Annotated in this window: 94 protein-coding genes, 4 tRNA genes and 1 pseudogene; 66 read left to right on the top strand and 33 right to left on the bottom strand. The window is 69.7% G+C overall.

Features of this window, described 5'->3' with window-relative positions; translation table 11 throughout:
• Nucleotides 1-136: 136 nt before the first annotated feature.
• On the bottom strand, nucleotides 137-1228 hold the full coding sequence (locus ACFYXF_RS28125; protein WP_389353512.1) for a mechanosensitive ion channel family protein: 1092 nt from the start codon (nucleotides 1226-1228) through the stop codon (nucleotides 137-139).
• Nucleotides 1229-1564: 336 nt separating this feature from the next.
• Here ACFYXF_RS28125 and ACFYXF_RS28120 point away from each other — a divergent pair, with 336 nt between their 5' ends.
• A complete protein-coding gene (locus ACFYXF_RS28120) occupies nucleotides 1565-2101 on the top strand; it encodes an HNH endonuclease (protein WP_235479080.1) in 537 nt (178 codons plus the stop codon).
• A 132-nt stretch (nucleotides 2102-2233) separates the two neighbouring features.
• Here the strand turns inward: ACFYXF_RS28120 and ACFYXF_RS28115 are convergent, their stop codons facing one another.
• The 3 genes from ACFYXF_RS28115 to ACFYXF_RS28105 all read right to left on the bottom strand — a co-directional run bounded on the left by ACFYXF_RS28115 (nucleotide 2234) and on the right by ACFYXF_RS28105 (nucleotide 5311).
• The gene (locus ACFYXF_RS28115) at nucleotides 2234-3613 is read right to left on the bottom strand and encodes an ABC transporter permease (RefSeq protein WP_389353510.1); all 1380 of its coding nucleotides are present in this window, start codon (nucleotides 3611-3613) and stop codon (nucleotides 2234-2236) included.
• A gap of 430 nt (nucleotides 3614-4043) precedes the next feature.
• Nucleotides 4044-4781 (bottom strand): ABC transporter ATP-binding protein, encoded by a 738-nt coding sequence (locus ACFYXF_RS28110; RefSeq protein WP_389353508.1) that lies wholly within the window; start codon nucleotides 4779-4781, stop codon nucleotides 4044-4046.
• Nucleotides 4778-5311 carry a PadR family transcriptional regulator gene (locus ACFYXF_RS28105; RefSeq protein ID WP_389353506.1) on the bottom strand — a complete coding sequence of 178 codons (534 nt, stop codon included), beginning with the start codon at nucleotides 5309-5311 and terminating at the stop codon, nucleotides 4778-4780. Before ACFYXF_RS28105 ends, ACFYXF_RS28110 begins: the two co-directional genes overlap by 4 nt.
• Nucleotides 5312-5462: 151 nt before the next feature.
• On the opposite strand from ACFYXF_RS28105, the gene ACFYXF_RS28100 reads away from it, so the two are divergent.
• From ACFYXF_RS28100 to ACFYXF_RS28090, 3 genes are all read left to right on the top strand, one after another.
• Complete coding sequence (locus ACFYXF_RS28100; protein ID WP_389353906.1) at nucleotides 5463-5711, top strand: hypothetical protein; 249 nt, start codon at nucleotides 5463-5465, stop codon at nucleotides 5709-5711.
• Nucleotides 5712-7799 carry a 4-alpha-glucanotransferase gene (gene malQ, locus ACFYXF_RS28095; RefSeq protein ID WP_389353504.1) on the top strand — a complete coding sequence of 696 codons (2088 nt, stop codon included), beginning with the start codon at nucleotides 5712-5714 and terminating at the stop codon, nucleotides 7797-7799. It begins immediately after the preceding gene.
• 67 nt (nucleotides 7800-7866) lie between these two features.
• Nucleotides 7867-8130, top strand: coding sequence for a hypothetical protein (locus tag ACFYXF_RS28090; protein WP_235479086.1), 264 nt, complete (start codon nucleotides 7867-7869; stop codon nucleotides 8128-8130).
• 80 nt (nucleotides 8131-8210) lie between these two features.
• Here the strand turns inward: ACFYXF_RS28090 and ACFYXF_RS28085 are convergent, their stop codons facing one another.
• Nucleotides 8211-8735, bottom strand: a complete 525-nt coding sequence (locus ACFYXF_RS28085) for a MarR family winged helix-turn-helix transcriptional regulator (protein ID WP_389353502.1) — start codon at nucleotides 8733-8735, stop codon at nucleotides 8211-8213.
• 104 nt (nucleotides 8736-8839) lie between these two features.
• Here ACFYXF_RS28085 and ACFYXF_RS28080 point away from each other — a divergent pair, with 104 nt between their 5' ends.
• Together ACFYXF_RS28080 and ACFYXF_RS28075 are read left to right on the top strand one after the other, a co-directional pair.
• On the top strand, nucleotides 8840-9778 hold the full coding sequence (locus ACFYXF_RS28080; protein ID WP_389353500.1) for an EamA family transporter: 939 nt from the start codon (nucleotides 8840-8842) through the stop codon (nucleotides 9776-9778).
• 76 nt (nucleotides 9779-9854) lie between these two features.
• Nucleotides 9855-10280: a hypothetical protein gene (locus tag ACFYXF_RS28075; protein ID WP_389353498.1), complete on the top strand. Its 426-nt coding sequence runs from the start codon at nucleotides 9855-9857 to the stop codon at nucleotides 10278-10280.
• An 88-nt stretch (nucleotides 10281-10368) separates the two neighbouring features.
• Here the strand turns inward: ACFYXF_RS28075 and pepN (ACFYXF_RS28070) are convergent, their stop codons facing one another.
• Nucleotides 10369-12951, bottom strand: a complete 2583-nt coding sequence (gene pepN / locus ACFYXF_RS28070) for an aminopeptidase N (RefSeq protein WP_389353496.1) — start codon at nucleotides 12949-12951, stop codon at nucleotides 10369-10371.
• A 111-nt stretch (nucleotides 12952-13062) separates the two neighbouring features.
• On the opposite strand from pepN (ACFYXF_RS28070), the gene ACFYXF_RS28065 reads away from it, so the two are divergent.
• From ACFYXF_RS28065 to ACFYXF_RS28055, 3 genes are all read left to right on the top strand, one after another.
• Nucleotides 13063-13548, top strand: a complete 486-nt coding sequence (locus tag ACFYXF_RS28065) for a DUF1203 domain-containing protein (protein WP_389353494.1) — start codon at nucleotides 13063-13065, stop codon at nucleotides 13546-13548.
• Nucleotides 13549-13617: 69 nt separating this feature from the next.
• Complete coding sequence (locus tag ACFYXF_RS28060) at nucleotides 13618-13848, top strand: ribbon-helix-helix domain-containing protein (RefSeq protein ID WP_053741841.1); 231 nt, start codon at nucleotides 13618-13620, stop codon at nucleotides 13846-13848.
• Nucleotides 13835-14182 (top strand): type II toxin-antitoxin system PemK/MazF family toxin, encoded by a 348-nt coding sequence (locus ACFYXF_RS28055; protein ID WP_307625012.1) that lies wholly within the window; start codon nucleotides 13835-13837, stop codon nucleotides 14180-14182. Before ACFYXF_RS28060 ends, ACFYXF_RS28055 begins: the two co-directional genes overlap by 14 nt.
• 99 nt (nucleotides 14183-14281) lie before the next feature.
• Here the strand turns inward: ACFYXF_RS28055 and ACFYXF_RS28050 are convergent, their stop codons facing one another.
• Together ACFYXF_RS28050 and ACFYXF_RS28045 are read right to left on the bottom strand one after the other, a co-directional pair.
• Nucleotides 14282-15301 (bottom strand): aspartate-semialdehyde dehydrogenase, encoded by a 1020-nt coding sequence (locus tag ACFYXF_RS28050; protein ID WP_389353492.1) that lies wholly within the window; start codon nucleotides 15299-15301, stop codon nucleotides 14282-14284.
• A gap of 277 nt (nucleotides 15302-15578) precedes the next feature.
• Nucleotides 15579-16289 carry a TetR family transcriptional regulator gene (locus tag ACFYXF_RS28045; RefSeq protein ID WP_389353490.1) on the bottom strand — a complete coding sequence of 237 codons (711 nt, stop codon included), beginning with the start codon at nucleotides 16287-16289 and terminating at the stop codon, nucleotides 15579-15581.
• A 142-nt stretch (nucleotides 16290-16431) separates the two neighbouring features.
• On the opposite strand from ACFYXF_RS28045, the gene ACFYXF_RS28040 reads away from it, so the two are divergent.
• From ACFYXF_RS28040 to ACFYXF_RS28025, 4 genes are all read left to right on the top strand, one after another.
• The gene (locus ACFYXF_RS28040) at nucleotides 16432-18048 is read left to right on the top strand and encodes an aldehyde dehydrogenase family protein (RefSeq protein ID WP_389353488.1); all 1617 of its coding nucleotides are present in this window, start codon (nucleotides 16432-16434) and stop codon (nucleotides 18046-18048) included.
• A 64-nt stretch (nucleotides 18049-18112) separates the two neighbouring features.
• A complete protein-coding gene (locus ACFYXF_RS28035) occupies nucleotides 18113-19423 on the top strand; it encodes an FAD-dependent oxidoreductase (protein ID WP_389353486.1) in 1311 nt (436 codons plus the stop codon).
• A gap of 244 nt (nucleotides 19424-19667) precedes the next feature.
• Nucleotides 19668-20198, top strand: a complete 531-nt coding sequence (locus ACFYXF_RS28030) for an RNA polymerase sigma factor (protein WP_235479097.1) — start codon at nucleotides 19668-19670, stop codon at nucleotides 20196-20198.
• Nucleotide 20199: 1 nt separating this feature from the next.
• Entirely contained in the window at nucleotides 20200-20967 is a 768-nt protein-coding gene (locus ACFYXF_RS28025; RefSeq protein ID WP_389353484.1) for a hypothetical protein, read from the top strand.
• A gap of 88 nt (nucleotides 20968-21055) precedes the next feature.
• On the opposite strand, the gene ACFYXF_RS28020 is transcribed toward ACFYXF_RS28025, so the two are convergent.
• Nucleotides 21056-24364, bottom strand: coding sequence for a S8 family serine peptidase (locus ACFYXF_RS28020; RefSeq protein WP_389353482.1), 3309 nt, complete (start codon nucleotides 24362-24364; stop codon nucleotides 21056-21058).
• A 286-nt stretch (nucleotides 24365-24650) separates the two neighbouring features.
• Between ACFYXF_RS28020 and ACFYXF_RS28015 the strand changes: the two genes are divergently transcribed.
• The 3 genes from ACFYXF_RS28015 (at nucleotide 24651) to ACFYXF_RS28005 (ending at nucleotide 27479) form a co-directional block, all read left to right on the top strand.
• On the top strand, nucleotides 24651-25109 hold the full coding sequence (locus tag ACFYXF_RS28015; RefSeq protein WP_389353480.1) for an NUDIX hydrolase: 459 nt from the start codon (nucleotides 24651-24653) through the stop codon (nucleotides 25107-25109).
• A gap of 244 nt (nucleotides 25110-25353) precedes the next feature.
• The gene (locus ACFYXF_RS28010; RefSeq protein WP_389353478.1) at nucleotides 25354-27117 is read left to right on the top strand and encodes a TIGR03767 family metallophosphoesterase; all 1764 of its coding nucleotides are present in this window, start codon (nucleotides 25354-25356) and stop codon (nucleotides 27115-27117) included.
• An 11-nt stretch (nucleotides 27118-27128) separates the two neighbouring features.
• Nucleotides 27129-27479, top strand: coding sequence for a hypothetical protein (locus tag ACFYXF_RS28005; RefSeq protein WP_389353476.1), 351 nt, complete (start codon nucleotides 27129-27131; stop codon nucleotides 27477-27479).
• Between the two features lie 23 nt (nucleotides 27480-27502).
• On the opposite strand, the gene ACFYXF_RS28000 is transcribed toward ACFYXF_RS28005, so the two are convergent.
• The 4 genes from ACFYXF_RS28000 to ACFYXF_RS27985 are packed head-to-tail and all read right to left on the bottom strand — an operon-like array spanning nucleotide 27503 to nucleotide 29214.
• A complete protein-coding gene (locus tag ACFYXF_RS28000) occupies nucleotides 27503-27892 on the bottom strand; it encodes a DUF4279 domain-containing protein (protein WP_389353474.1) in 390 nt (129 codons plus the stop codon).
• 21 nt (nucleotides 27893-27913) lie between these two features.
• A complete protein-coding gene (locus ACFYXF_RS27995) occupies nucleotides 27914-28102 on the bottom strand; it encodes a DUF397 domain-containing protein (RefSeq protein ID WP_389353472.1) in 189 nt (62 codons plus the stop codon).
• A gap of 3 nt (nucleotides 28103-28105) precedes the next feature.
• Nucleotides 28106-28327 carry a DUF397 domain-containing protein gene (locus tag ACFYXF_RS27990; RefSeq protein WP_389353470.1) on the bottom strand — a complete coding sequence of 74 codons (222 nt, stop codon included), beginning with the start codon at nucleotides 28325-28327 and terminating at the stop codon, nucleotides 28106-28108.
• Nucleotides 28328-28332: 5 nt separating this feature from the next.
• Nucleotides 28333-29214, bottom strand: coding sequence for a helix-turn-helix domain-containing protein (locus ACFYXF_RS27985; protein WP_389353468.1), 882 nt, complete (start codon nucleotides 29212-29214; stop codon nucleotides 28333-28335).
• A 202-nt stretch (nucleotides 29215-29416) separates the two neighbouring features.
• Here ACFYXF_RS27985 and ACFYXF_RS27980 point away from each other — a divergent pair, with 202 nt between their 5' ends.
• The 3 genes from ACFYXF_RS27980 to ACFYXF_RS27970 all read left to right on the top strand — a co-directional run bounded on the left by ACFYXF_RS27980 (nucleotide 29417) and on the right by ACFYXF_RS27970 (nucleotide 32380).
• Nucleotides 29417-29830: an ATP-binding protein gene (locus ACFYXF_RS27980; RefSeq protein WP_389353466.1), complete on the top strand. Its 414-nt coding sequence runs from the start codon at nucleotides 29417-29419 to the stop codon at nucleotides 29828-29830.
• 95 nt (nucleotides 29831-29925) lie between these two features.
• Complete coding sequence (locus ACFYXF_RS27975) at nucleotides 29926-31089, top strand: serine hydrolase domain-containing protein (RefSeq protein WP_389353464.1); 1164 nt, start codon at nucleotides 29926-29928, stop codon at nucleotides 31087-31089.
• A gap of 121 nt (nucleotides 31090-31210) precedes the next feature.
• A complete protein-coding gene (locus ACFYXF_RS27970; RefSeq protein WP_389353462.1) occupies nucleotides 31211-32380 on the top strand; it encodes a serine hydrolase domain-containing protein in 1170 nt (389 codons plus the stop codon).
• 106 nt (nucleotides 32381-32486) lie between these two features.
• Here the strand turns inward: ACFYXF_RS27970 and ACFYXF_RS27965 are convergent, their stop codons facing one another.
• From ACFYXF_RS27965 to pepN (ACFYXF_RS27955), 3 genes are all read right to left on the bottom strand, one after another.
• On the bottom strand, nucleotides 32487-33569 hold the full coding sequence (locus tag ACFYXF_RS27965; protein ID WP_389353460.1) for a hypothetical protein: 1083 nt from the start codon (nucleotides 33567-33569) through the stop codon (nucleotides 32487-32489).
• Between the two features lie 124 nt (nucleotides 33570-33693).
• On the bottom strand, nucleotides 33694-34617 hold the full coding sequence (locus ACFYXF_RS27960) for a hypothetical protein (protein ID WP_389353458.1): 924 nt from the start codon (nucleotides 34615-34617) through the stop codon (nucleotides 33694-33696).
• 111 nt (nucleotides 34618-34728) lie between these two features.
• Nucleotides 34729-37311 (bottom strand): aminopeptidase N, encoded by a 2583-nt coding sequence (pepN, locus tag ACFYXF_RS27955; protein ID WP_389353457.1) that lies wholly within the window; start codon nucleotides 37309-37311, stop codon nucleotides 34729-34731.
• Between the two features lie 137 nt (nucleotides 37312-37448).
• On the opposite strand from pepN (ACFYXF_RS27955), the gene ACFYXF_RS27950 reads away from it, so the two are divergent.
• Nucleotides 37449-38105, top strand: a complete 657-nt coding sequence (locus ACFYXF_RS27950) for a DsbA family protein (RefSeq protein ID WP_389353455.1) — start codon at nucleotides 37449-37451, stop codon at nucleotides 38103-38105.
• A 126-nt stretch (nucleotides 38106-38231) separates the two neighbouring features.
• On the opposite strand, the gene ACFYXF_RS27945 is transcribed toward ACFYXF_RS27950, so the two are convergent.
• From ACFYXF_RS27945 to ACFYXF_RS27910, 8 genes and pseudogenes are all read right to left on the bottom strand, one after another.
• On the bottom strand, nucleotides 38232-38873 hold the full coding sequence (locus ACFYXF_RS27945; protein WP_389353452.1) for a superoxide dismutase: 642 nt from the start codon (nucleotides 38871-38873) through the stop codon (nucleotides 38232-38234).
• 124 nt (nucleotides 38874-38997) lie between these two features.
• Nucleotides 38998-39894 (bottom strand): TauD/TfdA dioxygenase family protein, encoded by an 897-nt coding sequence (locus ACFYXF_RS27940; RefSeq protein WP_389353450.1) that lies wholly within the window; start codon nucleotides 39892-39894, stop codon nucleotides 38998-39000.
• 28 nt (nucleotides 39895-39922) lie between these two features.
• Nucleotides 39923-41260, bottom strand: a complete 1338-nt coding sequence (locus ACFYXF_RS27935) for an LLM class flavin-dependent oxidoreductase (protein ID WP_389353449.1) — start codon at nucleotides 41258-41260, stop codon at nucleotides 39923-39925.
• A gap of 17 nt (nucleotides 41261-41277) precedes the next feature.
• Nucleotides 41278-41449, bottom strand: a pseudogene (locus ACFYXF_RS27930) (cobyrinic acid a,c-diamide synthase); the annotation flags it as partial.
• On the bottom strand, nucleotides 41395-42111 hold the full coding sequence (locus tag ACFYXF_RS27925) for an ABC transporter ATP-binding protein (RefSeq protein WP_389353447.1): 717 nt from the start codon (nucleotides 42109-42111) through the stop codon (nucleotides 41395-41397). The pseudogene ACFYXF_RS27930 and the gene ACFYXF_RS27925, both read right to left, overlap by 55 nt.
• A complete protein-coding gene (locus ACFYXF_RS27920; protein WP_389353445.1) occupies nucleotides 42087-42998 on the bottom strand; it encodes an ABC transporter permease in 912 nt (303 codons plus the stop codon). The genes ACFYXF_RS27925 and ACFYXF_RS27920 overlap by 25 nt, the downstream gene beginning before the upstream one ends.
• A complete protein-coding gene (locus tag ACFYXF_RS27915) occupies nucleotides 42995-44044 on the bottom strand; it encodes an ABC transporter substrate-binding protein (RefSeq protein ID WP_389353443.1) in 1050 nt (349 codons plus the stop codon). Before ACFYXF_RS27915 ends, ACFYXF_RS27920 begins: the two co-directional genes overlap by 4 nt.
• 249 nt (nucleotides 44045-44293) lie before the next feature.
• Entirely contained in the window at nucleotides 44294-45523 is a 1230-nt protein-coding gene (locus ACFYXF_RS27910) for an ROK family protein (protein ID WP_389353441.1), read from the bottom strand.
• A 500-nt stretch (nucleotides 45524-46023) separates the two neighbouring features.
• On the opposite strand from ACFYXF_RS27910, the gene ACFYXF_RS27905 reads away from it, so the two are divergent.
• Nucleotides 46024-46602, top strand: coding sequence for a biotin transporter BioY (locus ACFYXF_RS27905; RefSeq protein WP_389353439.1), 579 nt, complete (start codon nucleotides 46024-46026; stop codon nucleotides 46600-46602).
• Nucleotides 46603-46670: 68 nt separating this feature from the next.
• On the opposite strand, the gene ACFYXF_RS27900 is transcribed toward ACFYXF_RS27905, so the two are convergent.
• A complete protein-coding gene (locus ACFYXF_RS27900; protein WP_389353437.1) occupies nucleotides 46671-47402 on the bottom strand; it encodes a hypothetical protein in 732 nt (243 codons plus the stop codon).
• Between the two features lie 230 nt (nucleotides 47403-47632).
• Here ACFYXF_RS27900 and ACFYXF_RS27895 point away from each other — a divergent pair, with 230 nt between their 5' ends.
• Complete coding sequence (locus ACFYXF_RS27895) at nucleotides 47633-49684, top strand: serine/threonine-protein kinase (RefSeq protein ID WP_389353435.1); 2052 nt, start codon at nucleotides 47633-47635, stop codon at nucleotides 49682-49684.
• Nucleotides 49685-49726: 42 nt separating this feature from the next.
• Here ACFYXF_RS27895 and ACFYXF_RS27890 read toward each other — a convergent pair whose 3' ends face one another.
• Nucleotides 49727-51172, bottom strand: a complete 1446-nt coding sequence (locus ACFYXF_RS27890; RefSeq protein ID WP_389353433.1) for an amino acid permease — start codon at nucleotides 51170-51172, stop codon at nucleotides 49727-49729.
• Between the two features lie 212 nt (nucleotides 51173-51384).
• Here ACFYXF_RS27890 and ACFYXF_RS27885 point away from each other — a divergent pair, with 212 nt between their 5' ends.
• Both ACFYXF_RS27885 and ACFYXF_RS27880 read left to right on the top strand, forming a co-directional pair.
• Complete coding sequence (locus tag ACFYXF_RS27885; RefSeq protein ID WP_389353431.1) at nucleotides 51385-51873, top strand: ribose-5-phosphate isomerase; 489 nt, start codon at nucleotides 51385-51387, stop codon at nucleotides 51871-51873.
• Between the two features lie 251 nt (nucleotides 51874-52124).
• Nucleotides 52125-52934: an Fpg/Nei family DNA glycosylase gene (locus tag ACFYXF_RS27880; protein ID WP_389353430.1), complete on the top strand. Its 810-nt coding sequence runs from the start codon at nucleotides 52125-52127 to the stop codon at nucleotides 52932-52934.
• 16 nt (nucleotides 52935-52950) lie between these two features.
• Here ACFYXF_RS27880 and ACFYXF_RS27875 read toward each other — a convergent pair whose 3' ends face one another.
• Nucleotides 52951-54213, bottom strand: coding sequence for a GNAT family N-acetyltransferase (locus tag ACFYXF_RS27875; RefSeq protein WP_389353429.1), 1263 nt, complete (start codon nucleotides 54211-54213; stop codon nucleotides 52951-52953).
• A 162-nt stretch (nucleotides 54214-54375) separates the two neighbouring features.
• On the opposite strand from ACFYXF_RS27875, the gene ACFYXF_RS27870 reads away from it, so the two are divergent.
• Complete coding sequence (locus tag ACFYXF_RS27870; protein WP_389353428.1) at nucleotides 54376-55554, top strand: PP2C family protein-serine/threonine phosphatase; 1179 nt, start codon at nucleotides 54376-54378, stop codon at nucleotides 55552-55554.
• Nucleotides 55555-55582: 28 nt separating this feature from the next.
• Here ACFYXF_RS27870 and ACFYXF_RS27865 read toward each other — a convergent pair whose 3' ends face one another.
• Entirely contained in the window at nucleotides 55583-56767 is a 1185-nt protein-coding gene (locus ACFYXF_RS27865) for a cation:proton antiporter (RefSeq protein ID WP_389353426.1), read from the bottom strand.
• 184 nt (nucleotides 56768-56951) lie between these two features.
• On the opposite strand from ACFYXF_RS27865, the gene ACFYXF_RS27860 reads away from it, so the two are divergent.
• Both ACFYXF_RS27860 and ACFYXF_RS27855 read left to right on the top strand, forming a co-directional pair.
• Nucleotides 56952-57398 (top strand): HD domain-containing protein, encoded by a 447-nt coding sequence (locus ACFYXF_RS27860; protein WP_389353424.1) that lies wholly within the window; start codon nucleotides 56952-56954, stop codon nucleotides 57396-57398.
• A 206-nt stretch (nucleotides 57399-57604) separates the two neighbouring features.
• The gene (locus ACFYXF_RS27855) at nucleotides 57605-57799 is read left to right on the top strand and encodes a hypothetical protein (protein WP_006383514.1); all 195 of its coding nucleotides are present in this window, start codon (nucleotides 57605-57607) and stop codon (nucleotides 57797-57799) included.
• Between the two features lie 60 nt (nucleotides 57800-57859).
• Here the strand turns inward: ACFYXF_RS27855 and ACFYXF_RS27850 are convergent.
• Nucleotides 57860-57930, bottom strand: a tRNA-Gly gene (locus tag ACFYXF_RS27850).
• A 140-nt stretch (nucleotides 57931-58070) separates the two neighbouring features.
• Between ACFYXF_RS27850 and ACFYXF_RS27845 the strand changes: the two genes are divergently transcribed.
• The 5 genes from ACFYXF_RS27845 to clpX all read left to right on the top strand — a co-directional run bounded on the left by ACFYXF_RS27845 (nucleotide 58071) and on the right by clpX (nucleotide 63374).
• Nucleotides 58071-58147 (top strand) — tRNA-Pro (locus ACFYXF_RS27845).
• Nucleotides 58148-58344: 197 nt separating this feature from the next.
• Nucleotides 58345-59739 carry a trigger factor gene (tig, locus tag ACFYXF_RS27840; RefSeq protein ID WP_389353422.1) on the top strand — a complete coding sequence of 465 codons (1395 nt, stop codon included), beginning with the start codon at nucleotides 58345-58347 and terminating at the stop codon, nucleotides 59737-59739.
• 786 nt (nucleotides 59740-60525) lie between these two features.
• Nucleotides 60526-61140, top strand: coding sequence for an ATP-dependent Clp protease proteolytic subunit (locus ACFYXF_RS27835; protein WP_389353904.1), 615 nt, complete (start codon nucleotides 60526-60528; stop codon nucleotides 61138-61140).
• A 53-nt stretch (nucleotides 61141-61193) separates the two neighbouring features.
• The gene (locus ACFYXF_RS27830; RefSeq protein ID WP_105974453.1) at nucleotides 61194-61892 is read left to right on the top strand and encodes an ATP-dependent Clp protease proteolytic subunit; all 699 of its coding nucleotides are present in this window, start codon (nucleotides 61194-61196) and stop codon (nucleotides 61890-61892) included.
• 195 nt (nucleotides 61893-62087) lie between these two features.
• The gene (gene clpX, locus ACFYXF_RS27825) at nucleotides 62088-63374 is read left to right on the top strand and encodes an ATP-dependent Clp protease ATP-binding subunit ClpX (protein ID WP_235479131.1); all 1287 of its coding nucleotides are present in this window, start codon (nucleotides 62088-62090) and stop codon (nucleotides 63372-63374) included.
• Between the two features lie 85 nt (nucleotides 63375-63459).
• Here the strand turns inward: clpX and ACFYXF_RS27820 are convergent, their stop codons facing one another.
• Nucleotides 63460-64416, bottom strand: a complete 957-nt coding sequence (locus tag ACFYXF_RS27820; protein ID WP_389353420.1) for a hypothetical protein — start codon at nucleotides 64414-64416, stop codon at nucleotides 63460-63462.
• A 136-nt stretch (nucleotides 64417-64552) separates the two neighbouring features.
• Between ACFYXF_RS27820 and ACFYXF_RS27815 the strand changes: the two genes are divergently transcribed.
• The 11 genes from ACFYXF_RS27815 to ACFYXF_RS27765 all read left to right on the top strand — a co-directional run bounded on the left by ACFYXF_RS27815 (nucleotide 64553) and on the right by ACFYXF_RS27765 (nucleotide 80255).
• A complete protein-coding gene (locus ACFYXF_RS27815) occupies nucleotides 64553-67177 on the top strand; it encodes a valine--tRNA ligase (RefSeq protein ID WP_389353418.1) in 2625 nt (874 codons plus the stop codon).
• Between the two features lie 245 nt (nucleotides 67178-67422).
• Nucleotides 67423-68907, top strand: coding sequence for a bifunctional folylpolyglutamate synthase/dihydrofolate synthase (locus ACFYXF_RS27810; RefSeq protein WP_389353417.1), 1485 nt, complete (start codon nucleotides 67423-67425; stop codon nucleotides 68905-68907).
• Between the two features lie 5 nt (nucleotides 68908-68912).
• Nucleotides 68913-69275, top strand: coding sequence for a DUF4233 domain-containing protein (locus tag ACFYXF_RS27805; protein ID WP_389353415.1), 363 nt, complete (start codon nucleotides 68913-68915; stop codon nucleotides 69273-69275).
• A 68-nt stretch (nucleotides 69276-69343) separates the two neighbouring features.
• Nucleotides 69344-69757, top strand: a complete 414-nt coding sequence (gene ndk, locus ACFYXF_RS27800; protein ID WP_006375945.1) for a nucleoside-diphosphate kinase — start codon at nucleotides 69344-69346, stop codon at nucleotides 69755-69757.
• A gap of 361 nt (nucleotides 69758-70118) precedes the next feature.
• On the top strand, nucleotides 70119-71138 hold the full coding sequence (locus ACFYXF_RS27795) for a rod shape-determining protein (protein WP_235479136.1): 1020 nt from the start codon (nucleotides 70119-70121) through the stop codon (nucleotides 71136-71138).
• Nucleotides 71139-71295: 157 nt separating this feature from the next.
• Nucleotides 71296-72240 (top strand): rod shape-determining protein MreC, encoded by a 945-nt coding sequence (gene mreC / locus ACFYXF_RS27790; protein WP_389353412.1) that lies wholly within the window; start codon nucleotides 71296-71298, stop codon nucleotides 72238-72240.
• 15 nt (nucleotides 72241-72255) lie between these two features.
• Complete coding sequence (gene mreD, locus ACFYXF_RS27785; RefSeq protein WP_389353410.1) at nucleotides 72256-72927, top strand: rod shape-determining protein MreD; 672 nt, start codon at nucleotides 72256-72258, stop codon at nucleotides 72925-72927.
• 131 nt (nucleotides 72928-73058) lie between these two features.
• Nucleotides 73059-75326, top strand: a complete 2268-nt coding sequence (gene mrdA / locus ACFYXF_RS27780; protein ID WP_389353408.1) for a penicillin-binding protein 2 — start codon at nucleotides 73059-73061, stop codon at nucleotides 75324-75326.
• A complete protein-coding gene (rodA, locus tag ACFYXF_RS27775; RefSeq protein WP_389353406.1) occupies nucleotides 75323-76522 on the top strand; it encodes a rod shape-determining protein RodA in 1200 nt (399 codons plus the stop codon). Before mrdA ends, rodA begins: the two co-directional genes overlap by 4 nt.
• 175 nt (nucleotides 76523-76697) lie before the next feature.
• Nucleotides 76698-78200, top strand: coding sequence for a CHAD domain-containing protein (locus ACFYXF_RS27770; protein ID WP_389353404.1), 1503 nt, complete (start codon nucleotides 76698-76700; stop codon nucleotides 78198-78200).
• Nucleotides 78201-78305: 105 nt separating this feature from the next.
• A complete protein-coding gene (locus ACFYXF_RS27765; protein WP_389353402.1) occupies nucleotides 78306-80255 on the top strand; it encodes a TIGR03960 family B12-binding radical SAM protein in 1950 nt (649 codons plus the stop codon).
• Between the two features lie 12 nt (nucleotides 80256-80267).
• Here the strand turns inward: ACFYXF_RS27765 and ACFYXF_RS27760 are convergent, their stop codons facing one another.
• Nucleotides 80268-81044 (bottom strand): methyltransferase domain-containing protein, encoded by a 777-nt coding sequence (locus ACFYXF_RS27760; RefSeq protein ID WP_389353400.1) that lies wholly within the window; start codon nucleotides 81042-81044, stop codon nucleotides 80268-80270.
• Between the two features lie 40 nt (nucleotides 81045-81084).
• Nucleotides 81085-82452: a serine hydrolase domain-containing protein gene (locus ACFYXF_RS27755; protein WP_389353399.1), complete on the bottom strand. Its 1368-nt coding sequence runs from the start codon at nucleotides 82450-82452 to the stop codon at nucleotides 81085-81087.
• 127 nt (nucleotides 82453-82579) lie between these two features.
• On the opposite strand from ACFYXF_RS27755, the gene ACFYXF_RS27750 reads away from it, so the two are divergent.
• The 14 genes from ACFYXF_RS27750 to ACFYXF_RS27685 all read left to right on the top strand — a co-directional run bounded on the left by ACFYXF_RS27750 (nucleotide 82580) and on the right by ACFYXF_RS27685 (nucleotide 102385).
• Complete coding sequence (locus ACFYXF_RS27750; RefSeq protein WP_389353397.1) at nucleotides 82580-83743, top strand: hypothetical protein; 1164 nt, start codon at nucleotides 82580-82582, stop codon at nucleotides 83741-83743.
• Nucleotides 83744-83791: 48 nt separating this feature from the next.
• A complete protein-coding gene (locus tag ACFYXF_RS27745) occupies nucleotides 83792-84637 on the top strand; it encodes a TIGR03936 family radical SAM-associated protein (protein WP_389353395.1) in 846 nt (281 codons plus the stop codon).
• 263 nt (nucleotides 84638-84900) lie between these two features.
• Complete coding sequence (locus ACFYXF_RS27740) at nucleotides 84901-88671, top strand: Rne/Rng family ribonuclease (protein ID WP_389353393.1); 3771 nt, start codon at nucleotides 84901-84903, stop codon at nucleotides 88669-88671.
• A gap of 322 nt (nucleotides 88672-88993) precedes the next feature.
• Nucleotides 88994-89314 (top strand): 50S ribosomal protein L21, encoded by a 321-nt coding sequence (rplU, locus tag ACFYXF_RS27735; protein ID WP_006374708.1) that lies wholly within the window; start codon nucleotides 88994-88996, stop codon nucleotides 89312-89314.
• A gap of 14 nt (nucleotides 89315-89328) precedes the next feature.
• Nucleotides 89329-89583, top strand: coding sequence for a 50S ribosomal protein L27 (gene rpmA / locus ACFYXF_RS27730; RefSeq protein WP_105974470.1), 255 nt, complete (start codon nucleotides 89329-89331; stop codon nucleotides 89581-89583).
• Between the two features lie 143 nt (nucleotides 89584-89726).
• Nucleotides 89727-91163 carry a GTPase ObgE gene (gene obgE, locus ACFYXF_RS27725; protein WP_389353390.1) on the top strand — a complete coding sequence of 479 codons (1437 nt, stop codon included), beginning with the start codon at nucleotides 89727-89729 and terminating at the stop codon, nucleotides 91161-91163.
• 413 nt (nucleotides 91164-91576) lie between these two features.
• Nucleotides 91577-93127 carry an alkaline phosphatase D family protein gene (locus tag ACFYXF_RS27720; protein WP_389353388.1) on the top strand — a complete coding sequence of 517 codons (1551 nt, stop codon included), beginning with the start codon at nucleotides 91577-91579 and terminating at the stop codon, nucleotides 93125-93127.
• 174 nt (nucleotides 93128-93301) lie between these two features.
• Nucleotides 93302-94804 (top strand): SDR family NAD(P)-dependent oxidoreductase, encoded by a 1503-nt coding sequence (locus ACFYXF_RS27715; RefSeq protein ID WP_389353386.1) that lies wholly within the window; start codon nucleotides 93302-93304, stop codon nucleotides 94802-94804.
• A gap of 159 nt (nucleotides 94805-94963) precedes the next feature.
• Nucleotides 94964-96997: a hypothetical protein gene (locus tag ACFYXF_RS27710; RefSeq protein ID WP_389353384.1), complete on the top strand. Its 2034-nt coding sequence runs from the start codon at nucleotides 94964-94966 to the stop codon at nucleotides 96995-96997.
• 135 nt (nucleotides 96998-97132) lie between these two features.
• Complete coding sequence (proB, locus tag ACFYXF_RS27705) at nucleotides 97133-98260, top strand: glutamate 5-kinase (protein ID WP_389353382.1); 1128 nt, start codon at nucleotides 97133-97135, stop codon at nucleotides 98258-98260.
• A gap of 207 nt (nucleotides 98261-98467) precedes the next feature.
• A complete protein-coding gene (locus tag ACFYXF_RS27700) occupies nucleotides 98468-98932 on the top strand; it encodes a hypothetical protein (RefSeq protein WP_105974476.1) in 465 nt (154 codons plus the stop codon).
• Between the two features lie 105 nt (nucleotides 98933-99037).
• Nucleotides 99038-100324, top strand: a complete 1287-nt coding sequence (locus ACFYXF_RS27695; protein WP_389353380.1) for a glutamate-5-semialdehyde dehydrogenase — start codon at nucleotides 99038-99040, stop codon at nucleotides 100322-100324.
• Between the two features lie 265 nt (nucleotides 100325-100589).
• Entirely contained in the window at nucleotides 100590-101213 is a 624-nt protein-coding gene (locus ACFYXF_RS27690) for a hypothetical protein (RefSeq protein ID WP_389353378.1), read from the top strand.
• A gap of 101 nt (nucleotides 101214-101314) precedes the next feature.
• A complete protein-coding gene (locus ACFYXF_RS27685) occupies nucleotides 101315-102385 on the top strand; it encodes a hypothetical protein (protein WP_389353376.1) in 1071 nt (356 codons plus the stop codon).
• 75 nt (nucleotides 102386-102460) lie between these two features.
• On the opposite strand, the gene ACFYXF_RS27680 is transcribed toward ACFYXF_RS27685, so the two are convergent.
• Nucleotides 102461-103552, bottom strand: a complete 1092-nt coding sequence (locus ACFYXF_RS27680; protein ID WP_389353374.1) for a M48 family metallopeptidase — start codon at nucleotides 103550-103552, stop codon at nucleotides 102461-102463.
• Nucleotides 103553-103655: 103 nt separating this feature from the next.
• Between ACFYXF_RS27680 and ACFYXF_RS27675 the strand changes: the two genes are divergently transcribed.
• The 9 genes from ACFYXF_RS27675 (at nucleotide 103656) to ACFYXF_RS27635 (ending at nucleotide 108742) form a co-directional block, all read left to right on the top strand.
• The gene (locus ACFYXF_RS27675) at nucleotides 103656-103826 is read left to right on the top strand and encodes a hypothetical protein (RefSeq protein ID WP_389353943.1); all 171 of its coding nucleotides are present in this window, start codon (nucleotides 103656-103658) and stop codon (nucleotides 103824-103826) included.
• Nucleotides 103827-103946: 120 nt separating this feature from the next.
• On the top strand, nucleotides 103947-104111 hold the full coding sequence (locus ACFYXF_RS27670) for a hypothetical protein (protein ID WP_389353372.1): 165 nt from the start codon (nucleotides 103947-103949) through the stop codon (nucleotides 104109-104111).
• Nucleotides 104112-104150: 39 nt separating this feature from the next.
• On the top strand, nucleotides 104151-104777 hold the full coding sequence (gene nadD, locus ACFYXF_RS27665) for a nicotinate-nucleotide adenylyltransferase (protein WP_235479158.1): 627 nt from the start codon (nucleotides 104151-104153) through the stop codon (nucleotides 104775-104777).
• Between the two features lie 16 nt (nucleotides 104778-104793).
• On the top strand, nucleotides 104794-106527 hold the full coding sequence (locus ACFYXF_RS27660) for a LytR C-terminal domain-containing protein (RefSeq protein ID WP_389353369.1): 1734 nt from the start codon (nucleotides 104794-104796) through the stop codon (nucleotides 106525-106527).
• 101 nt (nucleotides 106528-106628) lie between these two features.
• Nucleotides 106629-107072 carry a ribosome silencing factor gene (gene rsfS, locus ACFYXF_RS27655; RefSeq protein WP_369035937.1) on the top strand — a complete coding sequence of 148 codons (444 nt, stop codon included), beginning with the start codon at nucleotides 106629-106631 and terminating at the stop codon, nucleotides 107070-107072.
• Nucleotides 107069-107743 carry a histidine phosphatase family protein gene (locus tag ACFYXF_RS27650; RefSeq protein ID WP_389353367.1) on the top strand — a complete coding sequence of 225 codons (675 nt, stop codon included), beginning with the start codon at nucleotides 107069-107071 and terminating at the stop codon, nucleotides 107741-107743. The genes rsfS and ACFYXF_RS27650 overlap by 4 nt, the downstream gene beginning before the upstream one ends.
• A 105-nt stretch (nucleotides 107744-107848) precedes the next feature.
• A tRNA-Ala gene (locus tag ACFYXF_RS27645) sits at nucleotides 107849-107921 on the top strand.
• Between the two features lie 433 nt (nucleotides 107922-108354).
• Nucleotides 108355-108588, top strand: a complete 234-nt coding sequence (locus ACFYXF_RS27640; protein ID WP_044472114.1) for a hypothetical protein — start codon at nucleotides 108355-108357, stop codon at nucleotides 108586-108588.
• A gap of 81 nt (nucleotides 108589-108669) precedes the next feature.
• A tRNA-Ala gene (locus ACFYXF_RS27635) sits at nucleotides 108670-108742 on the top strand.
• The last annotated feature ends 134 nt before the right edge of the window (nucleotides 108743-108876 follow it).

The following is a 108876-nucleotide window of genomic DNA, read 5'->3' as shown; positions in this document are numbered from 1 at the left end:
AGGGGGGCACCCGCCCGAAAACCGCGGCGAACCCGGCGGGTTCCCCTGCGATTCCCCGGCGGGGGCCCTCACGGGGGGGCCCCCGCCACGCGGGGGCCCCGCCTCTTTCGTACCGCCTCTTCGTGTCGCGTACCGCCTACCGGACGGGCCGCGCCGATCCGATCGGGGACGCCGCCTCCGCCTGGGGGGAGGCGGTGTTCGAGTACACCGAGGGGGCCGCCACCGCCGCCGTCGGGTCCGCGGCCTCGTCCTCCGGGACGGCCTCGGCGCCGCCGACGATACGGATGCCCGCCGCGTCCAGGGCCCGCTTGACGCGCCAGCGCAGTTCCCGCTCCACCGTCAGGGACTTGCCCGGCATCGTCTTCGCCGAGAGGTGGATGACCATCGAGTCCAGGAGCACGCTGTCCAGGCCCAGGATCTCGATCGGGCCCCACAGCATCTCGTTCCAGGGCTCTTCCTTGCTCATCTGCTCGCCGACCTCGGCGAGTGTCGCCTTCAGCCGGTTCAGGTCCTCGTCCGCGCGCACGGTGACGTCGACGCCGGCCGTGGCCCAGCCCTGGGAGAGGTTGCCGATGCGCTTGACCTCGCCGTTGCGGACGTACCAGATCTCGCCCTGGTCGCCGCGCAGCTTGGTCACGCGCAGCCCGACCTCGATCACCTCGCCGGACGCCACCCCCGCGTCGATCGTGTCGCCGACGCCGTACTGGTCCTCAAGGATCATGAACACGCCGGAGAGGAAGTCCGTCACCAGGTTGCGGGCGCCGAAACCGATCGCCACGCCCGCGACACCGGCGGAGGCGAGCAGCGGGGCGAGGTTGATCTCGAAGGTGCCGAGGATCATCAGGGCGGCCGTGCCCATGATCAGGAAGCTCGCCACCGACTTCAGCACCGAGCCGATCGCCTGCGAGCGCTGCCGGCGCCGCTCCACATTGACCAGCAGACCGCCGAGCGCCGTGCCGTCCACCGCTTGTGCGGTGCGGTTCATGCGATCTATGAGCTTGGTGATCGCCCGCCGCAGAGTCATCCTCAGCACCGCCGCGATCACCACGATCAGCAGGACTCTGAGCCCGATCGACAGCCAGGTCGACCAGTTCTGCTCGACCCAGCTCGCGGCGTTGGTCGCGCTCTCCTGGGCGTCCTGGAGCGACGGGACCAGTGCGGTCGGTGACTCCGAGGGAGTCGGCGACGGCGACGAACCGGCGGCCAGTGGGACGGCGGACAAGGACACGGCGGGTACCTCCAAAGCGGCCTGCCCCCGGTACGGATGGTTACGGCGGCCAGCTCGTCGTTCAGCTGGTGATTCAGGTCACGGAAAGGTCACCGGAAGGACAGAACCACCACACTAACGGGGCAACGTGTGCGGATCGGCGCGATGTTCGAGGGAGAGACCGTGCTCACCTGGGGATAGAAGAGGGTGTGGTCCCGGGGAAGTGCACAAGGTGTGGTCGAAAACACTCCCAGCCCGTTACCGGGACGTGGTGGCGCTGCCACCAGGCGAGAGGGGAGACTGACTGCAGATCGTCCCGGCGCGAGCCACGCGCCGCCGACGCCCAAGGAGGCATCCGTGCCGCATGTCCTGGTACTCAACGCGTCGTACGAGCCACTCGGCGTCGTACCGCTCCGCCGCGCGCTCGTCCTCGTCCTGGAGAACAAGGCAGTCTCCTTGGAGGAATCGGGCGCCTTTATGCACAGCGCGACCGTTACTGTCCCCGCACCCAGCGTGGTCCGGCTGAAGAGGTTCGTCCGGGTTCCCTACCGGGGGCCCGTTCCACTGACCCGTAGGGCGCTGTTCGCCCGTGACGGCGGCCGGTGCATGTACTGCGGCGCCGCCGCGACCAGCGTCGACCACGTCATCCCACGTTCCCGTGGCGGTCAGCACCGCTGGGACAACGTGGTGGCGTCGTGCCGCCGCTGCAACCACACCAAGGCGGACCGCCATCTCTTCGAGATCGGCTGGCGGCTGCGCCACAAACCCGCCCCGCCCACCGGTCTCGCCTGGCGCATCATCGGAACCGGGCATAGGGACCCGCGCTGGCTGCCATACCTGCAGCCGTACGGCGCGGACGACGCGTTGGCCCGGATCGACGGCATCTCAGCCTGACGTCCGGGCTTTCGTATACCTGAATACGGAGTACCCAGTACGCACGCCTGTACGGATTTTCCGTACGGTACGGATGCGATCCGGCCCCGGGAACCCCCGTTCCCCAGGGCCGGATCTCTCATGCCCGGCCGCTCACACGTACCGCAGCTCCGCCGGCCGCACCGAGCGGCGCAGCAGTGGCAGCGAGGTGGCGGCGGCGAGCAGGCACGACGCATACACCGCCAGTGGCACCAGCAGGGCCGTGTACGGCACCGAGCGGCTGCCGTCGTGGGCGATCGCCGCGTACCAGCCGCCGATCAGCAGGCCTCCGGTGCCCGCGAGGAGAAGCGCCGGTGCCAGTGGCAGGGCCGTCTCCAGGAGCAGCGCCCGGCCGAGCACGGCGCGCGGCACTCCGGCGGCGACCTGCGCGGCCAGGCCCCGGCGCCGGGTCGCCACCGACTCGGCGGCGCCGACACCGAGCCCGCACAGCGTGATCACCAGGGCGACCAGCACGGCGGCGCCGGTCAGGTCGACGCCGGTGGTGTAGAAGGACATGTCCACGGCCAGCATGTGTTCGCCGCGGGCGCGGAGCGAGGTCAGCAGCACCTCCCGGACACCGACGAACCCGGTGCCCACGGTGGTCACCAGCAGCACCGCCGCATGGGTGCGGGCGGCGGCCCACGGGTCGTCGCGCAGCCGCTCCGCCGCGATCAGCGTCGCCGGGTCGGCGGTACGGGCGGCGAGGATCCGCCCGGTCCAGCGGGCGGTGGCACCGGTCATCCAGAGGGCGCCCATCCCGGTCACGATCACCACGGAGAACACCAGCACGGGTGCGGTCTCGTACCCGCCGAACGTGTCCGGCGCCAGCAGCACCCCCACGAACAGCAGCCCCAGAACCGCCGTCGGGAACGGCATCCCCGGCCCCCGCCCCTCCCGCGGAGGCACCCGCCGGACCCGCCCGAGCGGCGAGGCGACGACGCGCCGCAGCGCGAGCACGCTGACGAGCGAGCCCACCACGGGCACGGCGAGGGCGACGAAGGCGACCCCGACCCAGAGCAGTACGGGCGGCTGCCGCCACTCACGCAGCAGGAACAGCACGCAGAACACGGTGGCGAGCGCCGAGCCGAGCAGACAGGCGAGCCCCGTCTCCAGCGCCGCGATCCGCCGCACCTGCGCGGCCCCGGCCCCCGCCAGCCGCAGCGCGGCCAGCCGCCGGTCCCGGTGCACGGCCCCGACCCGCGCACACTGCCCGAGAAACCCGACCACGGGCACGAGCAGCAGCACGAGGGCGAGGACGATGCCGGAGCGCTCCCCGGGCCGGTCCAGCAACCCGTTCCCGAAGCCCACGCTGCGGTACCCCCGCACCGAGCCGACGGCCACGGCGGCCAGCGCGAACCCGGTCGCGAGCGCCGCCCCGACCCCCGTGAGCAGAACCCGCCACCACTCCCGCCGATCGGAACCCCGGGTGAGCAGCCAGGCGAGCCGCAGATCGGCCCGGAGGGCGCCACTTCGGGAAGCCTTGGTGGACGTCATGAGGTCACCTCCGGGGAAACGGCGGCCACGCCGCCCGGCTGGGCCTGGCGGCCGACGTGCTGGGTACGGGGGCGGCTGGGCCGCCGGGGCGGGCGCGAACCGGTTCTGGCGGATCCGCTGCGGGAGCCGCGGAAAGCGCCGCTCGGCGTCATGGGGTCACCTTCGGGGACGGCAGCAGTGCCGCCGGAGTGTCGTGCGTGGGCCACGTAAGTGCTCCGCCGATCGCGGTGCTGAGCACGGGGACGGCTGAGTCGCCGGGCCCCGCGCGATTCGGGCCCCGGGGAGCCGCCGCCGGGAACGCCGTTGGGTGTCACGAGGTTGCCGTCGTCGAGGTCTCGGGAGTGGCTGAACCGCCGGGCTGGGCGGGAGCCGGTTCCCGGGGATCCGCTGCCGGGACCGCCCGAGCCGTCGGCGGAAACGCTGATCGGCGTCACGGTGTCACCTCCGTCGAGGGTTCGGCGCCGTCGGCTGCGACGACAGCCCCGTCGCTCAGTCGCAGCTCGCGGTCCGCGTACGCTGCCACCTGGGCGTCGTGCGTGATCAGGAGGACCGCTGTGCCTGACTCGCGGGCCGTGTGCGTGAGGGCCGCCATCACCTGCTCGCCCGCCAGGGAGTCCAGCGCGCCCGTCGGCTCGTCGGCGAAGATCACCTTCGGGGCCGTGACCAGGGCCCGGGCCAGCGAGACGCGCTGGGCCTGGCCGCCGCTCAGCTCGCCCGGGCGGAGCGTCTGCTGGCCGAGCACCCCGAACCGCTCCAGCCACTCGCCCGCCTGTTCGTGTGCCCCGGCGCGCGAGGTCCCGGCGAGCAGCAGCGGCAGTGCCACGTTGTCGAGGACGGTCAGTTCCGGGATCAGCTGGCCGAACTGGAAGACGACCCCGAACTCCGTGCGCCGCAGCTCGCTCAGTCGTCGCTCGGGCAGGATGTCGAGCCGCTCCCCGGCGTACTCGACCGTGCCCGTGTCCGGGCGGACGATTCCCGCCAGACAGTGCAGCAGCGTCGACTTTCCGCTGCCGCTGGCCCCCGTGACGGCCAGGATCTCGCCGGCCCGCAGCGCGACCGAGGCGCCGCGCAGCGCGGGTGTCCTGCCGTGTGTCTTGGACAGGCGGCTCGCTGTGAGGAGGGGTGGTGGGGCCTGCTCCTCCGATATTTCCCCGTTGGTGGTGGTCATGCCGTGTCGACCTCCGCGGTCAGTGTGGTGAGCCGGGCCGCCGTGGTGGTCATCCAGCGGAGGTCGGCGTCGAGGTGGTTGAGGGCGTAGTCCGCCGAGAGCACGGTCGAGAGGTCCGAGCCCGACGCGGCCTTGACGGCGGTCAGCTCCCGCATCCGCGCCATGTGCGCGGCGCGCTGGTCCAGCAGATACCCCGCCGGGTCCCCGCCGGCCAGGATCGAGACGACGACCTTGGCGAAGATCTCGTTGACGACGTGCGGCGCGGGCGCGCTGATCTGCCGTACCCAGTCGGCGAGTTCGCGTTCCCCCTCCGTCGTCGCCCGGTACTTCGTCCGCTCCGGGCCGCCGTCCGCGTCGGTGCCGTCGACCTCCGCGAGGCCGTCGCGCACCAGGCGCTGCAGGGTCGTGTAGACCTGCCCGTAGGCCAGCGGCCGGGCCTGCGGGAAGCGTTCGTCGTGCCGTCGCTTGAGGTCGTAGCCATGGCTCGGCCCTCCGGCGAGCAGCCCCAGCAGGATGTGGCGGGTGCTCATGCCGGTCATTATGCACTCGCTACATGTACTGAGTGAATAGTGGAAGGTGAGGGACTTCGTCGTGCGAGCGGCGGAAGAACCACGGAATGCGAGCTTCGGTGCCGTGGTTCGTCCGTTCATACACGTCTGCCGTCCCGCCCACTGGGTAGGCCTGCGAAGGAAACCCGCCAACAAGGAGGCCTCCGTGGCCGTACCGGCACACATCTTCAGCGCCGAGAGCGCCGCCGTCGAGGCGCCGCTCACCAGCGAGCCGCCCCTGCCCGCCGCCGAGCCGCTCACCAGCGAGCCCCCGCTCGCCGACGCGGAGGCGATGACGAGCGAGCACGCAGACGCCGAGGCGGACCCCACGGGGCTGTACGAGGGTCCGGTGCCCGCGCTGTCGGACCTCGCGGGGCTGTAGATGACCTCAGACCAGTCGGCCGAGGGCGGGGAGCGGGTCGCGCTTGCCCGGCTTGCCGAGCTGTACGGCGTCGCCCCCTCCTTCCAGCCCTCCGCGGACCGGACCGTCGCCGCCTCCGACTCCGCGCTCGTCGCCGTGCTGGCCGCGCTCGGCGTCGACGCGGGCACGCCCGAGGCCGTCCGGGCCGCCCTCGCCGCCCGGGAGCGGGAGCTGGCGGCGCGGCTGCTGCCGCCGACCGTGGTGTGCGGCGCCGACGGTACGGCCACCGCGCTGGCCGGGCTGCCCGAGGGCACGCGGCTGCGTGTCCGCACCGAGCAGGGCGAGATCTGTGACTCCGTCGACCGGCTGCCGCCCGGTGTGCACGAGCTGGACGCCGTCGCGCCCGACGGCCGCACCGCCCGCGCCCATCTCGTCGTCGCCCCGGCCCGGCTGCCCACGCCCACCGGACGCTCGTACGGCATGCTCGTGCAGCTCTACTCGCTCCTCTCCCGGCGCTCCTGGGGCATGGGCGACCTCGGCGATCTCGGGGAGCTGAGCGCCTGGGCCGGGCGGGCGCTGGGGGCAGGGTTCGTGCAGGTCAACCCCTTGCACGCGGCCGTGCCCGGGGCGCCGACCGATCCGTCCCCGTACCGGCCGTCCTCCCGCCGCTACCCCGACCCCGTGCATCTGCGGGTCGAGGCCGTCCCCGAGTTCGCGTACCTCGAAGAGGCAGGTGCACAGGTGCGCGGGCTGCTGGAGCGGGCCCGGCGGCTGCGGGAGTCGGTGCTGGACAAGGGTGCGCTGATCGACCGGGACGCCGTGTGGGAACTCAAGCGCGAGGCCCTGGAGCTGGTGTGCGCCGTACCGCTCGGGCCCGGGCGGCAGGCGGAGTACGCCGACTTCCTCGCGCGGGCCGGGGAGGCGCTGGAGGACCACGCCACCTGGTGCGCGCTGGCCGAGACGCACGGCTCGGACTGGTCCCGCTGGCCGGCCGGTCTCCAGGACCCCCGCTCCGCCGAGACCGCCCGTGCCCGGGGCGAGTTGATGGACCGCGTCGACTTCCACTCCCACCTCGCCTGGCTCACCGACACCCAGCTCGCCGACGCCCAGCGGGCCGCACGCGACGCGGGCATGCCGGTCGGGATCGTCCACGACCTCGCCGTCGGGGTGCATCCCGGGGGCGCCGACGCCTGGGCGCAGCAGGAGTACTTCGCGGCCGGCATGTCGGTCGGCGCGCCCCCGGACGCCTTCAACGCGCGCGGCCAGGACTGGGGCCTGCCGCCCTGGAGACCGGACCGCCTGGCCGAGTCCGGCTACACCCCGTACCGCCAGCTCCTGCGCTCCCTCTTCGGCTACGCGGGCGCCCTGCGCATCGACCACGTCATGGGCCTGTTCCGGCTCTGGTGGGTGCCCCAGGGGCAGGCGCCCACGGAGGGGGCGTACGTCCGTTACGACGCCGAGGCCATGCTCGCCGTCCTCGCGCTGGAGGCCTCGCGGGCCGGGGCGGTCGTGATCGGCGAGGACCTGGGGACCGTCGAGCCGGGCGTCCGGGAGACGCTGCACGAACGCGGGGTGCTCGGTACGTCCGTCCTGTGGTTCGAGCGGGACTGGGACGGCGACGGGCGTCCCCTGGCCCCCGACCGCTGGCGCGCCGACTGCCTCGCCACCGTCACCACCCACGACCTCCCGCCCACCGCCGCCCGCCTCACCGGCGACCACGTCGAACTCCGCGACCGGCTGGGCCTGTTGACCAACCCCCTGGCGGAGGAGCGGGACGCCGCGTCCGCCGACACGGGGGAGTGGCTGACCCTGCTCTCCCGTCTCGGCCTGCTGAAGGGGTGCGGCGGCGGCCACTCGGGCGCGGTGGAGGAGGCCGAGATCCAGGCCGTCCACCGCTTCCTGCTCCGCACCCCCGCCCGCATGATCGGCGTCTGGCTCCCGGACGGCGTCGGCGACCGCCGCCCGCAGAACCTGCCGGGTACGTGGGACCAGTACCCGAACTGGCGCCTGCCCATCGCCGATGCGGAGGGCCGCCCGGTGACGCTGGAGGAACTGGCGGGGTCGTCCCGGCTGTGGGCGCTGATGGAGGTGCTCAGAGAGGGCGGGTGACCGTGGCCGGCCCCTCATACGGCACCCCGGGCGCGCGGTCCCGCCGGGCGTTCGCTACTTTTGCACCGTGGACAACAAGAACGCCCTGCGCGCCGGTGCCCTGGTCGCCGGTACGACGCTGATGATGCTGCTCATGACGTCTCCCGCGCTCGCGCTCACCCGCGACGACGGTGACGACCCCGGCCATGGCCTGAGCGTCATCGAGACGCTGGGCCTCTATGTCGTCGCCCCGATCGGCCTGTTCGCGGTCATCGCGGGTCTGGTGATGGTCCTGGACAAGTCCTCGGACCGCGCCCCGAAGGCCGCCAAGCCCGCCAAGGCGAAGGCCTGACCTCTCTCTTCGAGGGCGCTGTTCTCACCCCATGACCGATGGGGTGAGAACAGCGCCCTCGGCGTGTTCCCGGCCGGGTCCTACCGCTGTTGCGGCCCCTCCGTCGCCGCGAGCAGCTCCCGCAGCAGGTCGGCCAGTTGGCCGGCCTTCTCCGGGTCCAGGGCGGCCAGGGCCTCCGTCTGGGCGTCGACACCGACACCGACCGCCTCGTCGACACGGCTCAGCCCCTCCTCCGTCAGCGTGACCTGGAGGCCCCGCCGGTCATGGGGGTCGGGGGAGCGGCGTACCAGCCCGGCCCGCTCCAGCTTGTCGAGGCGGCCGGTCATCCCGCCCGTGGTGAGCATCAGCGTCGACGACAGCTGACGCGGCGAGAGCGTGTACGGCTCGCCCGCCCGGCGCAGAGTCGCCAGTACGTCGAACTCCCCGCGCCCGATCCCGAACCGCGCGTACGCCTTCTCCGTCCGGTCGCCCATCGCGCGCGCGAGCCGGTAGACCCGGCCGAAGACCTCCATCGCGGTGGTGTCCAGATCGGGGCGCACCACCGCCCACTGGTCGATGATCGCGTCGACGGGGTCCCTGCGCTGCTGCGGCGGCTGTGCACTCATGCGCCGAGTATCGGGCTCATGACGGTCGCCCGCAAGAAAGTAGCTTGACTGCAAGTTGCTTAGGGCTAAGCTAATTAGCGCTGACCTACTTGAAGGGTGTGCCCATGCCCGCGAACCGCTCCGCCCACCTCCCCGCCATCCTGCTCACCGCCCTCGCCCCGATCTCCTGGGGCACCACCTACGCCGTCACCACGGAGTTCCTCCCGCCCGACCGCCCCCTCTTCACCGGTCTGCTGCGCGCCCTGCCCGCCGGGCTCTTCCTGCTCGCGCTGACCCGGGTGCTGCCGCGCGGCGCCTGGTGGTGGAAGGCGGCGGTGCTGGGCGCGCTCAACATCGGCGCCTTCTTCCCGCTGCTGTTCCTGTCCGCGTACCGGCTGCCGGGCGGTATGGCGGCGGTCGTCGGGTCGGTCGGCCCGCTGTTCGTCGCCGGGCTCGCGACGGTGTTCCTGGGCGAGCGGCCGACCGTACGGACCCTGCTCACCGGTATCGCGGCGGCGCTCGGCGTCAGTCTGGTCGTGCTGAAGGCGGCCGGGGCGCTGGACACCGTGGGTGTGCTGGCCGCCCTCGCCGCCACCGCGTCGATGTCGACGGGCACCGTACTGACGAAGCGCTGGGGCCGCCCGGACGGTGTGGGCCCGCTCGCCCTCACCGGCTGGCAGCTGACCGCGGGCGGCCTGCTCATCGCGCCCCTCGCCCTCCTCGTCGAGGGCGCCCCGCCCGCACTGGACGGCCGGGCGGTCGCCGGGTACCTCTACCTCGCGCTGGCCAACACGGCGGTGGCGTACTGGCTCTGGTTCCGTGGCATCGGCCGGCTCACCGCGACCCAGGTCACCTTCCTCGGCCCGCTGTCCCCGCTGACCGCCGCGATCGTGGGCTGGGCGGCCCTCGGTCAGGCCCTGACGCCGCTCCAACTGGCGGGCATGGGGCTGGCGTTCGGGGCGACGATGGTGGGGCAGTTGGGGGTGCGGGCCCCGGCCGCTCCCGGGGGCGGTCCACGGGTGAGGAAGGTGGAGGCTCCCGTCCTGGCGTCGCGCCGCTCCTGATCGCGTGACGTCGCGCAAGTTCCCGCCGTTACCCGGGTGTTGACGCGAGGTTGTCCAGCCCGGAGGCCGATCGGAAGTGAGCGATTCCCATGTCCCGGTGTGGGGGCGGAAGTTGACCGTGCCGTGCCCGGAGTGCGGCCTGGCCACGCATCGCCACCGCACCCTGACCTTCGACGGGGTGAGCACCTACCGGCGGCATGCCGGACCCGACCCCGCCCGGATCTTCGGCACCGGGGAACCGGAGCCGGAGCCGGCCTGGATCGCCCTGGTCCCGGGGGACTATCCGGTCAGGTTCTTCGCCGACGGCGAGGTCTTCCATCTGGCCGGCGGGATCGCCTGGCCAGGGCCTCATCACCGGGACTACGGCACCGCCAGGGTCGCCCACGACATCTGCTGCCCCACCCTCCACCCCGCCCGGCCGGACACCAGCCGTGGCACGGCCGAACTGTGGCGGGCCATACGACTGCGACTCGCCCGCGGCGCACGTGATGTCACCGGATGACTCACGACGGCGTACGCCGAACGGCGCGCCCCGGCTGACCGGGACGCGCCGTTCGGTGTGAGCGCTCAGGACGAGACCGTGAACCGGGTCACGAGGCCGCAGCGTCCGCCGCCTGGGCCCTGAGCGCGCGCTCGATGCCGGAGCGGGACTCCGAGACGAGGCGGCGCAGGGCGGCGTTCGGCTCGGCGGATTCCAGCCAGGCGTCCGTCTTCGCCAGGGTGTCCTGGGACACCTGGATCGCCGGGTAGAAGCCGATGGCGATCTGCTGGGCGATCTCGTGCGAGCGCGCGTCCCAGATCTCCTTGACCACCGCGAAGTACTTGTCGGTGTACGGCTCCAGGAGTTCGCGCTGGTCGGTCTGGACGAAGCCCCCGATCACCGCCTCCTGGACGGCGTTCGGCAGCTTGTCGGACTCGATGACCGACGCCCACGCCTCCGCCTTGGCCTCCGGCGTCGGACGGGCCGCCCGGGCCGTGGCGGCGTGCCGCTCACCGGCGGCCGTCTTGTCCCGCTCGTACTCGCCGGCGATCTGGTCCTCGTCGAAGCGCCCGACGGCCGCCAGCCGCTGGACGAACGACCAGCGCAGCTCGGTGTCGACGGCCAGCCCCTCGATCGTCTGCGTGCCCTCCAGGAGGGCGTCAAGCAGGTCCAGCTGCTCCGGCGTACGGGCCGTGGCCGCGAAGGCGCGCGCCCACGCCAGCTGGTGGTCGGAGCCCGCCTCGGCGGCCCGCAGGTGGGCCAGCGTGGCGTCCGTCCAGCGGGTCAGCAGGGCCTCGCGGGCGGCCGGGTCGGCGTACAGGTCGATCGCCAGCTTCACCTGCCGCTGGAGCGACTGCACGACGCCGATGTCCGACTCCTTGCCGATGCCCGACAGGACGAGGGAGAGGTAGTCGCGGGTGGCCAGTTCGGCGTCACGGGTCATGTCCCAGGCGGAGGCCCAGCACAGCGCGCGCGGGAGAGAGGCCTCGAAGTCGCCCAGGTGCTCGGTGACGAAGGCGAGGGACGCGTCGTCCAGCCGCACCTTCGAGTACGACAGGTCGTCGTCGTTGAGCAGGATCACGGCCGGCCGACGCCTGCCGACCAGCTGCGGTACGGCCGTCAGTTCGCCGTCGACGTCCAGCTCGATGCGCCCGTCCTCGTCGTCGCGGAGCAGCTTCCCGCTGTCGTCGTCGAGGTCGTACAGGCCGACCGCGATCCGGTGCGGCCGAAGCGTCGGCTCACCCTTTGCGCCTGCCGGGAGCGCGGGCGCCTCCTGCCGGATGGCGAAGGAGGTGATGACCCCGTCGGCGTCCGTCTCGATCTCGGGCCGCAGGATGTTGATACCGGCCGTCTCCAGCCACGACTTCGACCAGGCCTTCAGATCGCGCCCGGAGGTCTCCTCCAGCGCGCCGAGCAGGTCGCTGAGCCGCGTGTTGCCGTACGCGTGCTGCTTGAAGTAGGCCTGCACGCCCGCGAAGAACGGGTCCATGCCGACGTACGCGACGAGCTGCTTCAGTACGGAGGCGCCCTTGGCGTACGTGATGCCGTCGAAGTTGACGAGGACGTCGTCGAGGTCGCGGATCTCGGCCATGATCGGGTGGGTGGACGGCAGCTGGTCCTGGCGGTACGCCCACGTCTTCATGGAGTTGGCGAAGGAGGTCCAGGAGTGCGGCCAGCGCGAGCCGGGCGCGTAGGCCTGGCAGGCGATGGACGTATAGGTGGCGAACGACTCGTTCAGCCACAGGTCGTTCCACCACTCCATGGTGACGAGGTCACCGAACCACATGTGCGCCAGCTCGTGCAGGATGGTCTCGGCGCGCGTCTCGTACGCGGCGTCCGTGACCTTCGACCGGAACACGTACTGGTCGCGGATGGTGACGGCACCCGCGTTCTCCATGGCACCGGCGTTGAACTCCGGTACGAACAGCTGGTCGTACTTCTTGAACGGGTACGCGTAGTCGAACTTCTCCTGGAACCAGGAGAAGCCCTGCCGGGTGACCTCGAAGATGGCGTCGGAGTCGAGGAACTCGGCGAGCGAGGGCCGGCAGTAGATGCCGAGCGGCACGGTCTGCCCGTCGGCCTCGTACACGCTGTGGACCGAGTGGTACGGCCCGACGATGAGCGCGGTGATGTACGTCGAGATCCGGGGCGTCGGCTCGAAGCGCCAGACGTCGTCCTTGGGTTCGGGCGTCGGCGAGTTGGAGATGACGGTCCAGCCGGACGGCGCGGTCACCGTGAACTGGAAGGTCGCCTTGAGGTCGGGCTGCTCGAACGAGGCGAAGACACGGCGCGCGTCCGGGACCTCGAACTGGGTGTAGAGGTAGGCCTGCTGGTCGACGGGGTCGACGAACCGGTGCAGCCCCTCACCGGTGTTGGTGTAGGCGGCGTCGGCGACGACGCGAAGGACATTGCGCCCGGCGAGCAGTCCCGGCAGGGCGATCCGGGAGTCCTTGAAGACCTCGTCGGGGTCGAGGGCGTCCCCGTTGAGCGTGACCTCGTGGACGGCCGGGGCCACCAGGTCGATGAAGGACTCCGCGCCGGTCTCGGCGGAGTCGAAGCGCACCGTGGTCACGGACCTGTAGGTGCCGCCCTCCTGCGCGCCGGAGAGGTCGAGTTCGACCTCGTACGAGTCAACGGTGAGCAGCTTCGCCCGCGCTTGCGCCTCTTCGCGGGTCAGGTTTGTGCCAGGCACGCGGTCATCTCCTCGTATGTGTGGGTTGCGCCATCCTTCCATGGGATCCGTGGCCGACGCGATGTCCGGAACCCGCCGGTGAGCGGGGTGGACAGGCGCGAATGTGGAGCCATGACGACGCACACGACGTATGCCGTATGCCCCATCGGTCCACGGATCTTGAAAGGGCTGCGTTCTGCTGACGATGCGGGGCGCGAGTTGGTTCCCCTGACGGACACGGAGGGGGGTTCGCCGCTGCGCTGCTGCCTGCGGCACAGCACGCCCGGGGAGCGGATCGCCCTCGTCTCCTACGCCCCGCTGCGGCGCTGGGCGGCGGAGACGGGGGCCGAGCCCGGGCCGTACGACGAACAGGGCCCGGTGTTCATTCACGCGGAGGCGTGTGAGGGGCCGGTGGTGGGGGAGGGGTATCCCTTCGCGGGGGCGCGGCGGGTGCTGCGGAGGTACGACGGGGAGGGGCGGATCGTCGGGGGGAGGCTGGTGGAGGGTGCCTTCGAGGAAGCGTTCGAGGAGGCGTTCGCCGATCCGGAGGTGGCGGTGGTGCATGTGCGGGCGGTGGAGTACGGGTGCTTTCTGTACGAGGTGAGGAGGCGGGGCTGAGATGGGGTGAAGGGGCGAACGGTAGTACTATTAGTAGCCGACTTTATCCTACCGTGCTACGTTTGAGGTATGAAGATCAGTGTGAGTCTGCCTCAGGAGGATGTTTCCTTCGTCGACGAGTACGCGCAGAGAACGGAGGCCGCGTCGAGATCCGCGGTGATACACGACGCCATCGAACTCCTGCGTGCCGCCCGGCTGGAGGAGGAGTACGCGGAGGCCTTCGCCGAATGGGACGGCAGTGAGGACGCGGCGTTCTGGGATCAGTTCTCGGCGGACGGGCTCACCGATGAAGCGCGGTGACATCTACCTGGTCGACTACGAGCCGGCGCGCGGCAGCGAGGCCAACAAGGCGCGTCCAGCCGTGATCGTCTCGAACGACGGTGCCAATGCCGCGGTGGCGCGGACGAGGCTGGGCGTGGTGACGCTCGTGCCGCTCACGTCGAACACGTCGCGTGTGTACCCCTTTCAGGTGCTGCTGCCCGCGGAGGAGTGCGGCCTGCCCAAGGACTCCAAGGTCCAGTGTGAGCAGGTGCGGGCCCTTGCGCCGGAGAGGCTGCTGCGTGCGATCGGCTCGGTGCCCCGGCAGCGGATGGCCGAGATCGACGTGGCGCTGCGTCGGCATCTGGCGCTCTGAGCCCACTCACGCGTGAAAAGGGGGGGTGCCCACCGGTTACAGGTGGGCACCCCATTGGTCGTACTGGCGGTAGGGCTGTCATTCCTACCGCTGGGGCGATTACTTACCGCCCAGCTCCGCCGCCACCAGCTCCGCGATCTGTACCGCGTTCAGCGCGGCACCCTTCCTCAGGTTGTCGTTCGAGACGAAGAACGCCAGCCCGTTCTCCGACGTCTCGTCCACGCGGATGCGGCCCACGAAGGACGGGTCCTGGCCCGCCGCCTGGAGGGGAGTCGGGATGTCCGACAGGACGACACCCGGCGCCTCCGACAGCAGCTCCGTCGCCCGCTCCACCGACAGCGGGCGCGCGAACCGCGCGTTCACCTGAAGGGAGTGTCCCGAGAAGACGGGGACGCGGACACACGTGCCCGACACCTTCAGCTCCGGGATCTCCAGGATCTTGCGGGACTCGTTGCGGAGCTTCTGCTCCTCGTCCGTCTCGAACGAACCGTCGTCCACCACGTTGCCCGCCAGCGGTACGACGTTGAACGCGATCGGGCGCTTGTACACCTGCGGCTCGGGGAAGTCGACCGCCGAACCGTCGTGCGTCAGCTTCTCCGCGTCCGCGACCACCTTCTGCGCCTGCCCGTGCAGCTCCGCCACACCCGCGACCCCCGACCCGGACACCGCCTGGTAGGTCGCGACGACCAGCGCTTCGAGCCCCGCCTCCGCGTGCAGCGGACGCAGGGCCGGCATCGCGGCCATCGTCGTGCAGTTCGGGTTGGCGATGATGCCCTTGGGGCGGTCGGCGATCGCGTGCGGGTTCACCTCGGAGACGACCAGGGGCACGTCCGGGTCCCGGCGCCACGCCGACGAGTTGTCGATCACGACAGCGCCCTGCGCGGCGACCTTCTCCGCCAGCGCCTTGGAGGTCGCGCCGCCCGCCGAGAACAGGACGATGTCGAGGCCGGTGTAGTCGGCCGTCGCCGCGTCCTCCACCGTCACACCGTCGAGGACCGAGCCGGCCGAGCGGGCGGAGGCGAACAGCCGCAGCTCGGTGACCGGGAACTCCCGCTCGACGAGGATCCTGCGCATGACCGTGCCGACCTGACCGGTGGCTCCGACGATTCCGACCCTCACGACGACTCCTTCTGTTGCATGCGTGCGGCTTTTTCCATCATGCGGCCGACCCCGGCCAGCCTGTCCAATTCTTTGCGTGTCATGCCCGAGGCGTGGGACGCGCCTCCCGGACCACTGGTTGCGGACCTGCGGTGCGTACCCCCGCTGAGCTGGAGAAATTTGCCCCGCGCGGGCCTCGTACCGCAAGCTGTGCTGCCCGGCGCGGCGGTGTGACGTACGCCTCTGAGGGGGCGGTGTCCCGGCCGGTCATGTGCGGCGGAGCGGGAGCGGATGCCCGTCAGGCCTCGTCGGTCCCGTCGGTCCCGTCGGTCGCCTCGGCGGTCTCCGCGATGAGCCCCTGGAGGAAGGTCGCGATCGCGGCCTCGAAGGCCTCGGTGAAGGCCGGGTGCATGAACGCCAGGCTCGCGTCGGCTTGGAAGGCGCCGAGCAGCGAGGGGGCGGGACGGCTGCGGGTCCACAGGGCGCCGACGAGGATGATCACCATGTGCGCGGCGCGCAGCGCCCGCTCGTCGTCGAGCTCGGGGAGCAGGTCGCGGAGCTGCCCGGCGAGCCAGCGGATGGCGTCACGCGAGGACCTCTTGTACCTGGTCGCGACCTCGACGGAGATGTTGTGCTCCAGGATCGCGTGCTGCACGCTCAGCAGCTCGCACAGCATCGGCTGGGCGGCGAACGTCGCGGCCAGCCGTGCCGCGACCTGGCGCACTCTCACCGGAACCGGTTCGGACGGGTCGGCCCACTCGGGGAATGTTCCGGCGGTCTCGGTCCGGTAGCGGGCCGCCGCCTCGGAGAGCAGGCCGAGCAGCACCGCCTCGCGTGACTCGAAGTAGAGCGTCACGGCGGACTTCGACAGCCCGACCCGGCGGCTGAGCTCGTTGAGGCTCACCGCCGCGACCGGCATCTCGTCCAGCATCCCGGCCGCGGTGTCCAGGATGCTCTGCCGCCGTACCGCGCGCTGCTCCTCGCTGCGTGCGCGATGGAAGGTTGCCACCCCGCGAGGATAACCGACCGCCGGTCCATTGACTGTGGACCGGCGGTACATTAACTTCAATGTACCGCCGGTCCACTATCTGTCCGGCGGGCGAGCGGGTCATTCCGCACCGACCGGGAGAAACCGAGAGAAGGGGTACGCCATGAAGGCCACGGAGGCTGTCGACTGGGTCGACCCGGCCCGATGGCGGGCCACGCCGGCGGCGGAGCGGCTGAGGCTGCTTCGCCTGGTCCAGGCGAACATCGACCGGCACTTCGACGAGCTGGTGTCGGCGGACTGCCGTGCGAAGGGCATCGACCCCGCGAACCCGGCCGACGCCCACCAGGTCGGCACCGGCGTGCAGCGCGTCCTGGTGCCGCTGCCCTCGAACGTCGCGGCGGCCATCGACCTGTACGAGGGCCTGGTCCGTGGCCGCCCGCTCCAGCCGCTCGCGGTCACCGCGGCCGGGGACGGCCGCTTCGACGTCCGGGTCTCCCCGCGCGGGAAGGACCGCCTGCTGAGCGGCGACCGGACCGACCTACTGCGCGTCGTCGGCGAGCCTCGCAGGGTGGACCCCTACGCGAAGCCCGGCGGCATCGTCGCCGTGCTCGGGGCGGGGAACGTCGCGTCGTCGTTCGAGATGATCCGGGCCCTCTTCGTCGACGGCTACGTGGCCGTCCACAAGCCCCACCCCCTCAACGAGGACGCCGACCGGGTGTGGGAGAAGGTCCTGCAACCGCTCGTCGACGTCCACGCGGCCGCCTTCTGTCCTGCCGACGAAGGGCCCGAGTTGACCCGCGACCCCCGCCTCTCCAAGATCTACTTCACCGGTGGGACCGGCTCCGCCAAGGCGATCATGAAGGCCATCGACACGGAGGCCACCGGCACCGAGTTGGTCTCCGAGTGCGGCGGCAACAACCCCTGCGTCGTCGTTCCCGGCGACCGCCCGTGGACCGAGCGGGAGATACGCCACCAGGCCCTCCAGATCGCCACCATCGTCACGATCAGCGGCGGCTCGATCTGCGGCCGTACGCAGACCCTGGTGACGAGCCGGCACTGGCCGCAGCGACGGCAGCTCCTGGACGCGATCACCGTCGCCCTGCGGGACCTCACACCCGGTTCCAGCACCAGCTACCCCGGGGTCGAGGAGACGTTCGCGGCCTTCCGGGACGCCTATCCGGGCGGTCGGATCGTCCAGCCCGTGGACGCCCGCCCGGCTTCGCAGGTCATGGTGATCGAGGACGTCGGCACCGAAGGATTCGCCCTGGAGAACGAGGCGTTCTGCCAGGTCATGAGTGAGGTCGCACTCGACGTCGCGCCCCACGCCGGAGCGTTCCTGCCCGCCGCCGTGGAGTTCGCCAACGAGAAGCTCCTCGGCACCCTGGCCGCGACGATCCTCATCGACGAGGACACCAGGAAAGCCCACGCGGCCACCGTCGACCGCGCGGTCACGGAACTCCGCTACGGCTCCGTCGGCGTCAACACGATGCCGCCGGTGGCGTGGACGAACCCCTACCTCATCTGGGGCGGGAACGAGGAGGGCCGCGAGTTCGTCTCCGGCCGCGGCAACTTCGGCAACCTCCTGGGATACGAGAACGCCGAGAAGTCGATCGTCGTCAGCGGCTTCACCTCGCCGGGCCACCTGATCATGACGAGCAAGCGGGGCTGGCTCGACCTGTCGACGCGCTTCGCCCGGTACGCCGTCCGCCCCACATGGCCACGGCTGTTCGCCCTCGCCTTCACCGCGACGCGCGCGGGTCTCCGCCGTACCGGTTCCTGACGCCCCGCCGTCGGCCGCCTCCACGCAGAAAACGAGAAAACAGAAAGAAAGAAGGGCAATTCACATGGGGACATCGGTTCATGGGCGCGCCGTGGTGATCGGAGCCTCGCTCGCGGGACTGCTCACCGCGCGGGCTCTGCACGAGACCTTCGAAGAGGTCGTCGTACTCGATCGCGACACGTTGCCGGAGCGGCCGGAGCCGCGCCGCGGGGTGCCGCAGGGCGGCCACGTACACGGGCTGCTGATGCGCGGTATGCGGGAGATGGACGAGATGTTCGAGGGGCTGTCGGCCGAGCTGATCGGCCTCGGTGCGCCGGCCTTCGACGTACAGGACGAGATGCACTGGTGGGTGGACGGGCAGCCGCTGGCCACCGGGCCCTCCGGCCTGATCGGGCTGGGAGTCGGACGACCGTTACTCGAACTGGCGATCCGGCGCCGGGTCGCCGCGCTGCCGAACGTGGAGATACGTCCGGAGACCGCCGTCACCGACCTGGTCACGACGCCGGACGGCGGAAGGGTCGTCGGCGTGCGGGCGGTCGCCGCCGGTGAGGAGATCACCATCGACGACGCGAGCGTGGTGGTGGACGCTTCCGGGCGCGGCTCGCGCGCCCGCCACTGGCTCGGCCGGCTCGGCTACCCGGAGGTCGAGGAGCAGCGGATCGAGACCCAGGTGACCTATGTGACGCGCCGTTACCGACGTACGCCGGACCAGCTCGACGGCCGGTACGGCACCGCCGTCGCCGCGTACCCCGGACGTACGCGCGGTGGTTTCGCCCTCGCCCAGGAGGGCGACGCCTGGGCCCTCAACGTCAGCGGCCTGTTCGGTGAGGTCCCGCCGATGGACCACGACGGCATGGTCGCGTGGGCGGCGGAACTGGACTGCCAGGACGTCGCCACTCTCCTGCGCACCTCCGCCCCGCTCGGCGACCCGGTGAAGATGCGCTACCCGGCGAGCACCCGGTGGCGCTACGACCGGATGAGCCGTTTCCCGGCGGGCTTCCTGGTCACCGGCGACGCGATGTGCTCGTTCAACCCGGTCTACGGCCAGGGCATGACCGTGGCCGCGCTGGAGGCGACCATCCTCGGCCGCCTGCTGAAGGACGGCTCCGAGGACATGGCCGCCCAGTTCTTCACCGAGTCGGCGGCTGTCATCGACGTCCCGTGGACCACGGTCGCGGCCAACGACCTGCGCTTCCCGGACACGGTCGGCGACCGCTCCGTACTCGACCCGGAACCGGGCGCCTACCTGGACCGTCTGCGCGCCGCCGCGGTCACGGATCCGGTGCTGGCCGGCGCGTTTCTCCGGGTCACCCAGCTGATGGACACACCGGCGGCCCTCTTCGGGCCCGACATCGCCGCCCGCGTCCCGGCCTGAGATCCGAGGAGCGTCTGAGCCCGGGCGGAGCGGCCCGGGGCCGGTCCGTCGCGGACCAGGCCGACTCGACCGGGCCGAGTTGGCCCGCGATCGAGGCGCTCGACCCCGCCGTCGGCGCGGACTTGCGGCAGTGGCCGCGCTTGGAGGTCCCTCGTACCGCCCTCCGAAAAATTTCTCCGCGCCGCACCGAACGTTTCCGGCGCCCTCGGCGTCGTAGGAGAAACGCGGCGAGGGGGAGGGTGCTGTGCTGCGCAGAAAGGCCCGGCGCGTCCAGGAGGACGAACACGGCGACCCGCTGGATCCGGTGCAGGAGCGCCGGGTCCGGGCGGTGCTCGCGCTCGGCGGCGTGCCGCAGGCGGACCTGCTGGACGGGGTGCAGCAGGTACGTCTGCGGCTGCTGGAGCGGACCGCGAGCGGACGTGAGGCGCCGCGTGACGTCTCGGCGTGGGTGGCGGTCGTGGCCTCCAACCTCGCCATGGACTGGCACCGGGCCAAGCGCCGCCAGGAACGGCTGGGGGAGCGGCTCGCGTCGCTGCGCCAGCCGGTGGCCCACCCCTCCGGCGAGGAGACGAGCCTGCTCTCCCTCGCCGTGGCCCGGGGGCTCGACGAACTGCCCGACCCCCAGCGCCAGGTACTGGTGCTGCGCTTCTACGCCGATCTGCCGGTGCGCGGGATCGCCGAGGAGCTGGGCATCCCGGAGGGCACGGTCAAGAGCAGGCTGCACGCGGCGGTACGGGCATTGCGCACCCGCCTGCACGAGGACGAGGTGGTGTGACGTGGCCGCCGAATACGACGGCGTGGACGCCCTGATGGCCGCGCTGACCGACGATCCGCTGCCCGAAGAGGCCCTCACGGACGCCGACTTCATGGCCGAGCACTGGTCGGCGGCGGCCGATGTGGCGCTGCTGCGCGAGCAGTTGGGGCTCATCGGGGGCGCGCTCGCGACGACGGAGGAGCGTACGGAGGCGGAGACTGTGCGGAAGCCGGTCCGCACCCGGGTTCCCGTACGGGAACGGCCGTACTGGCGTCCCCTGCGCACCCTCGCCCTCGGTGTCGCCGCCGTGACCGCCGCGGGGGCTCTGGTCACGGGCGCGGGGTGGCTCCTGTCGCAGGCCGGAGGCGGGGCCGACGACTCCGCGTCGTCCGTCGCCGACAGCGGCACCGACCAGGGCGCCAAGGCCGGCGAGGGCGTCCCGGAGGCGGGGAGCCTGGACACGATGAGCTCGCCGGGCTACCTGGCCTGTTCCCGCCTGGTCGTCGAGGGCAAGGTCACCGCCGTCACCCCGGACGCCCGCACCGGCCTGGACCTGATCACCCTGCGCGTGACCCACTACTACAAGCCGGTCACGGGCCCGGCCGAGGTGACGTACGTGATGGACCGGGACGCAAGCCCCCGGCCGGTCGTGGGCGGCCTCATGCTGATCGCCATCCGCAAGGGCGCCGAGGCCCCCGCCCTCTGGGACACGGACGAGAGGCAGATCGCCGCCGAACGGGCCGCGATCATGGCCGCGCTGCCGAAGTCGCGCACCCTCCAGTGCGACTGAACCGCGAGTGCACCGCTGGGGAACCGAAAAGGGCGGGCGCCCGGTACCAGGTACCGGACGCCCGCCCCCCATCACCTCACCGCAGGAACTACGGCGTGACCTTCTCGATCTTCACGTTGCCGATGCCGGCCACCGTGCCGTGCGCGTTCACCAGGGAGACCTGGCCGAAGAACTCACGGCCCTCCGGTGCGACCGCCGAGGCGACGATGTTGCCGGAGACGGTCGTCGAGGCGCCCGTGCCGAGCTTCACCGGGGTGTCGGCGACCTGGATGGAGCCCAGGGCGGACGAGTAGAAGACGTCCTGGTAGTCGTACGCGGTCGTACCGGCCGGGATCGCGTAGCCGATGACCTGGACGGTGTACGTGCCGGCGGCGGGCGAGGCGATGGAGACCGCCTCCTCCGAGTCGCCGTCGGCGGAGAGGGCGACCTCGTTGCCGTCCGCGTCGTACACGTACAGGTCGAGGTCGGCGGCCGTGTCCGAGACGTTGCCGATGGAGACGTCCAGGGAGGCGGCGCCCGCGGGCACCTCGACCGTGGTCGTCTGGGTCTCACCGTCGGCGATGGTCGGACGGGCGTTCAGGGACGAGCCGAGCGGACCGCCGGCCAGCTTGCCGTCGACCGCGGCCAGGTTGTTCGTCACCTTCCAGGAGGCGGCGATCGGCGTGCCGACCTTGGCCTCGGGGACGGTCACGACGTCCGGGTCGAAGGTGGCGCCCAGGACGGTGGCGTCCAGCTTGTACGGGTTGTCGAGCAGCGGCGACGTACGGCGCGACTCGACCTCGACCTCCCAGACACCGGGCTGCGGGTTCGGGTACGAACGCACGTCGGGCGCGCAGCCGTTGGTGTTCGGGTAGTTGCTGTAGCAGTACGGCGTGCCCGTGTCCTCGACCGGGACACCGTACGGGTGGATCGAGATGAAGCGGGTCTGGCTGGTGGCGGCCAGGCCGCTGATCGCGACCTCGAGGGTCGTGGCGCCCTCGGGCACGGTCACGAAGTAGGACTGGGTGCTGTTGCGCTGCACCGAACCCGACGCGGAGAACGTGTACTTGAGGGGCTTCGAGACCACGACCGTGGTCAGGATCTGCTTGTCGACGCCCTCGGTCTTCGGGTCGTCCACCTCCAGGATCGCGCTCTTGATGCCGGCCGTGGCCGACTTCGCGGCGACCTTGACGGTGACCGGCTTGTTCAGCTCCAGCTTGACCTCGGGCTTGCCGACGATCTTGAAGGTGTCACCGGCGTTGTTCTCGAAGCTCAGCTCGTGCCGGACCGCCTTGGCGGGACCGGACGTACGCGTCACGGTGATCTCGTACGACTTCTTGACGCCGGCCTTGAGGCCGCCCTCGCGGTCGTACAGGCCGGTGCCGAAGCCCGGGGTCTTCAGCGCGAAGTCGATCGCGGTGTCGACCGGGGCCTTGACGGTGTAGTCGTGGGCGGTGGCGCCGTCCTTGATGGCCTTCCACGCGTCCACGATGTCGATGAGGCCGGAGCCCTCCTCGTACGCCTGCACACCGCTGATGTGGTCGGCGGTCGAGCTGAGAGCCGTGCGGAGGTCGGCCGGGGAGAGGGCGATGCCCTTCTCCTTGGCGGCGGACAGCAGCAGTGCCGAGGCGCCGGCGGCCTGCGGGGAGGCCATCGAGGTGCCCTGGAGCATCGAGTAGCCGGCCGGGAGGGTGTAGCCGGCCTGGGCGACCGGGGAGCCCGGCAGCCAGGTCTGCGTGGTGTTGATCGCGGCGCCGGGCGCGGTGATCGTCGGCGTGAAGCCGCCGTCCTCACGCGGGCCGCGCGAGGAGAACGGCATCATCGCGTAGCTCTTCTTCACGATGGAGCCGTAGTTGGACGCCCAGGTCTCCTTGGAGATGGACGCGCCGACCGAGATGACCTTGTCGGCCAGACCGGGGTCGCCGATGGTGTTGGCGCCCGGGCCGGAGTTGCCGGCCGAGATCACGAGCTGCACGCCGTACGTGTCGATGAGCCGCGTGTACAGCTCGGCGCGCGCGTTGTTGCCGTCGTTCAGCGCCGGGAGGCCGCCGATCGACATGTTGACGATGTCGACGCCACGGTTGACGACGAGGTCGATCATGCCCTCGGTGAGCGCGACGTTGGTGCAGCTCGGGCCGAAGACGCAGGCGCGGGAGGAGACGAGCTTCGCGCCGGGGGCGGCGCCGTTCATCTTGCCGCCGAACAGGCTGTTCGCGGCGGTGATGCCGGCGACGTGGGTGCCGTGCTCGGAGGAGATGAGGCCGATGTTGGCGAAGTCGGCCTTCTGGCCGACCCAGGTGCCGCCCAGCGGGTCCATCGGGACGTCCTTGCGGATCTCCACGACGAAGGGCTGGCGCTCGACGACATCGGTGGCCGGGTTGTCGGTACCGAAGTAGCCGATCTGGTAGCCGTCCTTGTACGGCTTCATCGGCGTGTCGTCGGTGAAGTCGTTGTTGCCGTTGACGTCGACGGTGACCGTGCCGGCCGCCGCGTTGTAGAGGACACCCCACGTGTCGGTGGTGTCGCCGTCGCGGTTCACGTCACCGGCGGCGTCGCCGCCCGCGGTCGCGGACTCGCGGAACAGGTTCACCTGGTAGTTGCCCGCGGGCGCGGTCCAGGTCTTCCCGCCGAAGGTGAAGGTGGGACCGGCCACCGGGGTGATCATGGCGCGCCAGCTGGCGTCGCCGTCGAGCAGCGGGTCGGTGGAGGTGACCCAGTCGACGATCTTGCGCTCGCCGGTGGTGGTCTTCTGCAGCGCGGGGTGCGCCAGGTCGATACCCGAGTCGAGGATGCCGATGGTGACGCCGCGGCCGTCCGCCTTCGGGTTCTTCTTCACGAAGTCGACGGCGCCCGTCTCGAAGGACGGGTTGTACGGGTTCTTGGCGGGCGTGTTCTTGTCGGGCGCCGCGTAAGTGGTGGTGGCACTCGCCTGGGGGGCGGAGGCGGTGTCGGCACTCGGCGACGGGTCGTCCAGCGGGATGTCCTGCCGCAGGTCGATGCCGTGCACGGAGGACAGCTTCGCGGCGGCGGAGATGGCCGAGTCGGCCTTCGCCGTGGGGACGGTGGCGCGGACGTACCCGAGCTTGTCGTAGGTACGGCCGACCGAGCCGCCCTTGACCGCGTCCAGCTGCTCGGCGACCTGCTCGGTCTGGCCCGGCGCGGTGGCGATCATCATCGTGACGCTCTTGGCGCCGTCGGCCTTGGCCTCGGCGAGCAGGTCGGCGTCGGAGGAACCGAGCTTGTCGTGCGCCGACTTGACGGAACCGTCGGCCGGGGCGGCGTCGGCCGCCGTGTCCGCGGAGAAGGCCATGGGTATGGGCCCGGCTGCGGAGAGAGCGGCCACCAGTCCGGCGGCCACGGCTATGCGCGCCACTCGTCTCGCGCCCGAGATCGGTTCGCGCTGAGGGGTGAGGGTCATCGGCATCCCTTGTAGGTAAAGGAGCGTGCGTAGGTGAAGGGGCGTGCATCGAGCGGCCGAGTTGATCGACCTTGGCCGCGAGCGTCCGGAATACGACCCCGGACGATCACATAGCTTTACGTAAGGGACGGATGTTTGGGGATGGTTGACCGAAACTATATGAACGAGTGGGGAAAACCCGCGATGCGCTTTGACTGGATGCCGTCCGAATCGCACCGCTTCGTTCCCGGTGCCGTTCGGGGATAATCCACCTGAACATTCCCGCCCCGAGCGCTAGCGTCCCCATATGCGAGAAACGCTGAGGGTCGCGGCGTATGCCGTCGTCGTCCGCAACGGCCAGATCCTGCTCGCCCGGAGCCCCGACGGCGAGGGCGGCCACGAGTGGGTGCTGCCGGGCGGCGGCATGGAACACGGCGAGGACCCCTACGACACGGTCCGCCGCGAGTTGACGGAGGAGACGGGCTACCGCATCGACGTCACGGGCCTGCTGGGCATCGACTCCGCCCGCCACACCTTCACCCACCGCCTGCGCCCCCCGGAGGACCACCAGGCACTGCGCCTCGTGTACGAGGGCATGGTCTCCGGCGGCGAACTGCGCCCGGAGGTCAACGGCTCCACGGACCTGGCCGCCTGGCACGACCTGGGCGCGGTACCGAAGCTGCGGAAGGTGCGGATGGTGGACATCGGGCTGGAACTGTGGCTGGAGCGGCCGGTCACGGGGCGGGTGGCGAAGGCCGGGGGCTAGTTCCCGGGAACAGGTTCAGTACCCCGCCAGATGAACACGGAGTGACCGACTCCGGGCCGTTCGCCGTGCGGTCGTGAACGGGCCGGGTGGCCCAAGATCCACGTACGGTGATCGGTGTCGCGCGTTGCTGTCGAGTTCACGCGCAGGTCATTCCCGGTGCCAAGCATCCAGAGTGAGCGGGACGTTCGCGACTGCGATCGCCCGTGACCACTTCCGACGCGTTCGCACTCGGGGAGATCGCGCCATGTCGCGCACACGCTCTGTCGCCAGCTCCACGCTGGGCGTCCATCGACGTACGGTACTCGCCGCGGCCGGGGCGGTGTCCGTCTCGGCGGGCGTCGGCTACGCCCTGCGGCCCAGTGACAGCCAGGCCGCCACGGTGGCCGAAGCCGCAGCAGCCGACGGCCCGGTGGCCGTGTCCCGCCAGGCGGCGCCGGCCGCGCTCGCCCCGTTCACCCGGGGCACCACGCTCAACACCGTCTCCGCGCCCCTCGGCTCGGGCGCCTACCGCCGATTGGGTGACGGCCCGGCGTGGGGGCGGGTGGTGCGTACGGAGCTGGCGTCCGCGCACGCGGCCCGGGCCGCCCGCCGGACCACGATGGCGGCCTTCGTCCAGTTCACGGACCTGCACCTGACCGACGTACAGCACCCGTTGCGCCAGGAGTTCATGCGTTCGGCCGACATACACGCCTGGCGCCCGCACGAGGCGCTGTCGGTGCAGGGCGCGATCTCGCTCGTGGAGCGGATCAACGCACTGCGCGGAGCCCCGGTGACCGGCTCCCCCCTCCACTTCGTGATGACGACGGGCGACAACACGGACAACAACGCCCGCTCCGAGCTGGAGTGGTTCATGAAGGTGATGAGCGGCGGCCGGATGACGCCGAACACGGGCGACCCGCGCCAGTACGAGGGCGTCCAGAACAGCGGCCTCCCGCTGTACTGGCAGCCGGACGCGACGACCCGCGACACCGACAAGAAGCACGGCTTCCCGCACATCGAGGGCTTCCTGGAAGCGGCGATCCGCGAGGTCCGCAGCCCCGGCCTGAACCTGCCCTGGTACTCGACGGTCGGCAACCACGACTCCCTCCCCATGGGCTGCTACGCCTCCCACAGCGACCCGTTCCTCACGGACTTCGCGGTGGGCGGCAAGAAGCTGATGGATCTCCCGGCGGCACGCAGCAAGGCCCTCCAGGACGAGATCAGAAGCTCCGACGACCCGAAGGGCATCCACTTCCGGGAACTGATCCAGGCCCACGCACGCGACCTGCGCTCGGTGACCCCGGACGAGAAGAGGGCCCCGTTCACGAGGACGGAGTACCTGAAGGCACACCTGGACCCGGCGTACGCGGGGGTGGGCCCGGTGGGCCACGGCTACTCAACAGCCAACCTGGACGCGGGAACCCAGTACTACACGTTCCGCATCTCGGACGACGTGATCGGGATCAGCATCGACACGACGGACCCGGGCGGCCACTACCAGGGCTCGATCGGCTCGGCCCAACTGCGCTGGCTGGACCGGACGTTGCGGGAGAACGCCGACTCGTACGCGGTCGTCTTCAGCCACCACACCAGCGAGTCGATGACCAACACGCACAAGGACCCGGCCCACCCGAACGAACGCCGCCACAACGGAGCGGACGTGGTGGCCCTGCTGGGCAGCCACAGCAACGTCCTGGCGTGGGTGAACGGCCACATCCACCGCAACGTCATCACCCCGCACTCGGCGCCGGACGGCCGTTCGTTCTGGGAGATCTCGACGGCATCGCACATCGACTTCCCCCAACTGGCCCGAGTGATCGAGCTGACGGACAACAAGGACGGCACGATCTCGCTGTTCACGACGCTGGTGGAATCGGCGGCACCACACGCGACGGACTACGCGGACCTGTCGCAGACGGGGCTGGCGGCGCTGTACCGGGAGTTGTCGTTCAATGCGCCGGGGGCGCGGATGGATCTGTCGGGGGGTGCGGGGGATCGGAACGTGGAGTTGGTGCTGAGGAAGGGGTGACAATCAACGGCGTGAACAGGTCTGAGTGGCCCCCGAGCGGGAGGGTCGGCTTGATCGGCGGGGGCGAGTACGCGGGCGCGTATCTGCTGCTGGCCGTCGAGATCAACGACTGCTGGGCCTTCTACATCAGCGATGATCCGAGTCTGTGGGCGGTGGAGGACCTGCGTACGGACGACTTCTGGGTCGCCGACGCGGACCTCGAGGGCGTCCTCGCCGAGATGGCCGTCGAATGGGCCCCGGAAGCGGAGGACTCCTTGCTGGAGAAGGCGGTTTTCGACGCCCGGGGCGAGTGGGAGAGGCGCCGCGCAAAGCGTGCGAGCCGGCGCGGTCGCTGGTTCAGGGACCGGCGGACTCAGGTGTGACGTGCGCCGACGGGCCTGCCTGTTCAACCTGTCGTGGAGGGCACGTCCTCGGGCGTCGGCGGATAAAGATCCAGCACGACATCGATTCCCAGCAGGCCGATCTCCTTCAACAGACCGGCCGGCAGTACGCATCCGCCCTGCCCGCTCTCGCTGCCGAAGCCGAGGAACAGCTCGATCTCGCAGTCGGCAGCGAGCCGGCGAAGCGCGTCGTGGCGTCCGTCCAGGGGCCTGATCAGCGCGGCGATGTGTTCGTCGGGCCAGCGGTCGTTGCTGAGACCGCTGGTACGGATCCACACGTTGCCCTGTTCGACTGCCTGGTCCGGCTCGATCCCCAAGACCTCGGAGATCTCGTCCGCGCTGATCGTCCGACTGGCGATCCGCAACGACCCGGCGGACCACTTCTCGTCCGGCATCGGCAAGGAGGGCTCCTGTCCTCAGAGGTGCGCGACGAAGGCGGTCCAGGTGGTGGGGGAGAGGTGGAGGGCGGGGCCCGTGGGGTTCTTGGAGTCGCGGATGGCTATGCCGGGGGCTGCGACTTGGCGTGCTGCTTCGAGGCAGTTCTGGCCCGTGCCGTCGCTGTAGGACGACTTGAACCAGGCGTAGGCGGAGGGACGAGTCGACATGCTCTACAGCTCTCCCTCGCGTACGTGGGTGACGAAAGCCGACCACGCCGTGGCCGGGAGCAGTAGGGCAGGCCCCTCCGGGTTCTTGGAGTCGCGGACGGCTATGTCGACGGCCGGAACGAGGCCGGTTGTCTCGACGCAGTTGTTGCCGGTTCCGTCGCTGTAGGACGACTTGCGCCAGGCTTCCTGGGGCGCGAGGTCGGAGGCGGTCGGGTGAGTGGGCATGGAATCTACAACTCTCGTTCTAGTCGGTGGAGGAAGGCGGAGGTGTCCTCGGGAGGAAGTGCCGAGGCCACCATCGAGTCGAAGCGGCGGGTGAAGCGGTCGACTTCGCGAGGCTTGTCCGACGTGGACATGGCCCCCCAGGCGTTGTCGGCCTGGACGCGCGGAGGCAGTTGATCGCCGAAATCGAGAATCGCGAAGTCGTGCGCGGCGCGATAGCTCGATCGGAACGGCAACACCTGAATGGAGATGTGGTCCCAGGCGGACAATTTCTCGATCCGCGCGTACTGCTCGCGCATCACATCCGCACCTCCAACCGGGTACCGCAGAGCAGCCTCTCCAAGGATGACGCGGAGCCTCACTGGGTCCTCCCGGGTGAGCACCTCCTGGCGCTTCATCCGTACCTCCACGCTGCTGCGGATGAATTCCGAGGTGGTCTCCTCAACGGGCTTGTGCAGTTCGAGCACCGCTTGTGCGTACCCCGCCGTCTGGAGCAGGCCGTAGACCAGTGTCGGGTGGTACGCCCTCATGCTGCGGGCCTCGGGTTCGAGCCCGACGAAGCCGGGCATCCCCGCTGGCATTACGCCTCGGTACTGCGTGATCCAGTCACGGTTGGCGGACTCCTTGTTGAGGTTGATCAACGACTCGATGACATCGTCGTCGGTGACGCCGTACCTGTCCAGCAGCTTCCGAAGGTCGCCCACGTTGCGGAAGTTGAGGGAGCCGGTCTCGATCCTCTGCAACGCGGCCTCGGAGATACGCGTGCCCTGGATCGCCTGCTTGCGTGTGAAGCCGGCCCCTCGGTCCCCGAGGCCGCAGTTCTCGCGCAACTGGCGGAGCTGAAGCCCAAGTTCGAGTCGCTGCCCCGTCCGCCCGCGCTTGGCCGCCATGTGCACCGTCCTTGTGTTCCTGTGCGTGTTACTAACGTTGTGCAGCGAGTCTGGCACGCTGTGTGCACACTGCGCAGGCGATTGCGCAGAACCCCGCATAGTCCAATTTCATCCACGCCGAATATTCGAGTGGGTTTCGATTGCAGGTGAACCAGCAGTCTGGCCACCTTGGTTGGGCAACCCAAGCCCGAAAGGTGCCCCCATGCCTGACCCGCAATCCCTCCTCACCCACGACTGGACGATGGGCTACCCCATGACCCCGCGAAGCGTCCAACTCGCCCGCCTACACGTCCGCCGCCGCCTCGCCATGTGGAACTGGCCCGGCGACATCGAAGACGCCGTCCTGGTCACCTCTGAACTCGTCGCCAACGCCGTCGTCCACGGCAGAATCCCCGGCCATGAACTGCGCCTGCGCATCGTCGAGTTGGACGATGGAGCACTGTCCATCGAGGTGTCCGACCCCGTGCTCGCGTTCCCCGAGGTCAGGCCCCGGGACCTCAGCGAACGGGGACGTGGACTGACCGTCGTACAGCAACTCACCGACTCGCTCGACTGGTTCCTGCGCGCCGGCGTTGGCAAAACCGTCCGCGCCCGGCTCAACTCACCAAAAGGCTGAAACGCGCCCAACCACCCCGCCCCTGTCAACCTCCGGTCAGGTCACCGTGTCCCTCCCCCCGACTGTCAGCAGCAACCAGAACAAGGGGGAACGGCATGTCAGCCAACAAGGGGCCGGTCAACAAGAGGCTGGTCGGGATGGCTGCGGCGATCGCCGTCGCGGCAGGGGCGTTCGCGGCGCCCGCCATGGCCGCACCGGGCGAGCGGAGCGGCGGGCACGAGGCCACCCGGAAGGCCATGAACGCCACCGTCAAGGACGGCGTACCCGGTGTGGCCCTTCAGGCCAAGGATCGGCACGGGGTCTGGAAGGCGACCGCGGGGGTCGGCAACCTCAGGACCAAGCAGCCGCGCAGCGCCCACGACAACTTCCGCGCCGGCAGCATCACGAAGACCTTCATCGCGACCGTCCTGCTTCAACTGGAGGCCGAGGGGCGGGTGTCGCTCGACGACACCGTCGACAAGTGGCTGCCCGGAGTCGTGCGCGGCAACGGACACGACGGACGGAAGATCACCCTCCGTCAGATCCTCAACCACACCAGCGGGATCTTCAACTACACCGACGACGAGTACGTCCAGAGCGAGATCTTCCTCCCGGAGAACTTCTTCAAGAACAAGTACCGCACCTGGACCCCGGACGAGATCGTCGGCATCGCCATGGGTCACCAGCCCGAGTTCGCCCCGGGTGCCGGCTGGGGGTACTCCAACACCAACTACACGCTCGCCGGGATGGTCATCCAGAAGGTGACCGGCAAGTCGTACGGCGACGAGGTCCGCGCACGCGTCATCGAGCCGCTCGGACTCCACGGCACGTACATGCCGGGTACGGACCACCGCGTCCCCCAGCCCAGCAGCCGCGCCTACTCGCAGCTCGCCGAGAACACCACCGGCAAGATCTACGACGTCACCGAGTTCAACCCCTCCGCCGCCAACTCGGCGGGCGAGATCATCTCCAACCCCGGTGATCTGAACCGCTTCTACTCGGCGCTCCTGCGCGGCAAGGTCCTGCCCGCGAAGCAGCTCGCCGAGATGAAGACGACCGTCCCCGCCGAGGTGGTCGACGGGCGCTACGGCCTCGGGCTCATCGAGAACGAGTTGAGCTGCGGGGTCACGATCTGGGGTCACAGCGGCGGCATCCACGGCTCCAGCTCCTTCGCGGGCACCACGGCCGACGGCAAGCACTCCCTCGCCTTCAACTTCAACGGCGACTGGAGCGGCGACCCGGTGAAGGTCGTCGAGGCGGAGTACTGCGGCAAGAAGTAGCCTCGGCACGGAATTAATCACACAAAGGCCGAAAAACTCCTAACCCGCACAATCCTCGCAACCTTCCGACCATTCACCCCGTCACACCTCCTGAGCAGCAAGAACGGCAAGGGAGTACGACATGTCAATGCACAAGGGGCTGGTCGGAATCGTCGCGGCGGTCGTCGTCGCGGCGGGAGCGCTCACCGCGCCCACCGCCGTGGCGGCGCCCGCCGAACGACAGGCCCGCTCCGAACGACGGGCCGACGCCCACGACGCCACCCGCAAAGCCATGGACGACGCGGTCGAAGCCGGCCTCACCGGTGTCGTCGTCCAGGTCGCAGACGAGCACGGCGTCTGGAAGGCGACCGCGGGCGTCGGCAACCTCAAGACCAAGCAGCCGCGCAACGCCGACGACCGGTACCGCGCCGGCAGCATCACGAAGACCTTCATCGCGACCGTCCTGCTCCAACTGGAGGCCGAGGGACGGCTCTCGCTCGACGACACCGTCGACAAATGGCTGCCCGGAGTCGTGCACGGCAACGGCCACGACGGCACCCGCATCACCGTCCGCCAGCTCCTCAACCACACCAGCGGCATCTTCGACTACACGGACGACCTCGCCTTCCAACTGGCGCTCTTCCTGCCGCAGACCTTCGCCAAGAACCGCTACCGCACCTGGACCCCGGCCGAACTCATGACGATCGCCATGAGCCACAAGCCGTCCTTCGCGCCGGGCACCTCCTGGTCCTACTCCAACACCAACTACCTGCACGCCGGGATGGTCATCAAGAAGGTGACCGGCAACTCGTACGGCGACGAGGTCCGCGCACGTGTCATCGGGCCGCTCGGTCTGCACGGCACGTACATGCCGGGTACGGACCCCGGCGTCCCGCAGCCCAGCAGCCGGGCGTACTCGAAGTTCGAGCTGCCCGGCGGCAGGATCTACGACGTCACCGAGATGAACCCCTCCTGGGCCAACTCCGCGGGCGAGCTCATCTCCACCACCGGTGACCTCAACCGCTTCACCTCGGCGCTGCTGCGCGGCAAGCTCCTGCCCGCCGCCCAACTCGCCGAGATGAAGGCCACGTTCCCGGCCCCACTGGTCGGAGGCGACTACGGCCTCGGCATCTTCGTACGCAAGCTCACCTGCGGCGTCGAGATCTGGGGCCACAGCGGCGGCCTCCACGGCTCCAACTCCGAGGCGGTCACCACGGCCGACGGCAAGCACTCCCTCGCCCTCAACTTCAACGACGACTGGGGAGTCGGCAGCATGAAGATCATCGAGGCGGAGTTCTGCGGAGGGTCGTAGAACCGGAACTCGACCAGTGATCCCCGTTGTTCTCCCGTACACGAGGAGGGGCCCCCGGTCTCCCGGCGGCCCCTCCTCTCCCCTCCTGGTTCTGCCCGGTCCGTCACTACCGGGGCAGCACCACGACGTACGCCGCCGGCTCGCGGTCCCCCGACGCCATAAGAGCCGTACGTACGACAGTTGCCTGCTGCTCGATCGCCTCGCGGAGCTTGCGCGGGGTGATGTGGACGACCGTGATGCCCAGCCGCTCCAGGTGCTCGCGCTTACGGGCGTACTCCGACCACAGCGCGTCGTCCTCCTGCCCGAACTGGCGGTAGCCCTGGCGCGGGGTGCGCGTGTCCAGTTCCACCGCCACCGCGTGGTCGGGCCAGTACGCGTCGACGCCGCCGAGACACGGGCCGCCGGGCAGCCGCAGATCGACGTTCCAGACCGGGTCCGGGAGGCCGTGCTCGCGCACCATCCGGTAGAGGCGGTCCTCCGCGATCGCCCGGCCCTCCGCCAGCAGGGAGTCGACCGCGTCCACGACATGCGGGCGGCTCAGCAGCCGCGCCTGGTTCAACTCCCGTACCACCGAAGCCGGTTCACAGTGCCCGCCGCGCACCGCGTCGGTCAGCAGCCGGCGTACGGCACCCGCGTCCGTGAGTCCGGCCACCGCGTCGGCGAGGGCGCGCGCGACCGGGGCGACCGGGATCCCCTCGATCACCTCGGGCGTCGGCAGGGCCGAGGTGCGCAGGATGCGGACGCAGCCCGTCGAGCGGAGGCGACGCAGCCGGGGGACCAGGACGTCGAAGGCGTCGAGGGAGAGGAGCGGCGGCGCGGCCGAGAAGCCGTGCAGGGCGAGTGCGGCCAGGCCGGTGATCATGGCCTCGGTGTAGACCGGCCGCCCGCGCTCCCGGTACGGCTCCTCGCAGTCCGGCTGGGCCGGGACCCCCGTCGTCGCCGCCCGCTCCTTCGCCGCGTACAGCAGTACCGAGTGCAGCCGCTCCTCGCTGGTGGGCGGCGCCGGGTGCAGCAGGAACACGCCCGGCAGGAGCTGCTGCCAGGGCCCGCTGGACCGGCACTGCTCGTTCGCCTCGGCGGCCGTGACGCCGTGCGCCCGCAGTTGGGCGGCGGTCAGTACCCGGCGCTGTACGTGCGACAGGTGGCGGAGGGGGCGGGGGCTGGGGGAGAGCGGGGTGTTGTGGGTCATGACTCCGGCTTTCCCGTGTCCGATCCGTCCCCTAACCGCTGTTACACGCCCGTCGACAATTCCGGACAAGCTCGCCCTAAAGTGCAAGCGTTCGAGTGCCGAAAGACGCTGGTCCATCCGGGGGTTACGGGGGCGAGTGACCGGGTTCGGTAACGGTGGGGTCGGAGGGGCCTGAGAGGTCCATGCCAGGTGGCCAGTGGCGGATCAGGGCGCCGGTGCCGTGCAGGGCGTCGGCGAGGCGGCCCTCGGCGGTCGGGTGCGCAGGTCTGGTGCGGTACAGATCGTCCAGTTCCAGGATGGCGCGGGCCAGGATCTCGAAGTCCCGCAGGATCGTTTCGAGTTGGGGCAACGCCGTGTCACCGCGTCGGGCGGCCAGCACGGCGGCGTTCCACTGCGCCCGCTCCAGCTTCCGCTCCAGTTCGTGCCGGTCGGGCAACTGCCCACCGCCGAACAAGTCCCCCTGTACGGCCCGGGTTTCGAGGATCGCCCGGGAGGCGTGGAGCATCCGCTGCACCAGCCGGCCCGCATGGCTGTCGAGGTCCCGCATGGTCACGTAGTGATGGCGCATCCGCCGTACGACCGTGGCGCTCGACGCCACTCCCCAGCGGACGGGTCTGCCGAGGTGGGGCGTCGGATCGTTCCAGTAGGGCGCGGAGTCGAAGGCGGCCGGGCGCCGATAGGTGAGCCGGTGTAAATGCCGCCACTTCTCGTACGGCAACTCCGGGTCCAGTAACACGGGTTGGGCCGGATGGTGCGCGTGGTCCGGTGGATAGCGCTCGACGAGCGTGCCGATCGCCGTCGAGCCGGTGGTGGCCGGGGAGGGCGGTAAGCCGTCCTCCCCGGCCACCACCACCGCGTCCCCGGCGTCCCCGGCCTTCTCGTCCAGCCGTGACAGCACGTCCGTGGTCAACACGTTTGCCGCCACCGCGAGTTCGCGTGCCCTTGCCGCGTCCGGATGTGCGGACGCCATCACCAGCAGTGCCCCCGTGATACGCCGTAGTCCGCGCACCAACTCATCCACGCGCGCGTCGACTTCGGACTCGAACACTTCGACTTCCCCCCTTGCAGGTCCTTCACTTCTTTCTCGACATCACCGTCCCCGGCACCCCAGGGGCACACCTGCTCCAGGGGTGCCTTCTCAAACCACCAATTTGTTCGGTCATCGGACCGCTGTCACATCGCACGCCTGTGCCCGCAGCGCACGGGCCAGATCGTCCCGCGCCTCCAGAACCAGGCGCCGCAGGGCGGGCGCCGCGTCGGCCCGGTCCGCCAGCCACTCGTCCGTCGCCGCCAGGGTCCCCGGCGAGTCCTGGAGGGACGGGAACAGGCCCCGTACGACATCCATCCCGATCTGGATCGACCGGTCGGCCCAGATCCGCTCGATCACCGCGAAGTACCTCTCCGCGTACGGTGCGAGCAGCTCCCGCTGCGAGCCCTGGACGAAGCCCGAGATGGTGGCCTCGACGAGGGCGTTGGAGAGGGAGTCCGACTCGACGACCTGCGCCCAGGCCTGCGCCTTGACCGCCGCCGAGGGGCGGGCGGCGAGGCAGCGGACCTGGTGGCGCTTGCCGGACGCCGTGTCGTCGCGGGCGAGTTCGGCGGCGAGCGTCTTCTCGTCGGCGACGCCGTGCGAGGTCAGCGGTTCCAGCAGCGCCCACCGCAGCTCCTGGTCGACGTCCAGGCCGTCGATCTTCGCCGTGCCCTCCAACAGCCCCTGGAGCAGCTGGAGATCGGCCTCGTTGGAGGCCACGACCGCGAGGAAGCGGGCCCAGGTCAGCTGGTGCTGGCTGCCCGGTTCGGCGAGCCGCAGTTCCTTCAACGCGCCCTCGGCGAGCAGGCGTTCACCGGTCGCCCGCCAGTCGGGGGCCGCGTAGTGGGTGAGCGCGGAGCCCGCCCAGGCGTGCAGCATCTGGAGGACGCCGATGTCCGACTCGCGCCCCGCGAACCGCAGCACCAGGTCGACGAAGTCCCGGGCCGGCATCAGCCCGTCCCGGGTGAGGTTCCACAGCGCGGACCAGCACAGGGCGCGGGCGAGCGGGTCGGTGAGGTCACCGAGCTGCGCCCGCAGCGTGTCCAACGACCCTTCGTCGAACCGGATCTTGCAGTACGTCAGGTCGTCGTCGTTGACGAGCACCAGCTCGGGGGCGTCGCTCCCGGCCAGCTCCCCGACGACCGTACGGGGCCCGTCGACATCGACCTCGGCACGCGCATACCGCTCCAACGCTCCTTCGGGGGAACGCCGGTAGAGCCCGACGGCCACCCGGTGCGGGCGCAGTTCGGGGTGCGACTCGGCGGCCTCCTGGAGCACGGCCAGCTCGGTGATCAGCCCGTCCGCGCTCAACAGCACCTGCGGGGTGAGGGAGTTGACCCCGGCGGTCTGCAGCCAGGCACGCGACCAGGAGGCCAGGTCCCGCCCGCTGGTCTCCTCCAGCGCCGACAGCAGATCACCGAGGCGCGTGTTGCCGTACGCGTGCCGCTTGAAGTACCGCCGCGCGCCTTCGAGGAACGCGTCCCGTCCGACGTACGCCACGAGTTGCTTGAGTACGGAGGCGCCCTTGGCGTAGGTGATGCCGTCGAAGTTGAGCTTGGCGTCCTCCAGGTCGCGGATGTCGGCCGTGATGGGGTGCGTGGAGGGGAGCTGGTCGGCGCGGTAGGCCCAGGACTTGCGGTTGTTGGCGAAGGTGACCCAGCCGTTGGTGAAACGGGTCGCCTCGACGAGGGAGGAGGCGCCCATGAAGTCGGCGAAGGACTCCTTGAGCCAGAGGTCGTCCCACCACTCCATGGTGACGAGGTCGCCGAACCACATGTGGGCCATCTCGTGCAGGATGACGTTCGTCCGCCGCTCGTACGCGGCCTGTGTCACCTTCCCCCGGAAGATGAACTCCTCGCGGAAGGTGACGAGTCCCGGGTTCTCCATCGCGCCGAGGTTGTACTCGGGCACGAAGGCCTGGTCGTACTTCCCGAAGGGGTACGGGTAGTCGAAGTGGTCGTGGAAGAAGTCCAGCCCCTGCTTGGTGACGAGGAAGACGTCGTCGGAGTCGAAGTAGGGGGCGAGCCCCTTGCGGCACATGGCACCGAGGGGGATGTCCAGCGTCGTACCGTCGGCGAAGGTCCGGGAGTACGAGTCGGTGACGTAGTGATAGGGCCCGGCGAGGATGGCGGTGATGTAGGTGGAGATGGGCTTGGTCTCGGCGAACCGCCACACACCGTCAACCAGCTCCCCGAGGCCATTGCTCCACGCGACCCACCCCTCAGGGGCGCGCACCTCGAACCGGAAGGGGGCCTTCAGGTCGGGCTGCTCGAAGTTGGCGAAGACGCGACGCGAGTCGGCGGGCTCGTACTGCGTGTACAGATACACCTCGCCGTCCTCGGGGTCGACGAAGCGGTGCAGGCCCTCGCCGGTGCGGGAGTAGGCGCACTGGGCGTCGACCACCAGCTCGTTCTCGGCGGCGAGATCCTCCAGCAGGACGCGCGTGCCGTCGAAGACGGCCCCCGGGTCGAGATCCCGCCCGTTGAGGGAGACGGCCGTCACACTGGGCGCGACAAGATCGGCGAAACTGGCGGCACCGGGCTCGGCACACCGGAACCGGATGGTGGTCACGGACCGAAAAGTCCGAGCCCCGCCACCGCTCCCTGAGTCCCCCACGGCGGACCGCACATCGAGGAACACCTCGTACCCGTCGACGGACAGCAGAGCGGCCCGCTCCCGGGCCTCGTCGCGGGACAGATTCTCACCGGGCACCGAGCACTCCCTCGATTGTCATCAGTACGGCCGACCAGCACCGATCCTGCCACGCACCACTGACACCGGACACCCGGGAATGCGACGGTGGCGGGGATACGTTGCCTGTTGGAAGCCCACTTTTACCTAGGAGACCCATGTCCGAGACGAGCTCGACCAAGACCCCCGTCGACTTCTGGTTCGACCCGCTCTGTCCCTGGGCCTGGATGACCTCCCGGTGGGTCCTGGAGGTGGAGAAGGTCCGCGACATCGAGGTCCGCTGGCACGTCATGAGCCTGGCGGTGCTCAACGAGGAGCGGCTCGACGAGCTGCCCGAGGAGTACCGCGAGATGCTCGCGGTGAAGGCATGGCTGGGCGTACGGGTCGTGACGGCGGCCTGGCAGAAGCACGGCGCCGACGTCGTAGGCCCCCTCTACACGGCCCTGGGCACGCGTGTCCACAACAACGAGGAGGGCCTGACCCTGGAGTCCATCGCGGGCGCCCTCGCCGACGTCGGCCTCCCCGCCGACCTGATCGACTACGCCGAGCAGAAGGACTTCGAGTTCGAGGCCGAGCTGCGCGCCTCCCACAAGGAGGGCATCACCAAGGTCGGCCAGGACGTCGGCACCCCGGTGATCGCGGTCCCCGGCGCCGACGGCGAGCAGATCGCCTTCTTCGGCCCGGTCGTCACCCCGGCCCCGAAGGGCGAGGAGGCCGCCAAGCTGTGGGACGGCACCCTCCTGGTCGCCTCGGTCCCCGGCTTCTACGAGATAAAGCGCACCCGCACGAAGGGCCCGGACTTCAGCAACCTCTGAGGCCCCGGCCACCATGGGGGAGGCCCCCGCGAGTCACGTCCTCGCGGGGGCCTCCCGTCATTCCGCCTGCCGGTGAAGGTTGAGAAGACGATCACGAGGCAGGACGCTTCACAGCCGTCGGCGCGGTCAGGGCGCCAACAGCAGCACATCCGTACGGGACTTGGCGGCGGCGTAGCGCTTCGCGACGTCCTGCCAGTTGACGACGGCCCACATGGCGTCGATGAAGTCGACCTTCTGGTTCCGGTACTGGAGGTAGAAGGCGTGCTCCCAGGCGTCGAACACGAGAATCGGGGTCGAGCCCTGACCGGCGTTGCCCTGATGGTCGTAGACCTGCTCGACGATCAGACGACCGGAGAGCGGCTCGTGGGCGAGGACGCCCCAGCCGGAGCCCTGGGTGGTCGCGGCGGCCTTGGTGAGCTGCGCCTTGAAGCCGGCGAACGAACCGAACGACTCGGTGATCGCGTCCGCGAGGTCACCGACACCGTCGGCGGCGAGCGGCTCACCGCCGCCCTCGCCGGTCATGTTGTGCCAGTAGATGCTGTGCAGGATGTGCCCGGAGAGATGAAAGGCCAGGTTCTTCTCCAGGCCGTTGACCGAGCCCCACGCCTCCTTGTCGCGCGCCTCCGCGAGCTGCTCAAGCGTGTCGTTGGCCCCCTTCACATACGCCGCGTGGTGCTTGTCGTGGTGCAGCTCGATGATCTCGGGGCTGATCACGGGCGCGAGCGCGGAGTAGTCGTACGGCAGCTCGGGAAGCGTGTACACGGGCATGCGGGGTCCCCTCGACCTCTTATTGCACATAGCTTGCAACTACACGCTAGCAACAAAAAGACCCTCACGTGACTCACGCGAGGGTCTTTTTGCTGCTGAGACTTTTTGTCGCTGACGGGCAGGCCTAGGCGGCGACCGAGGTGTAGTGCGAGGCGTCCCCGGCGATCGAGTAGCTCTCCTTGCCCTCGATGCCGACCGGGATGTCACCGGCGATGGTCACGCGGTGCAGGCGGCGCGGCTGTCCGTCGTAGTTGTCGATGGCGTAGTGCTGGGTGATCCGGTTGTCGAAGAGGACGAGCTGGTTGGGGGACCAGCGGTGGCGCAGGATGTTCTCCGGGCGGGTGACGTAGGCCTGGAGGATGTCCAGGATCTTGCGGGACTCGCCGGCCGACAGCCCGACGATCCGCTGCGCGAACCCGCCGATGAACAGCCCGCGTTCGCCGGTCAGCGGGTGGACGCGGACCACCGGGTGCGCGGTACGGAAGTTGATGGACGTGAACTGGGCGCGCTGGGCGGCCTGTTGCTCGTCCAGCTCCTCGTCCGGGACCGCGTAGTCGTAGTCGTTGGTGTGCTCGGCCCACAGATTGTCGGCCAACTGCCGCAGGGGTTCCGGCAGGTCGCGATACGCGGCCGCGGAGCTGGCGATGAGCGTCTCACCGCCGTACGGCGGGATCGTGATGCTGCGCAGGGTGCTGGCCTGCGGCGGGTTGAGGACGAACGTGACGTCGGTGTGCCAGTGGTTGGCGGCCCGGCCGCGCTCACTGTCGACCGGCAGCACGTTCGGGGCGCCGTCGACGGCCGACACGGTGGGGTGGGCGGTGGTGAGGTCGCCGAAGTGGCGGACGAAGGCCTGCTGACCCTCGTCGTCCAGGTTCACCTCGTCGAAGACCAGCGCCTTGTGGACGTTGAGGGCCTCGCGGATCGCGGCGACCTGCACCTCGTCGAGGGGCTTGGAGATGTCCACACCGGACACCCGGGCGCCGATGTTGGCGGTGACCTTCTGGATTTCAATGCCGGACATGTGCGGGTTCCTTCCAGATCGGGGTTGGTCAGACGAGAGCGGGCTTGGCGGTGTACTGGTTGGCGGGGCGAGGGAGGCCGTACCTCTCGCGCAGGGTCCGGCGCGGCCCGTATTCCGTACGGAGCAGACCTCGGGCACGCAGGATCGGGACGACGTGGTCGACGAAGGCGTCGAGACCGGACGGCAGGACCGCGGGCATGATGTTGAACCCGTCGGCGGCACCGCGCGTGAACCAGGCCTCGATCTCGTCGGCGACCTGCTCGGGCGTACCGGCGAAGGTGAGATGCCCGCGCCCCCCACCGAGCCGCCCGATGAGCTGCCGCACGGTGAGCCGCTCACGCCGGGCCAGCTCGACGACGAGCGTGTAGCGGCTCTTGGCGCCTTCGATGGCACTCTCGGGAGGCAGATCGGCGGGGAGAAGCCCATCCAACTCCAGTGTTCCAGCGGGCAGTTGGAGAAGCCCCTCCAGTCGCTCCACACCATGCGCGTACACGATGTGGTCCTCCAGGACCTGCTCGTTGGCCAGCGCCTCGGCCTCCGTGCCGCCCAGCACCGGAACGATGCCGGGCAGCACCTTGATGTGGTCGGGGTCCCGACCGGCCGCCGCCGTACGGGACTTGAGGTCGGCGTAGAAGGCCTGCGCGTCCTCGATGGTCTGCTGAGCGGTGAACACGGCCTCCGCGTACCGCGCGGCGAACCCCTTCCCGTCCTCACTCGACCCGGCTTGCACGAGCAGCGGGTAACCCTGAGGCGCACGCGGCACGTTGAGACCGCCCTCGACGCTGAAGTACTTCCCCTTGTGCCGGGGCGGATGCACTTTGGAGTCGTCGCCCCAGACCCCGGCAGCCTTGTCGGCGACGATGGCGTCGTCCTCCCAGCTGTCCCAGAGCTTGCCCGCCACATCGAGGAACTCGGCGGCACGCGCGTACCGCTCGGCGTGCGCGGGCTCGGCGTCGAGCCCGAAGTTCCGGGCGGCCTCGGCCCCGGCAGTGGTGACGATGTTCCAGCCGGCCCTGCCTCCGCTGATGATGTCGAGCGAGGCGAACTTCCGGGCCAGGTTGTAGGGCGAGTTGTAGGAGGTGGAGGCGGTGGCGATCAGCCCGATGTGGGTGGTCGCCGTGGCGAGGGCGGTGAGCAGAGTGAGCGGTTCGAGGGCACCGGCGGGCCGCTGGGCGATATTGCCCCACAACTGCGGACTGTCGGCGAGAAAGAGGGAGTCGAACGTGCCACGCTCGGCGATCCGCGCGAGCCGCACGTAGTGGTCCAGCTCGACATGGGCGTACGGATCACTCTCCGGCAGCCGCCAGGAGGCTTCGTGGTGCCCGGTGCTCATGAGGAAGGCGTTGAGGTGGAGTTGGCGAGGCATAGGGGTTCCTTTGCATCTTTTAGCCCGTCCGGCGTTTGAGGACGAGGCCGTTCAGGCCGAAGCGGGGGTCTGGGGGCGGCAGCCCCCAGGAACGGGATGGGACGGGTAGGGGCGGCGGGGGCGAGAAAAGCCGCTCACCGGACGTCCTCCGTCACGCCAAGCGCCGCAAGCAACCGCGCCCGGTACTCGCCCCGCGCAGCCGCCTCCCGGTCAATGGCGAGATCGAGCCCGATCCGCCCGTCCTCCAGCACCAGCACCCGCTCGGCCAGAGCAACAGCCTCATCCACGTCATGCGTGACGAGCAGAACGGACGGCCGGTGCCGCTCCCACAGCTCCCGCAGCAACCCGTGCATCCTGATCCGCGTCAACGCGTCCAACGCCCCGAACGGCTCATCGGCAAGCAGCAGTTCAGGCTCCCGCACCAACGACCGCGCCAGAGCCGCCCGTTGCGCCTCCCCACCCGACAACTCACTGGGCCAGGCCCGCTCCCGCCCCTTCAGCCCCACCTCGGCCAGAGCCTCCCGCCCCTTCTCGGCGGCCTCCTTGCCCTCCAGCCCCAGCAGTACGTTGTCCAGCACCCGCCGCCACGGCAGCAGCCGCGCGTCCTGGAACACCACCGACACCCGCTCGGGGGCCGAAAGCCGGCCGCTCCCCGACACCTCGTGATCGAGCCCCGCGACCGCCCGCAACAAGGTGCTCTTGCCGGACCCGCTGTGCCCGAGCAGGGCGACGAACTGCCCGGCGGGGATGTCGAGATCGATACCGTCGAGGACCGTCCGCCCGTCGAACGACCGGGTCAGACCCCGGAGTTGGACGGCGGGCCGGGTCAGTTGCTCAGCGTGCGTCGCCATGACAGCACCCTCCGTTCGATGAGACGGACCGCGCTGTCGGAGGCCAGGCCGAAGATGCCGTAGATGGCCAGGCCGACGAGGATGACATCGCTCTGGCCGTAGTTCTGGGCCTGGAACATCATGTAGCCGAGTCCGTTGGTGGCGTTGATCTGCTCCAGGACGACCAGCCCCAGCCAGGAACCGGTCACCCCGAGCCTGAGGCCCACGAAGAAGCCGGGCAGTGCGCCGGGGACGACGATCTGCCGGACGAACTGGAGCCTCGACAGCCCCTGCACCTCGGCGAGTTCGACGAACCGGCTGTCGATGCCGGACAGCGCGGAATGCGTGTTGAGGTAGATCGGGATGTAGACGACGATGGCGATGATCGCGACCTTGAACGTCTCGCCGATGCCCAGCCAGAGGATGAACAGCGGGATCAGACCGAGGGTCGGGATCGCCCGGTTGAGCTGGACCGTCCCGTCGATCAGCGCCTCGCCGACCCGACTGAGCCCGGAGGCCAGGGCGAGGACGATGCCCGCGGTCAGCCCGATCGCGAAGCCGGAGGCGGCCCGCCGCAGAGAGGTCAGGATGTCGGTCGGCAGGGTCCCGTCGGTCCACAGATGGACGCCGGTCCTCAGCACGGTCCAGGGCGCCGGGATCGCGGCCGGGTCGAGCTGTCCGGCGGCGGAGGCGGCGGCCCAGAGGCCGAGGAAGAGGGCAGGCCCGATGAGCTGGGCGGCGGGCAGCCGCTTGCCGGGGGAGAGCCGCCGGCGCCGCCGGACCTGGCCGAGTTCCCCGCCTTCACCGCCTTCCCCACCGACGACGACAGACGCGGCTGAGGCCGAGGTCGAAGTCGATGTCGATGTCGATGTCGATGTCGATGTCGTGGACGTTGTCACGGCGGTCACCTCCGGTACTCCGCAGTCACGGACTTGGCCGCGATGCCCTCGAAGCGATGGTCGAAGAGCGAACCCACGTCGAACTTCTTCACGAAGCCGCCCTCCGCGAGCAGATCGGCGGTCTCCTGCTCCCACTTGATCGCCTCGTCCCAACTCGGCGGGAACAACGGCTTGTTGGCGAGCGCCGTGATCGCCCGCGCCTGGGCGAGGGTCAGGTTCTGCGTCTTGACGTAGAACTCCTCGTTCCACGCGTCCGGGTTCTCGTACGCCCACACCTGGCCCTTGGCCCAGTACGGGATGTACGCGGCGATCGCGGCGGCCTTCGCGGGGTCGTTCAGCACGGAGACCGGCGCCCACAGCAGGTTGAGCAGGTCGACGACGTCCGTCTTGATGGTCCGGGCACCCTTGGCGCCGTACTGCGCGATATACGCGGGCGCCTGGCTGTTGCCCAGCGGCGCGATGTCCACCTGGCCCGACTGCAGGGCGGTGAGGAACTGGTTGCTGGTCAGCGGGACGAGCTTGACCTCGTCGTAGGCGAGCCCGGCCTGCTTCAACGCCCGCAGGAGCACGACACCCTGGGCCTGCCCCTGCGAGAAGGCGAGCTTCTTGCCCTTGAAGTCGGCGACCGACTTGATGTCGCTGCCGGGCTTGGTCGCGAAGAGATAGTTCGGCTTTCGGGTGACGTTGATCGCGACGATCTTCGCGTCGTATCCCTGGTAATGCGCCTGGATCGGCGGAATACCCGCGTTGTTGGCGACATCGAGGGAGCCCGCACGGAATGCGTTGATGACATCGGGACCGGCCCCGATGTTCGCCCAGGTCGACACCTTGAACGGCAGGTCGCCCAACTTGGCGAGCTTGAACTGGAGTTGCTGGGTGTTCAGATACGAGGAGATCTTCAGACTCGTACCGGCCGGGACCTTTTCGGCGAGCGCGGCGGTCGAGGCGCCCTTGGTGCTGGCCGCGGCACTGCTGTCGGCGCAGCCGCTCAGCCCGGTGACACCGGCCGCGGCGCCGAGCAGGGAGGTGAGGAAGAGACGTCGGTCGACTGACATGGGAGTACTCCGTGAGGTCGAAAGGCAGGAATGCATGCGGAATTCGGGCAGGGCGAGGCCCAGGAACGGAAAAGGAATTCACGCAGAAAGAACAGAAGGCACAGCAGGAAATGAGCGCTTCACACGCGGCAACGTGTCAGCAACAGGGGCGACGTGTCAGCAACAAAGGGTGCGACAGCTCACGAAGAGGCTCATGAGAACGATGCTCCCGGTCATGCCTGACCCCTGTCAACATTCGGAGTTTCTGAATTAAATAGCCACAGGTGAAGCGGCCTCGGACGAAGCGGCCAGCGGATCCCGGTACAGCACATCGAGCGCCACCGAACCGCCCGCCACCGCGAGCACCGAATCCGGGAAACTCGTCGGCACGACGGAGGCCGCGCGGTCGGCGCCGACCCCTTCGCGCAGCGCGGCGAGGCAGTCCTCGCGGTAGATGGTCCCGACCTCGGTCACGACCACCGTCTCCGGATTCAGCACATCGAGCAGCAGCCGCGCCGCCCGCCCCACGGCACCCGCCCGCCGCACCAGCAGCTCGACGGCATCCTGGTCGCCCGCAGCGGCCGCCGCGACCACGTGCATGGGGTTCGTGCCCTCGACGACACCCGCCTCCCGCGCCCGCCGGCACAACGTCCGCTCGCTCAACTCGGCCTGCAGGCAGCCCGTACGACCGCAGTCGCAGACCTCCGTACCGCCCGGCACCGGCAGATGGGCGATGGCACCGGCCTGGGAACGCGGACCGTGGTGCACCTCGTCGTTGGTCGCGAACGCCGCGTCGACCACATTGCCGACGAACAGATGCAGCACGCTCCCACTGCCCCGCGCCGGCCCGAACAGCCGCTCCCCGTTGACCAACGCCCGCGCGTGCCCGTCCACATGGACCGGCAGCCCGGTACGGGCGCCCAGCACATCCCGTACCGCCACGTCCCGCCAGCCCAGCATCGGGTGCTCGACGACGGTCCCGGACTCCCGGTCCACCCAGCCGCCGACGGCCACGCCGACCCCGAGGGCCCGGCAGGCGGGGACGCTGTCCAGCAGTGCCCGCAGTCCCTCGGCGGCCCGCGCCAGCACCCACCCGGGATCGGTGCGTTCGTGCTTCAACTCCCGCTGGGCCACCACCCGTCCGCGCAGATCGAGCAGCGCGACCGTCGTGTACGGCACGGCCACATGAACTCCGCCCACGACGAACCGGGAGCTGTCCAGGTCGACGGGGACGTGCGGACGCCCCACCCCGTTCGACCGCCGGGGCGCGGACTCCTCACGGATCAGGCCGAGTTCGGCGAACCGCGCACAGTAGTCCGTCACCGACGCGGGCGACAGCCCCGTCAGCCGGGCGATGGTGCTGCGCGCGACCGGCCCGTGCTCCAGCACGGACCGCAGAACGACACTCGCGCTGGTCCGGCGCCGGTCGGGGTCGGCGGCGCGAGGTATACGGGAAGAAGGGGAGGGAGAAGCAAGGGTGGGTGCCGCGGCACGGGGCATGGCGATCATCCTCGGGGAACGGGTCCGACACTGCGCCGTCTCGTAGGGACTCGGGAAGTCGTGAAGACTCAGGGAGTCCTGTGGAGCGAGGCGCGCCGGAGCCGCCTCACCCGGGGCGGCGACAGGTGGCCGTGCCCACGCGTCGCAGGTCGACATAGCGACGCGACGAGAAGTACCGGGACTGGGCGACCATGCGCACGAAGCTAGCAAAACGGTCCGCCGCTGCCCAGATGGCGACCAGCGGGCGAGACGGCACCTGTCCAGGCAACTGTCGGGATTGGCGGAACCCTACAGAAGCCGCCCCGCGCATCCCCGTAGCCCGAACCACTCCACCTCAGTGACCGGCATCACGCCGTACCGCGTGTAACCCCCACCGTTTGTCCGAAGCCCACCAAGCCTCCGTCGCCCCCTTTGTCGAGCGCTGACGGTGATCGGCCCGAGGACGCTGGGATAGCGTCACGATGTCCCTTGCCGCTCACCCACATCCCCGCGGAGTCCCCATGGCAACCGCCGTCGCCCCCGCCCGCCCCGGCCAGGTCCTCGCCGACCTGCTCCCCGCCTCCCGCGTCCGGGACGCCGCGCTCGTGCTCGGCGGCGCCGGGCTCGTCGGGATCGCCGCCCAGATCGCCGTCCCCGTGCCCGGCTCGCCGGTGCCGGTGACCGGGCAGACCTTCGCCGCACTCCTCGTCGGCACCGCACTCGGCGCGGGCCGCGGCCTCGCCGCCCTCGCCTTCTACGCCCTGGCCGGTCTCGCGGGCGTGCCGTGGTTCGCGGAGGGCGGCTCGGGCACGTCCGTGTCCTTCGGCTACGTCCTCGGCATGCTGCTCGCGTCCGCCGCCGTGGGCGCGCTGGCCCGCCGTGGCGCCGACCGCTCGGTGCCGCGCATGGCGGGCACGATGCTGATCGGCGAGGCGATCATCTACGCGATCGGCGTCCCGTACCTCGCCCTGGCCGCCGACATGAGCGCGAGCGCGGCGATCGCCGCCGGCCTCACCCCGTTCCTGCTGGGCGACGCGTTGAAGGCGGCGCTGGCGATGGGCGTACTGCCGACGGCGTGGAAGTTCGTCAACAAGAGCTGAATAACGGCGGGTTGAGAGAATCGGAGGAGGGGGAGGCGGAATCCGCCTCCCCCTCCTCCATGTGCCGATCAGCCCTGCGGCTGACGCGACTGCTGGGGCCGCCGCTGCGACCACCACATGCCCGCCGCCCCGGCGGACAGCAGCGCCGCGCCGACCGCGCCGAGCGGGAGCAGATCGCGCGCCGGGCCGGTCCTCGGCAGCTCGTCGCCCCCGGGCGCCACCGGCTTGTTGTCGGTGCCGAGCAGCAACGGCGTGGCCGGGGCGTTCGGCGACGGGTTCGTCGTACCGAACGGGACCGGGCCCTGCTGCCAGTACGTCTTCGCACCGTCGGCCGTCTGCACGGGCAGGCAGATCTTGCCGGTCTTGCCCAGGTCGTACGTCGCCTCCACGTCGTACGACTTCGACTTACCGGCCGCGAGATTGCCGACGGCGCAGTTGAAACCGCTGTTCGAGCCTTCCGGAAGATCTCCTTCGGGAATCTCCGCACAGCCCTGGACGTTCTTGACCGTCATACCGTCGAATCCGACCACCAGAAGCCGGATATCGCCGCTCTCCTTGCTCCCCTCGTTCTTTACCGTGGCAGTGAGCGCGGTTTCCTTCGAACTGTTGTCGACCGAGATGCTCTCGGGCAGCTCCGTGGTCAACTTGACGCCCGCCGGCGCTTCGTCAACGGCCTTTCCCCCTTTGCTGCTACCGGGTCCCTGGTCATCCGCGCTGGCGGTGAAGGAAAGGATCATCACGGCCGAGAAAGATGCCGTGAGCAGCGATCCCGCGATGACCGTCGTGCGACCAGAACTCATGTTCGTCCCCCTTGGATCCCCCTGGACTGCGCCTGAATTCGCAGTCCATGAAGAGGTACCACAAGATTTGTCACCACTATGCTGGTACGGCACGAAGTGTGACCATTGTGGTTCTGGTGGGGCGTGCGTTGAGGGGGTGCAGGGGATTGCCGGGGAATATGGGCGGCGGTGCTCCAGGTCTGCTGGTGACGGGTCGATATCGGCTGGTCGAAAGCATTGGACAGGGGGGAATGGGGCGGGTGTGGCGAGCCGCCGACGAAATGCTCGACCGGCCGGTGGCCGTCAAGGAAATGCGGATCGACGGACTCGACGCGGAGGACACCCGCACCCGCCGCGAACGCACACTCCGCGAGGCCAGGGCGACGGCCAGGATCGACCACCTGAACGTCGTGCGCGTGTACGACGTCGTGGACGAGGGCGAGCGCCTGTGGATCGTCATGGAGCTGGTCGCCGGCCGCTCCCTCGAACAACTCCTCGTCGCGGACGGCCCGTTGGCCCCGGCCGACACGGCCCGTCTCGGCCTCGGCCTGGTCTCCGCGCTGCGCCAGGTGCACGCCGGGGGAGTGCTCCACCGGGACATCAAACCGGGCAACGTCCTCGTGGAACGACGCGACCAGCGGGTCGTCCTCACTGACTTCGGCATCGCCGCCATCCAGGACGCGAAGGCCCTGACGATGGTCGGGATGCTCGTCGGCTCCCCCGACTACATGGCCCCCGAGCGTGTGTCGGGCCGGCACCAGGGCCCGCCGTCCGACGTGTGGTCGCTGGGCGCGACACTCTGCGCGGCACTGGGCGGCCGCTCCCCGTTCTCCCGCGAGACGACCCTGGCGACGCTGCACGCGGTCCTGTACGAGGACCCCGAACTCCCGGCCGCCGCAGGCCCGTTGCACGACATCCTGGCCGCCCTCCTGGAGAAGGAACCGTCGGCCAGGCCCGCACTGGAGGACGTGGAGCTGGCACTGCGCCCGGTGGCGTACCCGGCACCGACACCGACACCGACGCCGACACCCGAGCCCGAGCCCGAGCCCGAGCCGGAAGAGGAGCCCGAGCCGAAGGAACCGGAGATACCGGACGGCCGCCCGGACACGGCGCCCCTCACCCCCGTACAGCCGCCCCAGGACACCCCGACCCCCGCCTACCTGGACGCGCCACTCGTACGGGCAGCACGACAGCCACGCGAGCAGCCGGAGCCCCAACCCGAACTCGCACCCGAACCCGAACCCGAACCCGTGCCCGAACCCGCACCTGAACCCGCGGAGCCGACGGACGCGATCCCCGCCGCCCACGCGGCAGCCACCCCCGTCCTGGGGACCCCTTCCTACGCTGCCTCCCCGGAGGCATCCAGCGCCTCCACCGAAGTCCCCTCCGAGATACGGTCCGAGGCCGGTTCGGCGGTACCCGTGCGCAAGGCCGGGGTCTCCCTCCTCCGAACGAAGGAGCGGGAAGAGACACAGACACAGACACAGACACAGGCACGGACACAGACCCGAACCCAGCCGCCGGCGCAGCCACGACATACCCCGGAGCGGCAGGTGGCCGCCCTCCCGACGGCCCCGCAGACGGTGCCACCGCAACTGCCGCAAGGCGAACTCCCGGGCCCCGCGCGCCCGTCCGACCCCGGGCGGGGCCGCGACCGGCGCCGGGGCCGCCGTCGTACGGGCATGGTGGCGGCCGGTGTGGTCACGGCGGGCGCGGTGGTGGGGATCGTTCTGGCCTCGACCGCAGGCTCACCGGACGACAAGAACACGGCGACTCCGGGATCGTCGCCGGCAACAACCTCGGCCGCCCCCACCCCACCCGAAACAACTCCCGCACCCACCCCCGAACCCACGGTCGAGGGCACGTCCCGCCCGCGCAGCCTGCCGCCCGGCGCGCACGAGGAGGCGGGCGGATACGCGTGGGCGACACCCAAGGGCTGGCGCCGGGACGTGAAGACGGGCGCCGAGGTGCACTACACGTCGCCCGACGGCAGGCAGGAACTCCTGGCCAAGTCCTCGCTCGCGCGCGGCGACCTGCTGGAGACCTGGGAGGAGTCGGAGCGCAACGCCCGCCAGGGCCAGGACTACCGGAAGATCACCCTCGCGGAGACGACGTACCAGGGGCACCCTGCGGTCGTCTGGGAGTACACCTTCACCCTGGACGGCACCCACTGGCACGCCCGGCTGCTCGGATTCGACGTGGAGGGGAAGTCGTACCAGGTCAGCACCTGGTACCACGAGGAGATCGAGACGCAGGCGGTACGGACCTACGAACAGGTCAGGGAGTCGTTCACGGTGCTGTGAACAACTCCCTGACCACTGGGACCACTTGGAACACTTGGATCGCTAGCCGACCTTGACGACGTCGCCGTCATCGGCGATGTCCGAGGCCGGATCGCCGGAGGCGACGACGACGGTCCCGCGCCCGGTCCGCTGCCGGACGACGGCGATGACGAGCACAACGGCCGCGACCAGCAGCGACAGAAGCACGGTCTCGCGTCCGTCGTGCTCGGTGTCGGTGAGCATGTAGCCGAGGACGAAGACGATGAGAGCGGCGGTCGCCCAGGTCAGATACGGGTACAGCCACATCTTCACGACGAGCTTCTCCGGGGACTCGCGCTCGATGATCTTCCGCATGCGCAGCTGCGAGAAGCAGATGACCAGCCAGACGAACAGGGCGACGGCACCGGAGGAGTTGACGAGGAAGAGGAAGACCGAGTCGGGGAACTTGTAGTTGAAGAAGACGGCGACGAAGCCGAAGACGACCGAGGCGACGATCGCCGCGAGCGGTACGCCACGGGACGTGGTCCGTGCGAAGGCCTTGGGCGCGTCACCGCGCTGCCCGAGCGAGAAGGCCATGCGGGAGGCCGTGTAGAGCCCGGAGTTGAGGCAGGACAGCACCGAGGTCAGCACGATGAAGTTCATGATCTGACCGGCGTGCGCGATACCGAGGGAGTCGAGGGCGGCGACGTACGAGCCCTTCTCCTTGATCGAGGGATCGTTCCACGGCAACAGGGTCACGACAACGAAGATCGACCCGAGATAGAAGACGGCGACACGCCAGATGATGCTGTTGGTGGACTTGGTGACGGCCCGCTGCGGGTCCTCGGACTCACCGGCGGCCAGCGTGGCGATCTCGCTGCCCATGAAGGAGAAGACGACGAGCAGCACACCGGTGAGGATGGCGCCGGGCCCGTTGGGCAGGAACCCGCCGGAGTCGGTGAGGTTGGAGAGCCCGGCCTTGTCACTGTCGACGCCGGGAAGCACGCCGAACACGGCAAGCCCACCAACAACCACGAAGGCACTGATGGCGACGACCTTGATACCGGCGAACCAGAACTCGAACTCGCCGTAGGAACCGACGGAGACGAGGTTGGTGGCGGTAAGCACGACCATCACGATGAGAGCCCAGGCCCATTGCGGTACGGCGGGAATCCACCCTTCGAGAATGGTGGCCCCGGCAGTGGCCTCCACCGCGAGCACGACAACCCAGAAGAACCAGTAGAGCCAGCCGATGGAGAACCCGGCCCAGCGCCCGAGCGCCCGGTCGGCGTGAGCGGAGAACGATCCGGAGGTCGGGTTGGCGGCGGACATCTCGCCGAGCATCCGCATGACCAGCACGACGAGCGTGCCGACGAGCGCGTAGGAGAGAAGGATGCCGGGGCCGGCGGTGGTGATACCTGAACTGGACCCGACGAAGAGTCCGGCTCCGATGACACCGCCGATGGCGATCATCGACAGATGCCGGTTCTTGAGCCCTGCCTGGAGCCCGGAGGACGGAGAGGCGGTCATGGGGGGAATTCCTTTGCGCCGGGTGAACGGGGAAGCGCGCCGGTGGGGACGGCGTAAACAGTCGGTCCAGTGAATCGGAGGCAAAGCGATTCCTGAACCTTTGAATCCAGATCGTTACTTGAGGTTTCCTTGAGGTTCCGCAGTGTTGCGTAGAGTTTTCGCGATCAACCCCCGAGGCTGCTGCCCCGAAACAGGCGTGTCACACTCGTCCCATGCGCGTGTATCTCGGCTCGGACCATGCGGGCTTCGAACTCAAGAACCACCTCGTCGAATGGCTCAGGGCGGCCGGCCACGACCCCGTGGACTGCGGCCCCCACATCTACGACGCCCTCGACGACTACCCGCCCTTCTGCCTCCGCGCCGCAGAGCGCACAGTGGCCGACCCGGACGCCCTCGGCATCGTGATCGGCGGCTCCGGCAACGGCGAGCAGATCGCGGCGAACAAGGTGAAGGGCGTGCGCGCGGCGCTCGCCTGGAGCGAGGAGACGGCGTCGCTGGGCCGCCAGCACAACAACGCCAACGTGGTCGCGGTGGGCGCACGCATGCACACCCAGGACGAGGCGACGAAGTTCGTGGAGACGTTCTTGGCGACCCCGTTCTCGGAGGACGCCCGCCACATCCGCCGCATCGACATGCTGTCGGCGTACGAGACGACGGGCGACCTTCCGGAGATCCCGCCGCACCACCCTCAGGACCAGTAGTCGGCTGCGGGTGAGTGGGGGCTGGTCGCGCAGTTCCCCGCGCCCCTGGGTAGGCATCCTGAACGCTGTTCAGACATTTCAGCGCGCCCGGGGCACCCTCCAGCCCGTCCGGCGTTTGAGGACGAGCGCGTTCAGCGCGACAAGGGGGGTCTGGGGGCGCAGCCCCCAGGGATGGGAACGGGTAGGGGCGGCGGGGGCGAGAAAACCCCCACGGCCACCCCCACCCACCCGCGGACAAAGAAGGAGCACCCGTGCCGGAAGGGCACACGATCCACCGCCTGGCCCAGGACTACGCCGCCGCGTTCCTAGGAACAGAACCCCAAGTAACCAGCCCCCAGGGCAAGTTCTCCGACGCAGCCGCCCTCCTCGACCACGCCGAACTCACCCACACCGAAGCCCACGGCAAACACCTCTTCCTCGGCTTCCGAGAATCCACCTGGATCCACATCCACCTCGGCCTCTTCGGCAAGGTCAACTTCGGCGCCACCCCCGCCCCACCCCCCACGGACACAGTCCGCCTCCGCCTGGCGAACAACACCTCGTACGTCGACCTCCGAGGCCCCACCACCTGCGCCCTGATCACGGACACCGAGAAGCAGGCGATACACGCCCGCCTGGGCCCGGACCCCCTGCGTCAGGACGCGGACCCCACCACGGCCTACACCCGCATCAGCCGCAGCCGCACAACGATCGCCGCCCTCCTCATGGACCAGAAGGTCATCGCGGGAGTCGGCAACGTCTACCGCGCAGAGGTCCTCTTCCGCCACGGCATCGACCCGTACCGCCTCGGCAGGGACATCACCCCCACCGAGTGGACCGCGCTCTGGACGGACCTGGTCGCCCTGATGCGCGAGGGCGTGCGCAACAACCGCATCGACACCGTCCGCCCGGAACACACCCCGGAGGCGATGGGCCGCCCGCCGCGCGTCGACGACCACGGCGGCGAGGTCTACGTCTACCGCAGGGCCAACCTGCCCTGCCACCTCTGCGGCGGCGAGATCCGCACCGCCGACCTCGCCGCCCGCAACCTCTTCTGGTGCCAGGCCTGCCAGGCCGACTGAAGGCCGAGGCCGGGGATCAGAACCCGTGCGACAACCAGGGCGCCACAACCGACCCGAACGCCACCGAGGCCTCGGCCAACGCCCCCTGCCGAACCTCCCGCACCCGCCCGGCGGCCGCCAGCCCGGCCAACGACACACCGCCCAGATAGGCCGACCCCAACTCCCGTACGGACAGGGCGAGGTCAGCCGCGTCCTCGGTACGCACGCACACCGCCCCCTTGGCATCGCCGCTCAGCCGCCAACGCCCCGAGTTCCACGGACAGAAGGCGTCCTCGACGTCGAACACGACATCCACCGGCGCCTGGTACGTCCGTGCCTCCAGCGCCGCCCCCAGGTCCACCAGCCGTACGTACAGCGCGTCCCGCCTGCGCAGCCCGCACCGCCGGATGTCCGACACCATGTGATGCCAGGGCTCGTCGACCGGCTGCCCACGCGCGATGATCTTCGAGGTCAGGTCGAGATCGAAGAGGAACCGCCACAGGGCGGCGTGCGAGGGAGCGTCGAGCGCGTGCACGTCCTCGACGACGACCGCGCTGTTGGACCCGGTGACGTCCCAGTCGGGCTTGACCCGGAACCGAGCGAACCCCACGACCTCCGCACCCCGTTCGGCGACAACGCACTGCAGGGGCGAGGCCCCGTCCCGCTCGCTCTCGGGGTCGAGCACCATGGCCCGCTCCCAGCCGGGCGTCCGCGCCAGCATCCCGGGCCGCTCCGACACCCGCCGCGCGTACACCGCCTCACAGACGTCCAGGGCCTCGGTCGGTACGGCATACCGCAGCCGTACGTCATCGGTCCCGTCCGGCACCGCCAGCCGTACCCGCGTCGTGTCGATCTCGATGGTCAGCGAGTGCGTGGCGAGGCCGTACCCGAACCGCCCGTAGATGGCGGGCTCGGAGGCCGTCAGCACGGCCAGGGGCTCACCCCAGCTTCGTACGTCGTCCAGCTGCCGCCGCATCATCGACGTGAGCACCCCGCGCCTGCGGTGCGTGCCGGCGACACCGACCATGGTCACGCCCGCGGCCGGGACGGAGGCACCACCCGGTACGGTTACCTGGAAAGTGAAGGCACCCGCACTGCCGACGCACACGTCACCGTCCCAGGCGCCCACGGAACGGTCGAGTTCGGTAAGTGATTTCCACAACTCCCGTTCCTCGGCGGACTCGGTCATTCCGCCGAAGGCGCGGAGCAGGTTGTCGTACCACTGATCCCAGTCTTCGGGCCGAAGAACCCGCAGATCGGTCGGGCCGGAGGGCGTACCGGAGGTCCTGGAGGTCGTCATAGACCATGACTACCAGGGCATTGCGGGACGAGCGAGGGAATTTCTCCCTCGGGGCCTCGGACCGGCTCTCGGTGGGTTTCACTGTGAAGTTGAACCTCGGACGGGGGACAAGTGGGACCTCCCGTGCCAAGCAGCTGGTCCGATGGATAGGGTCCCGAACTAATGGCAGCAGGACGAGAGCGGCGCGCGGAAGCCGAGACGTTCACGGCCCGGTTGAAGAAGCAGGCTCACCGGGTCCGCACCGGCCTGCGCAGATCCGCCGTGGACTACTTCCGGGGCGACGGCTCGGACTGGATCGCGCTCGCGGGCCTGCTCCTCACGATCCCGATCATCGCGGCCACCACCCTGGCCAACTCGGTGTGGTGCTCACCGGCCGCACTGGTCCTCCCGATCGTGGCGGGCGGCCTCCTGCTGCGCCCGGCCAGCCTGCTGAGCCTGTACGCGGCGGCGGCCACGGCACTGATCGTGGAGTCGGTGAAGCTGGGCCCGTACACGGAGGGCCCCAGCAGGGTCACGCCGGGAGTGGTCCTGGTAGTAGCAGCCTGCGGATTCTTCGGACTCCTCATCGCGCAGTTCCGCAGCCGAGTGGGCGTTCCCTGGCGACGCGGCGGCACGATGCTGTTCGACCTGCGCGAACGCATCCGCGTCCAGAGCAAGCTCCCGCAGCTGCCGCAGGGCTGGCACCGGGAGATGGCGCTGCGTCCGGCGGGCGGCCAGTCGTTCTCGGGCGACTTCGTGGTGGCGGCCCGGACGAACGGGGGCCGCACGATGGAGGTGGTCCTGACAGACGTGTCGGGCAAGGGAATGGACGCAGGCTCAAGAGCCCTGTTGTTGTCAGGCGCCTTCGGAGGCCTACTGGGCTCCCTCCCGCCCCATGCCTTCCTCCCGGCGGCGAACGGGTACCTCCTCCGCCAGGACTGGGACGAGGGCTTCGCGACCTCGATCCACCTCGTCCTGGACCTGGACTCCGGCGACTACGAACTCTTCTCGGCGGGCCACCCACCGGGTCTCCAGCTCAGCGCGGGCACGGGCCGCTGGGAGGAAAAGGCAGCGGAGGGCCCCCTGTTGGGCGTGTACGACGGCGCCCAGTTCGACCCGGTCAAGGGATCCCTCCGCCCCGGCGACGTCCTGATGCTCTTCACGGACGGCCTGGTGGAAACCTCGGACCGAGACATCGTCGAGGGCATCGACCGCCTCACAGGAGAGGCCGACCGCTACGTGGCAGGCGGCTTCCACGGAGCGGCCTGGCACCTGATCGAGGCGGTGGCAAAGGACGTCAACGACGACCGAGCCCTCCTCCTGATCTGCAGAGAGGGCCCCACGGCCCAGGCGACCATTTAGCCCGTCCGGCGTTTGAGGACGAGCGCGTTCAGCGCGACAAGCGGGGGTCTGGGGGCGAAGCCCCCAGGGGATGGGAACGGGTAGGGGCGGCGGGGGCGAAAAAACCAGGCACCCACCCCGCAACCACCGGCCCCAACACCGCCAGCACCAGCACATACCCCGCGATGAACGGCGACAGCCGCGCATCCAACCCCGCCCCCGCAGCCATCGTCGCCAGAATCAACGCGAACTCCCCCCGAGCCAACAACGTGGTCGAGATCACGGAAGCCCCCCGCGCCCCGAACCCGTACACCCGAGCCGCCCCCACCCCCGCCAGCACATTCATCCCCAACGTCACAGCAACCGCCGCCAACACCGGCCACACCACCACCGGCAGATCCCCGGGATCGATCGACAACCCGAACGCGAAGAAGAACATCGCCCCGAACGCGTCCCGCAACGGATGCACCAGCTTCCGTATCCGCTCCCCGGACGCCGTACTCCCCAGCATCAGCCCCACCATGAACGCCCCGATCGCGTCCGCGACCCCGAACCACTCGGACACCCCGGCCACGAACACCGCCGCGCCCAGGAACGAGATCACCAGCAACTCGTCGTCCTCGACGGCGAACAGTCGCCCCACGACCCGCGTACCGAACCGTGCCGCGAGCGCCAGCAGCAACAGGAACCCGAAGGCCTTGCCTCCGTCGAGAACCGCGGCCCCCAGCGAATCCGCCCCGGACAACACGGGCTGCAGCGCGGCGAGATACAGCGCGAGGAAGACGTCCTCGACGACGATGATGCCGAGGATCGGCTTCGCCTCGGGACTGCCCAGCCGACCGGTGTCGACCAGCACCTTCGTGACGATGGCGGACGACGATATGCCCAGCACCCCGGCGAGGACCAACGCCTCGGAGGTGCCCCACCCGAGGGCGAATCCGAAGCCCAGGCCGGCGCCGACGTTCAGCGCGAGATACGTGCCCCCGGCCAGCGCCATCCGCCGGCCACCCGCCTTGAGGTCGTCCAGATGGAATTCGAGGCCGAGGTAGAAGAGCAGCAGCACGAGCCCGAGGGCCGAGAGCATCTCCATGTCGTGCGGGTCGGAGACGAGCACGATGCCGGGGGTGTGCGGGCCGAGCAGTATCCCGGCCAGGATGAAGAGAGGGATGGTCGGCAGCCCGATCCGGCCGCCGAGCCGGGCGAGAACAGCGGCGGCGAGAAAAGCGCCGCCCATGGCGATGAGTGTGTCCGCGTGTCCGATGAGCCTGCCTCCAGAGTCAAGAGAACGTCAAGAAAGCGTCAATACTTACTTTACCAAACGATCGCTGGACCCCACCGAGTCATCCGCAACCCACACTGACCGGATGACGGAAAACCCTCCGAACCCCCAAGCGCGCCCAGCGCCCTCAGCGCCCCCAATGCCCCCAACCCCCTTGACCCTGGCCGAAGTAGAGGCGAAGGCCCGGGCCGCACACGCCACCCAGACGGACAAGGCGGGCCGCCCCTACGCCGAGCACCTCCAGGCGGTCGCCGAGGGCGTACGCGCGCGTGGCGGCGACGACGAGCAGATCGCGGCGGCCTGGCTGCACGACGCCGTGGAGGACGACGCGCTGTCCGAGAGCTGGCTGGAGGAGGCCGCGCTGTCCCGCCGTACGAAGGACATCGTGCTGGCCGTCACCAAGCGCGCGGGGGAGGCCCCCGAGGCGTACGCCCGGCGCATCCTCGACACCCCGGGCGCGCTCCTGGTCAAGGAGGCGGACCTGGCGCACAACGCGGACCCGGTCCGCCTCGCGGCACTGGACGCCTCGACCCGCACCCGTCTCACCGAGAAGTACGCCGGAATGCGCGCGCTTCTCGGCCTATAGAGGTGGAGAAGTCAGCCTAATTACCCATAAAGAACAGATTCATGTGCCGTGGGTTTGTCTGTGCGGACAAATCGATCCGGTGGGGCCGATGATGCGTCACCGGCCGCATACGGTGGCCTGGTTGGTGGCACGATGGATCTGGCGGGGGTGCGAGGGAACGCATCCCTGGGCCGGTAGAGCGGACCGACCGTAGGGTGTGATCAGTTGTGGCCATTTCGTTGTCAGTGGTGCTGATGTTGGGAATCATCCTGGTGGTGCTGATTCGCGGAGGCACGATCAAGGCGGGCCCGGCGGTGGTCGCCATCCTCTTCGGCTTCTTCCTCGCCTCGACCGGCATGGCGGACGACATCCAACGATTCCTGAACTCGATAGCCGACACGATCAACGAGATCCAGTTCTGACCGCCGTGGGGAAACGCGATCGGCCCGGTTCCAGGGGAACCGGGCCGACGGCGAAGACAGAGCGGGCGACGGGAATCGAACCCGCGTAGCTAGTTTGGAAGACTAGGGCTCTACCATTGAGCTACGCCCGCACGCGTGCGCCGCAGGTCAGATGACCGCGGCACAGAAGGCATCGTAGCGGTTCACGGCACCTCGACGCACACCGTGTTTCCACTCTTGAAATGCGGCAACCCCACGGCCTGCGGGCATGTACCCTACGTGTCGCACCAGACGGGGTGTGGCGCAGCTTGGTAGCGCGTCCGCTTTGGGAGCGGAAGGCCGTGGGTTCAAATCCCGCCACCCCGACCACCTGCCGGACCACCGGCGAGATCACCTTTTGGGGCGAGTACCGCCTGCGGCTACTATGCAAGCTGCGCGCCCGTGTGTCTGCGTTGTTACGTCCCTCAAGGGCCGCGAATCCGCTGAGGCTCAGGCACGTCCGGCAGAGGACAGCAGCAGAACCCTCAGCAGAATCCCAAGAAGTCAGCCCCCAAGGAGACCGAACCGTGAAGAGCGCCGTGGAGACCCTGAACCCGACCCGGGTTCGGCTCAGCATCGAGGTGCCCTTCGAGGAGCTCAAGGACAGCCTCGACGCGGCGTACAAGAAGATCAACCAGCAGGTCACGGTGAAGGGCTTCCGGAAGGGCAAGATCCCGGCGCGCGTCATCGACCAGCGGTTCGGCCGCGGTGCGGTTCTGGAGGAGGCGGTCAACGACGCGCTCCCGAAGTTCTACACCGACGCGGTCAACGAGGCCGAGCTGAACGTCCTGGGCCAGCCCGAGGTCGACATCACGGAGCTGAAGGACGGCGAGACGCTGAACTTCACCGCCGAGGTCGACGTCCGCCCGACCATCGAGATCCCGGACTACTCCGGCATCGAGGTCGAGGTCGACGCGATCGAGGTCACCGAGGAGGACATCGACAAGTCGGTCGAGCAGCTCCGTGAGCGCTTCGCCTCCACCTCCCCGGTCGAGCGTGCCGCCGAGGACGGCGACGTCGTGACGCTGGACCTGGAGGCCAAGGTCGACGGCGAGGTGCTGGAGGACGGCGTCGCGAGCGGCGTCTCCTACACCATCGGCTCCGGCGAGCTGCTGGACGGCGTCGACGCCGCGGTGACGGGCGTGGAGGCCGGTGGCGAGGCCACCTTCACCTCTGAGCTGAAGGGTGGCTCGGCGGCCGGCAAGGAGGCCGAGGTCACCGTCAAGGTCACCCAGGTCGCCGCCCGTGAACTCCCGGCCCTGGACGACGAGTTCGCCCAGCTCGCCTCCGAGTTCGACACCCTGGAGGAGCTGCGCGCGGACAGCCGCAAGCGCCTCGAGAACATGAAGCAGTACGACCAGGCCACGCAGGCCCAGGAGCGTGTCCTGGAGAAGCTGCTGGAGCTGGTCGAGGTGCCCGTCCCCGAGAAGCTCCTCGAGGACGAGATCAACACCCGCAAGCACAACCTGGAGCACCACCAGCTCGGCCAGATGGGCCTCGACCTCGAGAAGTACCTGGAGATCCAGGGCAAGACGGCCGAGGAGTTCGACACCGAGACCAAGGAAGCCGCGGTCAAGGGCATCAAGACCCAGTTCGTCCTGGACGAGCTGGTCAACAAGGAGAAGCTGAACGTCAACCAGGAGGAGCTCACCGAGCACCTCATGCGGCGCGCGGCCTCCTCCGGCATGTCCCCCGACCAGTTCGCCCAGGCGGTCGTCGAGGGCGGCCAGGTCCCGATGCTGGTCGGCGAGGTGGCCCGCGGCAAGGCCCTGGCGGTAGTGGTCGAGGCCGCCACGGTGAAGGACACCAACGGCGAGATCATCGACCTCGACGACGAGGAAGAGGACGAGACCATGGAGGCCGCCTCCGAGGAGACCCCGGCCGCCGAGACCGAGTCCCCCGAGGAGAAGCCCGAGGCCTGAAAGCCACGGCACCTCTGACGCACACAGAACAGGCCCCCGGGAGCTTCGGTCCCCGGGGGCCTGTTCGCGCCCCACGGGGGCCACAGGGCTGCATCAGACAGGCACACCAAGCCCACGGGACGAGCCCCTAAGACGCACGGAACCGTGTCAACGCACGGCTCTGCCGCGTGGGCGCGCCGACCCCCGACGCCGGGCCCGACGTCATCCACACGCCCACAGGGACGCGCCCGAAAGGGGCGCGGGGCATCGATCTGCGGCACCGCCGCGTGGGCGCACCAAGCCCCCACTCCGGGTGCGACGTCATCCGCGCCCACAGGGACGCGCCCCAAAGAGGCGCGGGCCTGTATCCATCCGCGGCTCCGCCGTGTGGGCGCGCCAAGCCCCCACTCCGGGCCCGTCGCGATCCGCGCCCACAGAGACGCGCCCCAAAGGGGCGCGGGGAACTGCGCGACAAGCCCCCACAGCCCCGCACCCGCCCACCCCCGGCGGAGCCACGGCGAGAAGCATCCGGGGCCCGGGGCGGGAGCCCCGCGACGGTCGCCGAAACCCCGGCCGCCGCACAGCCGACCCACACCGGAGACCCTGCTCAACCCCGCGGAGCACATGCGCTCACAGCGAACAGTTCCATTCCCGGGATTCCCCGGAGGGACCCGCGCGTTAGGGTCCATGAGTACGAGGGCAGGGGAGTCCCCGAATAACGCCGGACGGCCCCACGCCCCGGCAGAACACGTGAGACGGCCCGGCGCCGTCGTAAGACGAGCAGGTGGATACGACGTGACGAATCTGATGCCTTCCGCCGCCGGCGAGCCTTCCATCGGCGGTGGCCTCGGCGACCAGGTCTACAACCGGCTGCTCAACGAGCGGATCATCTTCCTCGGCCAGCCGGTCGACGACGACATCGCGAACAAGATCACCGCGCAGCTGCTGCTTCTTGCCGCCGCTGACCCGGACAAGGACATCAACCTCTACATCAACAGCCCCGGCGGCTCGATCACGGCCGGTATGGCGATCTACGACACCATGCAGTTCATCAAGAACGACGTGATGACGATCGCCATGGGCCTCGCCGCCTCCATGGGCCAGTTCCTGCTCAGCGCGGGTACGCCCGGCAAGCGCTTCGCGCTGCCGAACGCCGAGATCCTGATCCACCAGCCCTCCGCCGGCCTCGCCGGTTCGGCGTCGGACATCAAGATCCACGCCGAGCGGCTGCTGCACACCAAGAAGCGCATGGCCGAGCTGACGGCACAGCACACCGGCCAGACCGTCGAGCAGGTCACCCGAGACTCGGACCGCGACCGCTGGTTCGACCCCGAGGAGGCCAAGGCGTACGGCCTCATCGACGACGTGATCGCCACGGCCGCAGGCATCCCGGGCGGCGGCGGCACCGGCGGCGCGGGCTAGCAAGCGCCCTCACCGCCCTCCAGCCCCCGCCTCAGCCCCTTTCAGGAGACATCGTGAACGACTTCCCCGGCAGCGGCCTCTACGACCGTACGAGGGCGGCACAGGCCGCCCAGGCGCAGTACACCGGCCCCAGCGCCGAATCGCGCTACGTCATCCCGCGCTTCGTCGAGCGCACCTCGCAGGGCGTGCGTGAGTACGACCCGTACGCGAAGCTCTTCGAGGAGCGTGTGATCTTCCTCGGCGTGCAGATCGACGACGCCTCCGCCAACGACGTCATGGCACAGCTGCTGTGCCTGGAGTCGATGGACCCCGACCGGGACATCTCGGTCTACATCAACAGCCCCGGTGGCTCGTTCACGGCCCTCACGGCCATCTACGACACGATGCAGTTCGTGAAGCCGGACGTCCAGACGGTCTGCATGGGCCAGGCGGCCTCCGCCGCCGCGATCCTCCTCGCGGCCGGTACGCCGGGCAAGCGCATGGCGCTGCCCAACGCGCGCGTGCTGATCCACCAGCCGTACAGCGAGACCGGCCGTGGTCAGGTCTCCGACCTGGAGATCGCGGCCAACGAGATCCTCCGGATGCGTGCCCAGCTGGAGGACATGCTGGCCAGGCACTCCACCACGCCGATCGAGAAGATCCGCGAGGACATCGAGCGCGACAAGATCCTCACGGCCGAGGACGCGCTCGCGTACGGCCTGATCGACCAGATCATCTCCACCCGGAAGATGAACAACGCCAGCGTCCGCTGACGTACTGGTAGGCGTACCGGTAGACGCGGAAGCTGTATCGTCTGCCGCCCCTTGGCACGGTTTGACTCGGAGCACGTCAAAGTGAACCGCGCCAAGGGGGGCCCGAACGGGGGGCCCGGCAAGGTACCGTCGGACATAAGGCAGCACCAGGAGCCGCTGGACCTAGGCGTCTCCCAGGCGAAGGGGAAGCACACCGTGGCACGCATCGGTGACGGCGGCGATCTGCTCAAGTGCTCGTTCTGTGGCAAGAGCCAGAAGCAGGTCAAGAAGCTCATCGCAGGCCCCGGTGTGTACATCTGCGACGAGTGCATCGATCTCTGCAACGAGATCATCGAGGAAGAACTCGCCGAGACGAGCGAGGTGCGCTGGGAGGAACTCCCCAAGCCCCGCGAGATCTACGAGTTCCTCGAGGGGTACGTAGTCGGGCAGGAGTCGGCCAAGAAGGCCCTGTCCGTCGCGGTGTACAACCACTACAAGCGGGTCCAGGCCGGTGAGAACGGCGGCGGTCAAAGCCGCGACGACGCCATCGAGTTGGCGAAGTCCAACATCCTCCTGCTGGGCCCCACGGGCTCCGGCAAGACCCTCCTCGCGCAGACCCTGGCGCGCATGCTCAACGTCCCGTTCGCCATCGCCGACGCGACGGCGCTGACGGAGGCCGGGTATGTCGGCGAGGACGTCGAGAACATCCTGTTGAAGCTGATCCAGGCGGCGGACTACGACGTCAAGAAGGCCGAAACCGGAATCATCTACATCGACGAGATCGACAAGGTCGCGCGGAAGAGTGAAAACCCGTCGATCACGCGTGACGTGTCCGGCGAGGGCGTCCAGCAGGCCCTGCTGAAGATCCTCGAAGGCACGACGGCCTCGGTCCCGCCGCAGGGCGGACGCAAGCACCCGCACCAGGAGTTCATCCAGATCGACACGACGAACGTCCTGTTCATCGTGGGCGGCGCCTTCGCGGGCCTGGAGAAGCTCATCGAGTCGAGGGCGGGTGCCAAGGGCATCGGCTTCGGCGCGACGATCCGCTCCAAGCGCGAGATGGAGAACAAGGACCAGTTCGAGGCGGTCATGCCCGAGGACCTGGTGAAGTTCGGGATGATCCCGGAGTTCATCGGCCGCCTCCCTGTGATCACCTCGGTCCACAACCTGGACCGCAAGGCGCTCCTCCAGATCCTGGTCGAGCCGCGCAACGCCCTCGTCAAGCAGTACCAGCGCCTCTTCGAACTCGACGGCGTGGAGCTGGACTTCGAGCGCGAGGCCCTGGAGGCCATCGCCGACCAGGCGATCCTGCGCCAGACCGGCGCGCGCGGTCTGCGCGCCATCATGGAGGAGGTCCTCCAGGCGGTGATGTACGAGGTCCCGTCCCGCAAGGACGTGGCCCGCGTCGTCATCACGGCGGACGTCGTCCTGTCGAACGTGAACCCGACCCTGATCCCGAGGGACGCGCGCGGGCGCGGCCCGGGCGAGCAGAAGACGGCGTAACGGCGGCGCAGGACAAAGGAATTGCGGAGGGGCCCCGGTCAACAGACCGGGGCCCCTCCGCAGTTGAGGCGTCAGCCGAGGCGTGTCAGGCCTTGACGCGCACGTCCGCGCGGAGCTTGGCGGCGAGTTCGGCCGCCTCCTCCATCGTGGCGGCCTTGCCCGAGGCCAGGGAGGCGATGTCGTACGTCAGGACGTAGCTGAGCGTGCTGTGGTCGCCCCAGATGCAGAACGGCATCTGCGTCGTCGTCCCGGACTCCGTGCTCTCGATCTGCTGGCACTTCATGATGCCGTTGTCGAAGCCGGCGGGCGTGAACTCCTGCGGGCTGCCGACGAGTTTGCCGTCGCCGGAGGCCGTGCTCTTCGCCGACTCCGACTTCATCTGGGCGAACATCGCGTCGACGACCTTCTCGGGGTCGTCGATGGTGCCGTACACACCGGCGAACATCAGGGTCTTGGCGGTGAGGCTCTCGCCCGAGGCGTACACGGCGCTGACGTCCTTGGGGTTCTCGACCCCCCAGGCCTCGGCGTCCTTGATCTCGTCCTCGGTCAGCCCGTCGGCCGCGGAGTCCCCGCTCTTCTTGTACGCGCCGTCGAGCACGGTCGCCGGCGCCGTCAGCTTGTGCGCCCCGTCGTCGGCGATGCCGGAGGCACTGCCCGAGCCACTGCCACCGCCGAGCACGAAGTACGCCCCCACGGCGATGGCGGCCACGACGGCCACCGACCCGAGGACGATCGCCGTCGTCTTCTTCTTGCCCCCACCCGGCGGCGGCTGCGGAACCCCGTACGGGGCCTGGCCGTACGGCGGCTGCTGGCCGTAGCCGGGCTGCTGACCGTACGGGTTCGGGGCGGCCTGCTGCGGATAGCCGTAGCCGGGCTGCGCGGGCGGGGGCGGAGCCTGCTGGGGGTAGCCGTAGCCGGGCTGCGGAGGGGCCTGAGGCGCTTGGGGCGGCTGGCCGTACGGACCCGGCTGGCCGGCCGGCTGCCCGTACGGTCCGGGCTGCTGGGGTGGTCCGCCGTACGGGCCCGGCTGGTTGTAGCTCATCTCTGGGTTCCCCTCCAGATGCTTATGTGTTCCTGACATCCTCGCGCAGGCCAGGGGCCCGAGTTGCCCCGGGTGTCCCACCGTTACGAAAGAATCGAGTTTCGGGACACGGTGGTGACGCCTCTAAACTGACCGGGTGACCGAGAACGCTCAGCAGCAGCCAACAGCGCCCAGCACCGAACTGCCGACCCAGTACGCGCCGGCCGAGGTAGAGGGGAAGCTGTACGAGCGCTGGGTGGACCGGGGCTACTTCGCCGCCGACGCGAAGAGCGACAAGCCCGCCTACACCATCGTCATCCCGCCGCCGAACGTGACGGGCTCCCTCCACCTGGGCCACGCCTTCCAGCACACGCTCATGGACGCCCTCACCCGCCGCAAGCGTATGCAGGGCTACGAGTCGCTCTGGCTCCCCGGCATGGACCACGCGGGCATCGCCACCCAGAACAAGGTCGAGCAGCAGCTCGCCGAGGAGGGCAAGTCCCGCCACGACCTGGGCCGCGAGGAGTTCGTCGAGCGGGTCTGGCAGTGGAAGGAGGAGTACGGCGGCAGGATCCTCGGCCAGATGCGCCGCCTCGGCGACGGCGTCGACTGGAGCCGCGAGCGCTTCACGATGGACGAGGGCCTCTCCAAGGCCGTCCAGACGATCTTCAAGCGCCTCTACGACGACGAGCTGATCTACCGCGCCGAGCGGATCATCAACTGGTGTCCGCGGTGTCTTACGGCCATCTCGGACATCGAGGTCGAGTACCAGGACGACGCGGGCGAACTCGTCTCGATCAGGTACGGCGAGGGCGAGGACAGCCTGGTCGTCGCCACCACCCGCGCCGAGACGATGCTCGGCGACACCGCCGTCGCCGTTCACCCCGACGACGAGCGCTACAAGCACCTCGTCGGCAGGCAGATCAAGCTGCCGCTGACGGACCGGACCATCCCGGTCGTCGCCGACACGCATGTCGACCCGGAGTTCGGCACCGGCGCCGTCAAGGTGACCCCGGCCCACGACCCGAACGACTTCGCCATCGGGCAGCGCCACAACCTGCCCAACATGACGATCATGGACGAGCACGGTGTCATCACCGTCCACGGCCCCTTCCTCGGCCTGGACCGCTTCGAGGCCCGCTCCGCCGTCGTCGGCGCCCTGCGCGGACAGGGCAGGATCGTCGCCGAGAAGCGCCCGTACACGCACTCCGTCGGGCACTGCTCGCGCTGCTCCACCACCGTCGAGCCGCGCCTGTCCCTCCAGTGGTGGGTCAAGGTCGAGACGCTCGCCAAGGCCGCCGGTGACGCGGTCCGCGACGGCCGGGTCTCGATCCACCCCGAGGAGATGTCCAAGCGCTACTTCGACTGGGTCGACAACCTCAACGACTGGTGCATCTCACGCCAGTTGTGGTGGGGCCACCGCATCCCCGTCTGGTACGGCCCGGACGGCGAGGTCGTCTGCGTCGGCCCCGACGAGCAGCCGCCCACCGGCGAGGGCTGGACCCAGGACACCGACGTCCTCGACACCTGGTTCTCCTCCGGCCTGTGGCCGTTCTCCACCCTCGGCTGGCCGGAGCAGACGCCGGACCTGGAGAAGTTCTACTCGACGGACGTCCTGCTGACCGGTCACGACATCATCTTCTTCTGGGTCGCCCGGATGATGATGTTCGGCCTGTACGCCATGGACGGGGTGGCCCCGTTCAAGACCATCGCCCTGACCGGCCTGGTCCGTGACGAGCGCGGCAAGAAGATGTCGAAGTCCTTCGGCAACGTCGTCGACCCGCTGGACTGGATGGACAAGTACGGCTCCGACGCCGTCCGCTTCACCCTGGCCAAGGGCGCCAACCCCGGCACCGACGTCCCGATCGGCGAGGACTGGGTCCAGGCGTCCAGCAAGTTCGCCAACAAGATCTGGAACGCCACGCGCTTCGCGCTGATGAACGGCGCCACGATCGAGGGCGACCTCCCGCCCGTCGAGAAACTCTCGGCCACGGACCGCTGGATCCTCTCCCGCCTGAACAAGACGGTCGCGCAGGTCGACGCGTACTACGACGACTTCCAGTTCGCGAAGCTCAGCGACGCGCTCTACCACTTCGCGTGGGACGAGGTCTTCGACTGGTACGTGGAGCTGTCGAAGACGACCTTCTTCGCGGGCGGCGAGCAGGCCAAGGTCTCCGGCCGGGTCCTCGGCGAGGTCATCGACGTCATGCTGCGGCTGCTCCACCCGGTCGTCCCCTTCGTCACCGAGACGCTGTGGACGACGCTGACCGGCCGTGAGTCCCTCGTCATCGCCGAGTGGCCCAAGGACAGTGGCTTCCGCGACGAGGCTGCCGAGGCCGAGATCGGTACGGTCCAGGCCGTCGTCACCGAGGTCCGACGCTTCCGCAAGGAGCAGGGCCTCCAGGACGGCCAGAAGGTCCCCGCCCGCCTCACCCTCGACGGCACGGCCCTGTCCGCCCACGAGCCGGCCATCCGCCAGCTCCTCCGCCTCCAGCCGGAGGGCGAGGGCTTCGCGGCCACGGCAACCCTCCCGGTCGCCGGCGCCACGGTCGCCCTCGACCTCTCCGGCACGATCGACGTCGCGGCGGAGCGCAAGCGCCTCGCGAAGGACCTCGCGGCAGCGGAGAAGGAACGCCAGCAGGCAGAGGCCAAACTGGGCAACGAGGCCTTCCTGGCAAAGGCCCCGGACCAGGTGGTGGACAAGATCAAGGCCCGCCTCACCAAGGCGGCCGAGGACATCACCCGAATCCAGACCCAACTGGAGAGCCTGCCCCAGGCGTAACCAGCCGTTTCCTCGCCCCCGCCGCCCCTACCCGTCCCATCCCTGGGGGCTGCCGCCCCCAGACCCCCGCTGTTGGCCCTGAAGGGGCCTCGTCCTCAAACGCCGGACGGGCTGAACTACTCAGCCCCTCCGGCGTTTGAGGAGCGGGGGTTCGGGGGCGGAGCCCCCGAGGATGGGACGGGTAGGGGCGGCGGGGGCGAAAACCCACGCGTTCGGGCAGCGCGGCGGCTCCGTAGACTGACTCCGTGAGCGACACCGACCCCTTCGACGACATCATCGACGCCGAGACCGACCGAGACCCCGACCTCGCGGTCATCGAGGCCGGCAGCCGCACCCTCCGCACCCAGGGCGGAGCCCCGAGCGCAGACGTGCCCGGCCGCCCCACCGACCCCGAGGTCGACAAGGCCCTCCGCACCGTCGAGGCGGACCTCGCCACCCGCTGGGGCGAAACCAAGCTGGAGCCCAGCGTCAGCCGTATCGCCGCCCTGATGGACGTCCTGGGCGAGCCCCAGCGCGCGTACCCCTCGATCCACATCACCGGCACCAACGGCAAGACCTCCACCGCCCGCATGATCGAGGCCCTCCTCGGCGCCTTCGACCTGCGCACCGGCCGGTACACCTCCCCGCACGTCCAGTCGATCACCGAGCGGATCAGCCTCGACGGGGCGCCCATCCCGGCCGAGCGGTTCGTGGAGACGTACGACGACATCAAGGCGTACGTCGAGATGGTCGACGCCCAGCAGGAGTTCCGGCTCTCCTTCTTCGAGGTGCTGACCGGCATGGCGTACGCGGCCTTCGCCGACGCCCCTGTCGACGTGGCCGTCGTCGAGGTCGGGATGGGCGGCAGCTGGGACGCCACCAACGTCATCGACGCCGACGTGGCCGTCGTGACACCCATCGACCTCGACCACACCGACCGGCTCGGCGGGACGCCCGGTGAGATCGCCGTCGAGAAGGGCGGGATCATCAAGCAGGACGCGACCGTGATCCTCGCCCAGCAGCCGGTCGACGCGGCCCAGGTGCTGCTGAAGAAGGCCGTCGAGGTGGACGCCACGGTGGCCAGGGAAGGCCTGGAGTTCGGGGTCGTCAGCCGCACGGTCGCCGTCGGCGGGCAGATGCTGACGCTGCGCGGGCTCGGCGGGGAGTACGAGGAGATCTTCCTGCCGCTGCACGGCGGCTACCAGGCCCACAACGCGGCCGTCGCCCTCGCCGCCGTCGAGGCGTTCTTCGGCGTCGGCACCCAGCGGCCCGAACCCCTCGACACCGACACCGTGCGCAAGGCGTTCGCCGCGGTGACGTCCCCCGGGCGGCTGGAGATCGTACGGCGGTCTCCCACCGTCGTGCTCGACGCCGCGCACAACCCGGCGGGCGCGCGGGCCACCGCCGAGGGGGTCGGCGAGGCCTTCGACTTCAGCCGGCTGATCGGTGTGGTCGGGGCCAGCGGCGACAAGAACGTACGGGGGCTCCTTGAGGCCTTCGAGCCGATCTTCGCCGAGGTCGTGATCACGCAGAACTCCAGCCAGCGCGCGATGGACGTCGACGAGCTGGCCGCCATCGCCGTCGAGGTCTTCGGCGACGACCGGGTCCAGGTCGAGCCGCGGCTCGACGACGCCCTGGAGGCCGCCATCACCCTCGCCGAGGAGGACGGGGAGTACTCGGGCGCCGGAGTGCTCGTCACCGGCTCCGTCATCACCGTCGGCGAGGCCCGACTGCTCCTGGGGAGGGGCTGACTTCCGTGCGTACGCTCTGTGCTTCGACCCTGATCGGTGAGGTCTTCGTGATCGGTTTCGCCGGTCTCGTCGCCATGAAGGACCCCGACCTGGCCACGTCGACCGTGTGGACGGTCAGCGGCATCGCCATGCTGCTGTGCGTGCTGCTGTGCGGTGTGATCACCCGGCCCGGCGGCATCCAGCTCGGCTGGGCGCTGCAGATCGCGCTCATCGCGTCCGGCGTCGTCGTCCCGACCATGTACTTCATGGGCGTGATGTTCGCCGCGCTGTGGTGGGCCTCCGTGCACTACGGCCGGAAGATCGACGAGGCGAAGGCGAGATTCGCCGCGCAGGCCCAGTCGGCCGGTGCCAGTCCTGACGCTGCGTGACACCCGCTCAGGGCGGCCCTGTAGCCTCTGAGCACCGCACATACGTGACCTCGAATGGAGCCACCCCCGTGACTCAGCGCACCCTCGTCCTCCTCAAGCCCGACGCCGTCCGTCGCGGCCTGACCGGCGAGATCATCGGCCGGATCGAGCGCAAGGCCGGCTGGCGTATCACCGCGCTGGAGCTGCGCACCCTGGACCAGGAGACGCTGGAGCAGCACTACGGCGAGCACAAGGGCAAGGTCTTCTACGAGCCCCTCGTCGAGTTCATGGCATCCGGCCCCGTCGTCGCCCTGGTCGTCGAGGGCGAGCGGGTCATCGAGGGTGTGCGCGCGCTCGCCGGGCCCACCGACCCCATCGCCGCCGCCCCCGGTTCCATCCGCGGCGACTACGGCGTGATCGTCCGCGAGAACCTCATCCACGCCTCCGACTCCGAGGAGTCCGCCGAGCGCGAGCTGAAGATCTTCTTCCCCGGCCGCGACTGAGTACCGGCGTATCCGGCCGGTGAACTTCTTGCGCAGTTTCTGCACACACCGTTTCTGAGGAACCGTCACCTCACTCGGATGCCCGAGAATTGTCTGACCTGGGACGGCCGTCGAAAACCGGCCGTCCCCCGGCATATGCGTGCCGATCGGGGGAACGCCTACCCCCGAACGCTCGTCTCCAGAAGCGAGACGGCACATCGCATGCTGACAATGGCGAAGACCCTCGCGCGGTGTTCGTGCAGGCGAGACTACGATGTAAGCCTTGCAAGCCTTCACGTCACCGCACCCACTTCGCCGCCCCAAACCAAAGCCATCACACGCTTCACTTGGGAAGGCCAGACGAATCCTGATGGGGAACTCAATGTCGTTCATCGGCCGTGACATGGCTGTCGACCTCGGGACCGCCAACACGCTGGTGTACGTCAGGGGTCGCGGGATCGTACTCAACGAGCCGTCCGTCGTCGCGATCAACACCAACACCGGTGGCATTCTCGCGGTCGGATCGGAAGCGAAGAAGATGATCGGTCGGACGCCCGGCAACATCGTTGCCGTGCGCCCACTCAGGGACGGCGTCATCGCCGACTTCGAGATCACCGAGCGGATGCTCCGCTACTTCATTCTGAAGATTCACAAGCGGCGGTATCTCGCCCGTCCCCGTGTCGTCGTCTGTGTGCCCTCGGGCATCACGGGCGTCGAGCGCCGTGCCGTCATCGAGGCCTCGTCCCAGGCCGGCGCGCGCCAGGTGCACATCATCGAGGAGCCCATGGCCGCGGCCATCGGTTCCGGCCTGCCGGTCCACGAGGCCACGGGCAACATGGTGGTGGACATCGGCGGCGGCACCACGGAGGTCGCGGTCATCTCCCTCGGCGGCATCGTCACCGCCCAGTCCATCCGCGTCGCGGGTGACGAACTGGACAACGCGATCATCCAGCACATCAAGAAGGAGTACTCGCTCCTCCTCGGTGAGCGGACGGCCGAACAGATCAAGATCACGATCGGTTCGGCGTACGACCTCGACGCTGACGAACACACCGAAATCCGCGGCCGGGACCTCGTTTCCGGCCTGCCCAAGACCGTCGTGATCTCCGCGGCCGAAGTCCGCAAGGCCATCGAAGAACCGGTCAACGCGATCGTCGACGCCGTGAAGACCACCCTCGACAAGTGCCCGCCCGAGCTGTCCGGCGACATCATGGACCGCGGAATCGTTCTGACCGGCGGCGGCGCCCTGCTCCGCGGGCTCGACGAGCGGCTGCGCCGGGAGACCGGCATGCCCATCCACATCGCCGAGGACCCGCTGGACAGCGTGGTGCTCGGCTCCGGCAAGTGCGTGGAGGAGTTCGAGGCGCTCCAGCAGGTGCTGGACGCGCAGCCGCGCAGATGACGTAACTCTTCGATTCCGCCGTACGAGATGATCTCCTCTCGTGCGGCGGATCGTTGATATAGAGGCATAAGCTCGCCCAAAGAACTCCATTGCCGCCAAAGACTCCCAAAGACTTCGTTGCCCAAAAACTCTATTGAGGAAGGCACGGCCGCCGCACGTGAGGGACACACGAGAGAGCCGGCTGCTCCTGGTGCTGCTGATCGCGATCGCGTTCGCGCTGATCACGGTGGACATCCGCGGCGGGGAGGACTCACCGGTCGACGGTGCCCGACAGGCCGCGGCAGCCGTCTTCGGGCCGGTCGAGGACGGGGTGGCCACCGTGGTCGACCCGGTCGGCGACGCGGTCTCCGCCGTACGCGACTCCGGTGAGCGGCACGACCGGCTCGCCGCGCTGGAGAAGGAGAACGCGGCGCTCAAGGCCCGCCTCGGCAGCGGCGATCGCAACCGCAGCAGACTCAACCAGCTCGACAAGATGCTGAAGTCGGCCGGTGCCGGGCAGTACGGCATCAAGGGCGCCGAGGTCATTGCCATAGGAGCGGCCCAGGGCTTCTCCTGGACGGTCACCATCGACATCGGCGCGAACGACGGCGTCAAGCGCGACATGACCGTCCTCAACGGCGACGGACTCGTCGGCCGCGTCACCACCGTCGGCCCCGGCACCTCGACCGTGCTGCTCGCCAACGACCCCGACTTCACCGTCGGTACGCGCATGGAGGGCAGCGACGAACTGGGCTTCGCCTCCGGGCAGGGCGACCGTCCGCTGCGCGTCCAGCTCCTCAACGGCAAGGCCAAGGTGCAGAAGGGCGACCGGCTCGTCACCTTCGGCTCGCAGGCCGACAAGCCGTTCGTGCCCGGCGTACCCGTCGGGGTCGTGTCCCGGGTCGATCCGTCCGGCGGCGACCTGACCCGCACGATCTACGTCACGCCGTTCGTCGGCTTCACCAAGCTCGACATCGTCGGTGTCGTCGTCGAGGCCCCGCGCACCGACCCGCGCGACACCGTCCTCCCGGCCAAGCCGAAGCCGACGCCCACACCGACGGTCACCGTCACGGTGACCCCGTCCGCGTCGGCGGCCGACGGCCAGTACCAGCAAGAGCAGTAGGAGCTGAACTTCCCCATGCGTTTCAACCGGATGCTCCTCTCCACCACCCTGGTGGTCGTCGCCATGGTGATCCAGGTGAGCGTCCTCGCCCGCCTGCACCTCCCGGGCGCCGTCCCCGACCTCCTCCTGCTGACCGTCCTCGGCCTCGCCCTGGTGTACGGCCATGTCGGCGGCGCCCTCGTCGGCTTCGGCGCCGGACTCCTCGCCGACCTCGCCCCGCCCGCCGACCACGCGGCCGGCCGCTACGCCCTCGTGCTCTGCGTCATCGGCTACCTCGCCGGCCTGGTCAAACCCGAGAACGGGCAGCTCAAGTCGGCCACAGGGCCGATGGCAGTCGTGGTCGCCGCCGCCGTCGGCACGACCCTCCTGTACGCCGGTGTCGGCGCCCTCGTCGGCGACACCGCCGCCCGCAACGTGGGCCTCGGCAGCCTGCTGTTCACGGCCGCGGTGTACGACCTGCTGCTCGCGCCCTTCGTGGTCCCCGGCATCATGTTCCTGGCCCGCAGAGCGGAGAACGATCCGCTCGCCGAGGCCAACTCCTCGGCCAAGAAGAGCGACATCTCGTCGGGCTGGCTCTCCTCCGGCACCGGACTGCGCATCGGCAGCCAGCGCGGCGGCCTGAAGGTGAAGGCGGCCCGCTCGAAGGCCGCCCGCGCCGGCCGCATCAAGGGGGTCAAGCGGCTGTGACCGCAGGAGAGTTCACTCGAACGAGTTCGCCGGGGCGGAACGCGGCCTCACAGGTCGCCCGTTCATCATTCGTACGCGCACATACGTCTACGTCACACACGTCGGCGCACTGAGAGGGGGAGGCAGCACCAGTGACCAACATTCCCGAGACCGGCCGGACGCCACGCGTCCAGATCCGGCTCGTCGTCATCCAGATCCTCGTCCTCTCCCTCCTCGGCACCCTCGGCGGCCGGCTGTGGTACCTCCAGATCCGCGAGGGCGACGCGTACGCCAAGGAGGCGTCCGGCAACCATGTGCAGCAGGTCGTGCAGCCCGCCGTCCGCGGCTCGATCCTCGACGCGCGCGGGGTGCCGATCGCGGACAACGAGACACGCCTCGTCGTCTCCGCGTCCCGCACCGAACTGCTGAAGATGGCGGACGACGGCGACGCCGTCCTCACCAAGCTCGCCGGGGTCCTGGGCATGAAGCCCAAGGACGTCAAGGACAAGGTCCGGCTGTGCGACGCCAAGACGCCCCAGCCCTGCTGGAACGGCTCGCCCTACCAGCCGATCCCCATCACCGACGAGGCCACCGCCCGCCAGGCCCTCCAGATCCGCGAGCGCTCCGAGGACTTCCCCGGCATCACCGCCGAGCCCGAGGCCGTGCGCCGGTACGCCGGCCCCGGCGGCTCCAACACCGCCCAGGTCCTCGGCTACCTCTCCCCGGTCACCGACGAGGAGATCACCAAGGCGCAGGACACCGACTCGCCGTATCTGCGCTCCGACCAGGTCGGCCGCTCCGGTCTTGAACGGGAGTACGACAAGGAGCTGCGCGGCAAGGCCGGCGTCACCCGCTACGAGGTCGACAACCTCGGCCGCGTCATCGGCACCGCCGAGGCGGACCCCGCACAGTCCGGCTCCAACCTCGTCACGAGCATAGACGCGCGGGTTCAGCGGGTCGCCGAGTACGAGTTGAACAACGCGATGAAGGAAGCCCGCAAGGAGTACGACGACAACACCAGCGAGAACTACAAGGCCGACGCGGGCGCGGTCGTCGTCATGGAGGCCAAGACGGGCCGGGTCGTCGCGATGGCGTCCAACCCGACGTACGACCCGAACGCCTGGGTCGGCGGCATCTCCGCCAAGGACTACGCCAAGCTGACCGGGAAGAACTCCAACTACCCGCTGCTCAACCGGGCGATCCAGGGCCAGGCGGCCCCCGGCTCGATCTTCAAGGTCATCTCCACCTCGGCCGCAGTCAACGCGGGCTACCCCTTCGACGGGAACTACGACTGCTCCAGCTCGTACTCGATCGGCGGCCAGGTCTTCAAGAACTACGAGTCCAAGGGGTACGGCCCGATCAGCCTCGGCCGCGCCATCGAGGTCTCCTGCGACACGGTCTTCTACCGGATCGCCCACGACGAGTGGGCGAAGGACGGCGGCCTGAAGCCGAAGAAGAGCGCCGGCAACTGGTTCTACAAGACCGCCCACCAGTTCGGCCTCGGCGCCGAGACCGGCATCGACCTCCCCAACGAGGTCTCCGGCCGCGTCCCCGACCGCAAGTGGAAGCAGGACTACTGGAAGGCCAACAAGGCCTCCTGGTGCAAGTACGGCAAGAAGGGCGGCACCTACGCCCAGCAGATCGCGTACGAGAACTGCCTCGAAGGCAATCTGATGCGCGCCGGTGACTCCGTCAACTACTCGATCGGTCAGGGCGACATCCTCGTCACGCCGATACAGATGGCGACGATCTACTCGGCGATCTCCAACGGCGGCACCCTGTACGACCCGACGGTCGGCAAGGCGATCGTCAGCGCCGACGGCAAGTCCGTCGAGGCGATCAAGCCCAAGTCGCACGGCAAGCTGCCGATCTCGCAGTCGACGCTGAAGGACATAGACGGTGCCCTTGAGGGAGTCGTCACCCGGGGTTCGGCGGCCTGGCGGTTCGGCGGCTGGCCGCAGGACAAGATCCCGATGCACGCCAAGACGGGTACGGCCGAGGTCTACGGCAAGCAGACCACCTCGTGGTTCGCGACGTACACCAAGGACTACACGATCGTCATGACGATCTCCCAGGGTGGTACGGGCTCCGGAGCCTCCGGCCCGGCTGTCCGCAAAATATACGAGGCTCTGTACGGCGTCTCCCCGGACGGAAAGATCGACAACAAGAAGGCGCTGCTGCCCACCCCGCAGAAGAGCCTGCCGAAGATCGAGTCGGACGGCTCGATCGACGCCCCGAAGATCAAGCCGTACGTCCCGGAGACGCAGGCCACCGAGGAGGCGCTCGCCCTCGCGGCCGGGCAGCTCCCGCCGGCCACGGTCGCCTCGGAGGGCACACGCACCAACCGCAGCGGCCGACGAGCACACGGTGGCCGCAAACGCAGGCGCAGGCGGAGTACGCGAAGGACGACCACGACATGACCGGCGCGAACACCTTCTCCGTCTCCGGCTACGGCCCCGAACGCTCGTCCCTGTCCCGTCTGCTGGCCCGCGACTCGCTGGCCCGCAGGCTGGACTGGCCGATACTGCTGTCCGCGCTCGCGCTGTCCTTCATCGGCGCGATCCTGGTCTACTCGGCGACCCGCAACCGCACCGAGATCAACCAGGGCGACCAGTACTACTTCCTGATCCGGCACCTCATGAACACCGGCATCGGGTTCTGTCTGATGATCGGCACGGTCTGGCTCGGCCACCGCACCCTGCGCACCGCGGTCCCGATCCTGTACGGGCTCTCGGTGTTCCTGATCCTCATGGTGCTGACCCCGCTGGGCGCGACCGTCAACGGCGCCCACGCGTGGATCGTGCTCGGCGGCGGCTTCTCGCTCCAGCCCTCGGAGTTCGTGAAGATCACGATCATCCTGGGAATGGCGATGCTGCTGGCCGCCCGTGTCGACGCGGGCGACAAGCCCTACCCCGACCACCGCACGGTCCTCCAGGCCCTGGGCCTGGCCGCCGTACCGATGATGATCGTCATGCTGATGCCCGACCTCGGGTCGGTCATGGTCATGGTCATCATCGTGCTCGGGGTGCTGCTCGCCTCCGGCGCCTCCAACCGCTGGATCTTCGGCCTGCTGGGCACGGGAGCCCTGGGCGCGGTACTGGTCTGGCAGCTCGGGGTCCTGGACGAGTACCAGATCAACCGCTTCGCCGCCTTCGCCAACCCGGAGCTGGACCCGTCCGGTGTCGGCTACAACACCAACCAGGCGAGGATCGCGATCGGTTCGGGCGGTCTCACCGGCACCGGACTGTTCCACGGCTCGCAGACCACCGGCCAGTTCGTCCCGGAGCAGCAGACCGACTTCGTGTTCACGGTCGCGGGGGAGGAGCTGGGCTTCATGGGCGCGGGCCTGATCATCCTGCTCCTCGGCGTGGTGCTGTGGCGGGCCTGCCGTATCGCCCGGGAGACGACCGAGTTGTACGGCACGATCGTCGCCGCCGGGATCATCGCGTGGTTCGCGTTCCAGTCGTTCGAGAACATCGGGATGACCCTGGGGATCATGCCGGTCGCCGGTCTGCCACTGCCCTTCGTGTCGTACGGGGGGTCGTCGATGTTCGCCGTGTGGGTGGCGGTGGGGCTGTTGCAGTCGATCAGAGTGGAACGGCCCATGTCCGCGTAGCGCTCCGCGGGATCGGCGGTTCTTTGTCCGCGGGTTCGGTGGGGGCTGGTCGCGCAGTTCCCCGCGCCCCTTTGGGGCGCGCTGTTGTTCACGTGAACGGGAGATGTGTCCCGGATGGCCAATAAGTGACCTTTGGGGACTGCCGTCGACGTCGAATCGTGACTAGATTCAATTCATGGCGGACACAAAGCGGGAAATCGAGCGGAAGTATGAATCCGACGACAGCGGGCTGCCCGATCTGACCGGTGTCGCCGGGGTCGCCGATGTCCTCGACAAGGGCACCGCCGAGCTGGACGCGACCTACTACGACACCTCGGACCTGCGTCTGGCCTCCGCGTCGATCACCCTGCGCCGCCGCACCGGCGGGTCCGACGCCGGCTGGCACCTCAAACTCCCGGTCGGCCCCGGTGTCCGCGACGAGATCCAGGTCCCGCTCTCCGACACCGTCCCCGACGAACTGGCCGGCCTGGTCCGCGCCCGGATCCGCGAGGGACAGCTCGTCCCCGTGGTCCGGCTGCGCTCCGCACGGGACGTGCGCGACCTCGTCGACGCCGAGGGCAAGCAACTCGCCGAGGTCGGCGTGGACACCGTACGGGCGGACCGGCTGTTCGGCGGTGACGGCACCGCACAGTGGACCGAGATCGAGGTGGAGCTGGCCGACGGCGGTGACATCCGCTTCCTCGACAAGGTGGAGAAGCGCCTGCGCAAGGCGGGCGTACGGCCGTCGAAGTCCGCGTCGAAGCTGGCGCGGGCGCTGGCGGAGACCAAGGGCGGACAGCCGCGCCCGGAAGCGGAACCCGCCGAGCCCGTCACCGCGGGCGATCACGTCCTCGCCTATGTCCGCGCCCAGCGGGACGCCATCGTCGACCTCGATCCGGCCGTGCGCCAGGACGCCGAGGAGTCCGTGCACGACATGCGGGTCGCCACGCGGCGGCTGCGCAGCACGTTCAAGTCCTTCGGCCAGGTGCTCGACCGGGAGGTCACCGACCCGATCGGCGACGAGCTGAAGTGGCTCGCCGGGGAGCTGGGCGTGGGCCGCGACCAGGAGGTGCTGGCCGAGCGGCTGGGCGCGGCCCTGGACGAACTGCCCTCCTCCCTGGTCCACGGTCCCGTCCGCGACCGCCTGGCCGCCTGGTCCAAGGCCGAGTACGGAGGAGCGCGCAGCCGACTGCTCGGCGTGCTGGACTCCTCGCGCTATCTGACGCTCCTCGACACCCTGGACGCCGTGGTCGCCGACCCGCCGGTGCTCAAGGCGGCGGCGAAGGATCCGGACAAGGTGCTCGCCAAGGCCGTACGCAAGGACTTCGCGAAGGTGGCCGCGCTGATCGAGGAGGGCATGGCGCAGCCGCCCGGCGCCGACCGCGACCTCGGGCTGCACGAGGCCCGCAAGAAGGCCAAGCGCACCCGCTACGCGGCCGAGGCGGCGGGCCCCGCCCTCGGCGGCCCCGCCAAGGCGCTCGTCAAGTCGATGAAGTCCCTCCAGAGCCTCCTCGGCGACCACCAGGACAGCCACATGGCCCGCGTCACGCTGGGCGAGCTGTCGGCCGTGGCGCACGCGGCGGGCGAGAACACCTTCACGTACGGGCTGCTCTACGGGCGCGAGGAAGGGCGGGCGGAGCGGGTGGAGGAGGAGGTGCCGGAGGCCTGGGCGACGGCCAAGGACGGGATGGACGTCTGAGCGAACGGAGCGGGGAACCGACCGGGGAGATCGTCGGCGGTACGGCGGGTGTCCCGGGCCGCGTTACGCTGAATGACCACCCCTGTCGGTCCACGGAAGTGCGAGATGTCAGCCGAATCGGTCTTCCCGCAGCTCGAAGCTCTGCTCCCGCATGTGCAGAAGCCCATCCAGTACGTCGGCGGAGAGCTCAACTCCACGGTCAAGCCGTGGGAGGACTGCGACGTCCGCTGGGCGCTCATGTACCCCGACGCCTACGAGGTCGGCCTGCCCAACCAGGGCGTCATGATCCTTTACGAGGTACTGAACGAGCGCGAGGGCGTACTCGCCGAGCGTACGTACAGCGTGTGGCCCGACCTTGAGGCGCTGATGCGGGAGCACGGCGTCCCGCAGTTCACGGTGGACGCCCACCGTCCCGTGAAGGCCTTCGACGTGTTCGGGCTGTCCTTCTCCACGGAGCTGGGCTACACGAACATGCTGACGGCGCTGGACCTGGCGGGCATCCCGCTGGAGTCCAAGGACCGGACGCTCGACGACCCGATCGTGCTGGCCGGCGGCCACGCGGCCTTCAACCCCGAGCCGATCGCGGACTTCGTCGACGCGGTGATCATCGGCGACGGCGAGCAGGCCGTCCTCGACATGACGGAGATCATCCGCGCCTGGAAGGCGGAGGGCCGCCCGGGTGGTCGCGAGGAGGTCCTGTTCCGTCTCGCGAAGACGGGGTCCGTGTACATCCCGGCGTTCTACGACGTGGAGTACCTGCCGGACGGCCGTATCGCGCGTGTCGTACCGAACAAGTCCGGTGTCCCGTGGCGGGTGTCCAAGCACACCGTCATGGACCTGGACGAGTGGCCCTACCCCAAGCAGCCCCTGGTCCCGCTCGCGGAGACCGTCCACGAGCGGATGTCGGTCGAGATCTTCCGCGGCTGCACGCGCGGCTGCCGTTTCTGCCAGGCGGGGATGATTACCCGCCCGGTGCGCGAACGCTCCATCACGGGCATCGGCGAGATGGTGGAGAAGGGCCTGAAGGCGACGGGCTTCGAGGAGGTAGGTCTCCTCTCCCTCTCGTCGGCGGACCACTCGGAGATCGGTGACATCGCGAAGGGCCTCGCGGACCGCTACACGGACGACAAGATCGGGCTGTCGCTCCCGTCGACCCGCGTGGACGCCTTCAACGTGGACCTGGCGAACGAGCTGACCAGGAACGGCCGCAGGTCCGGTCTGACGTTCGCCCCCGAGGGCGGCTCGGAACGCATGCGCAAGGTCATCAACAAGATGGTCTCGGAAGAGGACCTGATCCGGACGGTCTCCACGGCGTACGGCAACGGCTGGCGCCAGGTGAAGCTGTACTTCATGTGCGGTCTGCCGACGGAGACCGACGAGGACGTCCTCCAGATCGCCGACATGGCGATGAACGTGATCGCCGAGGGCCGCAGGGTCTCCGGCCAGAACGACATCCGCTGCACGGTCTCGATCGGCGGCTTCGTGCCCAAGCCGCACACCCCGTTCCAGTGGGCCCCGCAGCTCTCCGCGGAGGAGACGGACGCCCGCCTCGGGAAGCTCCGCGACAAGATCCGCGGCGACAAGAAGTACGGCCGCTCGATCGGCTTCCGCTACCACGACGGCAAGCCCGGCATCGTCGAGGGCCTGCTGTCACGCGGCGACCGCCGTATCGGCGCGGTGATCCGCGCGGTGTACGAGGACGGCGGCCGCTTCGACGGCTGGCGCGAGTACTTCTCGTACGACCGCTGGATGGCCTGCGCGGAGAAGACGCTGCCCGCCTTCGGCGTGGACGTCGACTGGTACACGACGCGCGAACGCACGTACGAGGAGGTCCTCCCGTGGGACCACCTCGACTCGGGCCTCGACAAGGACTGGCTCTGGGAGGACTGGCAGGACTCCCTCGACGAGACAGAGGTCGAGGACTGCCGGTGGACGCCTTGCTTCGACTGTGGGGTGTGTCCGCAGATGGACACTTCCATTCAAATCGGCCCCACGGGCAAGAAGTTGCTGCCGCTGACCGTGAAGCAGCCGGTGGGGACCGGGCACAGTCACTGAGGTGACCCGACGTCACGGGTGGGAGCAGATCACCGTGACGAGGGTGAACGACGCGTAGAAGGGGCCTTGGGCGAGGCCGGTGAACCAGGTCTCGCCCCGGGTCCTTTCGATGTGGCCCTCCGCGATGGCCTGTTGCATGTTGCGGCCGAGGCCCAGGGTGTGGTCGCCGTGGTCGAAGTCGGTGAAGACCGGGGTCGTGGCGATCGTCGTCTCGACGCGGAAGCCCGCCCGGGTCGCCAGGCGGGCGAGGCTGCGGCCGACGGTGGCGTGGCGGACCACCTTCTCGGTGGTGTAGCGGGTGAAGGCGCGGCTCGTCTCCAGGTCCTCCGAGTCCACCGCCAGGGTGTCCCAGTCGGGTTCCGCCAGGGCGACGAGGGCGCCGGGGCGGGTGGCGGTGCGGAGTTGGGCCAGTACGTCCGCCGGGGACCGCACATGCATCAGAACCCGGTCGATCTTGGCGCGGTCCACTGTCCCGGGGACGACGGGCAGGGCGTGTGCGTCCGCCTCCCGGAGCTCCACCGCGCTTGTGGCGGCGGTGCGTTCACGGGCCGTCGCCAGCATCGCCGGGTCCCGGTCCACGCCGATGACCCGGCCGGTCGCGCCGACGCGTTCCGCGAGGGCCGGGAGGTCGGTGCCGGGGCCGCAGCCCACGTCCAGGACGGTGTGGCCCGGGCGGAGGTCCAGCAGGTCGAGCAGTTGCCGCTTGTACGTCCGGCCGGCGTCCTCGGACGCGGCGCGCAGCATGTAGGCCGCCTGGTCGGGCCTGGGCACACCGAGGGTCTTCGTCATGGGGCCAGTCAAGCAGTTGTGTGCCGGGTGCCAAGTGGGTTCAACGGGGGCGGAGTTGGCAGGGGTGTGTGAGGAGGTTGCCCAACAGGCCCTGTGCGTCACCGGACTTGAAGGCCTGTGCCACCCCGGTGAGGGTGCCGCTGTCCGGTTCGTGGTGGAGGCGGAGTGACAGTTCCGGGCTGTTGATCCGGGCGTCCGCCGTGGGGAGCTGCAGGGGGAAGGTCGCCTGCACAGACCATGCGCGCGACGCGCTCGCCGGGGCTTCCGCGCTCTCGTCGTTCAGGTGCAGGCGGGCCCGGTCGTCCTCCGGGGAGAGGGTCAGTGACAGCGGGATGTCTCCCTCGGGGGTGCTGATCGTGCCTTGCCAGTGGGGTGTTGGGAGGGACAGGGGGCGTGCCGGGTCTTCCGTGATCGGGGAGATCGACTCGGGGGAGAAGTCGGGGACGAGGGCGGTGAGGATGTGGTGGGTGATCCTGTCGCGGGCCGCCTTGTTCGTGCTGTTGGTCAGCACCGACACCGACAGCCGCCGCTCGGGCACGGTCACGACGATCGCCGCCACTCCGCCCATTCCGCCGCCGTGGCTCTGCACCAGGGGACCGGCACCGCGTGAGAGGCACCAGCCGAGCCCGTATCCGAGGCCCGCGTTGACCGGGTGCGCCTCGCGGACGGCCGCCGCCGTCTCCGGTTTCAGCAGACGGTCGTACGACTGGGCGAAGAGGGCCAGTTGGGTGGCGGGGGCCCAGCCCAGGGTGGCGCCGGGGTGGCTGGTGTCGCAGTACGGGGGATAGGCGCGGCCGTCGGTGGTGTAGCGCGTCGCCGAGGGGGCCGGGCCGGGGTGGGTGGGGCCCAGGCGGAGGGCGGTGAGGCCCAGGGGCTCGAACACCCGCTCCCGTACGAAGTCCGCGAGACCTTGGCCCGACACCGCTTCCAGTAGGTGGCCCAGGGCTCGGTAGCCGAGGTTGGCGTACTCGAAAGCCGTGCCCGGGGGGCGGTGCAGCCGCGCGTACGGGGTCGCGTCGATCCGGTCGTCGGTGCCGGGGCCGGTGTAGTGGAAGTCGTAGTGGGCGGCTAGACCGCCTCGGTGCTGGAGGAGTTGGCGGGCGGTCGGGGCCGGCCAGCCGTGGTCGTTCGGCACGGGTACGGGGGCGTCCAGGTCCAGCAGGCCCTCGTCGGCCGCCACGCAGATCGCCGTCGCCGTCATGGGCTTGGTGACCGAGGCCAGGGCGTAGGCCGTCTCGGGGGTGGCGGGGCGGGGTGTGGTGACGTCCGCGAGGCCGTATGCCTCGGCCAGGGTCACTTCGCCGTGTTCGACGACGGCCACCGAGGCCGAGGGGCAGTTGTGCTCGTCCAGGGCCGAAGTGCAGTACTCGGCCAGCCTGTTCGGGTTCAGTGCGTTCGGCATCCCCATGCGCGCATCTTGGCATCCGCGCATGCAGGCAGGGCAAAAAGTCGTAGGTTTACGGCCCTTGTCCCTCGTCCTGGTCACTTTTCGGATACACCGCATCCGGACAGGGGGCCCGCGCGTCTACCTCGGTATGGATCTGGAGAAACCGGCCACGAAGGTCGAGGCACGGCAGCCCGAACGGCAGCCCGAAGGGTGTCTCGTCGTCGCGATTCGCATCCCTGTGCGGATCGTCGTGCTCGTGCTGGTCGTGCCGGTGCGGATGGTGTGGGACGGGCTCGTCGTCGGCTGGCGCCTCCTCATGGACGCGGTGCTGCGGCCCCTCGGGCGGGCGCTCGCCTGGGTCGCGTGGGCCGTCCTCGTCTGGCCGTTCGTCGCGCTGTGGCGGTACGTCGTCGAGCCCCTGGGCAAGGCGCTCGGCTGGCTCGGGAACGTGCTCGTCGTCGTACCCCTGGTGTGGCTCTACCGCCATGTGCTGACGCCGCTCGGTCACGGGCTCGCCTGGGTGTGCCGGGGGATCGGCGCCGGGCTCTGGTGGGTGTGTCGGGGGATCGGTGCCGGGCTCGGCTGGCTCTACGCGCGCGTGCTCACGCCTGTGGGGCGCGCGGTGCTGTGGGTGCTCAGGGGGCTCGGGGCGGGTGCGGCGGCCCTCGGGCTCGGCGCGTACGCCGTCGCCGCCTGGCTCGCGCGGTACTTGGTCGTCGTACCCGCGCAGTGGCTGTACGAGTGGATCCTCACGCCGATCGGCAGGGCGGTCGCCTGGTGTGCCCGGGGGGTCGCGTGGTGCGCCGGCATGGTGGTCACCGGGGTCGGGTTCGTTCTCTACTGGGTGCTGCGCCTGCTTCTCGTCCTGCCCGCGCTCGCGCTGTGGCGCTGGGTGCTGACGCCCGTCGGACGCGTCCTCGCCGTCATCGGGCGGGAGGTCTGGGGCGCGCTCGGACATGCCTGGCGCATCGCCGGGCACATCTCGCTCGCCGTCGGACGGTTCCTCGGGACCCTCCTTCGGTGGATCTTCGTGGAGCCCGTGCGCTGGGCGTACCAGGCCGTGCTGACGCCGGTCGGGCACTTCGTGCGGGACGCCGTTCTGCGGCCCGCCGCCGAGGCCGCCCGCAGTGTGGGGCGGGTCACCCGGCAGGTGCTGGCTGCCGCACGCGACTCGGCACGGCAGGCGCGGGCCGACTTCCGGCGGATGCTCTTCGGGGAGCCGAAGGAAGCGGTCGCCGTGGACCGGCGGGAACCAGGAGGCGTCGACGGACGTACTCTTGGTAGGAGTACGACCGCACTCACGAAGGACTGAACGACACTGGGCAAGCGACAGCCCGAAGGCCCGCCGCCCGCGCCGACGGTGCAGCGCATCCGACTGCGCTACACCAAGCGTGGCCGCCTCCGGTTCACCAGCCACCGTGACTTCCAGCGCGCTTTCGAGCGTGCGCTGCGCCGTGCCGAGGTGCCGATGGCCTACTCGGCGGGGTTCACGCCGCATCCGAAGGTGTCGTACGCCAATGCTGCAGCCACCGGCACGGGCAGTGAGGCGGAGTACCTGGAGATCGCGCTCACCGAAGCGCGCGATCCCGACAAGCTGCGCGAGCTGCTCGACGAGTCGCTGCCCACCGGGCTCGACATCGTCGACGCGGTCGAGGCCCGGACCTCCGGGCTCGCCGACCGGCTCACGGCTTCCGTGTGGGAGCTGCGGCTGGAGGGTGTGGCGCCCGAGGACGCGCGCCGCGCCGTCGACCTCTTCAACGCCGCCGAGACCGTCGAGGTCCAGCGCCTCGCCAAGAACGGCATGAGAACCTTCGATGCCCGGGGCGCGGTCGCGGGCCTGGAGGCGTTCGAAACAGGCGCTGATTCAGGTAATGAGACGCACAGTCCACAGCCCGCCGCAAGCGTCGGCTCCACTGGAGCGGCTGGCGCCGCGCCCCTTGCTGGGCCGACCGACCGGGCCTGTGCGATACTGCGCCTGGTTGTTCGGCACGTGACGCCTGCCGTTCGACCCGACGACGTCCTGTCCGGTCTCCGCGCCGTGGCCGACCTGGCGCCGCCGGTCCCCGCAGGGGTGACCAGGCTGGCGCAGGGGCTGTTCGATGAAGAGACCGGCACGGTGACCGACCCGCTCGCGCCCGACCGCGAGGCAGCGGTGGCCCTCTCCATGGCCACTCCGACTGCCGCCGCGTCGCAGGCACCGGCGTAAGGAAGGTCCCGCGAAGGGACGGACGTCGTAGCGCCGCCCTCGTACTCGGGAGCCACCTGGGTCGGGCAGCGCACCGACCACAAGACTTTCGCCAGGCCGTACGCAACATGGCGTACGGAACCGGCGAGACAGGACACAGAGAGCTCCCGTGCGGCGCCCGCGCCCCGGACGGCGGCACCGCGCACTGCGCGAGCCGCGGACGTCACCGGCACCCAAGCCGGACCAGGTGCGGCGCCCGGGAGCCTGACGGGAGAACCGCCCGCATGCTCGAACCGACCGAAGCCGCTTCGGAACCCATCGAGGGTTCCGCACACGACACCCCCAGCGACACCCTGCCGCCGCGCCGACGGCGCCGCGCCGCGTCCCGCCCCGCGGGACCGCCGGTCGCCGGAGCCGAGGCCGCCGCCGTGGCCGAGACCACAGCGCCGGCCATACCGGCCGCCGAAACAAACGAGACAGACCAGGCCGCCAAGGCCGCAGAGACCGATCAGACGGTCGAGGAAGCCGCCGCCGAGGCGCCCGCTCCTCGTACGCGCCGTCGGGCCACCCGGCGCGCGTCCGCGCCCGCCGGTGCGCCCGCCAAGGCCGCCGAGGCCGTCGACGAACCTGCCGTGACCGCCGTATCCGCCCCGACTGCCGAGGAGAGCGGCGAGAAGAGCGGCGAGGAGAGCGTGGCCGAGGCGCCCGCAGCCGTGGAGGAGGCCGCGCCTGCTCCGCGTGCCCGTCGTCGGGCCACTCGCCGGGTCTCCACGCCCGCTGCCGAGGCCGAGGCTCCGGCCGCCCCTGTGGAAGAGGCGCCCGCGCCCGTCGCCGAGGTCGCCGCGCCCGAGCCCGAGACCGTCGTCGCCGAGGACGCCTCGTCGCGTCGTGGGCGTCGCCGGGTCGCCCGTAAGGCCGCTGTCGGGTTCTCCGCGCCCGCGCCCGCCGTCGAGAACGGCGAGAATGGGCGGCGTCCCGCGCGTCCTGCCGTCGCCGTGTTCCAGGCGCCCGTCTTCACCGAGCCGATGTTCCAGACGCCCGAGCGGGCCGCCGCCGCGGCCGCCGCCGAAGCGGCCGAGGACGTCGAGGAGATCGAGACCGAGGAAGAGACCGTCGAGGCCGCCCCGGTCGCCGAGACCGTCGTCGAGGAGCACACCCCGCGCCGTCGCCGCCGTCGTGGGCGTGCCGACGAGGAGCCCGTGGCCGCCGCGCCCGTCGAGCCGGAGGAGACGGAGAGCGTCGACGACGCCTACGAGTCCGCCGAGGACAGCGTCGACACCGACACCGACACCGACACGGACGACGACGGCGACGAGGGCCCCGGTTCGCGTCGGCGCCGCCGCCGCGGTGGCCGTCGTAGGCGCCGTGGTGAGTCCGCCGACTCCGACAACGACTCCGGGGACGACGACTACGCGGGCGAGCAGTCCGCGCGGGCCGACGAGGACGCCGCGGACACCGCCGACCAGGTCGACGAGGACGCCGAGGAGGACGAGCGCGACGAGCCGGGCGGGTCCGGTTCCGCCAGCAGCCGTCGCCGGCGCCGTCGTCGGCGTCGTGCCGGTGACTCGTCCGGCGAGAGCGAGATCGCGACCGCCGACAGCGACCCCGAGCGCACCGTCGTCAAGGTCCGTGAGCCGCGCCCCAAGCGGGACGAGCACCCGAGCGACGAGGTCCAGTCCATCAAGGGCTCGACGCGTCTCGAAGCCAAGAAGCAGCGCCGCCGCGAAGGCCGCGAGCAGGGCCGCCGTCGCGTCCCGATCATCACCGAGGCCGAGTTCCTGGCCCGCCGCGAGGCCGTCGAACGCGTGATGGTCGTACGCCAGTACGGCGACCGCACCCAGATCGGCGTCCTTGAGGACAACGTGCTCGTCGAGCACTACGTCAACAAGGAGCAGGCGACCTCGTACGTCGGCAACGTCTACCTGGGCAAGGTCCAGAACGTGCTGCCGTCCATGGAGGCCGCGTTCATCGACATCGGCAAGGGGCGCAACGCCGTCCTGTACGCCGGTGAGGTCAACTTCGAGGCGCTGGGGATGGCCAACGGGCCGCGGCGCATCGAGAGCGCGCTGAAGTCCGGGCAGCCGGTCCTCGTGCAGGTCACGAAGGACCCGATCGGCCACAAGGGCGCGCGTCTGACCAGTCAGGTCTCGCTCCCCGGCCGCTACCTGGTCTACGTCCCCGAAGGGTCGATGACCGGCATCAGCCGCAAGCTGCCCGACACCGAGCGCGCGCGCCTGAAGACCATCCTCAAGAAGATCGTCCCCGAGGACGCGGGCGTCATCGTGCGCACCGCCGCCGAGGGCGCGAGCGAGGACGAGCTGCGCCGTGACGTCGAGCGGCTCCAGGCGCAGTGGGAGGACATCCAGAAGAAGTCGAAGGGCGGCAACGCGCCGACCCTGCTGTACGGCGAGCCGGACATGACCGTCCGCGTCGTGCGCGACATCTTCAACGAGGACTTCACCAAGGTCATCGTCAGCGGCGACGAGGCCTGGCAGACCATCCACGGGTACGTGGCCCACGTCGCCCCGGACCTGACCGACCGGCTGTCGAAGTGGACCTCCGAGGTCGACGTCTTCGCGACGTACCGCATCGACGAGCAGCTCGCCAAGGCGCTCGACCGCAAGGTGTGGCTGCCCAGCGGCGGCTCGCTGGTGATCGACAAGACCGAGGCGATGATCGTCGTCGACGTCAACACCGGCAAGTTCACCGGCCAGGGCGGCAACCTCGAAGAGACCGTCACCAGGAACAACCTGGAGGCGGCCGAGGAGATCGTGCGCCAGCTGCGGCTGCGCGACCTGGGCGGCATCGTCGTCATCGACTTCATCGACATGGTCCTGGAGTCGAACCGCGATCTGGTCCTGCGTCGCCTCCTGGAGTGCCTGGGCCGCGACCGTACGAAGCACCAGGTGGCCGAGGTCACGTCGCTGGGGCTCGTGCAGATGACCCGTAAGCGGGTCGGACAGGGCCTCCTGGAGTCGTTCTCCGAGACCTGCGTCCACTGCAACGGCCGCGGTGTCATCGTGCACATGGAGCAGCCCAGTTCCAGTGGAGGCGGCGGCAAGCGCAAGAAGCGCGGCCGTGGCGGTGCCGAGCACGAGCACGCCCACGACACCCACGAGCACGATGTGATCGTCGACGCCGATGCGGACGACGACGTCGAGGAGACGGTGGCCGAGGTCGCCGCCGAGGTCGCGGCGCCGGAGCCCTTCTTCGAGCCCGACGACGAGCTGTACAACAGCGCCGCCGAGGCGGAGGCCGCGGCCGGCCGCGGTGGCCGTTCCAGGCGGCGCGCCGGCCGAAGGGCCTCGTCTCCGGCGGGGGCGCCCCGGTCGGATTCGCGTTCGACCGACGGACGTCGCGCTGATGCCCGTACGGCCGAGTCCGTTGTCGCCGAGGTCGCCGAGGCTTCGGTGGTTCCGGATGCGGCACCGGTCGCGGTGCCGGAGGTCGTGGCTCACGTCGAGCCCGTGGCCGTCGAGGACCCGGTTGTCGAGGCGCCCGTTGCCGAGGCGCCGGTGCAGGACGACGCGGCTCCCAAGGGGCGTACGCGTCGGCGGGCCACCCGAAAGGTGTCCGCTCCGGCCGGGTCGCCGAAGGCGGCCGACCAGGGTGTGGCGGAGACCGTGGTGACGGTCGTCGCTGAGACCGTCGTCGAGCCGGTGGCGGCTCCCGCTCCTGTCGAGGAGCCCGTGGAGGCTGTCGCGGCGACCGAGAGTGCGGCTCCGGCCCGGCCGCGGCGACGTGCCGTGCGCAAGGCCACCGCGCCCACCTCGTCCGAGGAGGCGGCCGTCGTGGTCGTCCCGGCGGCCACCGAGCCCGACGTGGCCGTGACCGAGGCCGAGGACGCGGTTCCCGCCAAGAAGACGGCGCGCAAGACCGCCGCCAAGAAGGCGACCACGGCCAAGAAGACCGCCGCGAAGAAGACCACGGCGGTCAAGAAGACGGCTGCGAAGAAGACGACCACGGCCGCCAAGAAGGCCACGACCAAGAAGGCGGCGACGTCGAAGAAGACGGCCGCGGCTGAGGAGTCGGTGTCGGCGGGCACGGAGGGCTGATCCGCCTCCGGTTGTCCGGGCAGCGGTAGTTACGTGCGGTACGACGGTCCGTCCGGGTTCACCGGGCGGGCCGTCGCCGTTTGGGTGCTTGTGGTTTGGGGGCCCGGAGCGGGGGGAATCGCGCTCAGTTTGACCCGTTCAGGCCGGGCCCGTAATCTTGAGCGTCGGCGTGTCCATAGCTTCATCCACGACGCGTCACATCCCCGTAAACCTGCATCCTCCTGAGCACCGGGCAATTTTGGTGCGGCGGGAGAGGCCGCTCGCCTCTGTCGGGCGGCTGGACTGCGGGGGTGCCGTTCCCGAGCGAGAGAGTGAGATCCGCGTGTACGCCATCGTGCGCAGCGGTGGTCGCCAGCACAAGGTTGCTGTCGGCGACATCGTTGAGGTTGACAAGATTTCCACTGCCAAGGTTGGCGACACGGTCGAGCTCTCGACCCTGCTCGTTGTCGACGGCGACGCTGTGACCAGCGACCCGTGGGTCCTGGCCGGCATCAAGGTCCAGGCCGAGATCGTGGACCACCACAAGGGCGTCAAGATCGACATCCTTCGCTACAAGAACAAGACCGGCTACCGCCGTCGTCAGGGCCACCGCCAGCAGTACACGGCGATCAAGGTCACTGAGATCCCCGCGGCTGCGAAGTAAGGGACTGAGGAGAGATGGCACACAAGAAGGGCGCATCGTCCACCCGGAACGGTCGCGACTCCAATGCTCAGCGGCTCGGCGTGAAGCGCTTCGGCGGTCAGGTCGTCAACGCCGGTGAGATCCTGGTCCGCCAGCGTGGCACCCACTTCCACCCCGGCGCGAGCGTCGGCCGTGGCAAGGACGACACGCTGTTCGCGCTGGCCGCCGGTGCCGTGGAGTTCGGTACGCACCGTGGTCGCAACGTCGTGAACATCGTTCCGGTCGCCTGAGTCGGCTGATCGGAAGCTTTCGCGAGGCGGACCTCACTTCCCTCCCGGGAAGCGGGTCCGCCTTTCGCGTGTTTCACCTGAGCAGAGGTTTCTGGCAGAGCTTTCTGCCTGAAGATTTTCGTACGTAACTGGAGGCACATCCCATGACCACCTTCGTGGACCGCGTCGAGCTGCATGTCGCCGCGGGTAGCGGAGGTCACGGCTGTGCCTCCGTCCACCGTGAGAAGTTCAAGCCGCTGGGCGGGCCCGACGGCGGCAACGGCGGACACGGCGGTGACGTGATCCTCACCGTCGACCAGTCCGTGACCACGCTGCTCGACTACCACCACTCCCCGCACCGCAAGGCCACCAGCGGCAAGCCCGGCGAGGGCGGCAACCGGTCCGGCAAGGACGGGCAGGACCTGGTTCTGCCGGTGCCGGACGGGACGGTCGTGCTCGACAAGGCCGGCAACGTGCTGGCCGACCTGGTCGGGCACGGGACCTCTTATGTCGCGGCTGAGGGCGGGCGTGGTGGGCTAGGCAACGCCGCGCTGTCGTCCGCGCGGCGCAAGGCGCCCGGGTTCGCGCTGCTCGGGGTGCCCGGGGGGTTGCAGGACATCGTCCTGGAGCTGAAGACGGTCGCCGACGTGGCGCTCGTGGGGTATCCGAGTGCCGGTAAGTCTTCGCTGATCTCGGTGCTGAGCGCCGCCAAGCCGAAGATCGCTGATTATCCGTTCACCACGCTTGTGCCCAACTTGGGTGTGGTGACTGCGGGTGCGACCGTCTACACCATCGCCGATGTGCCCGGGCTCATTCCCGGTGCCAGTCAGGGCAAGGGGCTCGGGCTGGAGTTCCTGCGGCATGTGGAGCGGTGCAGTGTGCTCGTGCATGTGCTGGACACGGCGACGCTGGAGTCCGAGCGTGATCCCGTCTCCGACCTCGACATGATCGAGGAGGAGCTGAAGCAGTACGGGGGGCTGTCGAACCGGCCGCGGATCGTCGTCCTGAACAAGGTCGACGTGCCCGACGGGCTGGACCTCGCCGAGATGGTGCGGCCCGAGCTGGAGGCTCGTGGGTACCAGGTGTACGAGGTGTCCGCCGTCGCCCATATCGGGCTGAAGGAGCTGTCGTTCGCGCTCGCCGAGATGGTCGGGCAGGCGCGGGCCGCGAAGCCCCAGGAGGAGGCGACCCGGATCGTCATCCGGCCCAAGGCCGTCGACGACGCGGGCTTCACCGTTGTCCAGGAGGAGGACGGGCTGTTCCGGGTGCGGGGCGAGAAGCCCGAGCGCTGGGTGCGGCAGACCGACTTCAACAACGACGAGGCGGTCGGGTATCTCGCCGACCGGCTCAACCGGTTGGGTGTCGAGGAGAAGCTGATGAAGGCGGGGGCCCGGGCGGGGGACGGGGTTGCCATCGGGCCCGAGGACAACGCGGTTGTCTTCGACTGGGAGCCGACGGTCATGGCCGGTGCCGAGATGCTTGGGCGGCGTGGTGAGGATCATCGGCTTGAGGTGCCTCGGCCTGCTGCGCAGCGGCGGCGGGATCGGCAGGCTGAGCGGGACGATGTGCAGCGGGAGTTCGACGACTTCGAGCCGTTCTAGGGGGTGTGGGGGTGGGCGTGGGGTGTTTCTCGCCCCCGCCGCCCCTACCCGTCCCATCCTTCTGGGGGCTGCGCCCCCAGACCCCCCTTCGGCCTGAACGGCCTCGTCCTCAAACGCCGGACGGGCTGGGTGGGGGTGCGGGCGGGTGGGTGGGAGAGTCGCGCTGAACGCGCTCGTCCTCAAACGCCGGACGGGCTGAAAGGCCCCGGCCGGGCTGGATGGTGCCCACCCTGCCGACGGGACTGCCCGCACCGTTTCCTATGATCTTCCCCTGGTTCATTCCTCAGGGGTCTCCTGTTCGTCCGTGTACTTGCATTTGTCATGTACTCGCATCCCGTTGTTCAGCGGGTCGGTCGGGCTGTCGTGGGAGCTTCCGTAGGTCCGAGAAGCCGCCCAGGCAAGGGAGTTCGACGATGAGTGGGGTCGTTTCGCCCGGCAGACGCCGGTTTCTGACTGCCGGGGCCGCTGCTGTCGGCGCCGCCGCGTCCGGGCAGTTGCTGCTTGCGGGGACCGCGCGGGCCGCGCAAACCCCGTTGCCCGACGGGGTGTTCAGTCTTGGGGTTGCCTCAGGGGATCCGTTGTCCGATGGTGTCGTGCTTTGGACCCGGCTTGCTCCTGATCCGCTCAACGGTGGGGGCATGCCCGATCGGGCCGTTGTCGTCGAGTGGCAGATCTCCGAGGACTCGCGGTTCCGGCGCAAGGTCAAGCGTGGATACGCCTGGGCCCGGCCCGAGTACGGGCACAGCGTTCACGCTGATGTACGCGGGCTGAGTCCCGACCGGCACTACTGGTACCGGTTCCGGACCAGCGGGCAGCTCTCGCCGGTGGGGCGTACCCGTACCGCTCCCCGGCCGCTCGTCTCCGGCAGCCATCTGCGCATCGCGCTCGCCTCCTGCCAGAACTGGCAGCACGGCTACTTCACCCCGTACGCGGACATGCGCGCCCAGGACCCGGACCTCGTCGTCTTCGTCGGCGACTACATCTACGAGTCCACGTCCGCGATCACCGGCGTACGCCAGCATGAAGGCACCGGTGAGCCGTTCAGCCTCGTCCAGTACCGCAACCGGTACGCCCAGTACCACAGCGATCCGCACCTCAAGGCGATGCACGCCGCCGCGCCCTTCGTCGTCACCTTCGACGACCACGAGGTCGACAACGACTTCGCCGGGGATGTTCCTCAGGACCCCGACAAGCAGTCCCCCGAGGCCTTCGCTGCGCGGCTCACCGCCGCCTACCAGGCCTACTACGAGCACATGCCCGTACGCGCCACCTCCGTGCCCAACGGCCCGCACATCCGTATGCACCGGCGGTTCGACTTCGGGCGGCTCGTGCGGCTCAACGTGCTCGACACCCGGCAGTTCCGCAGCGACCAGGCCACCAGCCAGGCCGGTGCCCTCGACCCGGCGATGACCATGCTCGGTGCCGCGCAGAAGCAGTGGCTGCTGAATGGGTTGCACACCTCACAGGCGCGATGGAATCTCATCGCCTCGCAGATCATGATGGCCGAGACCGACCTCAAGATCGGTGACGGCAAGCTCTGGTACTACGACGCCTGGGACGGCTACCAGGTCGAACGCAACGCCCTGCTCGCCGAGTTCGCGAGTGTTCGCAATCCTGTTGTTCTCTCCGGTGACCGGCATCTCACCATGATCAGCGACCTCAAGCGGGACTTCGCCGACCCCGGCTCGGCCGTTGTCGGTGCCGAGTTCGTCGGTACGTCCATATCGAGTGGTGGGGACCAGGATCCCGTCGCCTTCCACAAGGACTGGGACCCGCGCATGGGTGACAATCCGCACTGGAAGGTCATCGACAACCATCGTGGATACCATCTTTTCGACATCCGGCGGGGCGGCATCGATGCGCAGGTGCGGATCGCGGACACCGTGACCAAGCCCACCTCCGCCTCCCGGACCCTCGCCAAGCTCCGTGTGGAGTCCGGGAAGCCGGGGGTGCGGCAGGTCTGAACCGGTCTGACCGGCGAAAGGGCACGCGGCCGACCGTAAGCAGAATCACTTAAAACAATTTCCGGTGAATGGCGGGTTGCGCGCGCATATGCGCCGGGAGGCGCTCACCTTGCACTGCGGTTACCGCAGGTGGGACGATTTCAGGGTTCTCTGTTGCCCCGAGGTAGGTCGCCCGTGTCCCAGCGCAATGCCAAACCCCGCACCACCGCCGTCGTCCTCGCGGGCGGCACCGGTCAGCGGGTCGGCCTGTCGATTCCGAAGCAGTTGCTGAAGATCGCCGGGAAGGCGGTCATCGAGCACACCCTGAACACGTTCGAGCAGGCGGATTCGATCGACGACGTCATCGTGCTGATGGCGCCCGGCTATGTGGCGGACATCGAGAAGATCGTCGCCAAGGCCGGATTCAGGAAGGTCACCCGGATCATCGAGGGCGGCGCCACCCGTAACGACACCACCGAGCGGGCCATCGGCGCGTTGGGGGAGGGGCTCGCCGAGGGCGAGGACCGTAACGTTCTCTTCCACGACGCCGTACGGCCCCTGCTGTCCCAGCGGGTCATCGACGACTGTGTGATCGCCCTGGAGCGGTACCAGGCCGTCGACGTCGCCATTCCCTCCGCCGACACGATCATCGTCACCCGTACGCATGGTGAGGACGGTGAGTTCATCACCGAGATCCCGGACCGGTCGCGGCTTCGGCGCGGTCAGACGCCCCAGGCGTTCAAGCTGTCGACCATCCGGCGGGCGTACGAGGTCGCGGCGGGCGACCCGAACTTCCAGGCCACGGACGACTGTTCGGTCGTACTCAAGTACCTGCCGGACGTGCCGATCCATGTCGTCGCGGGCGACGAGTACAACATGAAGGTCACCCAGCCCGTCGACGTCTTCATCGCCGACAAGCTCTTCCAGCTCGCCTCCACCGCCACGCCCCAGCAGATGAGCGAGGAGGCGTACCGCGAACTGCTCACCGGCAAGACGCTCGTCGTCTTCGGCGGGTCCTACGGCATCGGCAAGGACATCGCCGAGCTGGCCGAGGGGTACGGCGCCACGGTGTACGCCCTCGGGCGGTCGACCACCGGGACGCACGTCGAGAACCCGGAGGAGGTCGACGACGCGCTGTCCAAGGCGTATTCGGAGACCGGGCGCATCGACCACGTCGTCAACACGGCCGGCGTACTGCGCATCGGCAAACTCGCCGAGACCGACAACGCGACCATCGAGGAAGCGCTGAAGGTCAACTACCTGGCCCCCGTGCAGATCGCCCGGTCGGCCTACAAGTACCTCGCCGAGACCAAGGGTCAGCTACTGCTCTACACCTCCAGCAGCTACACGCGCGGCCGGGCCGAGTACAGCCTCTACTCCTCCACCAAGGCCGCGATGGTGAACCTCACCCAGGCCCTGTCGGACGAATGGGCCGGCGACGGCGTCCGCGTCAACTGCATCAACCCGGAGCGCACGGCCACCCCGATGCGTACGAAGGCCTTCGGTGAGGAGCCCGCAGGTTCATTGCTCTCCTCCGAGGAGGTGGCCCGTACGTCGCTGGACGTGCTGCTGTCCGAGCTGACCGGGCATGTCATCGACGTCCGCCAGCAGGACCCGACGGCCCCGGCCGGCCGGGCCTCCGGCTTCGAACAGGCGCTCGCCAGCGTTCTCGACCGTCAGGACGACGGCCTAGCATGAAGCCGACGGAGGAGACTGCCGGTGAGGACCGGCAGTGAATTTCGGCAGCAGTCCCGGACAGGATCCGTAATAAGCCCCAGATAAATTCCCTACAGGCTCCCGGAAAATTCACAGCTTCTTTCCCGGGTGTCCCGGCACTTTCCCAGATACAGGTTCTCCTTGATTTCCACTGCTATTCGCGTCGCCCGGGTGGGCAGCCCGGCCGAGCTGGCCGCGGCGGTCCTCATGATGCTGGGCTACCCCTGTCTCATGGTGGCCGCGCTCGTCCCGAGCGTGCCCGCCTTCGCCGTCGCCGCCGCAGTGACCTACCTGGCGGACCACTACCTGCATCACCGGGGCAGCTATCTGATCAACCGCCTCGGCAAGGTGCGGGCGGGCGTCTCCATCCGGTTCCTGGTGCGGGAACTGCTGGTGCTGCTGCTGCTGGCGCGCGCGGACCTCTCCCGGAGCATGATCTTCTACGCGGCGATCGCCTGCTTCATCGCCTTCTACGGCTTCCAGGCCCCGCACGGCGCCCTGACCACGCTGATCCGCAACCGCCGCCGGATGCCCGTCGCCACCCGCAACGTCGATCTGGCCTCGCGCATCCCCATCCCGGACGCCCCGCCGCGCTTCCTGCTGGAACGCTCCACCGAGAAGATGCTCCACCTCGACCTCGCCGCGGTCATCGGCATCCTGATCACCGTCGAGACCGGTTCGACGGCGTACGGCATGACCGGCGTCGGCATCACCCTGGGACTGGCCCTGCTGTACGTGGTCGCCCTCGCGCCCTTCGTCCGGGGCCGCCGGATCCCGCCGGACGCGGAGACCGTGCTGGCCGCGACGGACGCCTGGCTGCGCGAGTACCGGCCGCAGACGCTGCTGTACTTCTCCGGGTCCAAGGACTCGGCGTACCAGGTCAACATGTGGCTGGAGACGATGGAGCAGCTGGAGACCCGGCCGCTGATCGTCCTGCGGGAACGCGTCATACTGCAGAACCTCGCGCCCACGACCGTGCCCGTCATCTGTGTGCCCGGCGGCATCCACCTGATGAACCTGGACCTGCGCACGGTCCGGGTCGCGCTCTACGCGGCGAACGTCGGCAAGAACATCCACCTGCTGCGCGTACCGACCATGAAGCACGTCTTCATCGGGCACGGCGACAGCGACAAGATCGCCAGCGTGAACCCGTTCAGCAAGGCCTACGACGAGGTGTGGGTCGCCGGACGGGCCGGGCGGGACCGGTACGCCATCGCCGACGTGGGTGTCCGGGACGAGGACATCGTCGAGGTGGGACGGCCCCAACTGGCGCCCATCGAGAGCGGCGTTCGGGGCCCGGCCGGAGGGGTGCCCACGATTCTCTACGCCCCGACCTGGGAGGGCTGGGACGACGACCCCGGCAACACCTCCCTCCTGCTCGCCGGCGAGAACATCGTGCGCGCACTGGTGTCGGCCGAGCCGCCCGTCCGGGTGCTGTACAAGCCGCACCCCTTCACCGGCACCCGCAGCGAGGAGGCCAAGGCCGCCCACGAGCGGATCACCGCCCTGGTCGAGGCCGCCGCGGTCGAACGCGCATCCGACCCGCGCTTCCTGGGCGACGCCGACGAGCAGACGCGGGCCAAGGCCGACCTCGCGCGGATCGAGGCGCGGCTCGCCGAACTGGCCGGGCCCGGCGGCGAGAAGGGCGACGAGGCGGAGGCGACGCGGGACGGCGTCGTCGACCTGGAGCGGCACGAGGAGACCGCGAAGCTGCGCACCGAGTGGAACGACGCGTACTGGCGTTCGTTCGGCGTGGGGGAGCACCGGGTCATCACGGGCGCCGAGCCCCGGCTGTACGACTGCTTCAACGTGTCCGACGGGATGGTCTCCGACATCTCCAGCGTGGTCTCCGACTTCATCGCTAGCGGCAAGCCGTACGCCGTGACGGACTCGGCGGAGCTGGGCGCGGAGGAGTTCAAACGGCAGAACACCGCCGTCCGCGCCGCCGTGATCCTCACCAACAGCGCCGAGGAACTGGGGCAGTTGCTGGACGCCGTACGCGACCCGGCGGCCGATCCGCTGGCCGGGGAGCGCGCGGAGCTGAAGCGGTATCTGCTCGGGCCCGACGAGCCGCCGTCCATCGAGCAGTTCAACACCGCGACGGCCGACCTCGCGGTGAAGGCCGAGACCCGGAACGCGGGCCAGAAGCGGCAGGCGGCGACGGCCCGGACCTGACATCCGTGGTCGGCGGATCCGGGGCGGGCCCCTTTGAGATCTCCCGTCCGCCCACTGGACCGACGCACACCCCCAGGGGGTGTTCGCGTAAATTGCCCCCAGCGCAACCGGACGACCCGAGGGGACAGACCGCAGGTGGCAGGGGCAAGGCAGGCCGTCGCAGAGGCCCACAGGATCGTCGTCAAAGTGGGTTCCTCGTCGCTGACCACGGCGGCCGGCGGTCTCGACGCCGACCGGGTCGACGCGCTCGTCGACGTCCTCGCCAAGAGCCGCAGCGGCGGCGAGAAGGAGATCGTTCTCGTCTCCTCCGGTGCCATCGCCGCAGGCCTCGCCCCGCTCGGCCTGCGCCGCCGCCCCAAGGACCTGGCCCGCCAGCAGGCCGCCGCCAGCGTCGGTCAGGGGCTCCTCGTCGCCCGCTATGCCGCCTCCTGCGCCCGTCACGGCATCCGCGTCGGCCAGGTGCTCCTCACCTCCGACGACACCAGCCGCCGCGCCCACCACCGCAACGCCTCCCGCACCCTCGACAAGCTGCTCGCGATGGGCGCCCTCCCGGTCGTCAACGAGAACGACACGGTCGCCACGGACGAGATCCGCTTCGGCGACAACGACCGCCTCGCCGCCCTCGTCGCCCACCTCGTGCGCGCCGACCTGCTCGTCCTGCTGTCCGACATCGACGGTGTGTACGACGGCGACCCCAGCAAGCCCGGTACGTCCCGGATCGCCGAGGTGCACGAGCCCGCCGACCTCGCCCATGTCGACATCGGCAGTGCGGGCAAGACCGGTGTCGGCACCGGCGGCATGGTCACCAAGGTCGAGGCCGCCCGGATCGCCGCCGCCGCCGGGATCCCGGTGGTCCTGACAAGTGCGGTGCACGCCGCCGACGCCCTCGCGGGCCGGGACACCGGCACCTACTTCCACCCCACCGGCAGGCGCTCCGCCGACCGCCTCCTCTGGCTCCAGCACGCCTCCACCCCGCAGGGCTCGCTCACCCTCGACGACGGCGCCGTGCGCGCGGTCGTCCAGGGCCGCAAGTCGCTGCTGCCGGCCGGTATCGCCGCCGTCGAGGGCGAGTTCGTCGCGGGCGACCCGGTCGAACTGCGCGACAGCGCGGGCCACGCGGTCGCACGCGGGCTCGTCAACTTCGACGCCAAGGAGATCCCCCAGCTGATCGGCCGCTCGACCCGCGAACTGGCCCGCGAACTGGGCCCCGCGTACGAGCGCGAGGTCGTGCACCGGGACGACCTCGTCGTCCTGAACCCGTAGGGGCTCCTCACGGGAATCCCCGGACTCTGCAAAACCTCTCTTTACTCCCGTCCCGCAAAGGCCGAAAACAGGGGGAACGCCCCGCAAATCCGCCCGCCGTGAGGTGGACGTTCCGCAAAAGCGCCCCATGAAGCGTGCGTACCTGCTTCTCTCTGTTTCAGGGAGATTCCGCACGACCATCGGGTAAAGGAGGCCGTCGTGAGACGAGTGCGCCCTGGGGCGGCGGCGTCCCGCGGTGGAACCGCCTCCCGCAAGGTGGGCGAGGAGCGCGCCCTGACCAGCGTCGTGGCCGGCGCCCGCTACGAGGAGGCCTACGAGGAGCCGAAGGACGTGCCCCGGCTGTGGCATGTCACGCTCAGCGTCTCCGGCGCCGAGGCCCCCCTCAAGGAGGTCAGACGAGGCCTGGAACAGCTCGCCCACGACCACCCCTTTCTGCTGACCAGCCGCTACGCCAACGACCACGCGGAGATCCGCTACTGGGAGGAGGCCCGCGATCTGCACGACGCCGCGGCCGTCGCCCTGCGGCTGTGGGGCGAGCACCGCCAGACCGCGCAGCTGCCGCCCTGGGAGATCGTCGGCCTGGAGGTCATCGACCGCGAGACCTACCACCACCGCATCGCCGAGGGCTACGGCCCCCTCCCGGCGACCCCGGTCGGCGTCCACCCCTTCTGACCTTCCGGCCTTTACAGGGGCACCCCTTTTGCGGGGTCTGAGCGGCTTGTCTCGGGGTTTGGGATAGCCGGTGGACGCTTCCGCCCGGCGCACTACGCTTCCCCCATGACCACGCTTTCGCCGTACGACTCGATGTCCCCGGTCACCCGGGCCGCCTACCGCGCCAAGGCAGCCGCCGCCGACCTCGCCCCCCTCCCGAGGGCCGAGAAGGACGACGCGCTGCTCGCCATCGCGGACGCGCTGGAGGTCCGTACGAGCGAAATCGTCGAGGCCAATGCCAAGGACATCGCCCGCGCGCGCGAGGCCGGCACCAGCGAGACCGTCATCGACCGGCTGACGCTCACCCCGGAGCGGGTGCGCGCGATCGCCTCCGACGTACGGGACGTGGTGGCGCTGCCCGACCCGGTCGGCGAGGTCGTGCGCGGCTCGACCCTGCCCAACGGGATCGACCTGCGCCAGGTCCGCGTCCCGCTGGGCGTCGTCGGCATCATCTACGAGGCCCGCCCGAACGTGACGGTCGACGCCGCCGCCCTCTGCCTGAAGTCCGGCAACGCGGTCCTGCTGCGCGGCTCGTCCTCCGCCTTCGAGTCGAACACCGCGCTCGTACGGGTGCTGCGCGACGCCGTCGGAGGGGCCGGGCTGCCCGCCGACGCCGTCCAGCTCGTGCCCGGCGAGGGCCGTGACTCCGTACGGGAGCTGATGCGCGCGCGTGGCCTGGTCGACGTCCTGATCCCGCGCGGGGGCGCCTCCCTCATCCAGACCGTCGTCACCGAGTCCACGGTCCCCGTGATCGAGACCGGCGTCGGCAACTGCCACGTCTACGTCGACGCCCAGGCCGACCTCGACATGGCCGTCGACATCCTGATCAACTCCAAGGCCCAGCGGCCCAGCGTCTGCAACGCCGCCGAGACCCTCCTGGTCCACCAGGACATCGCCGCCGAGTTCCTGCCGCGCGCCCTGGACGCCCTCGCCGAGGCCGGGGTGACCGTGCACGCCGACCCGCGGGTGCTGGCGTACGCGAAGGACTCCGAGGCGACCGTCGTCGAGGCCACGCTGGAGGACTGGGACACCGAGTACCTGTCCTACGACATCGCCGCCGCCGTGGTCGACTCCCTCGACAAGGCCGTCGAGCACATCCGGCTGTGGACCTCCGGGCACACGGAGGCGATCGTGACAACCTCGCAGCAGGCCGCCCGCCGCTTCACCCAGCTGGTCGACTCGACCACGGTCGCCGTCAACGCCTCCACGCGGTTCACCGACGGCGGCCAGTTCGGTTTCGGCGCCGAGATCGGCATCTCGACGCAGAAACTGCACGCACGCGGCCCGATGGGCCTGCCGGAGCTGACCAGCACCAAGTACATCGTCACGGGCGACGGGCATATCCGCCGCTGAGGGGCGTGATCACGAGTCCGTGGGCCGGGCGCCCGGCGCACGACCGGCGCGGGGCCCCGGCGGATCGCAGTGCCCCGGGGCGGTCGGCCGCAAATGCTGCATCTTTCCGGGGGATAACCCCCGGACCCCCAGCAGAAAGGCAGGTCGGCAGGTGTGACCGGCGCGAACACCCCGAGGCAGGCCTGAGTGATCGCGACTCCGCGCGCCGGGCGGCGCATGAAACGCGTCTCATCCAGTAGCTGAATTTCCCGACCGTCTGCCCAAAATGACACCCCCGGTCTACTCTGGATCCGTGCCGGAGGACGTGGGGGGCACGCCGTTTTTCCCTGACGGCTGGGAGCCCGACGACGACCACGACCGCGGGGTGTCGGACGAAGAGTTCGCCTCCGTGGTCTTTGACGAGGCCTTCGTACAGGCGGCCGTGGTGCACGAGCCGACCGCCGTCGAGCGCCTCCTGGCCGCCGCGCAGGCGAGAGCGGAGGCCTCCGAGGCCGAGGCCCGCCGGGCGCACACCAGAGGCCCACGAGGGGACGACGAGCGCTACGAGGACGGCTTCGGTCCGGACGACCCCGCCTATTTCGGCCACGATCCGGATCTCGACGACCTGGACGACGCCGAGGTCCTGGAGGGCCGCTACGGCGCTCCGGGCACCCACGGCAAGCAGGTCTCCCGCTGGCATCGTCCCGTCGCCTGGATGCTCGCCCTCGTGATGGGGGTCGGCATGGTCGCGCTGGCCTTCACGGCGGTCTACCGGGGCGCGTCGTCCGGCCGCCAGGAACAGGTGCCGCCGCCCGCCTCCACCGGCCTTGAGCAGGGCAGCGCGACGACTCCCTCGGCCTCCGCCGACTACTCCCAGCCGGCTGTCTCGGCGATCCCGCGCACTCCTTGACCCAAACCTGTCCGCGCCCTGTTTCTTCCTGGTGAGAACCTGTCAGAACTTGTCATGCGGGAGGGCGTTTATCGGGGCTTCCCGCGACCTACTCTGAAGGTATGGGCGGACCAGGAGACCCACCTGAGGGGACACCCGAGGCCACCCCTGGTGGCGGCGAGGACGAGTACCGATCCGTCGTCTTCGACGAGTCGTTCGTCCGTGCTGCCCGCCTCCAGGAGTTCTCCGCGCAGGAGCGCCTGGACGACCACGCCCCCGCCGTACGCCGCCGTCAGCCCCTGCACCGGGGGCTGTCCCGGCAGGCGTTGATCCTCGTCGTGCTGATCGCCGTCGCCTTCGGCACCGCCATCTACATGGGCATACGCAACCCGTACGAGAGCCCGGTCGCCGAGCTGTCTCCCGAGCCGCTGCGGATGACCGTCATCCCGCTCGCACCGCAGGGTGCCGTGCCCGGCGCGGTCGATCCCGAACAACTGTTCGCGCGCAGTCCGGCGGCCCAGTTCGGCATAGGCGCCGAGGGCATCGCGCTCCCCGCGACCCGGAGCACCCCGCACTTCTCGGACAGCCAGGTCGTCAGCGCCCTGACCACCGCCAAGGACTACATAGTCGAGTCCTCGCTCTATCCCGAGGTGCTCACCGGCGGCGAGGTCCGTGCCGTGCGGGTGATGCTCGATCCCGACCAGCTCGACCAGTTCGACCAGAGCTTCGACAGCCCGGCCGCCGACGGCAGACACGCGCCCACCGGATGGCTGGTCCGCTTCGATCCCTCCCGCGCCCAGCTCGCCGACGACAAGATCCGCGTGCGGGGCACCCTGCGGGCCGCCGAGGCCGACTCGGCGACCCTGGAGGTCGTCGCCGACCACACCTTCGTGTACGCGCTGCGGCCTACCGGCGCGGACGGCAAGGCGAAGGCGTCGCTGTTCACCGTCCGGCGCGAGCTGCACTTCAGCTTCGACCGGGACGATCTGCGGATGCATCAGGCCCGGCTGGTCGTCTCGTACGTCCAGGCCGGGCCCCTGTCCTGCGCGGAGGACTCCGTCGGTTACCTGAGGCCGCTGCTGGCCGGCCAGACCGCGAAGGCGGGTGGTCCCGCCGGTACGGATCCGTTCGCCACGGGTGGGGCGACGGCGCTGTGCGGGTCGCTGGCGGCGGGGGCGCAGCCGAAGGTGTGAGGGTGTGTGTGGGTGGTTCGTCGGGTGCGGCCCGGTGGGGGCTTGTCGCGCAGTTCCCCGCGCCCCTGGGTGGGATCAGTCGTCCGGAGATGTGTCTTGCGGCGGCGTTGAGTTTGTGGAGCCGCCGAAGCCCCTTCGTACGCGGCCGCCGAGGTCGCCTGCTCCGCCCGCGATGTCTGCGACCAGCTTCATCAGGGGGTCCTTGGAGTTCTTGACGTTGGTCGCGTAGCTCGACGCCGATTCGCGGAAGGAGCCGGAGACCGAGGTGTCCTTGTCCTCGGTGCGGCGTGGGTAGTGGCCGTCCATGATCCGCTGGAAGTCGCGGGACTCGGCCCACTTCTTCAGCTCGGCGGCGCGCACGGTGGTGAAGGGGTGGGTGCGGGGCAGGACGTTCAGGATCTTCAGCACGGAGTCGCGCAGGTCGCCGCCCGCCTCGTACTCCTCGGCCTGGGCGAGGAACGCGTCCACGTTCATCTCGTGCAGGTGGTTGCCGCCGGCGATCTTCATCAGGCCGCGCATCGAGGCCTTGAGGTCCTGGCCGACGAGCAGTCCCGCGCGGTCGGCGGACAGCTCCGACTTGCGGAACCACTCGCGCAGGGCGGTGACGATCGCCATGATCGCGATGTTGCCGAGCGGGATCCAGGCGACGCGGAGGGCCAGGTTGGTCAGGAAGAGCAGTATCGTCCGGTAGACGGAGTGGCCGGAGAGGGCGTGGCCGACCTCGTGACCGACGACGGCCCGCATCTCCTCCTCGTCGAGCAGCTCGACCAGGCCGGTGGTGACGACGATGATCGGCTCGTCCAGGCCGATGCACATCGCGTTGGGCTGGGGGTCCTGGTTGACGTACATCGGCGGGACCTTCTCCAGGTCCAGGATCTCGCAGGCGTCCCGCAGCATGACGTTGAGGTGGGCGAACTGCTGGTCCGAGACCCGCACGGAGTCGGACAGGAACAGCAGCCGCAGACTGCGCTCGGGGAGCAGTCCGCTGAGCGCCTTGAAGACGGTGTCGAACCCGCTGAGCTTGCGCAGGGCGACCAGGGCGGAGCGGTCGGCTGGGTGCTCGTACGCCCGTGAGGAGATCCCCGGGAAGCGGGTGCGCTGCCTGCTGGGCACGTTCTCGTGGCCGTCCGGCCCGTGCCCGTTGCTCTCGTGGCTGTCGTCGGACATGTGTTCCCCCACGCGTCTGATTGCCCTTATGTGCCCCCCCGAAGCGGGGCCCAGCCTAGGCGGAGATACCGTGGCGGGGCAGCACACCGTAAGGAGCGATCCGATGGATCCGATGGACCACACCCCCGCAACCGACTGGATCACCGAGGCCGCGAAAGCCGCCGAGAGACAGGGATCCGGCGATCTGCTCCGGGTCGTGCTGATCGTGATGTTCTTCGGCTGCATCCTGACCGCGTGGTTCCTGCTGCGGGGGTACAAGCAGAAGGACGACTGAGACGGGCCGGAGGTTCCCCCGCCGGATCCTTGGGCGGAGTCGGCGTGATCCCCGTGGACGGGCACGCTTACCATGAGCCGACATCTTTATCCCGCCCTCACCGGATAGGTCCTGCCGAAGATGAGCCTCCACAGCACCGCAGCCCAGTTGGTCACCCTTGCCGCCGAGGGCGAGGAGCACGGCGGCAACCACGAGAGCCTCAGCCCCTACCTCACCGGTGGCGGCGCCTTCTTCATCCTGATGCTCCTGCTGTGGATCACCACCCGCTTCAACCGTGACCGCTGAGTCCGGTCCGTTCAGGCAGGGCCGGTAGGGTCTGCACCCATGGGAGAGCAGGACATGCCTACCGGCCGGTCGAACCCGGGCAAGCGCCGCATCGGCGTCATGGGCGGCACATTCGACCCGATCCACCACGGGCACCTCGTGGCGGCCAGCGAGGTCGCCGCGCAGTTCCACCTCGACGAGGTGATGTTCGTACCGACCGGACAGCCGTGGCAGAAGACCGACCGCAGTGTGTCGCCGGCCGAGGACCGCTATCTGATGACGGTCATCGCGACCGCCGAGAACCCCCAGTTCTCGGTCAGCCGCATCGACATCGACCGCGGTGGCCCGACGTACACCACGGACACCCTGCGCGACCTGCGCGCGCTCAACCCCGACACGGACCTGTTCTTCATCACGGGCGCCGACGCGCTCGGCCAGATCCTCACCTGGCGCGACGCCGAGGAACTGTTCTCCCTCGCGCACTTCATCGGGGTCACCCGGCCCGGTCACACCCTGACCGACCCGGGACTCCCGGAGGGCGGTGTCTCGCTGGTCGAGGTGCCCGCTCTGGCCATCTCGTCCACAGACTGCCGTGCGAGGGTCGCCAAGGGCGACCCGGTCTGGTATCTGGTGCCGGACGGTGTGGTGCGCTACATCGACAAGCGCGAGCTGTACCGCGGCGAGTGAGCCGAGAGGGGCACCGGTGAACGACCGATACGACTCGGGGTACGACGGCGAACAGCAGTACGAGATCGTCGGCTACGACGACTACGGCCGGCCTGTGTACCAGGCGGTGCCGCAGCAGGGGTACCAGCAACCGTCACAGCCGGGGCAGCAGTCGTACGACCCGTACGGGCAGCAGGCCCCCCAAGGACCCCCGGCACAGGGGTACGAGGGGTACGGCTACGACCCGTACGCGACCGGACAGCAGCAGGCCGCGCCCTCGTACGACCCCTACGGCACCGGCAACCCGAACACCGGGTACGACCCCTACGGGCAGCCGGCGAGCAGCGGGCAGCAGCCCCGGGTCGCCGAGCAGACCGCGCCCGCCGCCCCGACGGCACGGACCGCGCAGGCCGAACAGACCGCCTTCGTACCGCAGCAGGGCGGACCGCCCGCCGAGGACGACGCTCCGAAGGCGCAGGAGGCCGCGGGCGAACGCGACTACAGCACCCAGCAGTTCGCCTTCGTCGAACAGCCCGACGGTGACTCCGAGGACGTCATCGACTGGCTGAACTTCACCGAGAACCGCACCGAGCGCCGCGAGGAGGCCAAGCGCCGCGCGCGGGGCCGTGCCGTCGCCCTGGTCGTCGTCCTCGCCCTGGTGGCGGTGGGCGGGGTCGGCTACCTCTGGTACGCGGGGAAGCTGCCCGGCGCGTCCTCCTCGGACACGAAGGCCGGAAGTGCGACCAGCGCCGCCGCCCAGAAGCGGGACGTCGTGGTCGTCCATCTGCACAACACCAAGAAGGGCGGCACCTCCACGGTGCTGCTCGTCGACAACGCCACCACCAAGCAGGGCACCACCGTCCTGCTGCCCAACTCCCTCGCACTGACCGACGACGACGGCTCCACCACCACGCTCGCCAAGTCCGTCGACGACGACGGCTCCTCGGGGACCCGCGACGCGCTCGACACCGTCCTCGGCACCGACATCGAGGGCACCTGGCGGCTCGACACCCCCTACCTGCAGAACCTCGTCGAACTGGTCGGCAACATCGACATCGACACCAATGCGGACGTGCCCGACCCGGACGCCACCAAGAAGGGCACGGCGCCCCTGGTGAAGAAGGGCGAGGACCAGACCCTCAGCGGCAAGATGGCCGTCGCCTACGCCACCTACCTCGCCTCCGGCGAGACCCAGGACGCCCAGCTGGAGCGGTTCGGGCAGGTCATGCAGGGCGTGCTGCGCAAGCTGTCCTCCGACGCCCAGGCCGCGACGGTCACCGTGCAGACGCTGGCCCAGATCCTCGACCCCTCGCTCACCGACAAGGACCTCGGCAGCTTCCTCGCGCGGCTCGCCGATCTCGCCAAGGGCGGCGACTACAAGACCTCGCTGCTGCCCGTCCAGGGCGACGGCACGCTCAGCGCGCAGGCCAGCTCCGCCATCGTGAAGACGGTGCTCGGCGGCACCGCCAAGAGCCCCGACAAGGACGCCGCGGTCCGCGTCTCCGTCCAGAACGCCACCGGCGACAAGGACGACACCGAGAAGGCCCGAGTCGTCCTCCTCAACGGCGGCTTCACCTTCCTGGAGGCCGGTACGGCCGACACCGCCCGAGCCACCTCCCAGGTCACCTACTCCGACGCCGCCGACAAGGAGAACGCCACCGAGGCCGCCAAGACGCTCGGCCTGCCCACCAGCTCGGTGAAGAAGGGCACGGTCACCTCGAACGCGGACGTCGCCGTGATCCTCGGCCAGGACTACGAGCCCGCGTCGTGATCCCGTAATGACGTGGGGTGGTGTCGGCGGTCCGTGAGACCCTTGGGTATCCGTAGCAGTACCCGTACGGGTTTCCCCGACCGCCGACCGAAAGCCTTGTAGTGACCGCCACTGACCGTTCCATCGAGCTGATCACCGCCGCCGCGCAGGCGGCGGCCGACAAGCTCGCGCACGACATCATCGCCTACGACGTCAGCGACGTGCTGTCGATCACGGACGCCTTCCTGCTGGCCTCCGCACCCAACGACCGCCAGGTCAAGTCGATCGTCGACGAGATCGAGGAGCGGCTCAGCAAGGAACTCGGCACCAAGCCGGTCCGCCGCGAGGGCGACCGCGAGGCCCGCTGGGTGCTCCTGGACTACGTCGACATCGTCGTCCACGTCCAGCACAGCGAGGAGCGTGTCTTCTACGCCCTGGAGCGCCTCTGGAAGGACTGCCCCGAACTGGAGCTGCCCGCCGACGCCAAGGCCACCCGGGGTAAGGCCGCCGAGCACGCCAAGCTGCAGGCCGAGGAGGACACCGCCGACTTCGGAGGGCTGCGGTGACCGCCCCCGCGCCCATCGGGACCCGCCGCAAGCCCGGCCCTGGCCGCCGTCTCATCCTGTGGCGCCACGGCCAGACGTCGTGGAACGTGGAGCGGCGCTTCCAGGGCACCACGGACGTGCCGCTCACCGAGACCGGCATCGGCCAGGCCCGCCGCGCCGCCCGGCTGCTCGCCTCCCTGAAGCCCGACGCGATAGTCGCCTCGGACCTTCAGCGCGCTGCGAACACCGCGGGCGAACTCGCCGAACTCACCGGCCTCACGGTGACGCACGACGAGGGCCTGCGCGAGACCTACGCGGGCGTCTGGCAGGGCCTGACGCACGAGGAGATCATCTCCCGCCACGGCGACGAGTACGCCGCGTGGAAGCGCGGTGAGCCGGTCCGTCGAGGCGGCGGCGAACTGGAGACCGAGGTCGCCGACCGCGCCGCCCCTGTGGTGCTGCGGCACGCCGAGAAACTGCCCGAGCAGGGCACCCTGGTGGTGGTCAGCCACGGCGGCACCATCCGGACGACCATTGGGCGCCTGCTCGGCCTGGAGTCCCACCATTGGGAGAGCCTCGGCGGTCTCTCCAACTGCTGCTGGTCCGTCCTCGGCGAGGGTGCCCGCGGCTGGCGGTTGCTGGAGCACAACGCCGGCACACTGCCGGAGCCGGTGCTCGGCGACGACGACTGAGCGTCCTTCCCGCACCCCGTCAGGGGCCCGGACCCGGATTTCACTTTCCGGCTGGTCGCAGGCTAAAGTTCTTCTTGTTCGCCCCGCCAGGCCGGGAAGAGCAGCGGGGCTATAGCTCAGTTGGTAGAGCGCCTGCATGGCATGCAGGAGGTCAGGAGTTCAATTCTCCTTAGCTCCACAGTAGATGGCTGGTTGATCAAGGTCCCGCCCCCTCCCGGGGGCGGGATTTTTCGTTCGCCCCGGCTTGAGTCACTTGGGGCCCGGAGGCGTATACCTCTGCGGAGGCTCTTCTTAAGTGCGCGTTCGCGCTGGCCGCGACGGCTGCGGCGGGTGCCGTGTCCGGACTGGTACGAAGGCGTCGCTGACCGTATTGGTCCGGCCGTGGCAGAATCAAACGGCCGGAAGGGGGCGCGGCCCGACGGGAGGGAGTTGCGATGCCTGCGAGCATCCTCAGGGAGGTCGGTCACCTCTCTGAAGCGGCAGTCATACGGGGCAGGAGAACCCGTCTCAGCTGCCCTTCCTGCGGTTCCGGCCACGTCGCCCAGGTGCTCGGTGACAACGGTGGGATTTCCTACGTGTGCACGGCCTGCGGCCACAGCTGGAGCTGATCGATGGGTGCACACAGGAGGAAATGCGACTGGTGCGGCAGTGGTACGCCGATCGTCCGTGACATGGAGCCGGTGAACCACGACTACCAGTACTGGTGCGAGGAATGCGCGCGGGCGCTGATCATAAAAGGCGACCCGATCGAGACCTACCGTGAGCTGGAGGGCGAGCCGATCTACGGCCGGCTCCTGGAGGAGCACTGCACCCTCAAGCGGTTCTACTCGTTCGTCACGGCCTGACCCCGGAAACGATTTGGTCCTGCACCGGGGGGACCGGTAATGTTGGCGTCGCCGCCGGGGAGACCCGGCGGAGCGGTGCGAGGGGCTATAGCTCAGTTGGTAGAGCGCCTGCATGGCATGCAGGAGGTCAGGAGTTCAATTCTCCTTAGCTCCACAGAAGTTGAAGGCGGGTCATCCGATCAGGATGGCCCGCCTTCGGCGTTGTAGCAGTACGCGGGCGGGGGGGCCCCAAACCCACTTTGTTCGACCCCCCCCCGGGGGTGAGCGCCCCCCGCCCCGGGGGGGGCG

It is taken from the genome of Streptomyces sp. NPDC002680 (assembly GCF_042889145.1).
GTDB lineage: Bacteria > Actinomycetota > Actinomycetes > Streptomycetales > Streptomycetaceae > Streptomyces > Streptomyces adonidis.
This window is presented reverse-complemented; position numbering and strand designations above follow the sequence as displayed.

What these genes read in the sequence shown, in the direction of transcription:
- ACFYXF_RS28010 (WP_389353478.1), top strand. Translation starts at nt 25,354, where the DNA reads ATGTCGCGCACACGCTCTGTCGCCAGCTCCACGCTGGGCGTCCATCGA.
- ACFYXF_RS28115 (WP_389353510.1), bottom strand. Translation starts at nt 3,613, where the DNA reads ATGACGTCCACCAAGGCTTCCCGAAGTGGCGCCCTCCGGGCCGATCTG.
- ACFYXF_RS27980 (WP_389353466.1), top strand. Translation starts at nt 29,417, where the DNA reads ATGCCTGACCCGCAATCCCTCCTCACCCACGACTGGACGATGGGCTAC.
- ACFYXF_RS27910 (WP_389353441.1), bottom strand. Translation starts at nt 45,523, where the DNA reads ATGCCCCGTGCCGCGGCACCCACCCTTGCTTCTCCCTCCCCTTCTTCC.
- ACFYXF_RS27640 (WP_044472114.1), top strand. Translation starts at nt 108,355, where the DNA reads ATGGGTGCACACAGGAGGAAATGCGACTGGTGCGGCAGTGGTACGCCG.
- ACFYXF_RS28035 (WP_389353486.1), top strand. Translation starts at nt 18,113, where the DNA reads ATGGGGACATCGGTTCATGGGCGCGCCGTGGTGATCGGAGCCTCGCTC.
- ACFYXF_RS27770 (WP_389353404.1), top strand. Translation starts at nt 76,698, where the DNA reads ATGGCGGACACAAAGCGGGAAATCGAGCGGAAGTATGAATCCGACGAC.
- ACFYXF_RS27690 (WP_389353378.1), top strand. Translation starts at nt 100,590, where the DNA reads ATGACACCCCCGGTCTACTCTGGATCCGTGCCGGAGGACGTGGGGGGC.
- ACFYXF_RS27860 (WP_389353424.1), top strand. Translation starts at nt 56,952, where the DNA reads ATGCCCCCAACCCCCTTGACCCTGGCCGAAGTAGAGGCGAAGGCCCGG.
- ACFYXF_RS27925 (WP_389353447.1), bottom strand. Translation starts at nt 42,111, where the DNA reads ATGGCGACGCACGCTGAGCAACTGACCCGGCCCGCCGTCCAACTCCGG.
- rpmA (WP_105974470.1), top strand. Translation starts at nt 89,329, where the DNA reads ATGGCACACAAGAAGGGCGCATCGTCCACCCGGAACGGTCGCGACTCC.
- ACFYXF_RS27985 (WP_389353468.1), bottom strand. Translation starts at nt 29,214, where the DNA reads ATGGCGGCCAAGCGCGGGCGGACGGGGCAGCGACTCGAACTTGGGCTT.
- ACFYXF_RS28065 (WP_389353494.1), top strand. Translation starts at nt 13,063, where the DNA reads ATGACGACGCACACGACGTATGCCGTATGCCCCATCGGTCCACGGATC.
- ACFYXF_RS27935 (WP_389353449.1), bottom strand. Translation starts at nt 41,260, where the DNA reads ATGCCTCGCCAACTCCACCTCAACGCCTTCCTCATGAGCACCGGGCAC.
- ACFYXF_RS27950 (WP_389353455.1), top strand. Translation starts at nt 37,449, where the DNA reads ATGTCCGAGACGAGCTCGACCAAGACCCCCGTCGACTTCTGGTTCGAC.
- ACFYXF_RS27765 (WP_389353402.1), top strand. Translation starts at nt 78,306, where the DNA reads ATGTCAGCCGAATCGGTCTTCCCGCAGCTCGAAGCTCTGCTCCCGCAT.
- ACFYXF_RS28060 (WP_053741841.1), top strand. Translation starts at nt 13,618, where the DNA reads ATGAAGATCAGTGTGAGTCTGCCTCAGGAGGATGTTTCCTTCGTCGAC.
- ACFYXF_RS27970 (WP_389353462.1), top strand. Translation starts at nt 31,211, where the DNA reads ATGTCAATGCACAAGGGGCTGGTCGGAATCGTCGCGGCGGTCGTCGTC.
- mreD (WP_389353410.1), top strand. Translation starts at nt 72,256, where the DNA reads ATGCGTTTCAACCGGATGCTCCTCTCCACCACCCTGGTGGTCGTCGCC.
- ACFYXF_RS27680 (WP_389353374.1), bottom strand. Translation starts at nt 103,552, where the DNA reads ATGTCCGACGACAGCCACGAGAGCAACGGGCACGGGCCGGACGGCCAC.
- ACFYXF_RS28000 (WP_389353474.1), bottom strand. Translation starts at nt 27,892, where the DNA reads ATGCCGGACGAGAAGTGGTCCGCCGGGTCGTTGCGGATCGCCAGTCGG.
- ACFYXF_RS27945 (WP_389353452.1), bottom strand. Translation starts at nt 38,873, where the DNA reads ATGCCCGTGTACACGCTTCCCGAGCTGCCGTACGACTACTCCGCGCTC.
- ACFYXF_RS27720 (WP_389353388.1), top strand. Translation starts at nt 91,577, where the DNA reads ATGAGTGGGGTCGTTTCGCCCGGCAGACGCCGGTTTCTGACTGCCGGG.
- ACFYXF_RS28055 (WP_307625012.1), top strand. Translation starts at nt 13,835, where the DNA reads ATGAAGCGCGGTGACATCTACCTGGTCGACTACGAGCCGGCGCGCGGC.
- ACFYXF_RS27990 (WP_389353470.1), bottom strand. Translation starts at nt 28,327, where the DNA reads ATGCCCACTCACCCGACCGCCTCCGACCTCGCGCCCCAGGAAGCCTGG.
- ACFYXF_RS27995 (WP_389353472.1), bottom strand. Translation starts at nt 28,102, where the DNA reads ATGTCGACTCGTCCCTCCGCCTACGCCTGGTTCAAGTCGTCCTACAGC.
- ACFYXF_RS28105 (WP_389353506.1), bottom strand. Translation starts at nt 5,311, where the DNA reads ATGAGCACCCGCCACATCCTGCTGGGGCTGCTCGCCGGAGGGCCGAGC.
- ACFYXF_RS27685 (WP_389353376.1), top strand. Translation starts at nt 101,315, where the DNA reads ATGGGCGGACCAGGAGACCCACCTGAGGGGACACCCGAGGCCACCCCT.
- ACFYXF_RS27875 (WP_389353429.1), bottom strand. Translation starts at nt 54,213, where the DNA reads ATGACGACCTCCAGGACCTCCGGTACGCCCTCCGGCCCGACCGATCTG.
- ACFYXF_RS28085 (WP_389353502.1), bottom strand. Translation starts at nt 8,735, where the DNA reads ATGAGTGCACAGCCGCCGCAGCAGCGCAGGGACCCCGTCGACGCGATC.
- ACFYXF_RS27755 (WP_389353399.1), bottom strand. Translation starts at nt 82,452, where the DNA reads ATGGGGATGCCGAACGCACTGAACCCGAACAGGCTGGCCGAGTACTGC.
- ACFYXF_RS27905 (WP_389353439.1), top strand. Translation starts at nt 46,024, where the DNA reads ATGGCAACCGCCGTCGCCCCCGCCCGCCCCGGCCAGGTCCTCGCCGAC.
- ACFYXF_RS27670 (WP_389353372.1), top strand. Translation starts at nt 103,947, where the DNA reads ATGAGCCTCCACAGCACCGCAGCCCAGTTGGTCACCCTTGCCGCCGAG.
- ACFYXF_RS27675 (WP_389353943.1), top strand. Translation starts at nt 103,656, where the DNA reads ATGGATCCGATGGACCACACCCCCGCAACCGACTGGATCACCGAGGCC.
- ACFYXF_RS27895 (WP_389353435.1), top strand. Translation starts at nt 47,633, where the DNA reads ATGGGGCGGGTGTGGCGAGCCGCCGACGAAATGCTCGACCGGCCGGTG.
- ACFYXF_RS27915 (WP_389353443.1), bottom strand. Translation starts at nt 44,044, where the DNA reads ATGTCAGTCGACCGACGTCTCTTCCTCACCTCCCTGCTCGGCGCCGCG.
- ACFYXF_RS27820 (WP_389353420.1), bottom strand. Translation starts at nt 64,416, where the DNA reads ATGAGCTACAACCAGCCGGGCCCGTACGGCGGACCACCCCAGCAGCCC.
- ACFYXF_RS27795 (WP_235479136.1), top strand. Translation starts at nt 70,119, where the DNA reads ATGTCGTTCATCGGCCGTGACATGGCTGTCGACCTCGGGACCGCCAAC.
- ACFYXF_RS27740 (WP_389353393.1), top strand. Translation starts at nt 84,901, where the DNA reads ATGCTCGAACCGACCGAAGCCGCTTCGGAACCCATCGAGGGTTCCGCA.
- ACFYXF_RS27885 (WP_389353431.1), top strand. Translation starts at nt 51,385, where the DNA reads ATGCGCGTGTATCTCGGCTCGGACCATGCGGGCTTCGAACTCAAGAAC.
- ACFYXF_RS28020 (WP_389353482.1), bottom strand. Translation starts at nt 24,364, where the DNA reads ATGACCCTCACCCCTCAGCGCGAACCGATCTCGGGCGCGAGACGAGTG.
- malQ (WP_389353504.1), top strand. Translation starts at nt 5,712, where the DNA reads ATGACCTCAGACCAGTCGGCCGAGGGCGGGGAGCGGGTCGCGCTTGCC.
- ACFYXF_RS28110 (WP_389353508.1), bottom strand. Translation starts at nt 4,781, where the DNA reads ATGACCACCACCAACGGGGAAATATCGGAGGAGCAGGCCCCACCACCC.
- ACFYXF_RS27940 (WP_389353450.1), bottom strand. Translation starts at nt 39,894, where the DNA reads ATGTCCGGCATTGAAATCCAGAAGGTCACCGCCAACATCGGCGCCCGG.
- ACFYXF_RS27695 (WP_389353380.1), top strand. Translation starts at nt 99,038, where the DNA reads ATGACCACGCTTTCGCCGTACGACTCGATGTCCCCGGTCACCCGGGCC.
- ACFYXF_RS27870 (WP_389353428.1), top strand. Translation starts at nt 54,376, where the DNA reads ATGGCAGCAGGACGAGAGCGGCGCGCGGAAGCCGAGACGTTCACGGCC.
- ACFYXF_RS27835 (WP_389353904.1), top strand. Translation starts at nt 60,526, where the DNA reads ATGCCTTCCGCCGCCGGCGAGCCTTCCATCGGCGGTGGCCTCGGCGAC.
- rodA (WP_389353406.1), top strand. Translation starts at nt 75,323, where the DNA reads ATGACCGGCGCGAACACCTTCTCCGTCTCCGGCTACGGCCCCGAACGC.
- ACFYXF_RS28080 (WP_389353500.1), top strand. Translation starts at nt 8,840, where the DNA reads ATGCCCGCGAACCGCTCCGCCCACCTCCCCGCCATCCTGCTCACCGCC.
- ACFYXF_RS27975 (WP_389353464.1), top strand. Translation starts at nt 29,926, where the DNA reads ATGTCAGCCAACAAGGGGCCGGTCAACAAGAGGCTGGTCGGGATGGCT.
- ACFYXF_RS28040 (WP_389353488.1), top strand. Translation starts at nt 16,432, where the DNA reads ATGAAGGCCACGGAGGCTGTCGACTGGGTCGACCCGGCCCGATGGCGG.
- ACFYXF_RS27865 (WP_389353426.1), bottom strand. Translation starts at nt 56,767, where the DNA reads ATGGGCGGCGCTTTTCTCGCCGCCGCTGTTCTCGCCCGGCTCGGCGGC.
- ACFYXF_RS27965 (WP_389353460.1), bottom strand. Translation starts at nt 33,569, where the DNA reads ATGACCCACAACACCCCGCTCTCCCCCAGCCCCCGCCCCCTCCGCCAC.
- ACFYXF_RS27890 (WP_389353433.1), bottom strand. Translation starts at nt 51,172, where the DNA reads ATGACCGCCTCTCCGTCCTCCGGGCTCCAGGCAGGGCTCAAGAACCGG.
- nadD (WP_235479158.1), top strand. Translation starts at nt 104,151, where the DNA reads ATGGGAGAGCAGGACATGCCTACCGGCCGGTCGAACCCGGGCAAGCGC.
- ACFYXF_RS27900 (WP_389353437.1), bottom strand. Translation starts at nt 47,402, where the DNA reads ATGAGTTCTGGTCGCACGACGGTCATCGCGGGATCGCTGCTCACGGCA.
- ACFYXF_RS28015 (WP_389353480.1), top strand. Translation starts at nt 24,651, where the DNA reads ATGCGAGAAACGCTGAGGGTCGCGGCGTATGCCGTCGTCGTCCGCAAC.
- obgE (WP_389353390.1), top strand. Translation starts at nt 89,727, where the DNA reads ATGACCACCTTCGTGGACCGCGTCGAGCTGCATGTCGCCGCGGGTAGC.
- ACFYXF_RS27750 (WP_389353397.1), top strand. Translation starts at nt 82,580, where the DNA reads ATGGATCTGGAGAAACCGGCCACGAAGGTCGAGGCACGGCAGCCCGAA.
- ACFYXF_RS27760 (WP_389353400.1), bottom strand. Translation starts at nt 81,044, where the DNA reads ATGACGAAGACCCTCGGTGTGCCCAGGCCCGACCAGGCGGCCTACATG.